This window comes from Oscillatoria salina IIICB1, from assembly GCF_020144665.1.
In the GTDB taxonomy this organism is placed as follows: Bacteria; Cyanobacteriota; Cyanobacteriia; order Cyanobacteriales; family SIO1D9; genus IIICB1.
In genome coordinates, this window is record NZ_JAAHBQ010000013.1 from 1 (window position 1) to 82,125 (window position 82,125).

Consider the following 82,125-nt stretch of genomic DNA (forward strand, 5'->3'; position numbering starts at 1 on the left):
ATTTATGACTGATTTTCCCGTCGAACCAACAATTTTAGTCGCTCGAATTAGGCAATTAGAAAGACAACATAATTCTTTTAAGAAATATTTACTAAAGCTTAAGCACGAATTAGAAGAATTAACAGAAAAATTTAACAATCACGTCGAGGGGGAAAGTGGCGATCGCTTATCCGCTACTCCCAAATTAGATACACAAACCCCGGAGTTTGTCAACCGTCTTAGTGACGAAGAATTCCAAGTTGAGCGGATTTTGTTATTACTCGGCTTTTACGCAGACGAAGAAAAAATTGAAAAACCTGCCATTTCTGCTGAAGAATTTAAGCAGCGAAAAAACCAGGGACAAAAAGATTTTTCTGGGCTTAATTTAGCGGGAATAAATTTAACTGAAGAATGGCTCGATGTTAACTTCAGCAAAGCTAATTTAGCACAAGCAAGGTTAAGTCGTTGTTTGATAGACTCGCTTAATCTCGATGGTGCAAATTTAAAAGGAGCCGACTTGAGTGGAGTAACTACTAACCATCGTAGTCGCAAAGGTTATTATCCAGCAACAATGAAGGAGGCAAATCTTGAAAATGCCAACCTGAATAAAGCGCAATTACAATGTGCAATATTAGCCAAAGCAAATTTAACCAAAGCTACTCTTAGCGAAGCTAATTTATGGAAAGCAGATTTAAGCGGAGCTAACTTACGTGGAGCCAATTTAACTAAAGCAAGATTATTTAATACCACTTTTGGTATAGCTAATTTGGAGAAAGCAAATCTCAATCAAGCTCTTTACAACAAAGAAACTTTGTTTCCTCCCAACTTCGATATTACCAAAACAGGTGCTTATTTAATTGCGCCTGCTAGCTCACTACAAAAAGCCAATTTAGTTGGTGTAATCTTAAAAGAAATAAATTTAAGTGGAGCAGATTTACAAGAGGCAGACTTGCGAGGAGCATCTCTTTGTGGTGCAGATTTACGGGGAGTTGATTTTACTAAAGCAGATTTGCGTGCAGCTAACTTCAATAGAGCAGATTTAACTGGTGCAAACCTAACAGAAGCTAAACTAGGTGGTACTATTTTACTAGGTGCAAAACTAACAGGAGCAATTATGCCCGATGGAACAATTCATGAGTAGATGAAGTGGACAGAAATTGCTTTGTTTAGTCTGAGTTTTACAGTCATATCCTTGAATAATTTTTAGTCAATTTATCTCATTATTATTAGGTATAAACTAATGAATGAATCACCAATACCTCAAATAGATGTAAACGTAAGAATTGCTAAGTTGGAAAAAGAGCATAATTTGCTTAAAAAATACTTAGTAAAACTGAAACGCCAAGTAGAAAAGTTAACTGAAAAAATTAACGGCGAATCTAGAGAAAGTGATGAGGGAGCGAGTAACCAAATTCCTGAATTAAATACACAAATTCCGGAAAAAGTCAACTATTTTAGTGACGAGGAATTGCAAGTTGAGCGAATTTTGTTGTTAGTCGGCTTCTACGCAGATGATGAAACAATTGAAAAACCTGCCATTTCTGCTGAAGAATTAGTGCAGCGATACAATAAGGGAGAAAGAGATTTTTCTGGGCTTAATTTAGCTGGAATTAATCTCAGTGGTGCTAATTTATCTGGGGGAAATTTTATAGATACTAATTTACAACAAGCAAATTTAAGTTCAGCAGATTTAACAAACTGCGACTTTAGTGATGCTAACTTAATTAGTGCTGATTTAACCAAGGCAAATTTACGAACTGCGAAACTTTTACAAACGAATCTTAGTAGAGCAAATTTAAGTAAAGCAAACCTAATTGGTGCTAATTTAACTGCTGCTAACCTTAGTAATACCAATTTAACAGAGGCAAACTTGGAAGCTAATTTAACCGCAGCCGATTTAAGTGAGGCAAATTTGAAAAGAGCTACATTTGGAAGGGTAAATTTAAGCGGTGCAATCTTGAGAAAAACCAATTTAGTTGGTGTAGTTCTTCAAAGAAACTTAGCCGGAGTGGACTTGAGTGAAGCAAAACTTTGTGGTGCAACTTTGTGTGTTTCAAAATTAAATGAAGCTAATCTAAGTTTAGCCGATCTTCGAGGAGTAAATTTTACACAAGCTAACTTAGAAAAAGCAAACTTTAAAGGAGCAAATTTAGGTGGAGCAATTTTCGATCAAGCAAAACTAACAGGGGCAATTATGCCGGATGGAACAATTCATGAGTAAGGAAAAAAGATGTTTAATAAATTAATACTTAGACAAACAAAAATTCCCCCGAGGTGGGGGAATGTGTTTTTTGAAGTTAGTTATTAAGCAAAGGTTGCGCCATTCCAGCCCCACATATGTCTTTCGGCATCGTTGAATTCAATATAGATGCGATTAATTGGTACGCCGAGTTTTTCAGTAATTTGCTGGCAAAAATCTTGACTCATAGCTTCTGTTTGGGCTGGTGTCATTTTGCCAATACTTTTTACTTCGACAAAACAGGTTGGTTCGATAGTTCCGGCAAAAGTCATTGGTACGCCTGATTCAAAGGCTGTCATAACGTAAGATTCCGGTTTTCCGAGATGTTTTGCTAGTTTAGCGGAAAGGGTTTTAAGTAGTCCTTCAACTAAGGCTTTTTCTTGGGCTTCAACTGAAGATTGTACTTTGATTAGTGGCATATTTTTCTCACTTTGAAGTTAATAGCTAAGAGATGTTTAGAGATTTAGCCGCCATAGTTCCAACCTGTCGTTTCTAGTAATAATTGAGAACCTTCGCGGTGTACGCCCGAACCGATAACTTCAGCAACAAATACAGTATGGTCGCCTTTTTCGATGCGATCGACAACTTTACATTCGATATAACCGAGAGAATCTTTAATAATTGGGCAGCCTGTTTCTGCACCTGGGTAAAATTCTACATCTTCTAATTTATCACCAACGCGACGCTTGGGCTGAAAGAACTTTGCTGCCATATCTTTTTGTTCGCTGTCGAGGAAGGAAACGCTGAATAAAGCAGTGTTTTTAATCATGGCATGGGAACCGGAATCTTGCTTGACACAAGCTACTACCAGTGGCGGTTTAAACGAGGACTGGGTTAACCAACTGAGGGTAAAACCGTTCATTTCGTCGCCATCTTTAACCCCGCAGATGTAAAGTCCGTGGGGGATTTTTCGGAGCATGGTTTTTTTCGCTTGTTCGTCTAGCATAAGTTCTCCTATCGATTTGATGTTAGTTTACCAATCTTTACGCAATTATTCGATTATCCCTAGGAGGGAGAGTGTGGAGGGGAGATTGTCATCTGGTGGGATTTTAGTTTCCACTGCTGGATGAGATCAAGCAAAAAGTTTGTCTGAGTTAACGGGAAAAGTGGCGATCGCTCTTTTTTTGAGAGAGATTTTAATTTTGTTCGCTAGTCGCAGTTGCGCAACTGGTTCGACGAGTAAGTCACGATTTGAGAGAACTCCTTCAGCGACATCTTCACTAAAACAACGGATATGCAAAACTCGCCAACTTCGGAAAACTTTACATTTACCCAGGATTTTTAGCTGTCGCAGTTCTTTTTGGTTCTCTCGATAGAAATCCCAAATGAGTTTAGTTAATTGAGAAGGTCGGTTCATGTCCGGTTCGTCTTGTTTGCTAATTCAACACCAAAGCCAGGAAGTTGATTTACGGACTTCAGCTTTTTTTGGTATAGTTTCTCCCTTTAATAACTATTGAAACTTATTTGTCTAGCTAATGGGCTGGGACTGAAAAAAGATTTAACCACAGTGTTGCTCTAACGTAAAGAAACGCGAAGAAACGATCGCGCCCAACCTCTCAAATTGTCTAGAAATATTATAAACGTCTAAAATCCGATCGGAAAAACGTATTTTTGTGGCAAGATCGAAAATTGCTGCTATGTGGAGATTCTAAATTATGGCACTGCGATTAGGCGATACCGTACCAGATTTTACTCAAGCTTCTAGCATGGGCGAAATTTCCTTTCACGAGTGGGCTGGAGATAGCTGGGTAGTTCTCTTTTCTCACCCGGCTGACTACACCCCAGTTTGCACCACCGAATTAGGAATGGTTGCTAAACTCAAGTCAGAATTTGACAAGCGTAACGTCAAAACCCTAGCACTCAGCGTTGATGATACCGAATCTCATCAAGGTTGGATCAAAGATATAGAAGAAACCCAGAATACTACTGTCAACTATCCCATCTTGGCAGACCCAGACCGCAAGGTTTCCGATCTTTACGACATGATCCACCCCAACGCGGACAATAGCTTAACAGTTCGTTCCGTCTTCATCATCGATCCTAGCAAAAAACTGCGCTTAGTCATCACCTATCCGGCTAGCACTGGGCGTAACTTTGACGAAATTTTGCGGGTAATTGATTCTCTCCAATTAACCGACAACTACAAAGTTGCTACTCCAGTTAACTGGACAGATGGCGGTGATTGCGTGATTGTTCCTTCGATTAAAGATCCTCAAGAGTTAAAAGAACGTTTCCCCAAAGGATACGAAGAAGTAAAACCTTACTTGCGGATGACACCTCAACCAAACAAATAAGAGGTATGGTTAACGCATAGATGTGGTAATTGTAGGGTGGGCATTATTTTGCTCACCCTACTTAGTTTAACTAGCAAAAACATCAGATTTAGCAGACATAATGGATATTAAAAACGGTTTCGTTGATACAGTTGGCAATACACCTTTAATTCGCTTAAATAGCTTTAGTGAGGAAACAGGATGCGAAATTTTAGGGAAAGCAGAATTTCTCAATCCCGGAGGGTCGGTAAAAGACCGTGCGGCTTTGTATATTATTGAAGATGCAGAAAAAAAAGGCTTGCTGAAACCAGGAGGTACTGTAGTAGAAGGAACTGCTGGGAATACCGGAATTGGTTTAGCCCACATTTGCAACGCGAAAGGTTACAAATGTTTGATAATTATTCCGGAAACTCAGTCTCAGGAAAAAATCGATATGCTGAAAACCCTAGGGGCTGAAGTGCGTACTGTACCAGCCGTACCATATCGCGACCCTAATAATTATGTCAAGGTTTCTGGGCGTTTAGCTGAAGAAATGAATAATGCAATTTGGGCAAATCAGTTTGATAATTTAGCTAATCGACAAGCACATTATGAGACTACAGGACCCGAAATTTGGGCGCAAACTGATGGTACTATAAATGCTTGGGTCGCTGCAACTGGTACGGGTGGAACTTATGCTGGTGTAGCTATGTTTTTGAAAGAAAAGAATCCCGATCTTAAATGTATTGTCGCCGATCCAATGGGTAGCGGACTTTATAGTTATGTGAAAACTGGGGAAATTAATCCTGAAGGTAGTTCGATTACTGAAGGAATTGGCAACAGTCGGATTACTGCTAATATGGAAGGGGTACCGATTGATGATGCGATTCAAGTTGATGACCAAGAATGTCTGAGGGTGGTTTATCAGTTATTAGAAAAAGATGGTTTGTTTATGGGGGGTTCGGTCGGAATTAATGTCGGTGCTGCTTATGCTTTGGCTAAAGAAATGGGTCCAGGTCAAACAATTGTAACTGTTCTTTGTGATGGTGGCAGTAGGTATCAATCTAGGTTGTACAATCGGGAATGGTTAGCTGAAAAAGGTCTTTTACCACCAGAAGTTTAAATCAGCGATCGGTTACCAGTTATCAGTTAAGCTATGACGTATTTAATCTGAAGTAGTGAGAAAGATTTTCAAGGACAACATATGAATAAATGTTACTCTACATCACATTCTGATGAAGCTTTGTAAAAAACTGTAATCAAAGCAATGAGCCAAAAATGAGAAAGCTAGAATAAAAGTATAAATACTCAACCAATGAGGAGGACGCTATGAAACTCAATTCGATGATTGGTGCAGTTTTAGTAACAGCGATCGCTCTCTCAGCCGTACCAGCGATCGCCTGGGGTCGCCTCAATTCTCACGATTATAGCAACCAAAATGTTACCGATACTGTGATGCCAAACCACTATGGTGGAAATCACGGCGGAACCCATCGGGGTAGACTGAATAGGCATGGTGGATGCTAGTTATTAGAAAACTCCCCAGAATGACTAAACAAACTACCAGTTTAGGTTTCAACCTGCTTGTTACCCCATAAGTGCAAGATTGCCAAGAAAAAGGCGTAGCATGGCTACGTCTTCTAAATGACAATTGAGACTGAGAATTTTTACTTTTCTGGTTGATAATATTCGTGGGTTAAGAAAGGTACATCAACTAATTCTCCCGTTGTGTTTCCTACCTCAAGTTTTAAACCTACACTACCTGCTTTTGTTCGCACGTAAGCTAAACCAAATGCGCCTTCGGGAGTGTCGGCATAGCTGGTTAAAGTGCCAACTTTTTCGCCGTTAACTGTGATAATTGTTCCTGGTTCTACGGGGGCGGCTAGTCGAATTCCTCGAAGTTGTTGTTTGACACCTTTGTAAGTATTTAAACGCGCAATTGTTTCTTGACCAATGTAACAACCTTTGGTAAAAGAAATTGCTTGCCACAAACCTGCTTCGAGGGGGTTATAATCTTCGGTAAGTTCTCGATTTGGTGTTGGTCTTCCTTGCCAGACACGCAGTTTTTCCCAGACATTTTCGCCTATGGGAATTGCTCCCGCAGCCGCAATTCTTGACCATATTTCTGCTGCTTTGTCAAGAGGAATAATGAAAGTGTAACCGGGAATTGCTAAACCACTACCAACAGCAAGGCGCACATCTTGAAAAAGTTGATGAGTGGCGTTTGGTTGACCAATTATGGCTTCCATGTTTAGTTTGGTTAAAATTTGCTCGCTGGCGGAACCAATTAAGCTAAAAATAGCATATTGGGCGGAGAGATTGGCTAATTTTACGCGATCCATGGGGAAAAGATAGCGGTCTAACCAGGACATGATTTTTTCTGATTGACCGGGAGAAATTAAGAGTAAAGCGCTATCTTCGGTGGTGTAAACTGTAGCTAAATCAATTGTGCGTGCGGTTGAGTTAACAAAAATTGTTTCGCAGCCTTGTCCTGGTTGAAGTGATTTGATGTCGTTAGTAGTTTGATTGTGGAGGAAAGTTAAACGATCGCTGTCGCTAACTTCAATTATGCCCCAGTGAGAGCGATCGCACAAGGCAACACCCTCGGTGGCAGCTTGGAAAGCTTCGCGATCGTTACCAAAACTGGTTGGCGTGCTAGAATCTTCAGTAAAGATTGCTCCTGCTTGAGTTTGTATTTCTGTTAATTTTGGGGTCATAGTTGAAATTTCAGGATAGGAACCACAGATGAACGCAGATCAACGCGGATGATTGAACTTAGATTGCTTAGTTTATCCTTAATTTAGCATTTAGATAAGTTTTTCTTTCTGGCAAGCATTTTTTAGTTTGAAGGGAGATTAGCAAATAAAGTTTCAATAGTTTGTTTGGTTTTGGCTTCTAATTTTTCCCAGTCTACATCTCCAGTTTCGTCAATTAAATTAGTATCAATTTCAACTTCGCTAGTGGCAGAAGTGTCTTCTTCAGCAACATATAATAAATCTCGATTGTAATTGCGAAAACAGATTTGAAAACAAAGACTCCAAAGATCCACTGTTACAGTACAATCTTTGTGAGTTAAAATGAGGCGATCGCCAGGAAGTGGTGTTTCAGTTTTTTCGTAGTTACCTTTCCAGTTGCCTTTTTCTAACTGTTTGCGAAGGTTATCGACGACTCTAATATATGCTGGTTGCATCAAGAGTTGGGCTTGTTCCCAAGCTTGGATATCTTTAAATGTTGGTTTCATAGTTTAGTTAGCGGTTAGTAATTGGGGACTGGGAATTCAGTTATCAGTGAACAGTTAGCAGGTAGCCGCATTTACCAATTATCAGTTTATACTCCTTGTCATCCTCATCCCAATCCCTAATCCCCAGTCCCTAATCCCCAGTCCCCCCACAAGTGTGTAAAGATTAAAAGTTAGAAACATAAACCGATGTTCTTATGATTGGTAAGCTACTAGACGGGCGTTATCAGGTTGTCCAAGTTTTGAGTGGGGGTGGATTTGGCGAGACTTACATAGCCCAAGATACCCGACGACCGGGTAATCCGGTTTGTGTTGTTAAACATCTTAAACCTGCGAGTCGCGACCCGGAAACGTTAGCTGTCGCAAGGCGCTTATTTAATAGTGAAGCAGAAACCCTGGAAACTTTGGGCGACCATCCTCAAATTCCCCGACTTTTAGCTTATTTTGAAGAAGACGAGGAATTTTACCTGGTACAAGATTATATTGATGGACATACTTTAGCAGCCGAGTTGGTTCCAGGTAAACCTTGGCAGGAAAGTTGGGTAATACAACTATTGCTGGAAGTTTTGCCGATTTTAGAGTTTGTCCATTCTCAGGGTGTTATTCATCGAGACGTCAAACCAGAGAATTTGCTGCGTAACCGCCAGGAGAAAAAGTTATTTTTGGTAGATTTTGGTTCGGTGAAGCAAGTTAGTAATCAAACAGCGATCGCTAAAGGTCCGCTTAATCCTACTGTAGTGGTGGGTACTCCTGGTTATATGCCTAGCGAACAAGGTAGAGGACAACCGCGTCACAGTAGCGATATTTATTCTCTGGGTATTATTTGTCTTCAAGCTTTGAGTGGGGTTAAACCAGTTAATTTCCGTTACGATACGAAAACTGGCGAAATTCTCTGGCAGCATCTTGCAGACATTAGTCCGGAATTAGCCACAATTTTAAATCAAATGGTACTTTACCATTTCCGAGAACGTTTTGCTTCGGCGAGAGAAGTTTTAGCTGCACTTCAGCCGCTTATTCCGGCTACTCCACCTTTAGATTATCCTCCATCGCCGGAACTTTCTGCACCTCCACCACCAACGCCAAAACCAGCAACACCGCCTTTATCGGAACAACGTACTGTAGCTGTGGGAGGTGGTAATTCACCTCAGCAACCAACTCCTCGCCCTTCGCCTTCTCCTCGCCCAACTTCTCCGCCTAGCCCGGAACCAGATAACTTACCTGTATTTTTGTTTGGGAGTGCGATCGCTGCTATCTTGGCTTTAGGAATTGGTATTGCTTTTGCTTTGCGTCAAGAACCGACAACTTTGGGAGAACAAAGAAGTTGTACAGTTACAGTTAGTGGTTTAAATGTGCGTTCTAGTCCTGGCGGAACGGTTGTCGATGTGGTTGAGAGAGGAACAGTTCTTGCTTTGACAGGTGTACAAGAAAATGCTTGGGTAGAAATTAACGATCCTGTTTCTGGTTGGGTATATAACAGCGAACAATATATTGATTGTGATGCAGTTAGTCAACCTCCGGAAGTCGTTTCCCCGACACCCTCACCTTCACCTTCACCTTCACCTTCACCTAAACCCCAAGTAACTCCAAAACCTAAACCTGTTGACAACGGACCGAGACAATTAGCCGCAGCAACTGAGAAATATCAACAAGGAAATTTAGAAGCAGCGATCGCGCAAGCAAATTCAATTGGGCGAACCAGTTCGGCTTATAATGATGCTCAAGCGGCTATTCGTAATTGGCGCAGTCAATGGTCACAAGCTGAAGCTAAATATAATGAAGCTTTACAAGCTTTTGATGCCAGTCAATGGGATGATGTCATTGCTTATGCTAATAGCGACTTACCAGACAACCGCTACTGGCGAGAACAATTTCAACAACTAGCTGCCGAAGCCAAAAAACGTCAAGCTGAGGCGGAAAAAGAACCACCACCCCCACAACCAAGTCCGAGTGAGTCACCGAAACCGCCATCGGTGGAAGTACCGGAAGTTGAGTCACCCGAACCACCGAATACTGAACCCTTGGAATTACCGAAAACTGAGAAGCCAGAACAGCCGGAAATTATCGTTCCCGAACCAACTTCGCCTTCATCAGAAGAGTAATTTCCCCATTTTGAATATTATTAAATCTTTCTCGCGATCGCTGAATCTTGCTTATTATTATTAATTAGAAGGAAACTGAGTTACATTAGCAACAGCTTGTAAAATTAATTTTCCTGAATTCACTTCTAATTGCTGAATTCGCAAGGAAATTCCTTCCATTTCAAAATTGCTTAAAGTTAAAATTTCTCTGGCTTTTGCTAACAAAGCTTTAGTTAATTCTGGCGAAAGTTCTTTACCTTCTTGATACTCTACCTCTGCTAACACAACTGCTCTCCCATCGGTTGAAACATGAGGTGTAGTTTGGAAAGAAACTTGCTTATTTTCGCCCGTTTGCTGTACTTTAATTTCTGCATCAATAGCAATTTTCCCATCAGCTAGCAGATGACAATCAACTCTTTCTGTATCAATTGTTACCCTTTCCTTATCTAATTCAATTTGTAAATTCTGCATTCGATCGCTGAGGATTTCTGAGTTAAAAGCACGATTGATATCTTCTTCAGTTAAAACAATTTGAGCTTTTCCTTCTGTAGGTTTGGTTAATTCGATATTTCCCATCAAAGCCTTCATCGGATTAACAGCAATACTATTCATTTGGATTTGCATTTTTTGCATCCGCAAATCTTCTTGCATTACCAGTCCTTCACCATCAATGGCTAAAGATTCTAGTTCACCTTGAGCTAATTTTCCTGGATCTGTTTTTACCTCAACCTCTAAATTGTCTGCTTCATCTAATTGGGTAGAAAGTGCTACTTCAGCGATTTTATTCAACGCTTGTTCTCCTAAATTATCTATTCCTGGAACCATATTATTTACCTGAGTTGCAACATTTTAAATGTAGAAAAAAGCTAGGCAAAAAATATCTGTCCCAGAGTAGGTATTTTTGAGCAGGACTGAAGTCCTGACTACGAACTTGCTTGAGCAGGACTTTAGTACTGACTACGAACTTGCTTGAGCAGGACTGAAGTCCTGACTACGAACTTGCTTGAGCAGGACTGAAGTCCTGACTACGAACTTGCTTGAGCAGGACTGAAGTCCTGACTACGAACTTGCTTGAGCAGGACTGAAGTCCTGACTACGAACTTGCTGGAGCAGTTTTGTTTTTTAGATTACAAATTGAAGTACAGTATGTAGTTTAAACTAGAATTGGCATTCTAAAATTTAGTTAGATCGGGGGAAAAATGGCTGATGGATGAGCAACTGTTTGCTGCGATCGCGGCGAAAGATTTACCGCGAGTGGAAGAGTTACTGGCTGCGGGAGCAAATCCCAATGCTCGTCAAGGAGACAAGAGCGCTTATCAACTCGTACCTCACGGCTCTGACGAGATCAAATGTGCTTTGATTGAAGCAGGTGCAGAAGACCCAGAACTGATTTATTCTTTGGTTTGGGTAATTGGTACAGGAAGGGTGGAAGCAGTTCGTGTCTTGATTAACAAAGGAGCGGATGTGAATGTTTCTACTGGTTTGGGGACACCAATTCGGGTAGCAGCAGGTGACGGTATGACAGAAATTGTCGAATTACTGATTGAGGCTGGAGCCGACGTAGATGCAGGAAGCACTATTAGTACACCTTTGATTGATGCGATCGCGCACGGACATACAGAAATTGTTCGTAAACTGCTTGCCGCCGGAGCCGATCTCAATCTTACACCTCCTTTCCACCCTACTCCACCCATTGGTATCGCCTCGGCTCAAGGTTCTCCAGAAATTATTCAGAGCTTAATTAGCGCCGGGGCAGATGTTAATACCAAGATCCCAGAGATTACGTTGAATTCAATCGAAATCAAGCAACAAGCCGGATCTAGCCTGAAAGCCGCCTTTGAAGCAATGGAAGCTTTTGGACAGATGATGCAATCCCTAGAAGGATTTGAGGAGAATGAAGCACTACCGAACGCGATCGTCGCTGAAATTGAAAGCGAACTCGCTCAAATCGAAACTATCTCCAACGAACAACAACAGCAAGACAAATTAGAACCGGATCGTGCTGTGGATACTTTTCCGGCGATTATTGCGGCTCGTTGCGGTCATGCCGCAGCTTTAGCTATCTTATTAGCGGCGGGAGCCGACCCTCATCGCAAAGATAGTGCAGGAATGTCTGCTTTTGATTGGGCATTACGAAACGAATATCCCCATGTTTTGGCGGTTCTACGGCAATTTGGGGTCACGGAAACTCGGTTTACACTGGAGGAAAAGCTTTTACTCGCGGCTGAAAATGGCGATGTTGCTATGGTTCGAGATTGCCTCGATCGAGGTGCAGAGGTGAATGCGCGAGATACTCGTCGGCGGACAAAAGGAAAAACTGCTTTAATTTTAGCGGCTATGACTGGACATTTACCGATTGTCCAAGTTTTGCTAGCCGCCGGAGCAGATCCCCAGATGACAGATCGTACTCCAGATGACGAACCGATACCAGAATGGGTGTTAAGAAACTCTCAAGAATCATGGATAAGTATGGGTTACATCTTTGGACGTACAGCCCTCATAGAAGCCGCCAAAGCTGGACATACGGAGATTGTGGAATCGTTATTAGAAGCGGGTGCTAATCCTAATTACCAAGATCAGGCAAACTACACGGCGTTAACTTTGGCAGCCGAAAACAACCATTTCGCTATAGTTCAGGCGTTAATAGCCGCAGGTGCAGATGTTAATCTGGCGGAAATTTCGGGGAATACACCTTTGCTTTTGGCTTGCGAAAAAGGTGCTGTGGAAATTGCTGAATTTTTGCTGCGGGAAAATGCCGATTTTACTCAGACAAATTCTCGTGGTAGAACTGCTTTGATGAATGCAGCCGCAGTGGGAAGTTTAAGTTTAGTTGAGCTTTTGCTCGCGCGGGGAGCCGAGGTTAATGCTGTTTCTCAAGATGGTGAAACAGCGATCGCTCTCGCTGCGGGTGCAAGTCATTACGTTGAAGTTGATAAAAACGCTCCTAGTGGTGGAATGCTAGAATATCGCGATGGTGGCTGTTGGGAACTGCAACCTTTACCTGAAGACCAAATTCTCGCAGTTGTTCAAGCACTTTTACAAGCAGGTGCTAATCCTAATTTACCCGATTGTGATACGACTCCATTAATCGAAGCTGCAAGAAATGGACAATTACGCTTGCTGCAAGCTTTGCTAAATTCCGGAGCAAGTTTGGCTGTACGCGATCGTTATGGTAATACAGCCGTATATTGGGCAACAGAAAAGGTTTTAGCATTTCTGCGCGAGTATACTGGAACTAACTTGAGCGAGTTCGAGGAATCTTCTGAAACCGAAGCTGATGAAGATCCTGAAGAGGAAGCCCGACGCTGGGGTGCAGATTTACCGCAGCCCGATTTTTCCGCAGCAGCCCAAAATCCAGACTATCAAGAAGCAGTCAACGAACTAGCCGAGATTTGTGGTAGTAAACCGACGGGTAGCGAAGATTTTCCCGGTTGGTTTCGGCTTCACGTCCAAACTAAACGTCGTCAAGACATCGATACCGAAGCCATCCAGCGCGAATTTTTAACCAAGGGATACTTTGTTTATGAACCTCAATATTGCTTTGGAGAGGGTCCGGAAAAACTGGGAATTTTACCTACTACAGATAAATATGACGCGATCGCCTTACACCAAACCAACGGTTGCAATTACGGTATCGGTCCCGGTTACGTCGTAGAATGGCTGAAAAATCTCGAAGCAGAGCAACCTTTCATCATCACTTGCATCCGTGACGATCTCCTTGCAGGAAGATTTTTAACTCCGATTCAAGATCCAGAGGGTTTAGCAGCATCGATGTATGATTTTTGCCCCGATCTTGTCGATCAAGGCTGTGGTTCCCTCGAGCAGCTTGCAGAAAACTTAGTCGAGAGCGATCGCCTCTATTTCTGGTGGGATTAAAGTAGGGGCAATCCCCCTGTGGTTGCCCCACAGATAGCTTTTTCATTTCAAATTACGTCATCCTTCGCGAAGCTCAGGATGACATTTTTCCACATTATCGCTTTGCAAGGACATTGGGATCAGAACTTTTTCCACTGAATAAACTTAAGATAATCCCCCTCAAATAGCTCTCCTTTAAGCATTCGATTCCAATAAATCCAAGGCAAAACAGTAGTTTTCATTTTCCACATAATCCAACGCTCTTTAATCGGATTAAGAGGAAAGCTAGACATTGGTGTCTTAGTATAACCATTAAATTCAGCCATGATTGTCTTACCATAGCCAGTAATTAAAGGACAACAAGTATAGCCATCATACTTATTTGATAACGGTTTTGAATCAATGAAAGCAAGTAAATTTGCGGCGACAACTACCGATTGTTTTCGAGCGGCGGCTGCGGTTTTAGAAGTTGGTAAAGAAGAAGCATCTCCTAAACTAAAAACATTAGTATATCGATTGTGCTGTAGCGTATATTGATCCACGTCTACCCAACCATAAGAATTATCCGAAACAGCTAAAGGACTCTCTTTAATAAAGTTAGGGGCGCTTTGGGGCGGCGTAACGTGAATCATGTCGTATTTGTAGGTAACTTCATCGACAACCGCACCATTATCGTCGAAAACATCAAAAACTGCTTCTTTGATTTCCCCTTTAATTTCTTTCAAATTGTGCTGGAATTTAACATCAATTTCGCGTTCGGCAACTACTTTATCTAAGATTGCTGAATATTCTGGTACAGAAAACATTTTCGTCGCTGGTGTGAGAAACATCACGTTAGTACGCTGACGAACTCCGAATTTACTGCGGAAAGTGTCATCTGCCATATACATTACTTTTTGCGGCGCACCACCACATTTAACAGGAGTTTTGGGAAAGGTAAATAAAGCATTTCCACCAGAAAAATTTTTGATTAGTTCCCATGTATAAGGTGCGTAATTAGGTAAATAGTTGCTGGTGACACCATTTTTTCCGATCGCTTCTTTTAGCCCTTTAATTAAATGCCAGTCTAACTGTATACCAGGACAGACAACTAAGTAATCATACTTAACCAGAATCCCTTCTTTGGTCAGGACAGCATTATTATCTGGGTCTAATTTAATCACTCGGTCTGCAATCCAAGTCGCTTGGGGAGGAATGAAATCTTTTTTATCCTTAAAGGTATCCTCAATTTGGAATACTCCTCCACCTGTCAGCGTCCAACCGGGCTGGTAATACTGCTTCTGCGATGGGTCGATAATCGCAATATCTAGGGAATTGTTCTTTTTCAATATGATCGAAGCGGTGGTAAGTCCCGCAGACCCACCCCCAATGAACACAATTTGGTGATGCAGGGTTTTGGCGATCGCGTGGTTGACAGATAAAGCTGGAGTCTGCGACTGCTGGGAAGTTGATGTTATCATAATTAGTCTTTTTTTCGTCTGAGACAAGTTGTAAAGATTTAATCATTATATAACAATATAGACAAACAATAAGTTTTTGCCTAGTAGTGCACATTTAAATCTAAGACGAATTTTTCAGCTCCCTTGACTTATTTAACTAAATAGCTATAAAATGATTATAGGAAATGCCTGGTGAACCGAAACCCGTTACAAACTCACGATTTCTACAAGTTGTGTGAACGGAATCGACAAGACCCAAAACCAGAAACTCTGCAAGAATTTATCGAGGCTGTTGATTCTGCAAACAAGCTGATTAATATTGCCAGCCAGAGAAATCAACCCAATCGTTGAAGAAAATTGCGAAAATTAGACGGAACAGCAGTACCGAAAACAAGGCAAGCTTTGGGACTAGAAAATAAACCGAATTGTCCTGTAGAAGCTTGCGATCGCGAGTATTTCCTCACCTAACAAAATCCAGTTTAAACTTAGGAAAATTAGCCATGAAAATTGCCGTAGCCAGTCAAAACAAAACAACCATCACCGAACATACCGGACATTGCCTAAAATTTTGGATTTACGAAATTAACGAAAACCAAATTGTAGACAAGAAACTCTTAGAATTATCTCCCCAACAATCTTTCCATAACATTTCCCCCAACGAAACCCATCCTTTAGATGAAGTCCAAGTTTTAATTTCTGGAGGAATGGGACGTGGTTTGGTGGAACGATTAGAACAGAGAGGAATTGAAGGTATTATAACGAAAGAAACCGATTTAGATCGAGCAGTGAATGCTTATTTAGATAGTTCTTTAGTTAGAGAAGAACCAGAATGTCACGAACATGAAGGCAAACATAAACATCAAAACCGCCATCAAAACCGCCATCACCACCACCATCACAAATGTAACACTCCCAGTGCTACTTAATTCCCGTTAATAGTGTTAATCTAGTAGGTGCGTGATGACAGAAAAAACAGCTAATCGATTTCAGCTTTTTGCGATCGCGCACCTACTACTACTGTTCATTTACTGATATCAAAATTCTCATGTGGGCAAGTTCAATTACTGCTTATTTCCATTACTTAGGCTTCATGTTAGCTTTCGCCGCACTAACAGTAGAAGTCTTCAACTTGAAAAAAGAAATGACTCTCAATGAAGCCAAAAGAGTTGCCTTTGCCGATGCTGCTTACGGGATAGCTGCTACTGCAATTCTAATTACCGGAGTGTTAAGAGTTCTCTATTTTGGGAAAGGAACCGATTACTATCTAAACAATCCATTTTTCTACACCAAAATGGGCGTTTTTATCCTTGTCAGTTTATTTTCTCTTTATCCAACATTTACGTTTATTTCCTGGTTTAAAGACTTACGAAGCGAGCGAGCACCCAGCTTAGAAATTGCTCAAGTCAACCGATTATCTTGGCTAATCAAAGGCGAATTATTTTGTTTTACTTTATTGCCCCTCCTAGCAGCATTAATGGCAAGAATGAGTGGATGGAATTAACGGAGAAAACTTATGCAGCTTACCAAAAATAATCTACAGGAAAAACAAACCCACATTTATGATGCGATCGTGGTTGGGGGCGGTGCTGGCGGACTTTCGGCTGGCATTTACTTACAACGTTATCTTCTTTCTAGTTTAATTATTGATAAAGGCAAAGCCCGGTCTTTTTGGATGCAAGAATTGCACAATTATTTGGGTTTGCCATCTGATACTCCGGGCCGAGTTTTGTTGCAACGAGGAAAGGAACATTACGCGAGTTTAGATGGAGATTTTCTTAATGGTTTTGTTGAGGAAGTCAGGGATGAGGGAGAAACTTTTGCGGTGCTGGTAAAAGTAGGTCGCCAGAAGAGTATTCAGGCAGTTTTTCGCGCCAAATATTTAATTGCTGCAAGCGGAATTATCGATTATTTACCGCCTTTAGATGATCTGCGGAATGTTTACGAATATGCGGGTTATAACTTGCACGTTTGTATGGTCTGCGATGGCTATGAAATGACTGATAAAAAATGCGGTTTTTTTGCTGGTAGCGAAGCGGCGATTGAGGAAATGGTGTTTAATTTGAGTTGGTTTACAGCATATATTACAATTTTTACTCATGGGGCTTTTGCTGTTAACGAAGCACTGAAAGAGAAACTGCGAAATCATGGTTATCCGCTTATTGAAACACCGATTAAACAGTTTCTTGGTCAAAATCATCAAATGACAGGAGTTGAGTTAGCAGATGGCAAAATTATTGAGTTGGAAACGGGTTTGATTTCAATGGGTTCTTGCTATCACAATACTTATCTAAAAGAGATGAATTTGGAATTGAAAGGTGGGAATTTAGTAACTGATAAAATGTGCCGCACTTCTCATCCAAGAATTTTTGCGATCGGGGATTTAAAAGTGGGCTTAAATCAAGTTATCATTGCCGCAGGAGATGGGGCTTTAGCAGCTACAGGAATTTGGCGCGAAATTCGGCGTACTAGGGGAGCAAGATTGTGGTCGAAAAATCTGCTTAAGGAACAAGTTGAGGATTGATGAAAAGTTCGTTTTTAGTCAGAATTTTAGTCGAAAATACGGCTGCGGGTCGAGGTTTGTTGGGAGAACATGGATTAGCTTATTTAATCGAAACTGGTTCTCACCGCATTTTATTCGATACAGGACAAGGATTGGTTTTAAAACATAATGCTCAACAGTTGGGAATTTGTTTAGAAAATTTAGATGCTGTTGTCCTCAGTCACGGTCATTTCGATCGTGCGGGTGGTTTAATGGTAGTATTAGATGAGGAATGTCAGGCTACTAATTTATTTTTGCATCCATCGGCGCTGCAACCTAAATTTAGTAAGCGGGGTGAGATTGGTTCTCCAATTCAAGATAAAGAAAGTCTGGAAAAGCAATTTCGTCAGTTAGTTTGGACAGATAAACTAACAGAAATTGTCTCTGGAATTTATGTTACAGGTACAATTCCACGAGTTCATCCTTTGGAGGATACAGGAGGGGATTTTTGGCAAGATTCTCAACACGATCGCGTTGATTTCCTCTTAGACGATCAAGCATTATTTTTTGCAGCGCGAGAAGGTTTAGTGGTGGTTTTAGGCTGCGCTCATGCCGGAGTTATTAATACTTTAAACTACATTACCCAACTTACTGGCAAAGAAAAAATTTATGCGGTAATGGGGGGAATGCACCTCATAAATGCAAGTCGCGATCGCCTGCAAGCAACTGTGGAAACTTTAATCAACTATGATGTCCAACTAATCGGTGCAAACCACTGTACGGGAATGACAGCCTTAGCTTTTTTGTGGCATCACTTAGCTGGACGTTGCTTTAGTTGCCATGTTGGTACTCGCTTCGAGTTTGGAACTTAACACAAATTGTCCTTACTTGTCAATCTTTATTCAGAAAAATATGCGGAAACTATTACTTACCTTATGCTTGGGATTGTCACTGATGATTTTCCCTTTCTGGTTCATTAATTCAACACCAGCAATTGCGGCTACTGTGCAGGAAGAAACAGCGAAATCAAAGCTAGATCTGCCGGAAGCGATCGCGCAATTTCTCACTACTATTCCTCATGATTATTACACTCTTTCCAACGTAGACAGTCTCAAAAAAACGCTCAAAAATAATCAGGCTCTCCTAGTTGACGTGCGCCAACCTTCAGAATACGCTTCTGGTCACATTCCTGGCGCGATTAACATCCCCTTACGGACTTTAACGCAAAATCTGGACAAAATCCCCCCAGACCGCCCAGTCGTTCTTTATTGCACCACTGGTTATCGCACCGCAATGGGAGTAACTGCTTTACAAATGCTCGGTTATAGCAACGTCCAAGGTTTTCCTCCCAGCATTCAAGGTTGGCAGGCGGCGAGAGAACCGTTAGAAAAGTAAATATAACTAACTGAAAAGCAAAGCTCCCTGATAAAAAAGGAAACTCATCATCCAAGCAAACAGAAGCGAAACTCCGGCGGAAAATAAAGTAAATTTCCACGACTTCGATTCATTTAAGATCGTGGCAGATGTGGTCAGACAAGGCAAATACAAAAGACAAAAAATACAGAAGCTATAAGCTTGGGCTGGTGTCACAGAGATAGCAAGGTGTTGACTCACCAAAGTGGAATTCAAGCCGTAAATTACCGCTAAGGAACCGACAACTACTTCTTTAGCAATGATGCCAAAAATTAGTGCCAGAGTTAGATAAGGGTCAATACCAATCGGTTCCATGACGGGGTTCAGCCATTGCCCAATTTGTCCGCCAAGAGTGGCTAATCCAGTGGTTCCTGGTGGTAGATTGGTAAGAGTCCAGACGGCTAGACAGCCCAAGAGAATAAAGCCAGAAGCGCGGCTAAGAAATTGTTGCACTTCGCCCCAACTCCTCACGAAAATGTGTCGGATGGTGGGAAAGCGATAGGGGGGTAGTTCGAGGACGAAGGGTTCGTCATTTTTGAAGACACCACTTAGTAAAACGGCGGTAATCACTGCCACAATTAAACTGAGGAGATACAAAGAAAAAAGGGCGATCGCGCCCCAAAATCCGGGAAAGATGGCGGCGATAATAAAGACAAATACCTGCAACCGCGCGGAACAAACGGAGAAGGGAATAATCAGCATGGTCAACAAACGTAGCGATCGCGATCGCAAAATTCGCGTTCCCATTAAAGCAGGTACGTTGCAACCGAAACCCATAATTTGCATGACGAAACTGCGTCCATCTAATCCCAAGCGCACCATTAAGCCATCCATTAAATAGGCGCAACGAGACAAATAACCGCTATCTTCCAAGATTGCCATCATCACGAAAAAGAGGAAAATGAGCGGTACAAAGGAAGCAACAGTCGAGACACCATTCCAAATGCCATTAATCAGCAAATCTTGCATTACACCTGGAAGCGGCTGAATTAGAGGTTCGAGGATAACTTCTTGAAATCCGCTTGTGAGGAAGCCCATGATATCTTGGGAGGGCAAACCTATTGTCCAGATGAGACAAAACACCAGAAACATCCCTAAGAAAAACAAAGGCAATCCGGCGATCGGGTGCAGTAAAATGCGATCGAGTTGAGAGGTTAGCGATCGCTGTAAATCCGAAGGGAAAGTAACTACTCCTTCGAGAATTGCGCTCATTGCTTCTGAGGTAATTGGTGCTGCTGTGGACAGACAATCGTTGAGATTATTAACTTTGTAAGACTGAGATTGAGTATCTAAAGCTTGGGCGATCGCTTGTTTTGCTTGGCGAAAACCCTTTCCCTGTTTGGCACTGAGTAGCAAAACTGGCATCTCTAGTCGTTGGGAAAGTTCCTCGGTGGCAATTTCAATTCCGTAGCGTTTCGCTTCATCTGCCATATTCAAAAGCGCGATCGCTGGTAATCTTAACGCTTTTAGTTGCAACAGAAGACGAATTTGGCGATCGATTTGCGCCGCATTTAAAACCAGCAATACTAGATCGATCGCAAATGTTTCTAAAAAATAGCTGACTACTTTTTCGTCGTCAGAGAAACTTTTGAGGTCGTAAATTCCCGGTAAATCTACAAACTCAACCGACTCACCATTAATCGGGATGGTTGCTTGCAACAAATCCACCGTCACGCCTGACCAATTGCCTACAAAAGCAGACGCACCTGTAATGCGATTAAACAGCGTTGATTTACCGCAATTGGGCATCCCAATTAAGACGACTCGCTTGACCGCATTAGGATTTTGAGCGGCGCGAGCCCCTGCATGACATCCCATTTGCTTACACTCCCGCATTCAGGAGGCGTACTTGTACTGTCTCAGCCTCTCGACAGCGCAGCGCAATCTCTGTGGTTAACCCTACTCGGATATGCAAAGCTCCACCCAATCTCGCCTTGCGTAAGACTTGGATGGATTTGCTGGAAATCACTCCTAGGGCTGCCAATCGATTCGCTAATTCGCCACCATGACGACCGATATTTACCTGTTCGACAATCGCCACGTCACCCACGTTTAACTCTGATAAAGTCATGAATTTCCTAGGTCTACTTAATACAAATTTTATCTTAATTATCGAAGTCAATTATCTGCTTATTGATAATTAATATCAATTATTTCTTCTCTGGCGCGATCGCCTACCTCCGATTTTCACAGAAACTTACTTAATTGAGTATATTTGCTGATTGAATTATAATATAAATAACTATATAGTTATATAAATGAGATAGCAAATTGGAATTAACGTAACTCAGGGGTACACCTGAAAGGGCTTTACCGATGGGCAAATTATTTAACGAACTAAAAGAAGACATTTTGTATCAGCACGGGATGAATGCCTGCCTAAATTGCGGTGTCTGTACCGCCGTTTGTCCCGCAGCCGAATTTAATGACTACTCTCCCAGAGAAGTAATGAACACCGTGCAATCAGAAGATGATGAGTTGATTATAGAATTACTCAAGTCAGACAAAATTTGGTACTGCGGGCAATGTTTTTCCTGTAAAACCAGATGTCCCAGAGGCAACAACACCGCCAACGTTATTTTAGCATTACGCCGACTTTCGATTCGTTACGGCTACTTTACCGAATCAGAAAAAGGCAGACAACAACTATTTGCCAAGCGGGTATTTGGGGAAAATATGCTCAAACGAGGCTATACCTTGCTAGCCGAAAATATCACACCTGCCCACTTTCCAGAATTAGGCGAAAACTGGGAATACTATTACGAACATAGAGAAGAAATGCGCGAGTGGTGGGATGTACCAATGGACTTAGAAAATAGCCCCGGTTCCCACCGAGTCATTCCCGAAAAAGACATGGAAGAATTGCGAGCAATTTATCAAGCAACAGGTGCAATCGAGTTAATGGATAGCGTCGAAAAAAGCATGGAAAAGAAACTCGGTAGCAAAAAAGAAGTCGAGAAATATTGGCAAACTTGGTTAGAAACAGGCGATAGTAGAAACTACGAAATCAAAGATAACAAATAAGGAGAAAAGATCGTGAAAGTAGCAAGAGAAAACTTAGCTTGGCAAAAACATCAAAAGCACGTTCCCACAATCGATGAACCGGGAGGAAAATTATGGGGTTGCTTCCGTAGCTGTTTCTTACAAAGTGCTGCCCCTTACACCGAAGGAATAGCCTATAAAATCTTAAAAAATGATTTAGGCATGGATTTGCGAGAAGCACCAGGACATACTTCTTGTGGCGCAATTGGCTATCACGGAGATGTGTCAAACGTAGAAACCCAAATGGTAGTTGCAGCCAGAAACTTTTCCGTAGCCCATCACGAATTAGGTGTCGATAATCTCTTTTCCTTCTGTGTAACTTCCTTTGCCAACTACACAGAAATGATCCATCTTTGGGAAGAAGAACCAGAGTTGCGAGAATATACAGCAAAAACCTTAAAAGAAACTACAGGGCGAGAATTTTGGGTTCCTCATGTTTCCGGTGGTAGACCTTCTGTAGTTCATGCTTCCGATGTCTTTTTTGCTAATCGACATCAACTAGCCGCCAAAGCTAAATATAGCCTTAAAGGAATCAAAGCAGTCGATCATATTGGATGTCACTACGGAAAAATATTTCCTGGTGAAGCAATGGGTGGGGTTGAGTTTCCCCAAGTTTTAGTAGGATTACTAGAAGCTTTCGGTGCAGAAATTGTTGACTATCCCGAAAGAAGACATTGCTGCGGTATGGGTTTCCGACAATGTGCATTTCCAGAAAATAGAGACTACACCGCGAGTAGTGTCTACAAGAAAATGAAAAGTTTGAAAGAAGCGCACCCAGATTGTAACTTAATGCTTACCAATTGTCCCGGTTGTACTGTATTTTTAGATGCCGAACAAGGAACGATTAAAGAGGTTTTAGAAGAAGAGTTTAACGTTAGTGTTTTGGACTACGCCCAACTGACAGGATTAATGTTAGGTTATGACCCTTTCAAAGATTGCGGATTGAATGCCAAAGCAGTGTTAGTTGAACCATTACTGGATCAAATTGGCATTCCTTATGACAAATCTAAGACTGCGGAAGAACGCAGAAGACCATTTTAGTTTTTCCCTGAAAAGAAGAAGAAGGTAAAAGTACCTCTGAAAAGCAAAATTTAGAGGTACTAAAATACTCAATAATTGCCAACAAAATTAAAGGTAAAAAACAATGAACAAAAAAGTAGTAGTAATTGGTGGTGGACCTGCGGGCATGGCAGCAGCAGGAAAACTGCAAGATTTCGGATATGATGTAGTTTTAGTCGAGAAAAAAGCCGAAGTTGGCGGACATTTAAATAAGTGGTATAAAGTTTTTCCTGACTTTACCGATGCTTCGGAAATTATCGCCAATTTAAAGCAAGGTTTGGGTGAAACTCGAATTTTAAATAATGCTACTGTCACTCAAATTGAAGGGTCAGCACCCAATTTTAAAGTAACTGTATCGACAGGAGAAGAAATTGAGGCGACGGCGATTTTAGTGGCGACTGGGTTTAAGCATTTCGATGCTTCTTTTAAAGAAGAATATGGCTATGGAATTTACGATAATTGCATCACTTCGGTAGAATTGGATGCCATGTTAAAGGCGCAAAGTGTCAAAACCAGCAATGGAAAATTACCGAAAAAAGTGGCAATGGTTCACTGTGTTGGTTCTCGCGATCGACAAGTGAATAATAATTACTGTTCGCGAGTTTGTTGTACCAATGCAATTAAAGTTGCGATCGAGATTAAAGAACAAAATCCCGATTGTGAAATTTACTGCCTTTATATGGATATTCGGGTATTTGGTCGCGGTTATGAGGAATTGTATCGAACCTCACAACAAGAATTTGGCGTGCAGTTTCTCCGGGGTCGGCTTTCCGAGGCTGGTGAAAAAAATGATGGTAGTTTATTGTTGCGTTTAGAAGATACTTTAACCGCAAAACCGATGCGATTGACAGTTGATTTGTTGGTTTTGATGGTAGGAATGGAAGGTAATTCTGAGTTAGCCGAAGTTGCAGGTTTAACTGTTGGTTGCGATCGCTTTTATACCACGGCACATCAACAATATTCTAATAATGCTTCTCCGAGGAAAGGAATTTTTCTCGCGGGGACAGCCACAGGTCCGAAAGCAATTGTCGAATCAATTACTGATGGGCGATCGGCTGCGGCAGAAATTGCGGGTTTTTTAGCTAATAATCAAGGCTTAAATTCATCGGCAAATGGGCAGTTAGTAGCAACAGAAATGGCAGCTTCACATAAGTAAGGTGGAAAAAAATGGTAGCTAAAAAAAAGTTTTTATTTGGGCTGAAAGCCGATCGCCAAATTGACGGCGATAAAATGAATCGAGAATTTAGCGATCGCGTAATGGCGGAAGGTGGAGAAGGTGCCGCGATCGCTGCTTGTATGCAGTGTGGTACTTGTAGTGGTGGCTGTACTAATATTGACCGAATGGATATGTCACCCAGAACCCTTATTCTGATGGTACAACGAGGGGAATGGGAAAAGGTACTGAAAAGTAACAGTCTGTGGTTATGTACTACTTGTTACATTTGTACATCCAGATGTCCTCGTGGGGTGCGCCCTGCCGATGTCATCGAAGCGGTAAAGGCGATCGCAATTCGCCAAGGAATTGAGAACGATTCTACCCGATTTAATCAAATATTTGTTGAGTTAGTTCAGAAACGAGGCATCCTTTTTGAACCAGAATTAATGCAGAAATATGGCGGCTTACAAGCGATGCTCGAACAAGCAAAATTGGGCATTCAATTAACCCTTAAAGGCAAAATGTCGCCCTTTCCGGCAAAAATTAAAAACCCGAAAAAATTTAACGAAGCATTAGAAAAGGCAGGCAAACAATGAAATATTCTTACTATCCCGGATGCAGCCTTCATACCACAGCGAAAGAGTTTGATATCTCCACAAAAGTCGTCATGGAAGAACTGGGAATTGAACTCAAAGAACTTGAAGATTGGTCTTGTTGTGGTGGTTCCGTAGCTGCTGGCGTTTCTCATGACGTAGGAATGGCAATGGCGGCGAGAAATGTCGCTTTAGCCCAAAAGCAAAATCTCGATCTTTTAGCCTCTTGTTCTGGTTGTTATAATAAGTCAGCTAGGGCAGCCAAGGCATTAGAAAATGAAACGGAAAAAGACCGCATTAACACGATCCTTTCCAAGATGGGGATATCAGTTTCTGATTACAATATTAGAGTCAGAAATGTAGTCGATGTCTTAGTCAATGATTTAGATATTTCCAGCCGCATCAAAAAGCCTTTAACAGGTTTAAAAGTTGCTTGTTATTATGGTTGTCTCTTGACTAGACCCGCAGATATTACAGGCTGGGATTCTCCTGTTATCCCGATGTCAATGGATAAATTAGCTCAAGCTTGTGGGGCTGAAGTGGTTGATTTTCGGTCAAAAACTAAATGCTGTGGCGGACCAATTTTAGTCTCAAAACAAGAGGTTGCTTTTGAATTAACTAAAAAACTCTTAGATGAGGCAAAATCTCTGGATGCAGATTGCATTGTTTTGGCTTGTCCCTTGTGTGCAACTAACCTAGAACTAAGACAACCTGATATTGAGAAAAAGTACAATGTGTCTTACAATCTACCAGTTCTTTATATCACTGAAATCATCGGATTAGCTTTAGGAATTAAACCCGGAAAACTGGGGATTAACAAACATATTGTCTCACCGAAATCTGTTTTAGCAAAACTGGGAATTTAAATAATCTCTTTGATCATCCTTTGTCACTCTCCAAGAATGAGAAAAGAGAGATAAATTTGCCTACCCAGCTTGAATTAATTCAAGCTGGAAATTTAAACAGATTGTGATTTTCCTTGATATCTGTCGATTATAGCACGCGATCGATTAATCTAATCAGGAAATTCTTCAACGTGAGCCTCTGCTTCTAAAGTCAATTTACCTTTTTGTAAGTTAAGTTGTTGCAAGCGTAGCTTCATTCCTTCTAATTCAAAGTTGCGTAAGTCAAGCAATTCGCTAGCACTATTTAATAACGCTTTTGTGAGTTCGGGGGAAGCTTTTTTCCCTTGGCTATATTCAACATTTTCTAGGGAGACTCGGTTTCCTCCTTCTGTTGTTTTCGGGACGGCGGTAAAAGCAACTTGTTTCGTTTCGCCTGTTTCCACAATTTGTGTTTCTGCACTCAGGGCAATTTTCTGGTTGTCGGGAATAGTAAAGTTAACTTTTTTCACATTGACTGGGGTTTGTTTGCCGTCTATTTTTACCTGCAAATTTTGCAATTTGTGCTTGATATATTGCGAATTAAAAGCACGTTCGATGTCTTTTTCAGTCAAGACAACATGAGCTTGAGCATCAGTAGGATGTTTTAATTCAATATCACCAAAAGTAGCTTTCAGTGGGTCGATGGCAATACTGTCAATATCTACGTCTAACTCTTCGGTACGGAGGTCTTTTTCCATGACCAAACCATCACCTTCAATCTCGACTGATTCTAATTCTCCTTGTACCAGTTTACCTGGGTCAGTACGGACATCAACTTCTAAGTTATCTGCTTCATCGAGTTGGCTTTTTAAACCAACTTCTGCTGCTGTACTAATTGCTTGTTCGCCTAAATCTTGTTTCTCTTTCATAAGTTAATTACTTGTTTTTTTGCTAATTTAATATCTTGTGGAGACAAACGCCTGTAACTGGTCTAGTATTGAGCCTAAAATATCGCTTTAGTTCAGCGAATCTATCTGACGAAATAAGGTAATTTTTCATTCGGGGAGCTGCTCTATATGAACTTGCGCCCAAAGGATTATTTTTTTTGTTGTTACTTCAATGCGATCTATATCTAAAGATAAGGTAGAGAGTCGCAAATGACGTAATTTTAATAACCGCTCTACTTGTTCTAAAATGGAAATAGTTGCTTCTAAAGGTAGGTCTTTACCTTGTTGAAAATCACCTTTCTGTAGATAAATTTTTTGTTTTTTGTCAATACGCAGTAAGACAGAGAAAGCAACTGCTTTAGTTTGCTTTCCTATTTGAGCAGTTAACTCAGCTTTCAGTGTTAGTTTGTCATTTCCATGTAAGTAACATTCTCCTCGATTCCAAATTAAAGTAAGCGTATCCTGTTCTAAGGAAAAGTCTAACTGACGAATCAGCGATCGCAAATAGTCCGAGTTCAAAACACGATTGAGATCTGCTTCGGTTAAGGTAATTCTCGCTCTAGCATCAGCCGGATGGGTGAGTTCTACTTTCCCCAAAGCAATATTCAATAAATCGATCGCCACATGGTCAGTTTTCAGGAGAATTTCTTCTAAACGCAAATTCTGAGGTGTGATTAAACCCTCTCCGCGCATTTCTACCGAATCTACTTTCCCTTGTACTAATTTCACGGGATTGCTGTCGATATCGATATCTACTTTCTCTGCTTCTTCTAATTGGCTTTTAACACCAATTTCTGCTGCCTTAGAAAGCGCTTCTTCTGGAAGTCCTCTATCTTTTGATTTGGACACAAGGCAGTCTCCTCTCGCGTATTTTTCAATATTTAAATATTAGTTACTCACTTACTTTTTTTTATCTATCTTAAATTTTATTTCTGAATCTTCAACAAATTTTTTCTCAAAAGTCAATCTTCCCAAAGAATTAAATATTTAACTACATTAACAATCAAAAATAGCTGTCCTAGTGACTAGATGAGCCACAGGAAAACAAGCGATCGTCAAGCTAAAACGAGATTACTTGTCTTTCATAAAGTTGAATTATGCTATTTAATAAAGTAATGTATCCAAATCTAACCTATGAACCCACAAAAAAACGATCTAGCCATAGTTGAAGATTTAGTCATTGCCGTAAAACTGACCCATCCTGGTGAGGTAGAAATTGTTGAAGCATCGGCAGCAGTAGATTTAGCAGAATTCGATCTCACACCAGAGGAACTAAAAAAACTGAAGGCGATCTTTCAAAAATTGAACAACAGGCTTTATGAGTCACTGCAAAAAACTTGTCCCGCAGTTTCAGTTATTTCTGAAATCAGGAATAATTCTGATTCTTGGTTAAGTGAAACTTAGTTCAATTTTCCTGGAAAAACTTGGGAAATCACTTCAATTTCACCTGAAACAAAAAAGATATTTTCAGTCAAAATTCCTGAAGATAGAGCAATCCTTTCATACTAGCGAAAGGATTGCTCGCTTATCCTAAATAATCAAGAAAATCAGCTTAGATAAATGTTTAAGGTAGTTGCTTGTAACTATCGATCTCCTAGTTCATTACCATAAGCATCTTCCGCATCAAAAACACCTGGTTCGTTATTCAGCAAACTTTCTTCTTCGTCAAAAACATTAGGTTCGTCTTCGAGAAAGTTATCATTTTGATTGTTGAAATTATTTGGTTGTGTCAAGTTTTGTTCGGATGGACTAGCCGCCATTACAGCCCAGGTATCGTCGCCAATTCTACCATCTACTAACAAATCATTATCGTCCTGAAATTCTCTAACAGCATTTTCAGTCATTGAACCATAAATACTGTCAATTGGACCATCATAATATCCTTGTGCTGCTAAAAACAATTGAGCATCTCTAACCGCAACTCCTCGATCGCCTCTAGTTAATAATGGCGCAGATTGAGTGGTATATTCAAATTCTTGAATGTCACCATCAGCAGTTACAGCTTTGGCTGGGGTACTACCTAATAAAACCGGAGCTACAGATAGTAAAGAAGCAGCACCGAGAGTAAGTCCGGATTGAATAATCTTTTTAATAGCCATAAAAATATTTTCTCCTAAATTTAACTGCAAAGATTTTTTCAGCTTACCTTCAGTTTATCTTCGGATCGTTAAGTGTCGCATCAGGCATAAGTTTGACTTGTTACTAATCGGAAATTAAACCTTGAGAAAGGTTAAAAAGATTTTGTCAAGTAACTAAAGGTAGAAAAAGTTAAAAAACTAAGTTGAGCAGTCAGCGATCGCTACTGTGAAGCTAAAATGTAATTCTTAAGAAAGAAGACATAAAATGAGCTGAATAGATCTTGAATAATTTGATTGTTAGCATGGGATGAAATTATTCCTGAAAAATCCCTAATCTCAGCCGTTAGATAGATTAGGGATTGGGTTAATTTACTCTTCTTTTGGTTCGCTGGTATAATGCAGTTTGAGGAAGCTATCAAAGGCGTACCAAGCGAACACGTACCAGGGAATTATTTCTAGCTGTACTCCTTTCGTTATCAATTGCCGCACCGCTAAAATACTAAATGTCAAAGGAACGAAAAAGCGTAAGTCGGCAATTCCATTGGTTGTGTATTTAACTTCACGGTTAAAGTTAGTAACTGAATCAACGATCGCGGCGGCGGCTTGAGATTTACCTTTTGTTACTTGTCGCTCGAAAGTAATGTTTAAATCTGCTAAAATTTGGCAAAGATCTGTAAAATTTAAGCGATCGCGTGCGTAAAATATGGTAATACTGCCACTAGCAAGATTTGTCCGCACTCGATAAATTTCTAGTATTTCTTTGAGTGTGGCAGCAATGCGTTCGATCTGTTCGGGTTGGCGTGTCCCTAGAAGTCGAAAGCGAAGTCTACCGGGAGTTTGACTCACGATACGAGCAGGTATGGTTGCCAATTCTGGGTCAATTTCCTTAGCGATCGCTGATGTCATTTTACCGTTATTTGTGACTACCATCTCGGAGATCTCCTCATCTGCGATCCGGATGAATATTAATTTTAGACAATAATTTTAAGTTGAGGGTGCGCTCGATTACGCACCCTACTTGAGCGTCACTGGAGTCTATCCTACTCTCCTAACCCATTTCTGAGTTACCTTGAGCAGCTTCGATCGCTTTTTGCGATCGCTTTTCGGCAAGTTCAGCTTTGGCTTCTGCGACCATGTCTTCAAAGGCTTCGCTACCTTCGGCAATAATTCCTTTACCTTTCTCATAGACGACAATGCCGCCTTTGATAACTGCTTTGGTTACAGGTTTCAGCGCGGGAATTACGAATGGTGCAAGCACAACTGCACCGATACCTGCGGCAATACCGGGCGCTCCGAGGTCTTCAAATAAGTCTTCAACTTTAAGTCCCATAATTGGTACCTCCTTTACTACAATTTAACCAAATCTTAAGTAGGGATTGGGTTCAGTTATCAGTTAACAGTTACCAGCGAACAGTCCCCAATCGCCTAAACTTCTGCTTGAACCTTGCGAGGTTGCAAAACTGGTCGCAGTCCGTTGAGTCCGGCAACAACGCTAGAACCGTTGTTGATGGCGGTTGCAGCCATTGGGTTGAGTCCGACAGTCGAGGCTAAGATAAAGCCGACTAAGTTGGGAACAGCGACAATGCTGGTATTTTGATGAATGATTTGCTTGGCGCTACGGGCGATCGCGATCGCTTCGACTAAGCCGTGCAAGTCGTTATTCATCAAGACAACATCGGCGGTTTCGCGAGCGACGTCGGAACCATCTCGAAATGAGATAGATGCGTCTGCGTAAGCTAGGGCTGCCGAATCGTTCAATCCGTCGCCGACAAAAGCGACTGTTTTGCCTTCTTCATGCAACTTTTGGACGATTTCCGCTTTTTGTTCGGGGAAAGCTTCAGCATGAGTATTACTCGGCTTAATTTCGAGTTTTTTGGCGATCGCGGCTGCTCTGGAGGCGCAGTCTCCGGTTAACATCTGGATTTCTGCGCCAATTTCTGTCCGCAAGGCGTTCACAATCTCGAGACTTTCGGGACGCAGGGGATCGTCGTACTGAATTACGCCTTGGAGTTTGCCATCGCTGGCGACGTAAATCGCGGAAACTGATTTGCTGTCAAAATCAGGATAGCGATCGCCTAGCTCTTCTAAACTTACTCCTTCTTGAATCAGGAAGCGTTGGCTACCCACAAGCACGATTTCGCCGTTGATTTCTGCTTCGATACCTAAACCGACGTGATAGTGCCATTCGCCGCGAGGCAAGATTTCCAGTTCTTCTGTTTGGGCTTGGCGAGCGATCGCTTCTGCCACTGGGTGAGTAATTCTTTGTTCCGCAGCCGCAGCGATTTGCAACACTTCTCGGGCGCTGCGATCGCTGGTTGTTTTAATTTCGACGACGGAAACTCGTCCGAGGGTTAAAGTTCCGGTTTTATCGAAAACAATTGTCTCGATTTCCGCCAATTTTTCCAATGCTCGTCCGCTACGAATCAAAATTCCGTGTCGGGCGGCGTAAGTCAATGCTGCTAATACTGTTGTTGGTACGGAGACGCGAATGCCAGTGGCAAAGTCTAAGGTTAACACTGAAGCTGCTCTCGCTGGGCTACCTGTGGCAGCAAAAACGATGCTTCCTAACAACAGCGTGGGCAAGACTGCGCGATCGGCAATCTTGGCGGCATAATTTTCAATGCGGGTATCGTGGACGGGTGCGTCTTGAATTAACTGCACTGTCCGTCCCGCGCGAGTTTCTGCTCCGGTGCGTTCGGTGAGGACGTAAATTTGTCCTTCTCTGACTAAGGTTGTCGCATAAACTGCTTGACCTTGGTTTCGCACTACTGGCATTGATTCGCCTGTGAGTTTTTGCTCGTCGATTAAGGCTGTACCGCGCAGGATCGTACCGTCAATGGGTATTTGTTCCCCTGGATAGACGATAACTATATCTCCGGGCTGTACTTCTTCTAAGGGAATTTCTTCTTTGCCGCCGTTGCGTTCTACCCAAACAAATTGAGCCAGAGAACTCAACAAATCTTGGGTTTGATTTTCTGAAGAACGAGCAGTTAAGTCGCGAATTGATTCTCCGAGTTGGATTAGTGCCAGCATACTCGAAGAGGTGATTAAATGCCCTTGAATTGTGGTAATTGTTAGGGCGCTGAGGTCGAGAAAATCGACGTTTAAACGCCGTTCGCGGAAAATACCTTCGAGGGCGCGTCCTACCACTGGTAAAGCGGCGATCGCGATCGTTCCTCGGATAATTATTTGGGGTATTCCTAGCCCAAAGGGACCGCTTAGCAATGATAGTGTTGTAGCTAAAACGGGCAGTTGCAGTGCTAAACCACAGATTTTCCGATCCGATTGTTCCCTTGACTTGACTGTTACTCGAAGTGGTATATTATCGATACCAGCGAGTTGAATTAAATCGATTAAACGGCTGCGAACTTTACTCGGCTGGGCATCGTCGGGATAATAAACGATGACGCAGCGAGCCGGATAGTTAAATCTTACTTTGCTAAAGTTTTTGTCCGATCCGATTAATCCTTGGAGTCGTTGAACGTATTGGCGATCGCTGAAAATTCTTTCTATCCGACAGCGTATTCGTCCTAAAACTTCATGGACAATTGTATAAGTAATTTCTGAACCGTTTGCTGCTTGATTGTTTTTGCGAGCAACTGGTGCTTTTGACCCATTCTTTTCTCCCTTTACGAGAGTGAGGGTTTGCGGGTGTTCTACCAGTTGTACCATTTCACCCCCCTTGTTTTGATTAACAATTTGTTGGTTAGGCTTCGGCTTTCTGTACGGGCAGGTTTGCCATTAAGTTCAACATTGCCGCTAGCATTGCGTTACGAAAGCGCGACCAACAACTAGCTTTTTCAGTTTTTGGTTGCTGGCTGGTTTGTGCTTCTGTTTCTGCAACTACTTCTGCTTGATTATTTGGTTGTTGAATTGCTTTTGCTTCTGTTTCCTTCGTTGTTTCTAGTTTTGGCGATCGCGGCAATTCTAATTCTTGGTTTTCTGCTAATTCAGTTGCTGGTAAATCTACCTTGGGCGGTAATTGTTCTTCGGCAACTGGAGCATTTTTTTCTTGATTCAGCTTCTTGGTAGATCCCACAGCTACTAACTCTTGGCTATCCGTTAGTTTACCGTTCGTTTTCCCATTTTTGTCGGGGCGAAATTGTTCCATTCCTAGCTCGCTAGCTGCTTGAATCAAACTAGCTAGATAGGATTCCATTTCGTCTTGGTCTACCCGATTTGCTGAATAATCAACGATTACCGATGCAGTATCGCTACTAATCCGAATATTGATAATTCTGTTATCGGCTACCGCTAATCTTTCCAGTCTTTTCGCATAGTCGGCATTTTTAGCAACTTCGGGAATTAGTACGCGAATGCGTCCGGGAACTGCGTGCAGAATGCGATAAACTGCTGCTTGTTTTTCCACATTTTCGGTGGTTAATTCTTCATCAGGAGAAGATTTTTTTTCTCTCGCAATTCCTGGTATTCCTAGATCTAATTGCTCCCAAACTTCGCGAATTAAACTCGTACTAATTAGATATACGGGTAAAGCAGTCCAACCGTAAAACCCCAGCGATCGCGTCAGCAATATTCCGCCGATTGAAGGTACAAACGACTGAAGTCGAGTTGCAGCTTCAGCTACAGCATTGGCTTGTCTGGTTGCTCTTTTTTCTGCTTCAGACAGTGCTTTTATTTCCCCTATTCCACTCTCACCAAGCACTGCTAAAATTTGCGTTTGCTTAATAATATTTGGCTCAAACTTCACAACCAAACTACCTGTTTGCTGGTTGGGACGAATTTCACGCACACCATTCTTTTGTCGTAACTTCTGCGCTACTACTTCAAGTTTTCCTTGAGCGTTTTTATCTGTAGCCCGAAGTCGCATACGACCACCAACAGCAGATACTACCTCAAACCCGCAGCGATCGCGGGGTACCCTGACTTTGGTCATTGATAATACACTTAAGCTCCGGTTAAGAACAGGTTAAGAATATTTAGAGTACAGTTTATTACTATACGACTTTCTTAAGTTTTTTGCAAGGTTTTTTGTATGAAAAAATGTAAATCGAAAAGCTATGCGAATATCTCTTGAAACCAGTAAACAACATCAGCGATCGCTAATTGGTATCAAAATACACCGAATGAAAAAAACTACCTGGTGACAACCACCTGTAGATTAGCGCACAATTTAGTTGACATTTTAACTGAGTATTTTCAGCAAAAATTTAGGTTATATTCAAACAAGCTTTTTCTCATCAAAAAAGCATTAGCCCACTGGAAAATTAAACACCACTGAAACCAATAACAAATCCCAAACGGGGAAAGCAACGCTAAACTAGGTTTGGTAGGATAAACTGTAACCCATGACAATTTTCACGCTGCGATCGGTAAAAAAAGATTTTGGCATCAAAGAAATTTTGCGAGATGCTAGTTTTAGCCTGGAAGAAGGTGATAAAGTAGGCTTAATTGGCACAAACGGCTCTGGAAAATCCACATTATTGAAAGCGATCGCCGGATTAGAACCAATTGATAGCGGCGAAATTTGGGTAAATTCCGGAACAAAAATCGTCTATTTACCACAACAGCCAGAATTAGACGAAAATCGCACCGTTTTAGAGCAAGTTTTTGCTGATAGTGGCGAACAAATGGCATTAGTGCGCGAATACGAAGAAATTTCCGCTCAACTAGCCCGCAATCCCGAGCGTACAGAGCAACTACTGGCGCGTTTGTCAAGTATATCAGCAAAAATTGAAGCTGCTAGTGCCTGGGAATTAGAAACCAACGCGAAAATCATTCTCACCAAGTTAGGAATTGAGGATTTCGAGGTTAAAATAGGCAACCTTTCCGGTGGTTATCGCAAGCGGATAGCGATCGCTGCCGCACTATTGTCAGAACCAGATGTATTATTAATGGATGAACCGACAAACCACCTCGACGCACTTTCGGTAGAATGGTTACAAAGTTATTTAAGTCGTTATCGAGGTGCATTATTATTAATTACCCACGATCGCTACTTTTTAGATCGAGTCACCAATCGCATTATTGAAATCGATCGCGGCGATCTTTACACCTATGCTGGCAACTACGCTTACTACTTAGAAAAAAAAGCAGAAGCCGAAGAATCAGCAGCTAGCAGTCAGCGCAAACATCGAGGAGTTTTGCGACGCGAACTTGAATGGCTGAAACGCGGACCCAAAGCACGTAGTACCAAGCAAAAAGCCCGAATCGATCGCATTCGCGATATGCAGACACAAGAGTTTAAACAAGCCCAAGGTAAAGTCGATATTTCCACCGCAACTCGTCGCATTGGTAAGAAAGTTATTGAATTAGAAAATATTTCTAAATCTTATGACGGGCGTACTTTAATTAACAACTTTACCTACAATTTAAATCCTGAAGATCGCATCGGTATTATTGGCAGTAATGGTGCGGGAAAATCAACTTTAATGGATATTATTAGCGGACGAATAGAACCAGATTCCGGCAAAGTTGAAATCGGTTCGACAATTCATATTGGCTATTTTGACCAGCATTCCGATGATTTAGCCGGACATGAAAATCAACGAGTTATTGAATATCTCAAAAGTGTCGCCGAACTGGTGAAAACTGCTGACGGAAGCGTAATTACCGCCTCGCAAATGTTGGAAAGATTTTTGTTTCCACCCAATCAACAATACGCACCAATTAATAAACTTTCTGGCGGAGAAAAACGGCGTTTATTTTTGTTGCGAGTATTAATGAGTGCGCCCAATGTCTTAATTTTTGACGAACCAACCAACGATTTAGACGTACAAACTTTAGCTGTTTTAGAAGAGTATTTAGAAGACTTTAATGGTTGTGTAATTGTTGTTTCCCACGATCGCTATTTTCTCGATCGCACCGTAGATGCAATTTTCGCCTTTGAGTCGGGTGGTAACTTGCGTCAATATCCCGGAAATTACTCGGTATATTTAGACTACAAGCAAGCAGAAGAAGCCAAAGAAACTCAAGAAAATCAACCTAAAAATACTTCCCAAGCTTCGCCGAAAAAAGCCCAAACTCAAAAGCCAAAATCCGAGAAACCTCGCAAACTTTCTTACAAAGAAAAATCCGAATACGAACAACTAGAAAACACAATTCCCGAAATGGAAGCCGAAAAAGAAGAACTAGAAAAACTTCTTTATAATCATCCTCCCAATGACTTTACCGAAATGCAAGAATTAACCGAACGTTTAGCAAAATTGTGTCAGGAAATAGATACCGCTACCGAACGTTGGTTAGAATTAGCGGAAAGAGTTAGTTAACACAAACTTGTAGAGACGTTGCAGACAACATCTCTACATCACATCTTAAAAACAGCGCCAAATCTTAATTAGATTATCTTGACTGCGACTAGCAAGAGTTTGTCCATCCGGACTAAGTGCGAGCGCGCGAACTGCTGCGCTAAAATCAGCTAAAGTTTGTACCAATTCGCCTGTTTCTAAATGCCAAATTTTGATAGTTTTGTCTTCGCTAGCGCTAAAAATATATTGACCGTCAGGACTAATTTTAACAGCATAAACTGCACCAGAATGCTCGCGAGAATAAAGCAATTTTTCTGTTTCTACATCCCAAACTTTAAGCGTACAATCTTTACTAGCACTAGCTATTTTACTTCCGTCAAGACTAATCGTAACACTGGTAACACTAGCTTGATGTCCCTGGAAAACGCTAAGTAATTCTTCTGTAGTTGGATGCCAAATTTTCACTGTTTTGTCTTCACTACCACTAATAATAGTTTCTCCGTCAGGGCTAAAAGTGAGCGCATAAACCCATTCTTTATGTCCAAATAAAGTGCATAAAGGTTCGCCTGATTTTAAGTCCCAAAGTTTAATTTTATGACTGCCACTAACCAAAGTTTGTCCGTTGGGACTAAGGGCTAGAGAATGAATATCTTTTTTATGTCCGAATAAAGTACGACAGAGTTTTCCCGTGGGAAAATGCCAAATTTTAATGTAACTTCGATCCTGAGATTTATCACTACTAGCGAGAATTTGTCCATCTCGATCTAGCGCGATCGCTAAAACTTTTCCCGAATGTCCGTTTAAAATTTTCCTGGGAGTTGGGTTGAAATTCTTTTCTAAATCCCAAAGCTTAATTGTACAGTCGTCGCTACCACCAACTAAAGTTAAAGTTTGTTGGTTTGGGCTAATAGCTAGGGAAGTAACTGCTGCTGAGTTATCGGCAATTATTTGTGTAAAATAAAATTGAATTTGTTGGGGTGGTTTAGTCTGGGAAGCAATAATTTTCAGGAGTTTTTCTACTTCAGTAACAGCGAGATTATCTCCCAAAATTAGCAAACATTTTTGTAAAGTTTGACAATATTCTTCATCGCTTCCTGTTAAATCTGAACTCATATTTTGCAGATTTTGTACTCGTTCACTTACTACCGGAAGTTGATGCAAATGCAACCAACTAGCTAAAGACATATCTAATTGTTGATTTGCCCAAATTTGATTGGGTAAATAACTTAAACTATAAGCCAAGTTTATAGTTAGTTCCGGCAGCAAGGAAAATTGAGAAATTGCTAGCATCTCAAACACATTTTGATAAATTGAAACTGTCGCTGCGGCGAGATCGTCAATTAACTTTTCGTCAGGAATATCTTTAATTAAATCAGGAAGTAATTGTGGTAGTTGGGGCGAAATCTCATTTTTCATGAGATGATAAATATCTGCCATCCAACCCGCTACTAAACAATGACAAGCAATTAAAACTCGATTTAAATATTCCCAGTCTTGGCTATTAATTTGGTAAGACAAATTTAAGTCTCTAGGATCGATTCCCGCCTGCTGTAACTCTTCTTCTTCTGCTAAAACTGTTAAATTGTCGTAATTTTCTCCTCCCAAACGCTTAATCTCGGCTATAGTTTTTCCTAATTCTAGCAGTTTGGTTTGAGTTTCTTGCCATTTTCTTGCCCGGTTTTTGGCGGAAGTATTCAGTAATTCTCGATAGGGAATTTGCAAAAGAGTTTGATAAGTATAACTTTCTTGTGCTAAACCCCAATAAGCTAAGCGAAAGTACAAATAATCCCCACTAATTTCTGAATCAAGAATTAAAGTAGGTTCGGATTTGAGAATTCCCGATAAAGCTTTAATACTTGCTTCGCCACGAAAGAGATTTGCGTCTAAAGCACCGCCTAAAAATTCTGTAGGTCTAACTTGACTTTTTAAGGGATAATTAGTAGTTAAAAACTTTCGCAAACCTTCGTTAATTTGGGATTCAAGTTCGCAAATTTCTGAGTGGGAATCGTCTTTAATTGGCGGCGGTGCCACGAAAATCAAGAGTGGGATTGAATTTCGATTTAAGTGAGATTCTAGGAGTTGGGAAGGTAATAAACGTAACGACCAATTTTCGATAATTTTCTTAATTTCTGGTAACTTAAGTGTTGTTTCTCGTTGATAGCTGGCAAACTGTAAAAGTGTCTCGCGATTTTCAACAACTAATTGCTGCTGTAGGGCTTTTTCTTGGAGGAATGTTTTACTTGGAAAATTTAATCCGGTTTTTTCGATTAACCAAGCAAAAATTTGCAGTAATTCTTCAATTTCTTTTCCCGAAATTTCCGGCGATTTAACAATTTTTTCTTTAAGATTCTGCGTATTCAAGTCAATCTGTGTTTCACTTGCTACACTTTTCAGTAAAGATAAAGCTTGGTGTTGCTTTTCCTGAAAAATTTCAGTTGACAAATCGCTAATTTTGGCATAAGCAATCGATTTGACAATAGGAAGAATAGCTTCTAAAAGTAATTGTAACCAAGGTGTCATAAAGTTATTTTTTTTTACTAATTGATTCTCGGTATTTTAATAGCGAACAGTTGCTCTTTAGTGCAAGTATCTGGGAACGATCGCGCTTTTTCCAACAAAGCTAAACTCAACCAGCACCCACCAAACGATCTTCTCGCAGAGAACGAGTTAGCTCTTGACGAAAACTTTGCTACCATAGGCTTTAATCGCTGTTTACTGTTCGCTGCTATAGCGATCGCTACCCCCGATCCGAGTATATATTTTACTTTCTAATTCCGCTTTTTAACCAAAGCTTAAACAACCAACTTAAGTAAGTTTTTAATTTAGTAAAATTTGGATTATTAAAAGGTTAAATTAATTCTTGACTTGAGTTTATACATGAAAGTTATTCTTTGTCAATAAGTAAATCTCCTTAAATTTCAGCAAACCGATCTACTCGGCTTTAAACTGCTTGTCATTTTTACTTAACCTAGTTGAATTTTTCTTGAGTTATAATGGCTAGGAAAACAAATTATAGCTAGAAAAAAGATGATTTGCTAACTTGCTGCCTTGGATAACCCGAAGTAGAAGTTAAAGAAGTAAAATCTACTTTCGGGTGTATCTGCGACTCTACCTAATCATCATCATATTGAGCCATGAAAAGACGTAAATTTATTTGGTATTCTTTGCTAGCGATCGCTGGATGCAGTGGTGCAAACACTACTAATAACCAAACTGACAACTCAGTAGTTTCTGAGCCTACCACACTAAGATTTGCCGTCACAGATGTGAAAGGTTTAGAACTCTTAACCCAAGAGTACGAAGAATTTCGCCAAAAAATAGCAGAAATATTAAATAAAGAAATTGTCTTTTTCCCTGTGGAAACTTATACAGGCGCAGCCATCGCTTTACAAGAAAATCAAGTCGAACTCGTACTAACTGGACCCTCAGAATATGTAATTATTCGCAGTCGAACTAACGCCATTCCAGTTATTAGCATTACTCGTCCAAACTACTACTCAGTTATTGCTGTTTCAGCAGATAGCGGGATTCAATCATTAGCAGAATTAAAAGGCAAAACCATAGCCATGAGTGCCATTGGTTCTACTAGCGGTTATCTGGGACCAAACAATATTTTAGCCAAAGGTGGATTAGATCCTAAATCAGATTTTGAAACTAAACTTTTAGGTGACGAAGGTTTATCTGCATTAACAAAAGATGAAGTCGATGCTTGGGGTGGATGGTTCACTGATTATACAGATTTTCTGGACAAGGAAAATCTTTCCGAACAAGAATTGCCCGTACTTGTCAAGAGTCAACCGCTTCCTAACGATGTTTTAGTAGCTAGTAGCCATTTAAACTCTCAATTTATCGAAGCGATGAGAGAAAATCTTCTTGCTAACAAAGAAACTTTGCTACCAACCCTAGCTAAAGTAGATAAGGGCAAATATGCTCAAGCCACATTAATTTCAGCAAAAGACTCAGACTATGATCTGATTCGCGAAGCCTACGAAGCTATTGGAGAAGGAAATTTTCTTCAAGGGAGGAGCCAATAACCTGAAAAACATGGAACTAGCTAAATTTTCTTTAAAAGAGATAAAAAAGTGTATTTCTCATTTAAAGATAGCTCAAAAAATTGGTTATAGTTTTGCTGTGACAATTGGCATGGCAACTACTGGAACTCTCGTTGGATTAGTAATTGGCGATGCTTATCAACAACAAGCTTTTGAGCATTTAACTGTTGCCGATCGACAGGAACATTTGCTTAACGATCTGGAAAAATCAGTATTAGAAGTGAGAACGCATCCCCAAAGGTTAATTTCTGTCCTAGGAAATTCAATTTGGTTTGAGTATGAAGCTAACAAATTCATTAGCGATCTCAGAAAAGTCGAACAATTAACAGTAGAAATAGATGGTTTTGCTGGCGAATATCCTAATCATTTAGCAGTTAATGTTTCCGCTCTAGAAGATTTATCCTCTAGCTACAAAACTACTACAGAATCGTACCAGAAATTAATTAAATCTCTTTGGGAAAAAATCGAACCATATCGATTAAACCAAGAAGAAATTATTTTAGCCGAACAACAGATATTTAATGAAATGAGAGAGAAAGATGCTGTAGAAATTGGCATTGAATTTGAACGTTTAGCAGAAAAATTAGAGCGGGTTATTATCACAGCCGAAAAACAACAGTTCCAAGCTACAGAAGACTTCAAAAAAGCAGAAGCACTGCGGCGCGATATTGTGGTCGTGAGTATGCTAATTTCACTGGGAATGGTGGCAGTATCAGCGTTTTTTATCAGTAGCGCGATCGCGCGACCTTTAGAACAAGTTACTCAAGTAGCAAATACAATCACTAAAGAGTCTAACTTTGACCTCCGAGTTCCTATAAATTACTATGATGAAGTTGGTTCTCTAGCAGTTTCTTTGAACCAATTAGTTGAACAAGTACAAGAGTACACTCAAGAGTTAGAAATTGCTCGCGATACTTTAGAACAAAGAGTTGAAGAAAGAACCCAAGAACTTTGCCAAATACTTAAAAAGCTTAAACAAACTCAAGCACAATTACTACATAGCGAAAAAATGTCGAGTTTGGGACAAATGGTAGCAGGTGTAGCTCATGAAATCAATAATCCAGTTAATTTTATTTACGGTAATATAGATTATATAGATGATTATAGTCAAGACTTACTAAAACTTATTCAACTTTATCAAAAACATTATCCAGAACCTCTCCCAGCAATCCAAAAAGAAATAGAAGAAATTGACTTAGAGTTTACAATTGAAGATTTACCCAAAATTTTAAAATCAATCCGTTTGGGTGCAGAAAGAATTCGGGAAATTGTCCGTTCTCTACGCAATTTTTCGCGACTTGATGAAGCAGAATTAAAAACAGCAAATATTCATGAGGGAATTGATAGCACTTTGATGATTTTGCAAAATCGCCTCAAATCTAAACCGAATCAACCCGCTATTGAAATTATTAAAGATTATGGCAATATTTCGCCAATAGATTGCTATCCGAGTCAGTTAAATCAAGTTTTCATGAATATTCTTAATAATTCGATAGACGCGCTGGAAACCTACTTTAAAAATCAAACAACTGCTCGTCCAAAAATTTTGATTCGTACTGAGACAATTGACGAACAAATAGAAATTCACATTATTGATAATGGACCGGGAATAGAACCGGCAATCCAAAAGCGTTTGTTTGACCCTTTTTTTACAACTAAACCTGTAGGTAAGGGAACTGGCTTAGGTTTGTCGATTAGTTATCAAATTGTGGTTGAGCAACATGGCGGAGACTTATACTGCTTTTCTACTCCTGGTAGAGGTGCCGAGTTTGTAGTTAAAATACCTAAAAAAAGATAAATTAGTTATCAGTTATCAATCTTGGCAAAATAATCTTGAAAAATTAGTTATCGCTCGTCTTAAATAAGCGCTAAAATTAGCAAATAAACTAAATATTTTGGCAATCATGGCTAATATTTTCTCTTTACCAAATCAACTAGTCGAATCAGAAATATTTGAACCTTTGTTAGCTAGCGAAAATATATTAATTGAACGCATTGTTTCTACCGGACAAGTTACCCCAGAAGGAGAATGGTACAATCAGGAAAAAGATGAATGGGTAGTGCTTTTACAAGGTGAAGCTAAGCTTTCCTATGCTGATGGTTCCTCTCTTATTCTTCAAGCAGGAGATTACGTTTTTCTTCCCGCGCATGAAAAGCATCGCGTAGATTATACTAGCTCAAAACCACCTTGCATTTGGTTGGCAATTCACGGCAATTTTCAATTAAAATAAGCTGAGATATTCAGATAAAATTAGTAAAAATGAGTGAAGAAAATCGAGTAGGTTTTTTAAGTAAAACTTGGCTAAGAATAGTAGCCTGAGTTGGAGAGGGTGTTGGGGGGTTTGCCGGACGCCTTGGGAAGTGGTTAATTTGTTTGCCCATCTTAGGAGTAAGGCAGAGCTAACTGTGGCGGAATTGGATGTGTTGAGGAAACATAGACTGTGTTAAGCTACAGGTTGAAAACGCTATATGCAACTTTTTCCAAGTCAGGAGATTTACCGAGTTTTGAGAAGCATATTTTTAGCGAAAGACTCAAACCCCTTGATTATTTTGTGCAAAGTTGCGCATCACGTAACCTTGAAATTTTGAGGATATATCAATGAAAAAACTACTCATTTTAACCGTGGCAATCCTAATTACTCTGTCTCAATTATCAGGAACTGCGTTGGCTGCTCGACCTAGTTACCCTTGGAATTCTACGTATCCTTATTCACTGCAAACAGGACAAACAAGACATCACACGATCCCCTGGCAGCAGTTAACAACTTTCGGTGTAAATGAATACAATACAGCACAAAAGCTAACTGATTTTCTCAATAAATTTAATAGTATAAACCAGGCAAATCTCGGCGAATATCAAAATGTAAGTGAACTGGTACAAGGATACTTTAACGGCGAATCGCCTGCAAAAGAAACTGTTTCTGAATTATTTGCTTGGATGCAAGGAAATCTTGTGGTCGGACCATCACAACGAACTAACGATCCAGGTGAAAAATTTGATACACCGGCTTTTAACTGTCGTCAATATTACTATCCAAACCCTGCTTACAATAACTTAGAACAACGATGGAATGGAACAGCAAATGAAAAGTTGCAGGTATTTGAGACTCTTAGTACTAATGCAATGTCCGGTAATAATACTGTAAATAACCATGAACCTCAATGTAAATGGTAAACAGGTAAGCAAAAAAAGATGAGAAACTAGGCAAAACCTTAGTTTTTTAAAGTTTGCAGCGCTTTTCAGGTTGAAGGTGAACAAGAGCCTCTTAATTAAAGTTATACAGAAGGTAGAGACGTTGTAGATAACGTCTCTACCTTCTTAGACAGAATCTCTAGAATAAGGGTTTTCTAGAGGCAAAACTAGCTAGACATTTTCGTTTCTAACTGTTTCTTGCTTTCCTTGAACTCACGTCCAAGTTGCTTCAGTTCGTCAGAACTCATGTGCTGACGCATTCTGAAGAATAAACCTGTTTCTTCTTCGCTAGTGTGTTGGTCTACCTCTTGCTTAATTTTCATAATTAGAGGCTTAAATTCTGGTGAAGTCGGGTTCATTGACTTACCTTTTTCTAGTAACTTTTTCAGTTCAGCTTGTTCGTCATACAATTGCTGAGTTTCGCCGTAGATGTCACGAGCTTTTGGATAGACAACCTCTTCTTCTGCTTCAGCGTGAACCGAGAGATCGGCGTATAGTTGAGAGAATAACTCTTTGAGCTTATCTGGGTCTTGTTGACCGCGAATTTCCCCAATTAGGGTCTTGGCTTTGGTATGATCGGTACGGATGATTTGAAGCACATCCAACTCGTCTGCGGTGCGGGTAAATGCGCTGCCCAACGCACCCGTAGCCGCAGCAATACTATCTTGTACTCGTCCCCAGATACCTTGTTCTGGTTCTTTACCTGTGAGTTCGCGAGTACCGAGAATTTCGAGGATACCTTTTAGTTGCTCTTGATGAGCGCGGTTATCAAAGTTAATTGTGTTTAGAGGTGAAAGCGCTTGCATGACATCAGGTTCGCTGACTTGAGCGGCTTTGTGTACTACCAGTCCGGAAATTACTTGTCCGTGCTTGAGTAGCTCGTGCTGAACTATTTTTTCGTACATATTTAGTTCAGAACCTTTCATCATCGACTCGGTTTGTTGAATCAGTTTTTGAACTTTGTCTTTGGGTTTAGACTGAACGCCAAATTGTGTAATTACAGTTTCGATGATTTCGAGATTTTTCCGGTCATCTTCAAGCATATCTTGAAGGCGATCGCTAATTTCTCGATCGTCGCACTGATTCAGGAATTGTTCCTCATTGGCAATCAGTAAGTTTTGAATTGCTCGCATATCTGCCAATTTTTCGGCGATCGCGGAGCGTTTGGTTTTTTCTAGTGTAGATACCATAAGTTAGTGTTCTCCTATCTCACATCTATTAATTTTGCATTCTTCAACTTTTATTTCATCATCCTTGTGAAAGAGTAACATTTTTAACCTTTTGAGATAAGTATTTTCCCTGGCGAACAGTTGATAAGTTTTTAACTAATTTTCATCTGCTAAAAGTAAGATTGAGAAAGAGGAACACAGTGACAACTATGTTCCTAACAAATCGAATAAGTTAACTATTCGTAATAACGCAATTTTTCGCGATGCAAACGCAACTGGTAGAGTTGTTTTTTTCTTGGTTTAAGCACCCACGACTACACCGCCATTGGGATGCAATACTTGACCGGCAAAGTAAGAAGAATCATCTGAAGCTAAAAAGACATAGCAGGTTGCTACTTCTACAGGTTGTCCGGGACGCTTCATCGGAACTTGCTTCCCAAAGTCAGATACAGCGTCAGGTGGAAAAGTGCTAGGAATAAATGGCGTCCAAATTGGACCGGGAGCAACTGCATTGACGCGAATACCTTTTTCTAATAAAGATTGAGAAATTGAGCGGGTAAAGGCAAGAATTGCACCTTTAGTTGTCGAATAACTCAACAAGGGAGCATTTCCTTTGTAGGCATTAATTGAGGTAGTATTAATGATTGAACTACCTTTTTTCATGTGTTGAATAGCTGCTTTAGTCAGGTAAAACATTGAGAAAATATTAGTGCTAAAAATGCTTTCTAAGCGAGCAGCATCAATATTTTCGATTGTTCCTTCTAGATATTGTTCGGCAGCATTATTAACCAGAATATCCAAGCGACCTAATTCGCTTACAGTTGTTTGAACTGCTTCTTGACAAAACTGGTCGTTGCTAATATCTCCAGCAATTAATAAACACTTGCGACCTTGTTTTTCTACTAGTCGCTTGGTTTCTTTTGCGTCTTCATGTTCGTCGAGGTAAACAATCGCAACATCAGCTTCTTCTTTAGCATACAAAACTGCTACAGAACGACCGATTCCACTATCTCCACCAGTAATTAAAGCTACTTTACCGCGTAATTTACCGCTACCTTGATAACTATCGCGATCGTATTCTGGTTTGGGAGTCATTTCCGTTTCTAAACCAGGTTTTCTTTCTTGTGCTTGAGGTGGAATTTTATTGGGGGTAATAGTCATAAATTAATTTTCTCCGGATCGATTTCACGATTGAGTAGCAAGGGATTTAATCCTCGCTATCAAGAGAGGCGATCGCGACTAGATCGCCACTATCTATTAATAAAAGTTAAATACCGCTCAAATTGCATTTAGAAAGCATCGAAGATAAGGACGTTTACTGTCTCGGGCTGTTCTGGTAGAGGATTGCGCCTCTCCTTGACAGTAATTAAGTGGAGGAAGCGATAAAAACTCCACAACGTACTTTACTTACTTTGATGCTTCTGCACTGTCCAAATCTCTGCCAATTCGCTCTCCTTCGAGATTTAGCAATAAGTCACAACAGCAAAACCCTTATCCAGTGCAGTTAATAACTTTTTCAATTTACATTTATATCTTAGCAGCGATCGCTAAGTGCTTCGATCGCTCTTGGGGTCGAAAATTCTTTCAACCTCCAGATGGAGAAAGGTTTTGCAGTTACCAGTTAACAGTGAACAGTTATCAGTTACCAATCCAAGGTCCCCCAATCACTAACTCACGATTGAGTTCGCTTTTTTGTAACTATTAACTGTATTTTGTAACAGCATCGCTACTGTCATGGGTCCAACACCGCCGGGAACGGGGGTAAGATATTCAGCAACTTCTGCTACCGAATCAAAATCTACATCTCCCACGAGGCGAGATTTTCCGGTATCGGCAACCACGCGATTGATTCCTACGTCGATAACTACCGCCCCTGGTTTAACCATCTCAGCCGTAAGGAAATGCGATCGCCCCACTGCGGCAACTAAAATATCGGCATTCCGAGTTAAACTAGGTAGGTCGGTAGTACGGGAATGAGCAACAGTTACAGTTGCGTTTGCTTCTAAGAGCATTAATGCCAGGGGTTTGCCTACTAAGATACTCCGCCCGACGACAACAGCTTGTTTTCCTGCTAGTTCGATTTCTGCTTCTGCTAACAAGCGCATTACGCCAGCAGGGGTGCAACTGCGTAAACCTGGTTCGCTGCGTATCAGTCGCCCTAAATTCACTGGATGCAGTCCATCAGCGTCTTTATCGGGGTCAATTTGATTTAAAAGCGCAACCGCATCTAAATTTGCGGGTAAGGGTAACTGTACTAAAATACCATCAACTTGCGGGTCTTGATTGAGTTGCGCGATCGCCTCCTCCAGTTCGACAAAGGAAGTATCTGCGGGAAAATGTTTACCAAACGAAGCAATACCTACTTTCGCACAAGCACGTTCTTTATTACGGACGTAAGCAGCCGAAGCTGGATTATCTCCCACCATTAATACAGCCAATCCGGGCGGTCTTCCAATTTTTTCTTGTAAGACTTGTATTTGTTCGCCAAGTTGAGTTTGAATTTTTTCAGCTAGTGCTTTACCGTCTAAAAGCTTTGTCATTATTACTGTGTCACGTTTAGTAGATGAAATTGAGTTAAAGAAAATTGTCAGTCAGCTAGGATTATAGCTGAAAGGATCTCGCCAACCTGTTATTAGCTACTCTAGATCGTGAGAAGGGACATGACTCTGAAATTGAACAAATTTTATTTCTTATCTCTATTGCTAGCTCTTTTAGTTGGCTGTAGCCAAAATTTTGGTGTCACTTTCCCTGGGGAACGACGACTTGCGCTTACTCAAATTGGCGAACTCGATTTACCAACCAACTACGAAGACACTACAGTCTACCTTAAAGGTCAAGTAATTAGTGTAGCGCCTTTTTTAGAAAGTGGTGCTTATTTGTTACAGGATACCACTGGAACTATTTGGGTAGTTACCAAGGAAACTATCCCCGATCGGGGAGATATAGTCCTAATTCAAGGTAAACTCGTTTATGAAAGCATTCCCATTGGCGAGCAAGAGTTGGGAGAGCTTTATGTTCAACAAGAACAACAGTTAGGACGCCAAGCTAGTCAGTTACCAAACTCTAGTGGTGCGGTGATTCTCCCAGAAAGAAGTTTTGAATCTCAACCTTAAAAAGTTATGGTAAATTTAGCTTAACGAGCAATAAATCTCCAAGTCAGAATGAAGCCTGAAGTCGTGACTGTAGCGATCGCGATCCTCTACCAAGATAATCAATTTCTCATGCAGTTACGGGATAATATCTCTGGTATTGTCTATCCTGGACATTGGGGACTATTTGGCGGTCATTTAGAACTAGGAGAAACTCCTGAAATAGCTTTACGTCGAGAGTTGCTTGAAGAAATTGGCTATGCACCACCCAAAGCTGAATTATTTGGCTATTATAACGATGAGGAGGTAGTTCGTCACGTCTACCAAGCTCGGCTGACAGTTCCCTTAGATCGTCTCGTTCTCCAAGAAGGCTGGGATATGGCTCTAGTCACAACTGAGGACATTAGACGCGGTAGTTGTTATTCACACAAAGCAGAGCAAGAACGACCCCTTGGACATCCTCATCAGCAAATTTTGCTCGATTTTATCGCTAGTGGCTCGTCAAAAATTTTCTCTCCATGAAAAGCAAAAATTTGCTAAATTCTCTTGACAATTAAGCAAAAATAAGTCAATAAATCAAAAAAAGAAATTAGGTAATTGGGAATTAAAGTAAATGTTAAATCTTTTAACTATGGTTCGTGAAGTTCAAAGAAAAATAAGGACAATGAAGAAAGTGGCACTGAGGTTGCTCTTTAACCCTGAATAGCTAGGCTATTTTAACTGTAAAATGCGTAAAAGCTCTAGCTTGTATATTTTTTCACTGCAAACTCCTCAAGTAGCTAGCGTAAACTCTTAAGCACTCCTTCTATATGAAAAAGTCTACAAAAAAAATCTCCCCAATGGATCGTTTACTCTGTGGAAGCGCGATCGCAGCTCTCTCAACTGTCTCGGTTTTGGCTCCGGGAATGAGTCCTTCTGCTAGTGCGGCTTTAGAAGATAGCCCGAAAACAGTTGTAGATGAAGTTTGGCAAATTGTTAACAATGAATATGTAGATCGCAGCTTTAATTCCGTTGACTGGCAGGCAAAACGACAAGAATTATTGAGCAAAAATTATCCCAGTAAAGAGCAAGCATACAACGCAATTCGAGCAGCTTTACGAGAAATCGGCGATCCCTATACTCGTTTTCTCGATCCCGCACAGTTTGAAGCTCTATCTAGTCGGACTTTCGGCGAACTATCGGGTGTGGGTATTCGCATGGAAATCGACAAAAAAACTAAAGTATTAACAGTGGTAGAGCCAATCGAAAATTCTCCGGCTACTCAAGCAGATATTCGCCCTGGAGACCAAATTCTGGAAATAGATGGCAAAGTAACTGCCAAAATGACCGTCGAAGAAGCATCGGAATTGATTCGCGGGGAAACAGGAACCGAGGTACGCTTGAAAATGGCGCGAGGTGGCAGCAAAATTTTTGATGTGATCTTAACTCGCGTCCAAATAGAATTACCCGCAGTGCGCTACACGCTTAAAGAGGAAGGAAACAAGCGAGTTGGCTACATTAAGTTAGAAGAATTTACCTCTCACGCTGCCGAACAAATGGAACGGGCGATCGTGAAATTGAATAATGACAAGGTAGAGGCTTTTGTTCTCGATTTACGGGGAAACCCAGGCGGTTTGTTGTTTGCTAGCGTCGATATTGCGCGGATGTGGATGGAAACTGGGACAATTGTGCGTACAGTAGACCGTAAAGGTGGCGATCGCCAGTTTGCTGCTAATCGCACCGCTTTGACTAATTTGCCTTTGGTCGTCTTGGTAGATGAATATTCTGCGAGTGCAAGTGAAATTCTCGCTGGGGCTTTGAAAGATAGCGGACGAGCAACGATCGTCGGTAATCGGACTTATGGTAAAGGAGCAGTACAGTCTGTTCACACGCTTTCTGATGGTTCGGGTTTGGTGGTGACGATTTCCCGTTATTATCTTCCCAGTGGTGCTGATATTAACAAGCGAGGAATTACACCTGACATTCAGCTTGGTTTAACCGCCGAACAGCAATTGCGTTTGACCAGCGATCCTTCCTTAGTTGGTACGGGTCACGATCCTCAATATGCACGCGCGATTTCGGTTTTGAGTCGCAGATAGTCAAAGATCGGTGGTTGATGGGATATGGTTGTAGAGACGTAGCGTGCTACGTCTCTACATTTTTTTCCTGAGATACTGTTAACTGAAATTATTGGGCTGTTACGGGAACTTCGCTTGCTTCTGCCTGTTGTTTTGCCAAAGCAGCATAAAGACGGTTCAAAGCACTAATGTAAGCCCGCGCAGAAGCGACGATAATATCAGTGTTCGCAGCATGACCAGAATAAGTTTTACCTTCATGTCGCAAGCGAATAGTTACTTCACCGATCGCGTCAATACCAGCCGTAACTGACTTAACCGAAAACTCAATTAACTCATTGGGGACATTAACTACTCGGTTAATTGCTTTATAAACTGCATCCACAGGTCCAGTACCGATCGCTGCATCAGTAAGTTCTTCACCTGTGGGAGTACGCAAAGTAACTGTCGCGGTTGGAGTTGCGCGATCGCCACAGGAAACCTGGACTAACTCCAAACGGAATAACTCTGGTACTTGCTGAATTTCGTCGTTAACGATCGCTTCGAGATCCCAATCACTAATCGCTTTTTTCTTATCCGCTACATCCTTAAAGCGCAAAAATGCTTTATTCAAATCAGTTTCAGACAATTCAAAGCCTAACTCGCGCAAACGGGTACGAAAAGCATTGCGTCCGGAATGTTTACCGAGGATAATCTGATTGGCGTTTAAACCAATCGATTCCGCATCCATAATCTCATAAGTCAGCTTATTCTTCAGTACCCCATCTTGGTGAATACCCGACTCATGAGCAAAAGCATTTGCACCAACGATCGCTTTATTCGGCTGCACCGCCATTCCCGTCAAACTCGAAACCAAGCGAGAAGTCTTATAAATCTGCTTCGTATCGATATTCGTCAAAGGTTCTTCCGAATTCGGCTCTCGTCCCAAGAAAGGATTAAAATACTGTCTGCGCACATAAAGAGCCATCACCAACTCTTCCAAAGCCGCATTTCCGGCACGTTCGCCGATACCATTAATCGTACATTCCAACTGTCGCGCCCCATTTTTGACAGCTTCGAGGAAATTCGCCACCGCCAAACCTAAATCATTATGACCGTGAACCGAAATAATTGCTTGGTCAATATTCGGGACATTTTCTTTAATTCCGCGAATCAAAGCCCCAAACTCGCTCGGCGTAGTATAACCAACAGTATCCGGAATATTCACCGTAGTTGCACCCGCCGCGATCGCACTTTCCAACACTTGATACAAAAATTCTGGATCGCTACGTCCTGCATCTTCGGGGGAAAACTCCACATCATCCACCAATGATTTCGCATAAGCGACCATTTCCGGGACAATTGACAACACCTCAGAGCGAGTTCTGCGCAGCTTATATTGTAAATGAATATCCGAAGTAGCGATAAAAGTATGAATCCGCCCCTTCGCCGCAGGTTTTAACGCTTCACCAGCCGCCTGAATATCTTCCTTCGTCGCCCTGGCTAAACCACAGATTCTCGGTCCTGTTTCCGAACCCACAGTCGCCGCAATCCGTTGTACCGCCTCAAAATCGCCGCTACTAGCTCTGGGGAAACCAGCCTCAATCACATCCACACCCAATTTTGCCAGAGCGCGGGCGATCGTCAACTTTTCCTCAACATTCAAAGTTGCGCCAGGGGATTGTTCCCCATCGCGGAGAGTAGTATCAAAAATGATAATCCGCTCTTGTGCTTGATTCACTTGATTCATAGGTCTTCTTTGCTTATTTTGGGTAACTTTTTTACTTTTAACTAGAATATGCCGCCTTTTTTTGTTTCTAGCAACTAATAATCAACTTTTTCAATTTTGTCACGAATATCATTTAAATCGATATAGCGATCGGTAGCATTTCGCAATTCTCTAGCAATCATTCCTTCCGTAGAAACTACTGTAATATGAGTATTTTTGGAACGTAATAATTCTATTGCCCTTTCAAAATCACCATCACCACTAAATAAAACTACTCGGTTATACTGATCGCAGGTGTTAAACATATCAACAACAATTTCTATATCTAGATTTGCCTTTTGCGAGTAACGCCCCGAACTATCGTCATAATATTCTTTCAAGATTTTTGTTCTTACCGTATAACCTAAACTAATCAGAGCATCTCTAAATCCTCGCTGATCCTGGGAATCTTTTAATCCTGTATACCAAAAGGCATTTACCAGCATTATGTTTGGTTCGTCTTCAAATTGAAAATACTTCAAAACACGCTTTGGGTCAAAAAACCAACCATTTTTTTGTTGAGCGTAGAACATATTGTTTCCGTCTACGAAAATAGATAGACGATTCGGTCTACAACACATAGAAACTAATACCTAAAATTGATAAATTTTTTATTTCGCTTTCTTAGCTTAACCTAGTATTATAGCAATTTTTAATAACAAATTATTGATCTATTTTTTGGGTAACTAAAATCGTCTCATTGGCAAGAAACAGTAATTCTTGCCAAGGAAAAGGCGAAATAGATTAGGAAACAAGCAAAAAGTTAGTGGATAGATGACAATTCAACTAGCACCAAAACTAGCCATTAACTTATCAACAGAAGCATCTTCAAGGGCAAAAATTGGTAGTAGCAGCCAAATCCCTAACTGACAGTTAACTTTAGACAGTAAAAGGAAGAATAGGAATTTTAATAGGAGGATCGTCATTATTAAAACTAAATAATATAAGAACACCAATCACTCCAACCACCAGGATAGAGTTTGGCATTTTTAATACCTAGGGACTCCAAAGAGAGGAGATTAACGCAAGCAGTCACGCCAGAACCACAATAAACAATAATTTCCTCAGCTTGGTCAAGTTGACTCCAGTGCTGTTTTAGTTCCGGTAAAGGTCGTAAATAGCCAGCCTCCTCAGACACCTCTGACCAAGGGAAGTTTACTGCTCCGGGAATATGACCAGCGATCGGGTCAATTGGTTCTGTTTCTCCACGATAGCGAGAATGGGAGCGCGAATCCACCAAGATAGTTCCTGATAAATCCTTGCGAGTACGAACTGTTTCCAGGTCAGCAATTTTCTGCGAGATTAGTTGGGGGACAAAATTGCCTGACTTAGGTGCAGGTATTGCCTGAGTCACCGGATATCCCCCTTGTAACCAAGCAGACCAACCACCATTGAGTATAGCAACTCTTTCGTGACCGAGATAGCGTAGCAGCCACCACAAACGCGCAGCAAAGGCAAAGTTAAAATCATCATAAGCAACCACAAAGGTTTCGCCGAGGTCGATCCCCATAGCAGCTAACTTTTGCGCTAGAATTTTTGGATTAGGTAAAGGATGGCGACCGCCGTGTTTGGCAACTGGAGCTGATAAATCTCGGTCTAAATTGAGGTAGTAAGCCCCCGGAATATGGCTCGAGCTATACTGCTGGAATCCCCAACTTGGGTTATTCAAGCGAAAGCGACAATCAGCGATCGCCACTTGGGGATTTTCGAGATTTTCCCACAGCCACTCAACAGAAACTACTTGTTCATTTTCGCTCATAAAATAGGCTCCGATTTAATGGGAGAATAAAATCTGACAATTCTTAAACAGTTGCGGTTGTCTTCGGTGCGTCTGTAAGTTAAGTAATCAGCTATCTTAGATAAAATTATCAGTCCTCGACCACCTCCCTTAAATTTTTCTGGTTGTTCAAGTTGTTTTTTTATTTCTGTTTCCAAATCGAAAGGAGATCCGCAGTCAATCACCTGAATTTCAATATTATTCTCGTAAAGAATAGCCGCGACTTCAATCAGGGTATCATCTGGAAGACCTTGATGAGCGTGGCGAACGGCGTTAGTAAATCCTTCTGCTAGAGCTAACTGACACTGCAACCAATCTTTTTTCGGAATCGAAGGTTGATTCAACTGCTCGAACCAATTCAAAACCTCATCCAACGCCTTTAAATTGCTAGAAACTTTTAAAATAATTTTCTTGAGGAGATTCAATTGCCCAAAGCCTCTCATCTTGATAACAACAACATCGATTTCCTGCTACGATCGCACCGACTGTTTTTATAACCAATCTAGTTTAGCTTAGGTATGGTATTATTTTGCTCTCAAAGTCATGGCTCAAATACTGATTATTGACGACGACCCTGGAATTCAACTTTTGCTCAAGCGAGCCTTAGCCAAACAAGGTTACGAAGTAACAGTCGCTAGCGATGGTGATGAAGGTTTGGCATTGGCGCGAAAACTATGTCCGGCAATGATTGTTTGTGACTGGATTATGCCGCGCTTGAGTGGTTTAGAAGTTTGTCGCCACGTCAAAGCAGCTCCGGAACTTTCTACCACTTTTTTTATTTTGCTCACTTCGTTAGGTTCGATTGACGATCGCGTTAAAGGTTTGGACGCTGGTGCAGACGATTTTCTTTGTAAACCGATTGAAATGTACGAGTTACTGGCGAGAGTACGTTCCGGGTTAAGACAGCACCAACTCGCCTCTGACTTGAATAAACAAAAGCAGTTACTTGAAGCCGAGTTAGCACAAGCCGCAGAATATGTTTGTTCGATTTTACCAGAACCCCTGACTGAACCGCCTGTATTTATTGACGTGCGCTTTATTCCTTCTTCTCAGCTTGGCGGAGATAGTTTTGATTATTTTTGGCTGGATGAAATTCATTTGGCTATGTATCTCCTCGACGTTTCCGGACATGGGTTACGAGCTGCTTTACCTTCGCTTTCGGTTTTAAATTTACTGCGATCGCGAGGATTACCAAAAGTTAATTACCATCAGCCTAGTGATGTTTTGCGCGGTCTTAACTACGCTTTTCAGATGACTCAGCGCAATGACAAGTATTTTACTATCTGGTATGGAGTTTATAATATTCAAACTCGCGAGTTAGTTTATGCTAGTGCCGGACATCCACCTGCGGTTTTACTTCACTCCCAACCGATAATAGGTATTCAAAGGCAAGATTTGAAAACTCCTGGCTTTCCTGTCGGTATGTTCCCAGACGCTGAATATCTCGATGCTAAAGTCAAAATTACTCGCTCTGCTAGTCTTTATCTTTTTAGCGATGGGATTTATGAAATTAACCAACCTGACGGTACTGTTTGGGGACTGGATAATTTCATTAACAAGTTGCAGGAGTATCAAAAATTACCCAATCGTCATCTCGATTTACTCATAGAACAGATTAAACGCCTGAATCCTCACGAAGTCTTAGATGACGACGTTTCTTTGATGCAAATTGATTTTTCTTAAAATTATCAACTGCTTTCAGCTTACCTAAATCTTTATTGTTGCAACAAAACTTGCTTATTAAATTCCTCTCGGCTGAGAAAAATATCAAACACGCGATCCATGCTCGTTAGTTCAAACAACATTCTAATTTGATCGTTGATCGAACATATATATAACTTGCCGCCAGCAGACCGAACACTTTTTAAGGCTAGCACGAGTGCGCCTAATCCAGAACTATCCATAAAAGTAACATCTTGGAAATCTACTAAAACAGTTTCGGCTCCGTTTTTTACGCTTTCGCTAATCTGCTGGCGAAATTCACTAGCTTTCGTGCCATCTAAAATTCCCGAAGGTTGAAAAATTTTAATTTTAGAACTCATAAAACGCACTTGTTAACCTAAACAAAAATGCTGGTGACTTTGCCAGTATAACTGAGGATACGAGGATTGGGGATTGGGGAAGAGGGGATTGGGGATTGGGGACTGGGTTAAGTTCTCAGTTCTCATTTCTTAGTTCTCAGTTTATCTCCCAATTCCCCCTCTCCCCCCTCTCCCAAGTCTCCAAATTCCCCGTCCCCAGTCCCCTCCTCCCCAATTCTTGCCTTTGGAAGATGGGAAGCTACCCTTACTTAATCTATAAACGAGGAAGTAGTCTGGTAAATTGTTGTCGCTAAACGCAGTAATCTAGTAAAAGTCAAGCAAATTTAAAGATTCTTAATTGTCAAGAAACTTAGTCACAACGAACCGAGGATAAAATTAATGGAAGCTTATGACGTAATTATTATCGGCGCTGGTCACAACGGGCTAGTTTGTGCGGCTTACCTATTGAAAGCCGGATATAGCGTATTATTACTGGAAAAGCGCTCAGTTCCGGGCGGTGCGGCTACAACCGAAGAAGTAATGCCGAAGGAGGCTCCTGGTTTCAAGTTTAACCTTTGTGCGATCGATCATGAATTTATTCATCTCGGTCCGGTAGTTGAGGAATTAGAATTAGCCAAATATGGCTTAGAGTATCTTTATTGCGATCCAGTAGTATTTTGTCCTCATCCCGATGGTAAATATTTCCTCGGACATAAATCCGTAGAAGCAACTTGTGCTGAGATTGCACGCTACAGCGATCGCGACGCGCAAAAATACGGTGAGTTTATCGATTATTGGCAGCGTATCATGAGCGCGATCGCGCCAATGTTCAACGCACCACCTAAATCAATTATCGACATTGCTGGTAACTATAACATCGATAAACTCAAAGATTTACTTTCCGTTCTCGGTACTCCAGACAAAATTCTCGATTTTGTCCGTACTATGCTCACTTCTCCGGAAGATTTACTCGGTGAATGGTTCGATACCGAAATAGTCAAAGCACCTCTAGCTAGACTTGCTGCTGAAATTGGCGAACCTCCATCCCAAAAAGGTCTTTCTGTGGGAGCAATTATGATGGCAATGCGCCACCATCCCGGCATGGCAAGACCTCGCGGCGGTACAGGCGCACTCACTCAAGCTTTAGTGAAATTAGTCACGGCAAAAGGTGGTAAAATTCTCACCGACCAAACTGTTAAAAATGTCATCATTGAAGACGGACGCGCGATCGGTGTAAGAGTCGCCGGAGGTCAAGAATATCGTGCTAACAAAGGTGTAATTTCTAACATCGACGCAAAACGTTTATTCCTCCAATTAGTCGAACCTACTGACATCGATGCTGCTGACTCCAAACTGCGTCATCGTTTAGACCGCAAAATTATTAATAACAACGAAACAATTCTGAAAATTGATTGTGCTTTATCCGAACCTTTACGCTTTGAAGCCTACGATCACAAAGACGAATATTTAGTTGGTTCAGTCTTAATTGCTGATTCAGTTAACCACGTCGAAAAGTCACATTCGTTAGCGAAAATGGGCGAAATTCCTGACGAAAATCCTTCCATGTATCTCGATGTTCCCACAGTTCTCGATCCCTCAATGGCTCCAGAAGGAAAGCATACTCTCTGGATTGAATTTTTCGCTCCTTATCAAATTGCTGGCGCAGAAGGAACAGGTTTAAATGGTACTGGTTGGACAGATGAATTGAAAAATAAAGTAGCCGATCGCGTCATCGATAAATTAGCAGATTATGCCCCCAATGTCAAAAATGCAATTATGGCTCGTCGCGTTGAAAGTCCTGCGGAATTAGGAGAGCGTTTAGGCGCATATAAAGGTAATTATTACCACGTTGATATGACTCTGGATCAAATGATTTTCTTCCGTCCTTTGCCAGAAATTGCTAACTACAAAACACCGATTAAGGGTTTATACTTATCTGGTGCTGGTACTCACCCTGGCGGTTCAATTTCGGGAATGCCGGGACGTAACTGTGCTCGCGTTTTCTTAAACGCACAGCAACCATTTGCTCAGAAATTTAAAGAAGCACAAAGTTCTGTCACCTCGGCAATGCGCTCGGTTTTTGGTATTTTGTAGTTATCGAGGTTAACTCAGGACTGCAAAATTCTGCCAAGATTTTTGTAGTCTTGATAGCCTCATGGAAAAATTAACAGAAAATTACCAAAAGCCAATGACTAAGAAAGTTTTAATTCTCGGAGGAACGGGCAGAATAGGAAGTAGTGTAGCGCAAGATTTATTAAACCATACTGAGGTGGAAATTGTCGCTACCGGAAGGACGATAAGCGGGGAAAAAATGTCAAATCCTCGAATCAAATATTTAGCTTTAGATTTAGCAAATATTGCCGAACTCGAAAAAGCTGTTGCAGAGGTTGATTTAGTAATTCATTGTGCGGGACCTTTTCATCATCGCGATGGACGAGTTCTAAAAAGTTGTCTGGAGTCGAAAGTAAATTATCTCGATGTTAGCGATCATCGCTCATTTTATCACAAAGTAATTAAGTATCGACCGGAAGCTGCTGCTGCGGGAGTGACGGCAATTTTAAATACCGGAATTTTTCCGGGAATTTCTAATAGTATGGTACGCCAAGGAGTCGAACAATTTGATGAAGTAGAAACTATTCATTTATCTTATGTAGTTAGCGGTTCTGGTGGTGCTGGTTTGACGGTGATGCGAACGACATTTTTAGGGCTACAAAATTCTTTTCAAGCGTGGCTAGATGGTAAATGGCAGGAAGTATTACCTTATAGCGATCGCGAAACTGTTTCGTTTCCTCAACCTTACGGTAAAATTGGGGTTTATTGGTTCGATATGCCAGAAACTTACACTTTTGTGGAATCTTTCCCGGCGAAAAATATTATCACTAAATTTGGTTCTGTACCGGATTTTTATAACCATCTTACTTGGATTGCTGCTCACATTTTTCCTAAGTCTTGGATTACTAGTCCTGCTGGTGTGGAATTTCTTGCTCGTGTCTCTTATCGTATGACTTCTGTTACAGATAAGTTTAGCGGAATTGGTGTTGCAATTCGCTCGGAAATTCAAGGACATAAAAATGGAAAAATGTCAAGTTATTGCTCCACTTTACTACATAAAAATACAGCAACTTCCGCAGGTTGCGGGACTGGTGGTATTGCCCAACTTTTGTTAGCAGATAAACTCAAGAAACCGGGAGTTTGGGCTGTGGAACAAGCCTTACCGACAGATTTATTTGAGCAAACAATGGCAAGTAGGGGAATTGAAATTAAGCAACAGTGGTTAGCTGCTTAAGTTATTTCTCGGTTACTTGGGGACAATTGTTTTTGAATTGGCACTCGTACCAATTCATTAAAGGAGTAGCCGTAATGCCGTGAACGAGAATTGAACAAAGGATAACAATGTAAGTTATCCAAGCAATTTGTTCGCCAGTATCTCCGCTTAAACCTTTACTCAAAGAATAGGTTAAATAATAAATAGAACCAACGCCGCGAATGCCAAACCAACCAAATAATAAACGGGTTGGTATTGGCAAATGGCTGCCCAATGTACTCAGCCAAGCACCTACAGGTCGGATAATAAAAAACAGAAATATTGCTACAGTTAAGCCGGCAAAAGCAAAATTGAGCAGAGGATCGATGAGCAATAAGCCACCAAGTAGTAAAATAGTAGCAACTTCGAGTAATTTTTCAATTTGTTCGGTAAATTCTAGTTGGGAAAGTTGTTTTTGAGAGTCAAAATAACGACGTTGTACGACTACTCCAGCAATGAAGACAGCTAAAAAACCGTAGCCATTGACTATTTCAGTGAGCGAATAAGTAAGTAAAATCGTACTGAGACCGACGAAATCTTCCATTAAATTATCAACCGAACGGAAGTTTTGTAAGCGATCGCCAATCCAAATAACTGCTTTAGCGACGAGAATTCCCATAACTACGCCCGCAGCGATCGCCCAAATAAAGTCAATTAATACCCATTGTTGAAACCAGTTATCGAAGTTGCTATCTTTAAACCAAAATAAGCCAAAATAAACAAAGGGAAAGGCTAGGGCGTCATTTAGCCCGCCTTCCGAGGTTAAACCAAAGCGTAACTCGTCTAGATCTTGAATATGAGCGAGTTGCACTTCGGAAGCTAAAACTGGGTCGGTAGGAGCTAAAATAGCACCAAGCAAAACCGAACTTCCCCAGCCAATCCCTAAAAACCAATGAGCTACTGCGGCGATCGCGATAATCGAAATTGGCATCAAAAAACCGATTGATCGAATCGTAGTTTGCCAATAAGCTAATTTTAGCGGTCGATTCATTTTCAAACCACAACTAAAAACCGAGACAATCACGACAATTTCTGTCATGCGCTCGATAAATTGCGCGCCCGGTCGCAAATCAATTATGCTAATACCTTGAGGGCCGAGAAAAATTCCCACAATCAGGTAGATAATCGCATAAGAAAGAGGGATGCGAGCAATCCAACCCGAACCGAGAGTTACAAAAAGTAAGACCAGACCGATAACTAAAAGAGTGAGAATATAACTCAATTTTGTAGCGCCAAGTGTGAGAGTACAAAATTGAGTCTAAAACTTATGTTGCTAATTGTAAATCCGCTTTAAGCTAGATTTTGACTCTAGCTAAATTTTCACAGAGAAATTCCGAGAATATCTGTGTTTATCCGCGTCTATCTGTAGTTACAAATACTTGATTAATTCACCAATTTATTGTTTTTGAGAGAGACGCGATCGCCGCGCTGCAAGATTGAGTAAGCTAACTAAATATCCGATGCCAGATGTATTTATTTGCTAAACTAGGCAAAGCTGATGATTTTTCGTTCTTTATTCTTCTGTTTCCGCCTTGCTATTACTAGGAGAAGAATTGTAGATCGAATCGAGTTGTTGACGGGCATCTTCTACAGATACAGAGCGCATCACCAAAAGTGGTTCATCAATTGGTTTACCCGTTGCATCTAATAACTCTGGATGAGGAACGCGAGAAGGAGCAGCAAGGGAATTTCCGAAATTATTATTACCAAATGTAGAGGGATTTCTTCCCGATTGGTAACTGCGACTTGAGTCGCCACTTAAAGTAATTAAGCTGCGAATTAAGTTACTAACTGCCAAAAATGCAATAATAGTAAAGGCAAGAATGTAAAGTAAATGTAACATTGTCTTTTTTTTCCTCCAAGCAGAATTTTTGCAGATTGGTATATTTATCGTCGAATTTTAAAAATTGACTTCGCTTTTGAGCCGTAATTTTAGCTTACCAAAGTAAGCAGTTGCTATTCCTCAGTCTTGGGGATCAAAGTGTAGGCTTTGATTTGATAGCTTGGTTGGTTTGCGGATTTTTCAGAGAACGCCAGCGCATTGAAACTCGCCAACATTCTGTCACCAAATTATGCCACGGAACTAAAGTAGCAGTGTCGATCCCAGCTTGACCGCCAGTAGCATGAAACAACATTTTAGCGGTACGGACTTCTTGCTGGGCGTTTTTTAGTCGTTTCAGCAATTCGTCTTGTTCCTCGTCGCTGAGAAAGATGATATCCTCATTTTCTAATAAAGTACGCGATCGCTCAAACCAATATTGGAAATCGTCTAATAACGGCTCCAGCACTGCCTTGAGCAGTTTGTTCTCTGACGGTTGCGAAAGTGTCATCAACTAAATTTCAAATTTCCGATCTCAGCTTTATCTTAACTCTCTTTACAATATTTAATAGTATGTTAGTTTTTTTTAAGATTTGCAAGGCGATCGCTAGGCAAGCGCCAACCTGTGCCCCTAGTATCATGGAAAAAGTCACCAAATAGAATCATTAAGTCGTAAGAGTTATCAAGTTATGGTTGCTGCTGAATCTGCTCCCGAACCAGAGGAGCAAATCCGACTACCTCGCACCAGCGAGTCTGAGTCTCTAAAAAAAATCCGTCACACCGCCTCCCACGTCATGGCGATGGCGGTACAAAAGTTATTTCCCAAAGCCCAGGTAACAATCGGACCTTGGACTGAATATGGTTTTTACTATGACTTCGACACTCCGGAACCCTTTACCGAACAAGACTTGAAGAAGATCAAAAAAGAAATGATCGAGATCGTTAAGCGTAAACTTCCGGTAGTACGCGAAGAAGTAAGCCGTCAAGAAGCCGAAAAACGCATTAAGGAACTTAACGAACCTTACAAGCTAGAAATTCTCGAAGGAATCGAAGAACCGATTACCATTTATCACTTGGGTGAGGATTGGTGGGACTTGTGTGCCGGTCCGCACGTGGAAAATACCAAAGAACTCCATCCGAAAGCTTTCGACCTAGAAAGCGTTGCTGGGGCTTACTGGCGGGGCGATGAAAAGAACGCTCAGTTGCAGCGTATTTACGGCACAGCGTGGGAAACCCCCGAACAGCTAGCCGAGTACAAACGCCGGAAAGAAGAAGCTCTCAGACGCGATCATCGCCGACTGGGGAAAGAATTAGGGCTGTTTGTCTTTAGCGAGATCGTCGGTCCGGGTTTACCAATGTGGACTCCGAAAGGAACGATTTTGCGATCGCTATTAGAAGATTTCCTTAAGCAAGAACAGCTCAAGCGCGGTTATCTTCCGGTAGTCACTCCTCATATTGCCAAAGTAGACTTATTTAAAGTTTCTGGACACTGGCAAACTTATCAAGAGGATATGTTTCCGATGATGGCAGAATCGGAAGCTGATTTGCAAGCCGAACAAGGCTTTGTCCTCAAACCGATGAACTGTCCTTTTCACATCCAAATTTATGAAAGTGAATTGCGTTCTTATCGCGAATTACCGATACGTTTGGCAGAATTTGGCACAGTTTATCGTTACGAACAATCGGGAGAATTAGGCGGTTTAACTAGAGTTCGCGGTTTTACTGTTGATGACTCTCACTTGTTCGTTACTCCCAATCAACTTGATGAGGAATTTCTCAATGTAGTCGATTTAATTCTCTCAGTTTTCAAAGCTTTACAACTGAGTAATTTTAAAGCTAGATTGAGTTTCCGCGATCCAGATTCGGATAAATATATTGGCGGTGATGACGTTTGGAATCAAGCGGAAGGTGCAATTCGTCGTGCTGTTGAGAAGTTGGGAATGGAGCATTTTGAAGCTATCGGTGAAGCGGCTTTTTACGGTCCCAAACTTGATTTTATCTTCCAAGATGCTTTAGAGCGCGAATGGCAATTAGGAACTGTTCAAGTAGACTATAATTTGCCCGAACGTTTTCAGTTAGAATATGTAGCTGAAGATGGTTCTCGTCAGCGCCCGGTAATGATTCACCGCGCACCTTTTGGTTCTTTAGAGCGGCTAATTGGTATCCTAATTGAAGAATATGCTGGCGATTTTCCTTTGTGGTTAGCACCAGTACAAATTAGGTTAGTTTGTGTCAGCGATCCGCAATTGGATTATGCTAAAGAAATAGCCGCCAAAATGCGTGCCGAAGGAATTCGCGTGGAAGTCGATACCAGTGGGGAAAGACTCGGTAAAGCAATTCGTAACGCTGAGAAAGATAAAATTCCCGTCATGGCGGTAGTTGGTGCAAAAGAGGTAGAAAATAATACCCTCAGTATACGCACTCGTGCGGCTGGCGAACTCGGCGCGATCGCTGTCACCGAAGTTATCGAGAAAATGAAAAACGCGATCGCTAATCATACCAACTTCTAACCCTAACTCAACCAAGTTCCAATAGCCCGCCTCGGCGGGCTAAAAATATTAAATATTAATAACTTATCATCCTGATGATTGCTAGTCTCGAACTTCCTCCCATGACTCCCGAAGAATACCTAGAATGGGAAGAAAAACAACCAATTAAATACCAATATATCAAGGGCGAAGTTTACGCTATGACAGGGGGAACTCTGAGTCATAATTCTATCGCACTTAACCTAGCTTCCGCCCTAAAAATTCACCTACGTCAAAAAGGATGTAAAGTATTCATAGCAGATGCCAAACTAGGCGTATCTCAACAAGGACCCTTTCATTATCCTGACATCATGGTAACGTGCGATCGCCGCGACCAAACCGCCCGTAAATTAGTTTATCATCCTTGTTTAATTATCGAAGTTCTTTCTCCTAGTACCGAAGCATTCGACAGAGGTGACAAATTTAAACATTATCGTCGTATTAATACTTTAAAAGAATACGTTCTTATCGATCCAGAAACAATCAACATCGAATGTTACCGACTCAATGAAAACAACAAATGGGAACTTACTCCTTATACTGCTGATGACTTTACAGCAGAATTAGACTCAGAAATTCATTTGACTAGCGTAGACTTTCACTGTCCAATTTCTTTGATTTACGAAGATGTAGAACTTCTGGAAAATAGCCCCGAATAATCATTCAAAGATAAATATTTCTAACAATTTTTTGACAGAAAAATATCTTAATTTGCCTTGACTATACTACATGAAATTATCTATAAACCTTACCTACAAAATCTCTACAGAATTTACATCTGTAGCATTTATTTAATTAGGAACATAGGCTTAAAGTTAATAATAAGTTGCACTTAAATCTAGTAAGGGTATAGAAACTAAAATGTTTAACTCAATGAAATATCTAGATACAACTTCTTGTTCATTTAAACTTAAGTTATTCATTTAAACTTACGTCATCCTGAGCGAAGCGAAGGATGACATTTTTCCACATTATCGTCTTCTAAGTATACTATCTTTGGACGTAACTTGGGATAATCTTTTAAATTATTATGATTAATTTATCAGTTTAAAATATTTAGTTGGATGCGAATATTTTATTTACTAAATTATCAATAACTGACCAAATTTAAAATTATCAAATAGACTTATTTTTAATTATTATAAGCAAATTAGAAACAAAAAGTATTTAGGGTTATACGGCTATCTTCTTTCCTGATAATCATTACAAAAAGCATTTGATTTTGTCCGAATCTCTTATTTGCTAAATTATCAATAACTAACTAAATTTAAAATTACTAATTCTTTTTTCTAACCAGATGATAACCGAATATTTTCTTCTAAAAAAATTGCTAATTCCGCCTTACTTATTGCTCCAGTAGCTACTTGAATAACCAAATTATAAGCATCTCCCGAAGCAAGATTAAGAGAATAACCATTTAAACCCAAAAAAACAACCATAACCGCAAAAGCAGTACGCTTATTTCCATCAACAAAAGGATGATTTTTCGCCAAATGAAACAAATAAGCCGCAGCTTGTTCGTGAATAGTTGGATGTAAAAGTTCGCCGAAAAAACTAGCTCGAGGTTGAGCAAGTGCAGACACTAATAAACCTTCATCTCTAATCCCCGCAGTACCACCAAATATTTCAATTTGTTCTAAATGAATAGTGATAGCTAAAGAACGAGAAACAAAATTAGGATTCTGCAAGACGACGATAAACCTCTTCCCAGTGTTTTTCCGTAGCCAAATAAACTCTTAATCCTTCAAAATCATCGGCTGTAAGTTTTATACCCAAATTTGCCATTTTCTCTTTAATTAAATAAATACGCTCTTGAGTATTTTCACCAGACAAATTCATCAAATCCTCCTCATTTGTCATCTTTTCAGAATCAGACAAAGGAAAATCTTCTCGCGATCGCGATTCCATCATCATCAATACGATAAACTAACTTCAGAAAATTATAACGAAATCAAACCCATCTTAGCGCCTCCCTTAGCGCCTACTCGAAACGAGAACGGCTAACGCCGAATGCGCCTACTCTGCGAGAACGGCTCCGCCGAATGCGCGAGACAAAAAAACAATCAGCCGCCACTAATCTTAACCTTATAACCCAACTTAGTTAAAATATCGAGAATTTTCTGCTTATGTTCCCCTTGAATTTCAATAGTATTTTCCTTAACAGTACCGCCACTACCACACTGAGTTTTTAACTGTTTAACCAATTTAGCCAAAGTTTCCGGCTTACTTTGAAAACCCGTAACCACAGTAACAACTTTACCTTTACGTCCAGACTTAGTAGCTTGAACCCGCAAATCTTGTTGATTTGGTGGCAATTCGGGAACTGCTCTCTCAAAAGCAGCAGAATTATCTGGAGTACCGAATTCTTGGTAAACCGCCCGGTTTTTCTTATTTTGGTTAGAGTTACGCTTTGCAGACATAATTAACTATCTAATCGGCTAATCGCTGGTTTTTATCCGAAGACAACCTCAAATTCTATAATAGAGACTTGTTAGTAATATTTGACTCTAACCGTGACCAAAACTCCCATTTCTCCATCTACTCAAACCCAACAACCAGACACTTTCGGACGCTTTGGTGTCTTTGGCGGTAAATACGTCCCCGAAACGCTAATGCCTGCTCTAAGCGAGTTAGAAGCAGCTTATGCTCAATATTGTAACGATCGCGATTTCCAGGCGGAATTACAAGGGCTACTTGCCGATTATGTGGGACGACCTAGCCCATTATATTTCGCCGAACGTCTCTCGGCTCACTACGCGCAACCTGATGGGACAACGCCACAAATTTATCTCAAGCGCGAAGATTTAAACCACACTGGCGCTCATAAAATTAATAATGCCTTGGCTCAAGTTCTCCTGGCGAAGCGGATGGGTAAACAGCGTATTATTGCGGAAACAGGCGCAGGTCAACATGGAGTAGCGACGGCAACAGTTTGCGCTCGTTTTGGTTTAGAATGCGTAATCTATATGGGCGTACATGATATGGAACGCCAAGCTTTAAATGTGTTTCGGATGCGATTGATGGGCGCAACGGTTCAGCCTGTGGAAGCGGGAACTGGTACGCTGAAAGATGCTACTTCTGAAGCAATTCGCGATTGGGTGACGAATGTGGAAAATACTCACTATATTCTCGGTTCGGTAGCTGGACCTCATCCTTATCCGCAGATTGTGCGCGATTTTCAAGCAATAATTGGTGTGGAAACTCGCCAGCAATGTCAAGAAAAGTGGGGCGGTTTACCTGATATTCTTCTTGCTTGCGTTGGTGGTGGTTCTAATGCGATGGGTTTGTTTCACGAGTTTGTGAAGGACTCTGGGGTACGGATGATTGGTGTTGAAGCCGCAGGTGAGGGTGCGGAGACTGATAAACACGCGGCGACGTTAACTAAAGGTCGTCCGGGGGTTTTGCACGGGGCGATGAGCTATTTGTTGCAAGATGAAGAAGGTCAACCCATAGAAGCGCATTCAATTAGTGCTGGCTTGGATTATCCGGGGGTTGGACCAGAACATAGTTATCTTAAAGATAGTGGTCGGGCAGAGTATTACAGTGTAACTGATTCTGAGGCGATCGCCGCTTTACAATTACTCTCTGAGTTGGAAGGAATTATTCCGGCTTTGGAAACTGCTCATGCTCTTGCTTATCTGGAAAAACTGTGTCCTCAACTAAGTGGCAGTCCAAAAATTGTCCTTAATTGTTCCGGAAGGGGGGATAAGGATGTGCAGACTGTGGCTAAGTACCTCGAATCTCAACAACAATAATGGTCAAAAGGTTTACATTTCTCGGTATAACTGTGCTTGTCGGTGGGTTGGCTGGCTGTAGTTCTTACGAACAAGTTTCGTCAGTTCCTTCACCGAATTCTGCTCCTGCTACTCCCACAACGACGCAAAGCGCTGCGGTGGGTTCTTTAAGCGCTTTGGAGCAAGCAATTCATCAGCAGGTGAATCAATATCGGATCTCGAAAGGTTTACCTGCTTTAGAGTTAGATGCTCGTATTAGCGAACAATCTCGCTTGCATAGTGAAGCAATGGCGCAGGGTAAGGTTCCTTTTTCTCATCAAGGCTTTGAAGGACGGGTAAAAGCTGTGGAAAGAGCAATTCCTTATCGTGCTGCGGCGGAAAATGTCGCTTATAACCAAGGTTATCAAGATCCGGCGACTCAGGCTGTGCAGGGTTGGATACAAAGCGACGGACATCGGAAAAATATGGAAGGAGATTTCGATGTCAGTGGTATTGGAGTGGCGCAGAATGCTCGGGGGGAATATTATTTCACTCAGGTGTTTATTAAACGGCGATAGGTCTTTTTGAGGATGGAATTAGAAAACTTTCAGGTGTGCGATCGCGATCTTGATGATACTACTCTTTCGCTTTATCTCGAAGCTGATGCTTTGGCAGTGGATACCGAAACAATGGGTTTAAATCCCCTGCGCGATCGCCTTTGTTTAATTCAGATTTGCGATCCTACAGGTTATGTTACCGCAATCCGTGTCGCTAAAGGACAAAACAGCGCCCCTAATTTACATAAGCTGATGGAAGTAGAAAATATTACGAAAGTCTTCCATTTTGCTCGTTTTGACCTCGCCCAACTTCAGCATACTTTGGGGATTTTGACAACCCCAGTTTTTTGTACTAAAATTGCCAGTAAACTGGCTCGAACCTACACTGCTAGTCACGGTTTGAAGGCTTTGGTACAAGAATTAACCGCCGTGGAATTAGATAAAACTTCCCAAAGTTCAGATTGGGGCAATGCGGCTAACCTTTCGGAGGCACAATTGAGTTATGCTGCTAATGATGTTCGTTACTTGTTGGAGATACAGCAAAAACTGACGGTAATGCTCAAGCGAGAGGGACGTTGGGAATTAGCGCAAAAATGTATGCAGTCTCTACCCATTTTTGTCGAGTTAGATTTGCTGCAATTCAAAGATATTTTTGAACATTGAAAATTATTGTTGAGAAAGACGTTTGACGTTTTTATCTCTCAACAAGCGATCGCACTCGGCTAAATATTCTGGTATTCTTTCAGCATGGGGACTGTTCGCGAGACATTCACTTAAATCTAGTTTCTCTAGGTTATCTGCTTTTTGTCCCGGAAACCAATGTCCGCCGTTACCAAGCATATTGTAGCGGGCTTTGCCGTATTCGAGCATGTCGTAGGCTAAGGCTAGGTTTCTCAGCCACAAAATTGTCGGAATATTGACGTTTCCTGGGGTTTCTTCGGGGGAAGGTAAACCTTGCTGCCAAGTATGATACCAATTTTCGCCGAGAGTGGCGATCGCCGTTTCTTCCAATCTCTCTAAAATTGCTGGTAAGATTTCTTCGGCTTTGTTTAATAATGGCAAAACTTTTAAATGTTCGTCAAAATCTGCTGGTTTTGCTGCACCTAAACTTAGGGTATGCACTTGCGGATGACTCAGACAAAATAAGTCATTGAATACCATCGGACTCAGTGGTTTACACAATTCTACCAACTTTTCGGGCGGATTATAAAGATGTCCGCCTTTGTCGGAAGGACTAATAATAAATACTCCCATATCATGACGGTTTGCTGCTTCAATTGCCGCCCAATTATTTTGGAAAATATAATACCAATGTAGATTAACATAATCGAATTCATTTGTCGAAATTGTCTTAACAATTACGTCTGTTGCTCCGTGAGTCGAAAAGCCCACAAAGCGAACTTTTCCTTCTCTCTGTAACTGTCTTACTACTTCCATACAGCCACCAGGTTTAACTGTATAATCTAATAATTCCGCCGTATTAATTCCATGAATTCCGAGTAAATCAATATAGTCGAGTTTCAGTAAATTGAAAGACTTGTCAAAGGTTTGGCGAAACTTTTTCGGGTCTTCATTAGGAGCAATTTTTGTTTGAATAATCAACTTTTCTCTCGCAAAATGAGGCAAAATTCTCCCTAATTGTAACTCAGAAGTTCCATAACCTCTAGCTGTTTCAATGTGATTAATTCCTACCTCTAAAGCGCGATTAATTGTCGCTTCTAAATTACGCTGATTTTTCTGAGGAATTGTCCAGCGAGGGACATCCTTCCATTTAAACTGATAGCGCATTCCCCCACAAGAGAAAACAGGTATTTGTAATTCTGTGCGACCAAATCTGCGATATTCCATTATTATACTCTGTTACTCAGGTTAATATTACTAAGCTATGTTAGCAAACTCTTTAGATAATTTAGCGCGATCGCTGCGGACTCAGCAACTTATATTATCATTCTCCCCTTTTTTAACAGTAGGGGACAACCTCTCCCCCAACCTCTCTCCTTTTAGTAGAGGGGAAATTTTTGATAATTATTGATAGCTGAAAAATCTTAATTTCTCCACCTTCGCTAGTAGGGAAGGGGGTTGGGGGGATTAGGTTAAGTAATTCTCAGGAGCGGTTGTCTAAAGCGGAGTCAGATAACTTGAAAAAACAACCTCTCTCCTTTTAGTAGAGGGGAAATTTTTGATAATTATTGATAGCTGAAAAACTTTAATTTCTCCACCTTCGCTAGTAGGGAAGGGGGTTGGGGGTTAGGTTAAGTAATTCTCAGGAGCGGTTGTCTAAAGCGGAGTCAGATAACTTGAAAAAACAACCTCTCTCCTTTTAGTAGAGGGGAGAATTTTGATAATTATTGATAGCTGAAAAATCTTAATTTCTCCACCTTCGCTAGTAGGGAAGGGGGTTGGGGATTAGGTTAAGTAATTCTCAGGAGCGGTTGTTTAAAGCAGAGTCAGATAACTTGAAAAACCCACCTCTCTCCTTTTAGGAGAGGGGAAAATTTTGATAATTATTGATAGCTGAAAAACTTTAATTTCTCCACCTTCGCTAGTAGGGAAGGGGGTTGGGGATTAGGTTAAGTAATTCTCAGGAGCGGTTGTTTAAAGCAGAGTCAGATAATTATTTTTTCTCGCGCATTCGGCGAAGCCGTTCTCGCTTCTCCTACGGAGACGCTACGCGAACGAGTAGACGCAAAGACGGCAAAAACGAAGTTGGTTTTTAATTTTTGGTGGTGTTACTGATACCTATGGCTTGAGAAATTGAATCTAGATTATGCTTTTCTAGTTGCTGTAATAAGCCAGACAAAATGCGTTTTACTATCCAGGGACCTTCGTAAACTAAACCTGTGTAAATTTGGACTAAACTTGCACCAGCAGCAATTTTTTCCCAAGCATCTTCGGGGGTAAAAATGCCGCCTACGCCAATTATAGGTAACTTTCCGTTAGTTTGTTGGAAAATAAAGCGAATAACTTCTGTGGAGCGTTTTTGTAAAGGTAAACCGCTAATTCCACCTGCTTCTTCGGTGACAGGTTTTCCAGTTTTGGTAATAATTTGAGTTTGCAAGATATCGCGGCGAATAGTCGTATTTGTAGCAATAATTCCTGCTAAATTATAAACTTGGGCGAGGTCAATTACATCGGCGATCGCTTCCCACTCCAAATCGGGGGCAATCTTGACAAGAATCGGTTTTTGTGCTTGATTTTCTTGTTGGAGAGTATCGAGAATCAGACGTAACTGAGCGGGATCTTGGAGCGATCGCAACCCTGGAGTATTCGGCGAACTCACATTAACCACAAAGTAGTCGCCGAAATTTTGGAGAAGCTGAAAACTTTCGCGATAATCATTCGCAGCATCCCCTAGAGGTGTTACCTTAGACTTACCGAGGTTAATTCCCCAAGGTAAATGGGCAGAATCTCGCTGACTTAAACTCTCAGCCAGAGCCGAGCTACCTTGATTGTTAAACCCCATGCGATTGAGTACCGCTTTGTCTTCTAGCAAGCGAAACAAGCGCGGACGGGGATTTCCTGGTTGAGGATGCCATGTCACCGTCCCTAATTCAGCAAAACCAAAGCCTAAAGACCCCCAAATACCAGCAGCTACGCCATCCTTATCAAATCCGGCTGCAAGTCCCATAGGATTAGGGAAATTAATTCCCCACACAGTTTGTTCCAAACGGCGATCGCTCACACAACAAGATTGCTCTAACTGACTTAGCAGCAAACTGGTTCCAGGACTTTTTTTAGTTCTTTCCAGCCAGCTTAACAAACGCAAACTATTGTGATGTAACCATTCCGGATCTGCCTTCAAACCAGAAAACAAGATCGGACGAATTGTAGCTTGGTAAATATCCACAGGAGTTAAGGGGGTGAGACTCAACAGGCAAAAAAAGACTTCTTGCTCGATAATACAAGCAAACGTATTGTTGATTATTGATTATTTCCGTTAGTGAAACCAACAACTTGCTAGATTAATTAACTAGAGACGACAAACAACGAAAATGGGTCAGCAACTACCCCCAACCGAGGAAAACAGACTTGTTGCTTTAGCACGGGTTTTACAAATCTTACGCGAGGAAGACAATGCCTCTGTTTTAATTGAAACTACCCTAGATTACCTTTCGGCAGAGTTTGACTATCGTTTAATTTGGATCGGTCTTTACGATCGCCTGGAACATCGTTTAGTAGGTAAAGGTGGAAAAGCACCGAATGGAGAAACTAGCTTTCTCAAGAAAAATTTTCTCCTCACTCCTGGTGATTTACTCGAACAAGTAGTAATTCAGCAACGTCCAGTCAGCGTTTCCGATCTCCGGGAAGAAACACGCGCCGGAGAATGGCGACGAGCGGCGTTACAATTTGAAGTTGAAGGAGCCTTGTTATTTCCTTTGCGCTGCAAAGACCGTTGTTTTGGTTTAGTTTTGTTAGGTTCTCACCTGTGGGGTGTGTCTCCTGCTCCTGGCGAACGTGCCGAACTTTCGCTACTATTCGGTAGTTTGGCGACTGCTCTTTACCAAATTGAATTAGAATGGCAGCGATCGGCAACTAAACGTCCCGACCAAACTTTTTTCCAGTTATTTGATGAGTTACAGCAAAAATTAACCCTCTCGAAACGTTTAGAAACTATTGTCAATCTGACTCAGCAATTTATCATCCCGACACGCACAAATATTTACTGGTATTCTCCCCAAAGACGTTATTTTTGGCATCGAGTAACTAATCAGCAAATGATTCGCGGGGTAAGCGATTTGCGCAATAGCGCCCCTGGGATTACTGTGGCTGAAGCAGAAGATTTTTATCAAATGTTAGTCGCAGATCGTTTAGTCGCGATCGGTTCGGGAAGAAGTCCTCTGCGGGCTGAAAGTACCGGACAATTGCTTTCTCGACTTCATGCTCGTTCTTTGCTGGCTGCACCAATTATCGTTCAAGATGAATTAGCAGGTTTTTTGGCTGTAGAAGACCAAGAAGCAAGAATTTGGGAAGGTGCAGAGAAAAATTATGTCCGTGCAGTTGCTCAAATTGCGGCTTTGGTTGCGGGAAATGAAGATTTAGAAACGAGGTTTGAACAATCTCGTAGTAATACTAATTTAGTGGCGCAAGTAGCAGAAGTTTTGGCGAGTAATACTGATGCCAAAAATGCTCTTAGTACCGTCGGTCAGTTGGTTTGTAAGCGCTTTGAAGTTCCTGGTTTTTTAGTGCTCAATGCCGATCGCGATGATACCTACACTTTACTTTATCAGTATCCGTCACTGAATCAGCGATCGCTGACTATTCCCATACCCATTCTCGAAGACGAAGAATGGCAGCAAATGAAGCCCGATGGTGGTTTAATTGCGATTGAAAACCTCGAAGAAAGCGAACATTTCAGCAATTGGAGTAAAGCTTTAAGTCAATTAGGAGCGCGATCGCTACTTTTACATCCTATTCAAAATGGGGACGCAAAAGGAATGTTATTAATTACCCATAATGCTCCTCGTACTTGGAATTCCACCGAACGTTTGTTAGCTACGGTAGTAGCAGGACAAATTGGTTGGCTACTCAAGCTGGTTAAACTCAAAAATAACACCATAGCTTTATCTTCACAACAACAAACCTTGCAAACTGGGCTGACTCAACTTTGGGAAGCTAACAGCGATCGCGTTTGGTTGGAATATTTAGCTAATTTACTCACTGCTCCTTTTGCTTTACTTTTAAGTTGGCAAAAAGTTAGTAAACCTCAAGGAAAAATAACTGCATCGGTGGGAGCTTTACCATCTGTAGATAATTTAACTATTGCGGTGGAAGGCGATCCTTTACTGCAAGCTGCACTTGCATCCTCCAACTTTTATGATTGTTCTTTAGCGGGACTTAACCCCATTAGTAAAAAATGGTTAAATTATCCTCAACAGGCGAAAGCTTACTTATTTCCCGTACGTACTTATTTCCATGAAACTGCAATGGGAATGTTTGTTTTTGCTTTTCCTGATGGTAGTCAATTTCCCACTCATCTGGGAGAAATAGCTACTATTTTAATGCGTCAATTTGCTTGGTATCGCCGCAACCAACAACAAACTGCAACTTTTCTCAAAGGTAGACGAGATAACCAAACTCTTAATTGGTACAAACATCGTTGCTTAGAATTTTTACATCAAGCTGTCGCTAATTGGTTAGCTCTTAGCGAAACCGAGCCTCAAGGGAATAAAATTGAAATTGGCGGTCAATCTTTACAACAAACACGACAACAACAAAAGCTGCGTGAGTTAGAAGATATCGAAGCCACACTCACCAGTGTTATAGCTGAAGAAGATTGGCAACTAAAAGGTAGTTTAGGAGTTGTCTCCGTACCTAGTTTACTCAAGCGATCGCTGCGTTTGGTTGAAACTAGCTACCAAAAACGTAATTTACTTACTCGCATTCATAACGCTGGTGGTTTAACTGTTTACAGCGATCGCTTTAAACTCGAATGTGTCTTATTTGAATTACTCTTAGTTGCTCAATCTCGCGCTCCTGAAGGTAGCGAAATTGAATTTTGGTGTCGCACCCTCCCCGCTCACATTGAAGTGTTACTTGTGGAAACTTGGGAGGTTCAACCGACAAACAAATCTGCTGCTAAATTACCTTGGGAAATTCCTGCTGATTCTTTTACACCTACTAACATAAATTTGAAAGTTTGTCAACGTATAATCCAAGCTTTAGGTAGCAAACTTCGTTTCCACAAACTTCAAGACGGTCGTTATTTAACTCGTTTAATTTTACCCACTCCTAGGAAGTGATTAGGAATTGGATTGGGAAGAGGGGGGTTTCAGTGAACAGTGACCAGTTATCAGTGAACAGTTATCAGTCCCCAGTCCCCAGTCACCAGTCCCCAGTCACCAGTCCCCAGTCACCAGTCCCCAGTCCCCAAATTAAACCGCTTGTGCGGGAACTTGAGGTTGGAATTGGAACAACGAATAAACCACATTCCGGCGAATATCGATCATCATTTCCAGGAACATTTCATAACCTTCCTGCTTATACTCAATCAGAGGATCTTTTTGTCCGTAACCGCGTAAACCAATCGACTCGCGCAAAGCATCCATTGCTTGTAAATGTTCTCGCCAAAGAGTATCAATTTGCTGCAAAATAAAGAAACGTTCAGCTTGACGCATCAATCCTGGTTGAATTTTGTCAACCTGATTTTCCTTAATATCATAGGCATTGTGAACTTGTTCGTGGAGGAAAGTCTTAATTTCACTTACCGTCATATCCTCCAACTGTTTTACTTGCAAATCTTCCAGCAAGTAAACAAACTCTTTCACCTTACTAATTAACTCATCCAACTTCCATTCTTCAGGAGGTAACTCCGGGTTAACATAAGCATCAACAATGTCATCCATTGTTTTCTCTGCATATTGAAGAACTTGCTCTTTCAAATCAAGCCCTTCCAAGACCCGACGACGTTCAGCATAAATAGCTCGTCGTTGGTTATTCATCACCTCATCATACTCAAATACTTGCTTACGAGTATCGTAGTAGAAAGTTTCGACCTTTTTCTGTGCTCCTTCGAGAGAACGAGTCAACATTTTCGACTCAATCGGCATATCTTCCTCAACGCGGAAAGCATTCATCAAACCTGCGACGCGATCGCCACCGAAAATTCGTAGTAAATTATCTTCTAAACTGAGGAAAAACTTCGTCGAACCAGGGTCGCCTTGTCGTCCCGCGCGACCGCGCAACTGATTGTCAATACGACGAGACTCGTGACGTTCCGTACCAATCACGTGCAAACCGCCTAACTCAATTACCTCCTCATGTTCTCTTTCCGTAAATTCTTCGTACTTGTGCAAAATTGCTTTATAGACATCGCGTAACTTTTGCACCACCTGGTCATTAGTAGGAGCATTTTCCGACGCGATCGCCAATTTCTCTTCTGCCTCTAATTCTGATAAACTTTGCTCGCCATAAGTTTGCTCCGCAAACTTCACCGCATCTTTCAGCATTTGCTCAGTTTCCGCAGACAACTGAGTCGGATAAATTTCTTGCGAAGCTTTCCAAGTTTTCAGCTTCGTTTTCGTCCCACCAGCAAAACCCTGTGGTTTGGGGGAACGTCCACCACCACCTGCGGGAACGCTAGCCACCAGCCCTTCATCTTCCTCTGGTTTCACCACCTTCGGCATAAAGTATTCCCGAACCTTCAGCCTTGCCATATACTCAGCATTACCACCGAGAATAATATCCGTTCCTCGTCCCGCCATATTAGTAGCAATGGTAACAGCACCCTTTCGACCCGCTTGAGCGACAATTTCTGATTCTCGTTCCACATTCTCCGGTCGAGCATTCAGCAAATTATGGGGAATTTCCAATTCATTAAGCAAATCAGAGAGTACCTCCGACTTTTCTACCGAAGTAGTACCCACCAAAATCGGACGACCCTGATTATGCAATTCCGCACACTCTAGTGCAACTGCTTTCCATTTTGCTTCTTCAGTTTTGTACACCACATCCGACATATCGTAGCGTTTAGAAGGTTTATTCGTCGGAATAATCGTGACTTGAAGTTTATAAATTTTCTCAAATTCCGCTTCTTCAGTTTTCGCCGTTCCCGTCATCCCTGCCAATTTAGGATACAGCAAGAAAAAGTTTTGATAGGTAATCGTCGCCAAAGTTTGAGTTTCGTTTTGAATATCCACATCTTCTTTAGCTTCAATGGCTTGGTGTAAACCATCACTCCAGCGTCTTCCCGGCAAAACCCGCCCGGTAAACTCATCGACAATTACGACTTCACGTTTGCGGACAATGTAATTCGTATCTTTAATAAATAGTTCCTTTGCCTTAATAGCATTAAAAATATAATGCGCCCAAGGGTCTTCTGGATCGTATAAATCCTTTACCTGTAGCAACTCTTCCGCATGAGCAAAGCCTTCATCAGTCATCAAAACATTACGAGCTTTTTCGTCAACCTCGTAATCGCCGCGAATTTGTCCATTTTCATCTTCAGCTTGAGGTTTAAGTTGACTCGCAATGTATGCCGCTCTTTTATATTTCTCTGTCGGACGCTCTACCTGACCGGAAATAATTAACGGAGTTCGCGCTTCGTCAATTAATACCGAGTCTACTTCATCAATGATGCAATAATTAAACGGACGCTGCACTACCTCATCCATCGAGGTTGCCATGTTATCGCGCAGGTAGTCAAAACCTAACTCACTGTTCGTCGCATAAGTAATATCACAAGCATAGTTTTGTTTTCTTTCTGGTGGAGTCATTCCTGACTGAATCAGTCCTACCGTCAAACCGAGAAAGCGATGGACTTGTCCCATCCATTCAGCATCTCTTCGTGCTAAATAATCGTTAACGGTGACAATATGAACGCCTTTACCTGATAAAGCATTTAAGTAAGCAGGTAAAGTTGATACCAAGGTTTTTCCTTCCCCGGTTTTCATTTCCGCGATTTGTCCTTTGTGGAGGACGATACCGCCTTGTAGCTGAACGTCAAAGTGTCGCATTCCTAAAACTCGACGACTAGCTTCGCGGACAACAGCAAAAGCTTCGGGCAAAATCTCTTCTAGGATTTCTGCCTCTTCTTCGTCGGTTTTCACTTGTGCCAATTTTTCGCGAAATTCTGCTGTTTTTCCCGTCAATTGTTCGTCGGAAAGTTCCTTAATGTCATCTTCTAAAACATTAATATCCGCAACTAAAGGTTGGAATTTTTTGAGTTTGCGTGCGTTAGGATCGCCGAATAATTTTTTTAACATGGTATAAGTAAAAAAACGTTGACTGATTAGCTATAGTTTGACGGCTCTCAGTAGTCAAGCTTTTGTCTATTTATCCTGAATGCTAGTTTTCATAATTCGCTTCAGGCGATTGAACTATTGGTGGTAGCTAGCGCCAAGCTGCGATTTTAGAGGTAATTTTGACAACTAATGATTTAAAAATGACTACGGTCGCACCAATGTCGGTTACTTAATAATGGTATCATTCTCTCTTGTTTCGATGCTGTTACGGGCTTCCCTAGTCCCTAATCCCCAGTCCCTAATCACCAACTGTAGTCGAACTGAGTGGCGTTAGGATGACAGGTAGCGCAGTTTTTGAGGTTGAGGGTGGTGGGTAAATCTACTTGGGGATGGAGTGCTTGAAAATAACGCGATCGCTCGATACGATAAGGCACTGGTTCTTCTTCTTGCAGGGGACGGGAGAAGTAACTTAAGTAGTTCCACATTAACTGGATTTCAAGTGCGATCGGTAGTTGGATTCTTTGTCCGTAGTGTTGTTGGGGTTCGAGGAGTATTCTACGCCAACTTTCGCTGGGGAGAACGGCTGGAGGAACGGGAATATGGCAGCTAGCACAGTTTTCCAGGTAAACTTTTAAACCGAGTTCTTGGTTTGGGGGAACAAAATCTACTGATTTATTCCCCGTTGGCGATAAAGAATAGTTGAATTTTTCCAGATTATTGTTGCTGTCTGCAATGGGTTGGTTGGTTGAAGCGATTTGGCTGGCTGGAGTTTCTCCACCAATAGCTATGCCCCAACCAATGACAATACTCCAGAGTAAAATCAGCAACAATAAAATTAAAGGGGATTTTTTTCTGGTTTGGTTTTTGCGGCTGCGCTTAATTTTTTTGCTTTTCATAAAGCTGTGAGGCTAATTTTCCACGGGAACGGAACGCAGTAAGCGTTCGACAATCGTTTTGGCTTGACGACCACCTGCGGGAATTAGACGATGAGTGAGGACGTGGGGTGCCACTGTTTTCACGTCATCAGGAATAGCATGATCTCGTCCTTCAAGAAAAGCGAAGGCTTGAGTTGCTCGCTGTAAGGTAACTGTACCTCGCGGACTTACTCCTAAAGTGATTTCGTCGTCTTCACGCGATGCTCGTACTAGCCTGAGAATATATTGTTGCAGTTCGGTTGTCACTTTCACTTGAGAAGCAAGGCGTTGTAGTTCGAGTGCGTCTTCGAGAGAGAGACAAGGTTGTAATTCGTTGAATTTGATTCCTTGTTGCTGTTTCTGCAACATTTGCAGTTCTTCTGCTTCGGTGGGATAGCCGAGAGAAAAACAAAGGGCGAAGCGATCCATTTGTGCTTCTGGTAAGGGAAAGGTACCTTGATATTCGATGGGGTTTTGGGTGGCGATCGCAAAAAATGGTTTGGGTACTGCTCTAGCTACGCCATCGACGGTGACTTGTTGCTCTTCCATTACTTCTAGTAAGGCGGACTGGGTGCGTGGTGTGGCGCGGTTGATTTCGTCTACTAAGAGAACGTTAGCAAATACTGGTCCGGGCAAAAATTCAAATTCTTGGTTGCCTTGTTTAAATATGTTGGTTCCGGTAATATCTGTGGGCAAGAGATCGGGAGTGCATTGAACGCGCCGAAATTCTCCGTTGATCGATCGCGCTAGAGATTTGGCAAGGAGGGTTTTCCCTACTCCCGGAACGTCTTCGAGTAGGGCGTGACCTCCACTTAACATCGATACTAGGATTAGGCGGATGGCTTCGTTTTTGCCGACGATGGTTTGACTGAGGTTTTCTGTTAGCTGTTCAATTCTTTCTCGCATAGCATTTCAAAACATATTTGTCAAGAAAATAAACTAAAAATTAATCAGAAATTAAGGCGATCGCGATTATCGAGTGTCAAGTTCAGAAAAATATTTTCTCGCCCTTTGACAGTCGGTAGCAATTTGCGCTTTGAGAGCGTCGAGGGAAGGAAATTTTTGCTCTGAGCGCAAAAACTGCTTTAAACTAACGATAAGTTTTTGACCGTATAAATCTCCAGACCAATCTAACAGATGTATTTCAATTGTGGGATTTTTGCCGTCTACGGTGGGACGACAACCTAGGTTCATCACGCCAATGAGCGTTTCAGGGGAAGTATTAAAGTCACTAAATTTCTCAACTGTGACACAATAAACTCCTTGTCGAGGCAAAAATTTATCGGCGGGTACTTGTAAGTTGGCAGTAGGGAAGCCAATAGTTCTACCCAATTTTTGTCCAGTTACCACCTGACCGATTAAAGTGTAGTCGCGACCAAGCAGTCGGTTAGCTTTAGGGATTTCACCTTCGCTGAGAGCTTGACGAATCAGGGAACTACTAATGCGATCGCTAGCACAAGTTTCTAGTGGTGCGACCGTAACTTCAATTCCAAATTGAGCAGCAAGATTAATCAATTCTGTCGCACAACCTGCACGGTTTTTCCCGAAGCGAAAATCCTCTCCCACACTAATAAAAGTTGCTTGTAACTGCTCGACTAAAATTTCTGCAACGAATTGCTGGGGACTCAAAGACGCTATTTCTTGGTCGAAGGGTAGCGAAACTAGCTGTTCGACACCTAAACGTTCTAATTGTGCCGCTTTTTCAGCTAAAGGAGTCAATAATTTCCGACTTTGACCAGTAAAAAATTCTCTCGGATGAGGATTAAAAGTAACTACCGTAGCTAGGGGACGATGTTTAAGCAATTCTTTTTCCTTTTCCGGCGTGACAGGAGATTCAGATAAAATTGGTTGCACGACTTGGCGATGCCCTCGATGCACGCCATCAAAATTGCCGAGAGCAACAGCAGTTGGAGTTAAAGCCGTGGCAGTAGAAGATGTTACCCACACGCTTTACATTCTGACATACTTTGAGTCATTTGTTCTCAATAACTCGCGATCGAAGCGATCGGTTGAGGTTTTTTAGGAAAATCGTGACTAGTTAAGCTAAAGAGAAGTCGCAGCACAAGGTTGAGTTAACTCAATCGAACAACCTTCTCTAGCGACGATCGTGTTGGGGAAAGCAGCGATCGCTTCTTTACTAACGCGATCGAGAAATTCATCATTATGTAAGGGGTCATGGTGAAAAATTACCAACTTTTTTACTTTCGCTGCTTTCGCTACTTTCACTGCTTCTTGCCAAGTAGAATGTCCCCAACCAACTTTACTCGACCTAGGCGAATAATATTCTTCATCAGTATAGGCAGCATCAATAATTAAAACATCGGCATTTCTAGCTAGCCAAAGCACATTTTCGTCCAGTTTGTCAGGAAAATGTTCGGTATCGGTAACATAAGCCGCCGCCATTCCTCGCCAATTGACGCGATAACCTGTAGCCTCTCCAGGATGATTTAGTCTCGCATTCTCGACGATAACATCACCAAACTTGACCTTTTCCCCGATTTCCAAGTCATAAAATTTTAAATCCGCTTGCATAATTCGTAACGGAACCGGAAAATTGGGATGCAGCATTTGGTCGTGGAGACGTTGTTTAATGCTGGCACCATTGGGCGCGATCGCCCCGTAAATGTGAAAACAATTTCCCTTAATAAAAGCGGGTATAAAAAAAGGAAAGCCCTGAATATGATCCCAGTGAGAGTGAGTGAAAAACATTCTCGCTTCTATTTGACCTTGTGAGAGAAGTGACTGTCCTAACACTCGTAAGCCAGTACCCCCATCAAAGATTAGACGTTCTTCCCCGACTTGCATTTCGATGCAAGGCGTATTTCCTCCATATCGGACAGTTTCTACTCCTGGACAGGGAATACTTCCTCTAACGCCCCAAAAGTTGATTTTGAATAAGTTTTGCATACTAGACATGGGTCTTTGCTGAAGATTTTTTTCTTTTTCAGGCTCTTGGTAGCAGTGTTGTTTTTTCAATTTCTCATCATGGTACTATTTTTACTCAATTTATGACTTGTGTTGAGTTAGAAAATTCTTGAAGACCCGATCTAGCCTTCCCGGGCGGCAGATGCTTAATTTTTTATTTAAAGAGAAACTGATTAAACTTTACAATCAAATTTAAACAATGAGTATTATTTTGCCGAACTTAAAAAACAAGCATCGTTTCTGTCACCCTTAATCTAGTTTTACGGCGAGATTTATTTTTTGATAACCTTTGAGAAAAAAATTTTTTAGTCAAGGATTATGAGATGAGCTAATCAAAAATATCAGTTTTGTGGGGCTCTAGCTTGTGACGGTTTCAGGAGGGAGTTGTGATCTTGCTCACTTACAATTCAATTAAGCAACAGTTATTAAATTTTAGCAAGAGGATGGCGATCGCGATCGCCGATTACAAGCTGACTATGACTCAAACTCCAACTTTTAACCACCCACTTCTCCAACCAGGGAGTCTGCGTAAAGTTCACCACATCGCTTTTAATGTTAAGGATATCCAAGCTTCTCGTTACTTCTATGGCACAATTCTCGGACTTCACGAATTGACTGGGGAAGAGGTTCCTAGTACCCTCAAAGAGTTAGTTGCAACTGGTAAAGTTGCCAACTTCGTGACGCCAGATGGTACGGTTATAGATTTATTCTCTGAACCCGATCTTAATCCTCCCGATCCCGATCCCAAACAAGCTTTTACCCGCGCTAATCATCTCGCTTTTGATATTGACCCTAATCAGTTTGACGAAGCTGTCAAGGTTTTGCAACAAAATGACATAGTTATTGACCAAGGTCCAGTTACTCGTCCTACCGGAAGAGGTATTTATTTTTACGATCCCGATGGCTTTATCATTGAGATTCGCTGCGATCCTCTCGAAAGCTAAATTTAGCCAAAAATTACCAACGATCTCACAGGCAACTTGTCTGTGTTATTTTGTTAAATTTATCATCTTTTGATGATGCTCAAATCCAATCTCCTGGTACGATGAGAGCGTGAAAAAAATATATTTCAAAACAACTAAGTTTTGTAAACAATAGACTTTTGTATTTGTTGGGCAAACAACTCCCAACTACTAATTATCTAGAGAGGACATAGTCAAGATATTATGAAGCATTACTGCGATCGCTGGCTGGAAGAATGGTGTCAAGAAAATGGTTGGACAGATTTAGTTAAAGTAAGTAAAAATGCTTACTGGGCATTTCCTCCAGGAGGCGTGATGCCGGAACCAATACCGAGTAAAATTCTCAAAACAATTAAAGCAGAAAAAGGCTTAAGCCATCCCGAAAAAGTGTGGTCGATTGCAGCAGTAATTGTGACAATTGTGGCAGCATTTTCTAGTTATTTTCTTAATTCGCCAATGCCGATTGTAGTTGCTTTTGCTTTTGCCGCAATCACCGTAGCCCAATTAGAAGTAGAAGAAATTTAGAGTTCGTAGTAAAAGCTAAAGTCCTTAAGTTCGTAGTAAGGGCTTTAGCCGTCAAGTTCGTAGTAAAAGCTAAAGTCCTTAAGTTCGTAGTAAAAGCTAAAGTCCTTAAGTTCGTAGTAAAAGCTAAATTCCTTAAGTTCGTAGTAAAAGCTAAAGTCCTTAAGTTCGTAGTAAAAGCTAAAGTCCTTAAGTTCGTAGTAAGGGCTTTAGCCCTAATATT

General features: G+C 41.2%; 76 protein-coding genes. 38 read left to right on the top strand and 38 right to left on the bottom strand.

From position 1 onward, the window contains the following. Both G3T18_RS04860 and G3T18_RS04865 read left to right on the top strand, forming a co-directional pair. A partial coding sequence (locus tag G3T18_RS04860) for a pentapeptide repeat-containing protein (protein ID WP_224409407.1) occupies window positions 1–1,120 on the top strand: 1,120 nt, incomplete at its 5' end. A gap of 99 nt (window positions 1,121–1,219) precedes the next feature. Next, window positions 1,220–2,200, top strand: coding sequence for a pentapeptide repeat-containing protein (locus tag G3T18_RS04865; protein WP_224409408.1), 981 nt, complete (start codon window positions 1,220–1,222; stop codon window positions 2,198–2,200). A gap of 83 nt (window positions 2,201–2,283) precedes the next feature. Here the strand turns inward: G3T18_RS04865 and G3T18_RS04870 are convergent, their stop codons facing one another. The 3 genes from G3T18_RS04870 to G3T18_RS04880 form a co-directional block, all read right to left on the bottom strand. Then, window positions 2,284–2,637 (bottom strand): phenylpyruvate tautomerase MIF-related protein, encoded by a 354-nt coding sequence (locus G3T18_RS04870; protein ID WP_224409409.1) that lies wholly within the window; start codon window positions 2,635–2,637, stop codon window positions 2,284–2,286. A gap of 44 nt (window positions 2,638–2,681) precedes the next feature. Then, the gene (locus G3T18_RS04875; RefSeq protein WP_224409410.1) at window positions 2,682–3,164 is read right to left on the bottom strand and encodes a flavin reductase family protein; all 483 of its coding nucleotides are present in this window, start codon (window positions 3,162–3,164) and stop codon (window positions 2,682–2,684) included. Between the two features lie 126 nt (window positions 3,165–3,290). Beyond that, complete coding sequence (locus tag G3T18_RS04880; RefSeq protein ID WP_224409411.1) at window positions 3,291–3,575, bottom strand: hypothetical protein; 285 nt, start codon at window positions 3,573–3,575, stop codon at window positions 3,291–3,293. A 298-nt stretch (window positions 3,576–3,873) separates the two neighbouring features. Here G3T18_RS04880 and G3T18_RS04885 point away from each other — a divergent pair, with 298 nt between their 5' ends. The 3 genes from G3T18_RS04885 (at window position 3,874) to G3T18_RS04895 (ending at window position 5,997) form a co-directional block, all read left to right on the top strand. Next, window positions 3,874–4,512, top strand: a complete 639-nt coding sequence (locus G3T18_RS04885) for a peroxiredoxin (protein ID WP_224409412.1) — start codon at window positions 3,874–3,876, stop codon at window positions 4,510–4,512. 100 nt (window positions 4,513–4,612) lie between these two features. Next, window positions 4,613–5,593, top strand: coding sequence for a cysteine synthase A (locus G3T18_RS04890; protein WP_224409413.1), 981 nt, complete (start codon window positions 4,613–4,615; stop codon window positions 5,591–5,593). 206 nt (window positions 5,594–5,799) lie between these two features. Next, complete coding sequence (locus tag G3T18_RS04895; RefSeq protein WP_224409414.1) at window positions 5,800–5,997, top strand: hypothetical protein; 198 nt, start codon at window positions 5,800–5,802, stop codon at window positions 5,995–5,997. 140 nt (window positions 5,998–6,137) lie between these two features. Here G3T18_RS04895 and ygfZ read toward each other — a convergent pair whose 3' ends face one another. Further along, window positions 6,138–7,187: a CAF17-like 4Fe-4S cluster assembly/insertion protein YgfZ gene (ygfZ, locus tag G3T18_RS04900; RefSeq protein ID WP_224409415.1), complete on the bottom strand. Its 1,050-nt coding sequence runs from the start codon at window positions 7,185–7,187 to the stop codon at window positions 6,138–6,140. A 122-nt stretch (window positions 7,188–7,309) separates the two neighbouring features. After that, a complete protein-coding gene (locus G3T18_RS04905; protein WP_224409416.1) occupies window positions 7,310–7,711 on the bottom strand; it encodes a hypothetical protein in 402 nt (133 codons plus the stop codon). A 194-nt stretch (window positions 7,712–7,905) separates the two neighbouring features. Here G3T18_RS04905 and G3T18_RS04910 point away from each other — a divergent pair, with 194 nt between their 5' ends. Beyond that, window positions 7,906–9,807 (top strand): serine/threonine protein kinase, encoded by a 1,902-nt coding sequence (locus G3T18_RS04910; RefSeq protein WP_224409417.1) that lies wholly within the window; start codon window positions 7,906–7,908, stop codon window positions 9,805–9,807. Window positions 9,808–9,867: 60 nt separating this feature from the next. Here the strand turns inward: G3T18_RS04910 and G3T18_RS04915 are convergent, their stop codons facing one another. Further along, window positions 9,868–10,611 carry an LmeA family phospholipid-binding protein gene (locus G3T18_RS04915; RefSeq protein WP_224409418.1) on the bottom strand — a complete coding sequence of 248 codons (744 nt, stop codon included), beginning with the start codon at window positions 10,609–10,611 and terminating at the stop codon, window positions 9,868–9,870. A gap of 381 nt (window positions 10,612–10,992) precedes the next feature. Between G3T18_RS04915 and G3T18_RS04920 the strand changes: the two genes are divergently transcribed. Continuing rightward, window positions 10,993–13,662, top strand: coding sequence for an ankyrin repeat domain-containing protein (locus tag G3T18_RS04920; protein WP_224409419.1), 2,670 nt, complete (start codon window positions 10,993–10,995; stop codon window positions 13,660–13,662). A 119-nt stretch (window positions 13,663–13,781) separates the two neighbouring features. On the opposite strand, the gene G3T18_RS04925 is transcribed toward G3T18_RS04920, so the two are convergent. After that, window positions 13,782–15,101: an NAD(P)/FAD-dependent oxidoreductase gene (locus G3T18_RS04925; protein ID WP_224409420.1), complete on the bottom strand. Its 1,320-nt coding sequence runs from the start codon at window positions 15,099–15,101 to the stop codon at window positions 13,782–13,784. A gap of 479 nt (window positions 15,102–15,580) precedes the next feature. On the opposite strand from G3T18_RS04925, the gene G3T18_RS04930 reads away from it, so the two are divergent. From G3T18_RS04930 to G3T18_RS04950, 5 genes are all read left to right on the top strand, one after another. After that, complete coding sequence (locus G3T18_RS04930) at window positions 15,581–16,006, top strand: NifB/NifX family molybdenum-iron cluster-binding protein (protein WP_224409421.1); 426 nt, start codon at window positions 15,581–15,583, stop codon at window positions 16,004–16,006. A 119-nt stretch (window positions 16,007–16,125) separates the two neighbouring features. Further along, the gene (locus G3T18_RS04935) at window positions 16,126–16,581 is read left to right on the top strand and encodes a DUF2214 family protein (RefSeq protein WP_224409422.1); all 456 of its coding nucleotides are present in this window, start codon (window positions 16,126–16,128) and stop codon (window positions 16,579–16,581) included. A gap of 12 nt (window positions 16,582–16,593) precedes the next feature. Beyond that, the gene (locus G3T18_RS04940) at window positions 16,594–17,601 is read left to right on the top strand and encodes an NAD(P)/FAD-dependent oxidoreductase (RefSeq protein ID WP_224409423.1); all 1,008 of its coding nucleotides are present in this window, start codon (window positions 16,594–16,596) and stop codon (window positions 17,599–17,601) included. Beyond that, window positions 17,601–18,431 carry an MBL fold metallo-hydrolase gene (locus tag G3T18_RS04945; protein ID WP_224409424.1) on the top strand — a complete coding sequence of 277 codons (831 nt, stop codon included), beginning with the start codon at window positions 17,601–17,603 and terminating at the stop codon, window positions 18,429–18,431. Before G3T18_RS04940 ends, G3T18_RS04945 begins: the two co-directional genes overlap by 1 nt. A 40-nt stretch (window positions 18,432–18,471) precedes the next feature. After that, window positions 18,472–18,954, top strand: coding sequence for a rhodanese-like domain-containing protein (locus G3T18_RS04950; protein WP_224409425.1), 483 nt, complete (start codon window positions 18,472–18,474; stop codon window positions 18,952–18,954). A 6-nt stretch (window positions 18,955–18,960) separates the two neighbouring features. Here G3T18_RS04950 and feoB read toward each other — a convergent pair whose 3' ends face one another. Continuing rightward, window positions 18,961–20,790, bottom strand: a complete 1,830-nt coding sequence (feoB, locus tag G3T18_RS04955) for a ferrous iron transport protein B (protein ID WP_224409426.1) — start codon at window positions 20,788–20,790, stop codon at window positions 18,961–18,963. 4 nt (window positions 20,791–20,794) lie between these two features. Continuing rightward, window positions 20,795–21,043, bottom strand: a complete 249-nt coding sequence (locus tag G3T18_RS04960; RefSeq protein ID WP_224409427.1) for a FeoA family protein — start codon at window positions 21,041–21,043, stop codon at window positions 20,795–20,797. 245 nt (window positions 21,044–21,288) lie between these two features. On the opposite strand from G3T18_RS04960, the gene G3T18_RS04965 reads away from it, so the two are divergent. From G3T18_RS04965 to G3T18_RS04985, 5 genes are all read left to right on the top strand, one after another. Continuing rightward, window positions 21,289–21,996, top strand: a complete 708-nt coding sequence (locus tag G3T18_RS04965) for a 4Fe-4S dicluster domain-containing protein (protein WP_224409428.1) — start codon at window positions 21,289–21,291, stop codon at window positions 21,994–21,996. 12 nt (window positions 21,997–22,008) lie between these two features. After that, window positions 22,009–23,055: a heterodisulfide reductase-related iron-sulfur binding cluster gene (locus tag G3T18_RS04970; RefSeq protein WP_224409429.1), complete on the top strand. Its 1,047-nt coding sequence runs from the start codon at window positions 22,009–22,011 to the stop codon at window positions 23,053–23,055. A gap of 103 nt (window positions 23,056–23,158) precedes the next feature. Then, window positions 23,159–24,229 carry an FAD-dependent oxidoreductase gene (locus G3T18_RS04975; RefSeq protein WP_224409430.1) on the top strand — a complete coding sequence of 357 codons (1,071 nt, stop codon included), beginning with the start codon at window positions 23,159–23,161 and terminating at the stop codon, window positions 24,227–24,229. Between the two features lie 11 nt (window positions 24,230–24,240). Next, on the top strand, window positions 24,241–24,825 hold the full coding sequence (locus G3T18_RS04980) for a 4Fe-4S dicluster domain-containing protein (RefSeq protein ID WP_224409431.1): 585 nt from the start codon (window positions 24,241–24,243) through the stop codon (window positions 24,823–24,825). Further along, window positions 24,822–25,688, top strand: a complete 867-nt coding sequence (locus G3T18_RS04985) for a CoB--CoM heterodisulfide reductase iron-sulfur subunit B family protein (RefSeq protein ID WP_224409432.1) — start codon at window positions 24,822–24,824, stop codon at window positions 25,686–25,688. Before G3T18_RS04980 ends, G3T18_RS04985 begins: the two co-directional genes overlap by 4 nt. Window positions 25,689–25,837: 149 nt before the next feature. Here G3T18_RS04985 and G3T18_RS04990 read toward each other — a convergent pair whose 3' ends face one another. Further along, a complete protein-coding gene (locus G3T18_RS04990) occupies window positions 25,838–26,575 on the bottom strand; it encodes an LmeA family phospholipid-binding protein (RefSeq protein WP_224409433.1) in 738 nt (245 codons plus the stop codon). 126 nt (window positions 26,576–26,701) lie between these two features. After that, window positions 26,702–27,442 carry an LmeA family phospholipid-binding protein gene (locus tag G3T18_RS04995; protein WP_224409434.1) on the bottom strand — a complete coding sequence of 247 codons (741 nt, stop codon included), beginning with the start codon at window positions 27,440–27,442 and terminating at the stop codon, window positions 26,702–26,704. A 285-nt stretch (window positions 27,443–27,727) separates the two neighbouring features. On the opposite strand from G3T18_RS04995, the gene G3T18_RS05000 reads away from it, so the two are divergent. Continuing rightward, complete coding sequence (locus tag G3T18_RS05000; protein WP_224409435.1) at window positions 27,728–27,997, top strand: hypothetical protein; 270 nt, start codon at window positions 27,728–27,730, stop codon at window positions 27,995–27,997. 179 nt (window positions 27,998–28,176) lie between these two features. Here G3T18_RS05000 and G3T18_RS05005 read toward each other — a convergent pair whose 3' ends face one another. From G3T18_RS05005 to G3T18_RS05025, 5 genes are all read right to left on the bottom strand, one after another. Further along, entirely contained in the window at window positions 28,177–28,692 is a 516-nt protein-coding gene (locus tag G3T18_RS05005; RefSeq protein ID WP_224409436.1) for a peptidoglycan-binding domain-containing protein, read from the bottom strand. 348 nt (window positions 28,693–29,040) lie between these two features. Further along, a complete protein-coding gene (locus tag G3T18_RS05010; RefSeq protein ID WP_224409437.1) occupies window positions 29,041–29,601 on the bottom strand; it encodes an HMA2 domain-containing protein in 561 nt (186 codons plus the stop codon). Between the two features lie 118 nt (window positions 29,602–29,719). Beyond that, a complete protein-coding gene (locus G3T18_RS05015; protein ID WP_224409438.1) occupies window positions 29,720–30,001 on the bottom strand; it encodes a DUF5132 domain-containing protein in 282 nt (93 codons plus the stop codon). A 95-nt stretch (window positions 30,002–30,096) separates the two neighbouring features. Beyond that, window positions 30,097–32,343, bottom strand: coding sequence for a heavy metal translocating P-type ATPase (locus tag G3T18_RS05020; protein ID WP_224409439.1), 2,247 nt, complete (start codon window positions 32,341–32,343; stop codon window positions 30,097–30,099). 34 nt (window positions 32,344–32,377) lie between these two features. Then, window positions 32,378–33,565 (bottom strand): hypothetical protein, encoded by a 1,188-nt coding sequence (locus G3T18_RS05025; protein ID WP_224409440.1) that lies wholly within the window; start codon window positions 33,563–33,565, stop codon window positions 32,378–32,380. Window positions 33,566–33,977: 412 nt separating this feature from the next. Between G3T18_RS05025 and G3T18_RS05030 the strand changes: the two genes are divergently transcribed. Further along, the gene (locus G3T18_RS05030) at window positions 33,978–35,897 is read left to right on the top strand and encodes an ABC-F family ATP-binding cassette domain-containing protein (RefSeq protein WP_224409441.1); all 1,920 of its coding nucleotides are present in this window, start codon (window positions 33,978–33,980) and stop codon (window positions 35,895–35,897) included. A gap of 45 nt (window positions 35,898–35,942) precedes the next feature. On the opposite strand, the gene G3T18_RS05035 is transcribed toward G3T18_RS05030, so the two are convergent. Further along, window positions 35,943–38,396, bottom strand: a complete 2,454-nt coding sequence (locus tag G3T18_RS05035) for a WD40 repeat domain-containing protein (protein WP_224409442.1) — start codon at window positions 38,394–38,396, stop codon at window positions 35,943–35,945. A 60-nt stretch (window positions 38,397–38,456) separates the two neighbouring features. Between G3T18_RS05035 and G3T18_RS05040 the strand changes: the two genes are divergently transcribed. The 5 genes from G3T18_RS05040 to G3T18_RS05060 all read left to right on the top strand — a co-directional run bounded on the left by G3T18_RS05040 (window position 38,457) and on the right by G3T18_RS05060 (window position 43,103). After that, complete coding sequence (locus tag G3T18_RS05040; protein ID WP_224409443.1) at window positions 38,457–38,648, top strand: hypothetical protein; 192 nt, start codon at window positions 38,457–38,459, stop codon at window positions 38,646–38,648. Window positions 38,649–39,010: 362 nt separating this feature from the next. Further along, window positions 39,011–39,910, top strand: a complete 900-nt coding sequence (gene phnD / locus G3T18_RS05045; RefSeq protein ID WP_224409444.1) for a phosphate/phosphite/phosphonate ABC transporter substrate-binding protein — start codon at window positions 39,011–39,013, stop codon at window positions 39,908–39,910. Between the two features lie 10 nt (window positions 39,911–39,920). Beyond that, a complete protein-coding gene (locus tag G3T18_RS05050) occupies window positions 39,921–41,726 on the top strand; it encodes a sensor histidine kinase (protein ID WP_224409445.1) in 1,806 nt (601 codons plus the stop codon). Between the two features lie 106 nt (window positions 41,727–41,832). Then, complete coding sequence (locus G3T18_RS05055; RefSeq protein ID WP_224409446.1) at window positions 41,833–42,159, top strand: cupin domain-containing protein; 327 nt, start codon at window positions 41,833–41,835, stop codon at window positions 42,157–42,159. A 368-nt stretch (window positions 42,160–42,527) separates the two neighbouring features. Continuing rightward, window positions 42,528–43,103 (top strand): hypothetical protein, encoded by a 576-nt coding sequence (locus tag G3T18_RS05060; protein WP_224409447.1) that lies wholly within the window; start codon window positions 42,528–42,530, stop codon window positions 43,101–43,103. Window positions 43,104–43,288: 185 nt separating this feature from the next. On the opposite strand, the gene G3T18_RS05065 is transcribed toward G3T18_RS05060, so the two are convergent. The 3 genes from G3T18_RS05065 to folD form a co-directional block, all read right to left on the bottom strand. Then, complete coding sequence (locus G3T18_RS05065; protein ID WP_224409448.1) at window positions 43,289–44,311, bottom strand: hemerythrin domain-containing protein; 1,023 nt, start codon at window positions 44,309–44,311, stop codon at window positions 43,289–43,291. Window positions 44,312–44,590: 279 nt separating this feature from the next. Next, complete coding sequence (locus tag G3T18_RS05070) at window positions 44,591–45,451, bottom strand: SDR family oxidoreductase (RefSeq protein ID WP_224409449.1); 861 nt, start codon at window positions 45,449–45,451, stop codon at window positions 44,591–44,593. A gap of 506 nt (window positions 45,452–45,957) precedes the next feature. Further along, a complete protein-coding gene (gene folD / locus G3T18_RS05075) occupies window positions 45,958–46,830 on the bottom strand; it encodes a bifunctional methylenetetrahydrofolate dehydrogenase/methenyltetrahydrofolate cyclohydrolase FolD (protein ID WP_224409450.1) in 873 nt (290 codons plus the stop codon). A gap of 120 nt (window positions 46,831–46,950) precedes the next feature. On the opposite strand from folD, the gene G3T18_RS05080 reads away from it, so the two are divergent. The 3 genes from G3T18_RS05080 (at window position 46,951) to ctpB (ending at window position 49,457) form a co-directional block, all read left to right on the top strand. Further along, complete coding sequence (locus tag G3T18_RS05080) at window positions 46,951–47,403, top strand: hypothetical protein (protein WP_224409451.1); 453 nt, start codon at window positions 46,951–46,953, stop codon at window positions 47,401–47,403. 48 nt (window positions 47,404–47,451) lie between these two features. Then, window positions 47,452–47,901, top strand: coding sequence for an NUDIX hydrolase (locus tag G3T18_RS05085; protein ID WP_224409452.1), 450 nt, complete (start codon window positions 47,452–47,454; stop codon window positions 47,899–47,901). 317 nt (window positions 47,902–48,218) lie between these two features. Then, window positions 48,219–49,457, top strand: coding sequence for a carboxyl-terminal processing protease CtpB (ctpB, locus tag G3T18_RS05090; RefSeq protein WP_224409453.1), 1,239 nt, complete (start codon window positions 48,219–48,221; stop codon window positions 49,455–49,457). 88 nt (window positions 49,458–49,545) lie between these two features. Here ctpB and G3T18_RS05095 read toward each other — a convergent pair whose 3' ends face one another. The 4 genes from G3T18_RS05095 to G3T18_RS05110 all read right to left on the bottom strand — a co-directional run bounded on the left by G3T18_RS05095 (window position 49,546) and on the right by G3T18_RS05110 (window position 53,382). Beyond that, entirely contained in the window at window positions 49,546–51,162 is a 1,617-nt protein-coding gene (locus tag G3T18_RS05095) for a 2-isopropylmalate synthase (protein WP_224409454.1), read from the bottom strand. Between the two features lie 74 nt (window positions 51,163–51,236). Continuing rightward, the gene (locus G3T18_RS05100; RefSeq protein WP_224409455.1) at window positions 51,237–51,761 is read right to left on the bottom strand and encodes a LabA-like NYN domain-containing protein; all 525 of its coding nucleotides are present in this window, start codon (window positions 51,759–51,761) and stop codon (window positions 51,237–51,239) included. 353 nt (window positions 51,762–52,114) lie between these two features. Beyond that, on the bottom strand, window positions 52,115–52,939 hold the full coding sequence (locus G3T18_RS05105) for a sulfurtransferase (RefSeq protein WP_224409456.1): 825 nt from the start codon (window positions 52,937–52,939) through the stop codon (window positions 52,115–52,117). Continuing rightward, window positions 52,936–53,382 (bottom strand): ATP-binding protein, encoded by a 447-nt coding sequence (locus G3T18_RS05110; protein ID WP_224409457.1) that lies wholly within the window; start codon window positions 53,380–53,382, stop codon window positions 52,936–52,938. Before G3T18_RS05110 ends, G3T18_RS05105 begins: the two co-directional genes overlap by 4 nt. Before the next feature lie 118 nt (window positions 53,383–53,500). On the opposite strand from G3T18_RS05110, the gene G3T18_RS05115 reads away from it, so the two are divergent. Beyond that, the gene (locus G3T18_RS05115; protein ID WP_224409458.1) at window positions 53,501–54,640 is read left to right on the top strand and encodes a PP2C family protein-serine/threonine phosphatase; all 1,140 of its coding nucleotides are present in this window, start codon (window positions 53,501–53,503) and stop codon (window positions 54,638–54,640) included. Window positions 54,641–54,672: 32 nt separating this feature from the next. Here G3T18_RS05115 and G3T18_RS05120 read toward each other — a convergent pair whose 3' ends face one another. Continuing rightward, the gene (locus G3T18_RS05120; RefSeq protein ID WP_224409459.1) at window positions 54,673–54,999 is read right to left on the bottom strand and encodes an STAS domain-containing protein; all 327 of its coding nucleotides are present in this window, start codon (window positions 54,997–54,999) and stop codon (window positions 54,673–54,675) included. Between the two features lie 378 nt (window positions 55,000–55,377). Between G3T18_RS05120 and crtO the strand changes: the two genes are divergently transcribed. Both crtO and G3T18_RS05130 read left to right on the top strand, forming a co-directional pair. Then, complete coding sequence (gene crtO, locus G3T18_RS05125; RefSeq protein WP_224409460.1) at window positions 55,378–57,072, top strand: beta-carotene ketolase CrtO; 1,695 nt, start codon at window positions 55,378–55,380, stop codon at window positions 57,070–57,072. A 94-nt stretch (window positions 57,073–57,166) separates the two neighbouring features. Then, on the top strand, window positions 57,167–58,264 hold the full coding sequence (locus G3T18_RS05130) for a saccharopine dehydrogenase family protein (RefSeq protein WP_224409461.1): 1,098 nt from the start codon (window positions 57,167–57,169) through the stop codon (window positions 58,262–58,264). A gap of 1 nt (window position 58,265) precedes the next feature. On the opposite strand, the gene G3T18_RS05135 is transcribed toward G3T18_RS05130, so the two are convergent. The 3 genes from G3T18_RS05135 to G3T18_RS05145 form a co-directional block, all read right to left on the bottom strand. Next, window positions 58,266–59,504, bottom strand: a complete 1,239-nt coding sequence (locus G3T18_RS05135; protein ID WP_224409462.1) for a cation:proton antiporter — start codon at window positions 59,502–59,504, stop codon at window positions 58,266–58,268. Window positions 59,505–59,795: 291 nt separating this feature from the next. Beyond that, complete coding sequence (locus G3T18_RS05140) at window positions 59,796–60,125, bottom strand: DUF2973 domain-containing protein (RefSeq protein ID WP_224409463.1); 330 nt, start codon at window positions 60,123–60,125, stop codon at window positions 59,796–59,798. A 133-nt stretch (window positions 60,126–60,258) separates the two neighbouring features. Continuing rightward, window positions 60,259–60,612, bottom strand: coding sequence for a DUF2605 domain-containing protein (locus G3T18_RS05145; RefSeq protein ID WP_224409464.1), 354 nt, complete (start codon window positions 60,610–60,612; stop codon window positions 60,259–60,261). Between the two features lie 178 nt (window positions 60,613–60,790). Here G3T18_RS05145 and thrS point away from each other — a divergent pair, with 178 nt between their 5' ends. Together thrS and G3T18_RS05155 are read left to right on the top strand one after the other, a co-directional pair. Further along, window positions 60,791–62,611 (top strand): threonine--tRNA ligase, encoded by a 1,821-nt coding sequence (gene thrS, locus G3T18_RS05150; protein ID WP_224409465.1) that lies wholly within the window; start codon window positions 60,791–60,793, stop codon window positions 62,609–62,611. A gap of 74 nt (window positions 62,612–62,685) precedes the next feature. Further along, the gene (locus tag G3T18_RS05155; RefSeq protein ID WP_224409466.1) at window positions 62,686–63,288 is read left to right on the top strand and encodes a Uma2 family endonuclease; all 603 of its coding nucleotides are present in this window, start codon (window positions 62,686–62,688) and stop codon (window positions 63,286–63,288) included. Window positions 63,289–63,918: 630 nt separating this feature from the next. Here the strand turns inward: G3T18_RS05155 and G3T18_RS05160 are convergent. The 3 genes from G3T18_RS05160 to G3T18_RS05170 all read right to left on the bottom strand — a co-directional run bounded on the left by G3T18_RS05160 (window position 63,919) and on the right by G3T18_RS05170 (window position 65,049). Beyond that, window positions 63,919–64,317: a type II toxin-antitoxin system death-on-curing family toxin gene (locus G3T18_RS05160; protein WP_224409467.1), complete on the bottom strand. Its 399-nt coding sequence runs from the start codon at window positions 64,315–64,317 to the stop codon at window positions 63,919–63,921. Next, window positions 64,304–64,543 (bottom strand): hypothetical protein, encoded by a 240-nt coding sequence (locus G3T18_RS05165; protein ID WP_224409468.1) that lies wholly within the window; start codon window positions 64,541–64,543, stop codon window positions 64,304–64,306. Before G3T18_RS05165 ends, G3T18_RS05160 begins: the two co-directional genes overlap by 14 nt. Before the next feature lie 149 nt (window positions 64,544–64,692). Beyond that, window positions 64,693–65,049, bottom strand: a complete 357-nt coding sequence (locus G3T18_RS05170; protein ID WP_224409469.1) for a translation initiation factor — start codon at window positions 65,047–65,049, stop codon at window positions 64,693–64,695. Between the two features lie 93 nt (window positions 65,050–65,142). Between G3T18_RS05170 and trpB the strand changes: the two genes are divergently transcribed. The 3 genes from trpB to G3T18_RS05185 are packed head-to-tail and all read left to right on the top strand — an operon-like array spanning window position 65,143 to window position 67,562. Further along, the gene (gene trpB / locus G3T18_RS05175) at window positions 65,143–66,384 is read left to right on the top strand and encodes a tryptophan synthase subunit beta (RefSeq protein WP_224409470.1); all 1,242 of its coding nucleotides are present in this window, start codon (window positions 65,143–65,145) and stop codon (window positions 66,382–66,384) included. Beyond that, on the top strand, window positions 66,384–66,920 hold the full coding sequence (locus G3T18_RS05180; protein WP_224409471.1) for a CAP domain-containing protein: 537 nt from the start codon (window positions 66,384–66,386) through the stop codon (window positions 66,918–66,920). The genes trpB and G3T18_RS05180 overlap by 1 nt, the downstream gene beginning before the upstream one ends. 12 nt (window positions 66,921–66,932) lie before the next feature. Continuing rightward, window positions 66,933–67,562: a ribonuclease D gene (locus G3T18_RS05185; protein ID WP_224409472.1), complete on the top strand. Its 630-nt coding sequence runs from the start codon at window positions 66,933–66,935 to the stop codon at window positions 67,560–67,562. Between the two features lie 3 nt (window positions 67,563–67,565). Here the strand turns inward: G3T18_RS05185 and G3T18_RS05190 are convergent, their stop codons facing one another. Both G3T18_RS05190 and G3T18_RS05195 read right to left on the bottom strand, forming a co-directional pair. Then, a complete protein-coding gene (locus tag G3T18_RS05190) occupies window positions 67,566–68,747 on the bottom strand; it encodes an aldo/keto reductase (protein WP_224409473.1) in 1,182 nt (393 codons plus the stop codon). 865 nt (window positions 68,748–69,612) lie between these two features. Continuing rightward, on the bottom strand, window positions 69,613–70,746 hold the full coding sequence (locus G3T18_RS05195) for a quinone-dependent dihydroorotate dehydrogenase (RefSeq protein ID WP_224409474.1): 1,134 nt from the start codon (window positions 70,744–70,746) through the stop codon (window positions 69,613–69,615). Window positions 70,747–70,891: 145 nt separating this feature from the next. Between G3T18_RS05195 and G3T18_RS05200 the strand changes: the two genes are divergently transcribed. Continuing rightward, the gene (locus G3T18_RS05200; protein ID WP_224409475.1) at window positions 70,892–73,639 is read left to right on the top strand and encodes a GAF domain-containing protein; all 2,748 of its coding nucleotides are present in this window, start codon (window positions 70,892–70,894) and stop codon (window positions 73,637–73,639) included. 132 nt (window positions 73,640–73,771) lie between these two features. Here the strand turns inward: G3T18_RS05200 and secA are convergent, their stop codons facing one another. From secA to G3T18_RS05225, 5 genes are all read right to left on the bottom strand, one after another. Then, complete coding sequence (gene secA, locus G3T18_RS05205; protein WP_224409476.1) at window positions 73,772–76,600, bottom strand: preprotein translocase subunit SecA; 2,829 nt, start codon at window positions 76,598–76,600, stop codon at window positions 73,772–73,774. Window positions 76,601–76,881: 281 nt separating this feature from the next. Next, complete coding sequence (locus tag G3T18_RS05210; RefSeq protein ID WP_224409477.1) at window positions 76,882–77,475, bottom strand: diheme cytochrome c; 594 nt, start codon at window positions 77,473–77,475, stop codon at window positions 76,882–76,884. Between the two features lie 12 nt (window positions 77,476–77,487). After that, complete coding sequence (locus G3T18_RS05215; protein WP_224409478.1) at window positions 77,488–78,399, bottom strand: AAA family ATPase; 912 nt, start codon at window positions 78,397–78,399, stop codon at window positions 77,488–77,490. 66 nt (window positions 78,400–78,465) lie between these two features. Continuing rightward, window positions 78,466–79,440, bottom strand: coding sequence for a bifunctional riboflavin kinase/FAD synthetase (locus tag G3T18_RS05220; protein WP_224409479.1), 975 nt, complete (start codon window positions 79,438–79,440; stop codon window positions 78,466–78,468). A gap of 96 nt (window positions 79,441–79,536) precedes the next feature. Then, window positions 79,537–80,409 carry an MBL fold metallo-hydrolase gene (locus tag G3T18_RS05225; RefSeq protein ID WP_224409480.1) on the bottom strand — a complete coding sequence of 291 codons (873 nt, stop codon included), beginning with the start codon at window positions 80,407–80,409 and terminating at the stop codon, window positions 79,537–79,539. Window positions 80,410–80,894: 485 nt separating this feature from the next. Between G3T18_RS05225 and G3T18_RS05230 the strand changes: the two genes are divergently transcribed. Then, on the top strand, window positions 80,895–81,362 hold the full coding sequence (locus tag G3T18_RS05230) for a VOC family protein (RefSeq protein WP_224409482.1): 468 nt from the start codon (window positions 80,895–80,897) through the stop codon (window positions 81,360–81,362). Between the two features lie 222 nt (window positions 81,363–81,584). Next, window positions 81,585–81,905, top strand: coding sequence for a slr1957 family protein (locus tag G3T18_RS05235; protein ID WP_224409481.1), 321 nt, complete (start codon window positions 81,585–81,587; stop codon window positions 81,903–81,905). Window positions 81,906–82,125: the final 220 nt, after the last annotated feature.

Excerpts from the sequence above, each read along its gene's own strand:
- G3T18_RS04865 (WP_224409408.1), top strand. The coding sequence starts at position 1,220 with ATGAATGAATCACCAATACCTCAAATAGATGTAAACGTAAGAATTGCT.
- G3T18_RS04870 (WP_224409409.1), bottom strand. The coding sequence starts at position 2,637 with ATGCCACTAATCAAAGTACAATCTTCAGTTGAAGCCCAAGAAAAAGCC.
- G3T18_RS04875 (WP_224409410.1), bottom strand. The coding sequence starts at position 3,164 with ATGCTAGACGAACAAGCGAAAAAAACCATGCTCCGAAAAATCCCCCAC.
- G3T18_RS04880 (WP_224409411.1), bottom strand. The coding sequence starts at position 3,575 with ATGAACCGACCTTCTCAATTAACTAAACTCATTTGGGATTTCTATCGA.
- G3T18_RS04885 (WP_224409412.1), top strand. The coding sequence starts at position 3,874 with ATGGCACTGCGATTAGGCGATACCGTACCAGATTTTACTCAAGCTTCT.
- G3T18_RS04890 (WP_224409413.1), top strand. The coding sequence starts at position 4,613 with ATGGATATTAAAAACGGTTTCGTTGATACAGTTGGCAATACACCTTTA.
- G3T18_RS04895 (WP_224409414.1), top strand. The coding sequence starts at position 5,800 with ATGAAACTCAATTCGATGATTGGTGCAGTTTTAGTAACAGCGATCGCT.
- ygfZ (WP_224409415.1), bottom strand. The coding sequence starts at position 7,187 with ATGACCCCAAAATTAACAGAAATACAAACTCAAGCAGGAGCAATCTTT.
- G3T18_RS04905 (WP_224409416.1), bottom strand. The coding sequence starts at position 7,711 with ATGAAACCAACATTTAAAGATATCCAAGCTTGGGAACAAGCCCAACTC.
- G3T18_RS04910 (WP_224409417.1), top strand. The coding sequence starts at position 7,906 with ATGATTGGTAAGCTACTAGACGGGCGTTATCAGGTTGTCCAAGTTTTG.
- G3T18_RS04915 (WP_224409418.1), bottom strand. The coding sequence starts at position 10,611 with ATGGTTCCAGGAATAGATAATTTAGGAGAACAAGCGTTGAATAAAATC.
- G3T18_RS04920 (WP_224409419.1), top strand. The coding sequence starts at position 10,993 with ATGGATGAGCAACTGTTTGCTGCGATCGCGGCGAAAGATTTACCGCGA.
- G3T18_RS04925 (WP_224409420.1), bottom strand. The coding sequence starts at position 15,101 with ATGATAACATCAACTTCCCAGCAGTCGCAGACTCCAGCTTTATCTGTC.
- G3T18_RS04930 (WP_224409421.1), top strand. The coding sequence starts at position 15,581 with ATGAAAATTGCCGTAGCCAGTCAAAACAAAACAACCATCACCGAACAT.
- G3T18_RS04935 (WP_224409422.1), top strand. The coding sequence starts at position 16,126 with ATGTGGGCAAGTTCAATTACTGCTTATTTCCATTACTTAGGCTTCATG.
- G3T18_RS04940 (WP_224409423.1), top strand. The coding sequence starts at position 16,594 with ATGCAGCTTACCAAAAATAATCTACAGGAAAAACAAACCCACATTTAT.
- G3T18_RS04945 (WP_224409424.1), top strand. The coding sequence starts at position 17,601 with ATGAAAAGTTCGTTTTTAGTCAGAATTTTAGTCGAAAATACGGCTGCG.
- G3T18_RS04950 (WP_224409425.1), top strand. The coding sequence starts at position 18,472 with ATGCGGAAACTATTACTTACCTTATGCTTGGGATTGTCACTGATGATT.
- feoB (WP_224409426.1), bottom strand. The coding sequence starts at position 20,790 with ATGGGATGTCATGCAGGGGCTCGCGCCGCTCAAAATCCTAATGCGGTC.
- G3T18_RS04960 (WP_224409427.1), bottom strand. The coding sequence starts at position 21,043 with ATGACTTTATCAGAGTTAAACGTGGGTGACGTGGCGATTGTCGAACAG.
- G3T18_RS04965 (WP_224409428.1), top strand. The coding sequence starts at position 21,289 with ATGGGCAAATTATTTAACGAACTAAAAGAAGACATTTTGTATCAGCAC.
- G3T18_RS04975 (WP_224409430.1), top strand. The coding sequence starts at position 23,159 with ATGAACAAAAAAGTAGTAGTAATTGGTGGTGGACCTGCGGGCATGGCA.
- G3T18_RS04980 (WP_224409431.1), top strand. The coding sequence starts at position 24,241 with ATGGTAGCTAAAAAAAAGTTTTTATTTGGGCTGAAAGCCGATCGCCAA.
- G3T18_RS04985 (WP_224409432.1), top strand. The coding sequence starts at position 24,822 with ATGAAATATTCTTACTATCCCGGATGCAGCCTTCATACCACAGCGAAA.
- G3T18_RS04990 (WP_224409433.1), bottom strand. The coding sequence starts at position 26,575 with ATGAAAGAGAAACAAGATTTAGGCGAACAAGCAATTAGTACAGCAGCA.
- G3T18_RS05000 (WP_224409435.1), top strand. The coding sequence starts at position 27,728 with ATGAACCCACAAAAAAACGATCTAGCCATAGTTGAAGATTTAGTCATT.
- G3T18_RS05005 (WP_224409436.1), bottom strand. The coding sequence starts at position 28,692 with ATGGCTATTAAAAAGATTATTCAATCCGGACTTACTCTCGGTGCTGCT.
- G3T18_RS05010 (WP_224409437.1), bottom strand. The coding sequence starts at position 29,601 with ATGGTAGTCACAAATAACGGTAAAATGACATCAGCGATCGCTAAGGAA.
- G3T18_RS05015 (WP_224409438.1), bottom strand. The coding sequence starts at position 30,001 with ATGGGACTTAAAGTTGAAGACTTATTTGAAGACCTCGGAGCGCCCGGT.
- G3T18_RS05020 (WP_224409439.1), bottom strand. The coding sequence starts at position 32,343 with ATGGTACAACTGGTAGAACACCCGCAAACCCTCACTCTCGTAAAGGGA.
- G3T18_RS05025 (WP_224409440.1), bottom strand. The coding sequence starts at position 33,565 with ATGACCAAAGTCAGGGTACCCCGCGATCGCTGCGGGTTTGAGGTAGTA.
- G3T18_RS05030 (WP_224409441.1), top strand. The coding sequence starts at position 33,978 with ATGACAATTTTCACGCTGCGATCGGTAAAAAAAGATTTTGGCATCAAA.
- G3T18_RS05035 (WP_224409442.1), bottom strand. The coding sequence starts at position 38,396 with ATGACACCTTGGTTACAATTACTTTTAGAAGCTATTCTTCCTATTGTC.
- phnD (WP_224409444.1), top strand. The coding sequence starts at position 39,011 with ATGAAAAGACGTAAATTTATTTGGTATTCTTTGCTAGCGATCGCTGGA.
- G3T18_RS05050 (WP_224409445.1), top strand. The coding sequence starts at position 39,921 with ATGGAACTAGCTAAATTTTCTTTAAAAGAGATAAAAAAGTGTATTTCT.
- G3T18_RS05055 (WP_224409446.1), top strand. The coding sequence starts at position 41,833 with ATGGCTAATATTTTCTCTTTACCAAATCAACTAGTCGAATCAGAAATA.
- G3T18_RS05060 (WP_224409447.1), top strand. The coding sequence starts at position 42,528 with ATGAAAAAACTACTCATTTTAACCGTGGCAATCCTAATTACTCTGTCT.
- G3T18_RS05065 (WP_224409448.1), bottom strand. The coding sequence starts at position 44,311 with ATGGTATCTACACTAGAAAAAACCAAACGCTCCGCGATCGCCGAAAAA.
- G3T18_RS05070 (WP_224409449.1), bottom strand. The coding sequence starts at position 45,451 with ATGACTATTACCCCCAATAAAATTCCACCTCAAGCACAAGAAAGAAAA.
- folD (WP_224409450.1), bottom strand. The coding sequence starts at position 46,830 with ATGACAAAGCTTTTAGACGGTAAAGCACTAGCTGAAAAAATTCAAACT.
- G3T18_RS05080 (WP_224409451.1), top strand. The coding sequence starts at position 46,951 with ATGACTCTGAAATTGAACAAATTTTATTTCTTATCTCTATTGCTAGCT.
- G3T18_RS05085 (WP_224409452.1), top strand. The coding sequence starts at position 47,452 with ATGAAGCCTGAAGTCGTGACTGTAGCGATCGCGATCCTCTACCAAGAT.
- ctpB (WP_224409453.1), top strand. The coding sequence starts at position 48,219 with ATGGATCGTTTACTCTGTGGAAGCGCGATCGCAGCTCTCTCAACTGTC.
- G3T18_RS05095 (WP_224409454.1), bottom strand. The coding sequence starts at position 51,162 with ATGAATCAAGTGAATCAAGCACAAGAGCGGATTATCATTTTTGATACT.
- G3T18_RS05100 (WP_224409455.1), bottom strand. The coding sequence starts at position 51,761 with ATGTGTTGTAGACCGAATCGTCTATCTATTTTCGTAGACGGAAACAAT.
- G3T18_RS05105 (WP_224409456.1), bottom strand. The coding sequence starts at position 52,939 with ATGAGCGAAAATGAACAAGTAGTTTCTGTTGAGTGGCTGTGGGAAAAT.
- G3T18_RS05115 (WP_224409458.1), top strand. The coding sequence starts at position 53,501 with ATGGCTCAAATACTGATTATTGACGACGACCCTGGAATTCAACTTTTG.
- G3T18_RS05120 (WP_224409459.1), bottom strand. The coding sequence starts at position 54,999 with ATGAGTTCTAAAATTAAAATTTTTCAACCTTCGGGAATTTTAGATGGC.
- crtO (WP_224409460.1), top strand. The coding sequence starts at position 55,378 with ATGGAAGCTTATGACGTAATTATTATCGGCGCTGGTCACAACGGGCTA.
- G3T18_RS05130 (WP_224409461.1), top strand. The coding sequence starts at position 57,167 with ATGACTAAGAAAGTTTTAATTCTCGGAGGAACGGGCAGAATAGGAAGT.
- G3T18_RS05140 (WP_224409463.1), bottom strand. The coding sequence starts at position 60,125 with ATGTTACATTTACTTTACATTCTTGCCTTTACTATTATTGCATTTTTG.
- G3T18_RS05145 (WP_224409464.1), bottom strand. The coding sequence starts at position 60,612 with ATGACACTTTCGCAACCGTCAGAGAACAAACTGCTCAAGGCAGTGCTG.
- thrS (WP_224409465.1), top strand. The coding sequence starts at position 60,791 with ATGGTTGCTGCTGAATCTGCTCCCGAACCAGAGGAGCAAATCCGACTA.
- G3T18_RS05155 (WP_224409466.1), top strand. The coding sequence starts at position 62,686 with ATGATTGCTAGTCTCGAACTTCCTCCCATGACTCCCGAAGAATACCTA.
- G3T18_RS05165 (WP_224409468.1), bottom strand. The coding sequence starts at position 64,543 with ATGATGATGGAATCGCGATCGCGAGAAGATTTTCCTTTGTCTGATTCT.
- G3T18_RS05170 (WP_224409469.1), bottom strand. The coding sequence starts at position 65,049 with ATGTCTGCAAAGCGTAACTCTAACCAAAATAAGAAAAACCGGGCGGTT.
- G3T18_RS05180 (WP_224409471.1), top strand. The coding sequence starts at position 66,384 with ATGGTCAAAAGGTTTACATTTCTCGGTATAACTGTGCTTGTCGGTGGG.
- G3T18_RS05185 (WP_224409472.1), top strand. The coding sequence starts at position 66,933 with ATGGAATTAGAAAACTTTCAGGTGTGCGATCGCGATCTTGATGATACT.
- G3T18_RS05190 (WP_224409473.1), bottom strand. The coding sequence starts at position 68,747 with ATGGAATATCGCAGATTTGGTCGCACAGAATTACAAATACCTGTTTTC.
- G3T18_RS05200 (WP_224409475.1), top strand. The coding sequence starts at position 70,892 with ATGGGTCAGCAACTACCCCCAACCGAGGAAAACAGACTTGTTGCTTTA.
- secA (WP_224409476.1), bottom strand. The coding sequence starts at position 76,600 with ATGTTAAAAAAATTATTCGGCGATCCTAACGCACGCAAACTCAAAAAA.
- G3T18_RS05210 (WP_224409477.1), bottom strand. The coding sequence starts at position 77,475 with ATGAAAAGCAAAAAAATTAAGCGCAGCCGCAAAAACCAAACCAGAAAA.
- G3T18_RS05215 (WP_224409478.1), bottom strand. The coding sequence starts at position 78,399 with ATGCGAGAAAGAATTGAACAGCTAACAGAAAACCTCAGTCAAACCATC.
- G3T18_RS05225 (WP_224409480.1), bottom strand. The coding sequence starts at position 80,409 with ATGTCTAGTATGCAAAACTTATTCAAAATCAACTTTTGGGGCGTTAGA.
- G3T18_RS05230 (WP_224409482.1), top strand. The coding sequence starts at position 80,895 with ATGACTCAAACTCCAACTTTTAACCACCCACTTCTCCAACCAGGGAGT.
- G3T18_RS05235 (WP_224409481.1), top strand. The coding sequence starts at position 81,585 with ATGAAGCATTACTGCGATCGCTGGCTGGAAGAATGGTGTCAAGAAAAT.